The organism is Montanilutibacter psychrotolerans, assembly GCF_003719825.1.
GTDB classification, from domain to species: Bacteria; Pseudomonadota; Gammaproteobacteria; order Xanthomonadales; family Xanthomonadaceae; genus Montanilutibacter; species Montanilutibacter psychrotolerans.
In genome coordinates this window covers 461373-576715 of the sequence record NZ_RIBS01000002.1, presented here as the reverse complement: position 1 = coordinate 576715, position 115343 = coordinate 461373, and the positions used below count along the sequence as shown (strand labels likewise).

Below are 115343 nucleotides of genomic sequence, written 5' to 3'. Positions count from 1 at the left end.
AACGCACCAACGTCACCGGTAGCGCGCAGTTCAAGAAGCTGATCCTGGACAACCGCTACGACGAGGCCGTGGTGGTTGCGCGGCAGCAGGTCGAGAACGGCGCGCAGGTCATCGACGTCAACATGGACGAGGGCATGCTCGACTCCGAGAAGGCGATGGTGGACTACATCAACCTGATCGCGGCCGAACCCGACATCGCGCGCGTGCCGGTGATGGTGGACAGCTCGAAGTGGAGCGTCATCGAAGCCGGCCTGAAATGCCTGCAGGGCAAGGGCATCGTCAACTCAATCTCGATGAAGGAAGGCGAAGCGGAGTTCCTGCGCCAGGCGCGCCTGGTGCGCCGCTACGGTGCGGCCGTGGTGGTGATGGCCTTCGACGAGGTCGGCCAGGCCGACAGCATCGACCGCAAGGTCGAGATCTGCTCGCGCGCGTATGCATTGCTGACGCAGCGGATCGGGTTCCCGCCCGAGGACATCATCTTCGACCCCAACGTGTTCGCCATCGCCACGGGCATCGAAGAGCACAACAACTACGCGGTCGACTTCATCGAGGCGACCCGCGAGCTCAAGCGCCGTTTCCCGCACACCCACGTGTCGGGCGGCGTCTCCAACGTCTCGTTCTCCTTCCGCGGCAACGAGCCGGTGCGCCAGGCGATCCACGTGGTGTTCCTGTACCACGCGATTCGTGCGGGCATGGACATGGGCATCGTCAACGCCGGTGCGCTGCCGCTGTACGACGACCTGGATCCCGAACTACGCGAGCGCGTCGAGGACGTGGTGCTGAACCGTCGCAGCGACGGCACCGAGCGACTGCTGGAGATCGCCGACAAGTTCAAGGGCAAGAAGGGCGAGAAGCGGACCGAGGACCTGGTCTGGCGCGAGAAGCCCGTGCGGGCACGTCTCAGCCACTCCCTGGTGCACGGCATCGACCAGTGGATCGAGTTGGACACCGAGGAGGCCCGCACGCTGTCGACGCGCCCGCTCGACGTCATCGAAGGCCCGCTGATGGACGGCATGAACGTGGTCGGCGACCTGTTCGGCGCCGGCAAGATGTTCCTGCCGCAGGTGGTGAAGTCGGCACGCGTCATGAAGAAGGCGGTCGCCCACCTGCTGCCGTACATCGAGGCCGAGAAACTGCGCACCGGCGACGTCGGCAAGTCCAACGGCAAGATCGTGATGGCCACCGTCAAAGGCGACGTGCACGACATCGGCAAGAACATCGTCGGCGTGGTGCTGGCGTGCAACAACTTCGAGGTCATCGACCTGGGCGTGATGGTGCCGGCGCAGGTCATCCTCGACCGCGCCAAGGCCGAGAACGCCGACCTGATCGGCCTGTCCGGGCTCATCACCCCGTCGCTGGAAGAGATGAGCCACGTGGCGCGCGAGATGCAGCGCCAGGGGTTCACCCTGCCCCTGCTGATCGGCGGGGCGACCACGTCGCGCGCGCACACCGCGCTCAAGATCGATCCGCATTACAAATCGCCGACGGTCTGGGTGAAGGACGCATCGCGCGCGGTCGGCGTGGCGCAGTCGCTGATCAGTGCCGACCTTCGCACGGCGTTCGTCGCGGCCAATGACGCCGACTACGCCGAGATCCGGGAGCGCCATCGCAACCGCGGCGACGGCAAGCGCCTGGTGCCGCTGGAGAAGGCCCGCCTGCAACGCTTCGACGGCGGTTGGGCCGACTACGTTCCGCCCACGCCCAGGCAGCCGGGCCTGCACGTGTTCGACGATTACCCGCTGGAAGAACTGGTCGGCCTGATCGACTGGACGCCATTCTTCCAGGCCTGGGAACTGGCCGGCCGCTACCCGGCGATCCTCACCGACGAGATCGTCGGCACACAGGCCACCGAGCTGTTCCGCGACGCGCAGGCGATGCTCAAGCGCATCGTCGACGAGAAGTGGCTGACGGCCAAGGCGGTGTTCGGGTTGTGGCCGGCCAACAGCGTCGGGGATGACGTGATCGTGGATGTCGACGGCACATCGACCACGCTGCATTTCCTGCGCCAGCAGGTCGACAAGCCGGTCGAGCGCCCGGACTTCTGCCTGGCCGATTTCATCGCGCCGCGCGACAGCGGACGACAGGACTGGATCGGAGGGTTCGCGGTCACCGCGGGCATCGGCATCGACGAGCACGTCAAGCGCTTCGAGGCCGAGTTCGACGACTACAACGCGATCCTGCTCAAGGCGCTGGCCGACCGTTTCGCCGAGACCCTGGCCGAACGCATCCACCAGCGTGCGCGCACGGAGTTCTGGGGCTACGCGCCGGACGAGACGCTCGATGCCGAGGCATTGATCGACGAGCAGTACCGCGGCATCCGCCCGGCCCCGGGCTACCCCGCCTGCCCCGAGCACAGCGAGAAGGCGACCCTCTTCCGCATGCTCGACGCGCCGCGCCACACCGGCATGCAACTGACCGAAAGCTACGCGATGACCCCGGCGGCGGCGGTCTCGGGGTATTTCTTCAGCCACCCGGGCTGCCAGTATTTCGTCGTCGGGCGCGTGTCGAAGGAACAGGCCGAGGATTACGCCCGCCGCAAGGGCGTCAGCCTGGCCCAGGCCGAACGCTGGCTGGCCTCGAACCTGGATTACGACCCGGACTGAAGCGCGGCGCCGGCACGGGTCGGCGTCGCGCCGCGGGCCGCCCGTTCGCGCGCGCCTCGGGACCGGCCGTGCCACAGGCTAGGATGTCGATCCTCGTAGCCCAGACCTCGAACGACCCGCATGGACGACGCGACCGCCACCAGCAACGCCGCCTTCATCGAAAAACACGCCGCGCCCGGCCGGATCGGCCTGTGCGGCGGCCGGGACTTCATCAACAAGCTGATCCGCAAGGCGCAGGCGCCTCTGACCGCCGATGGGCACCGCAGCCTGTGGTCGCACGCCTTCATTTTCAGCGAACGTCGCGCCGACGGGCACTGGTGGGTCATCGAATCCGACCTGGACCTGCGCTACCGCCAGATCCGCCTGGGCGTGCAGGAAAACCGCGCCCAGCGCTACTTCGATGCCGACGCGTTCCCGAACCTGGCCATCCTCGACTTCGGCCTCGATGCCGATCAGGTTCGCCGCGTCCAGGTTGCCGGCCTGGACCTGCTGTCGGGTCTGTCGAGCTACTCGCTGGGCGAGCTGGCGGGCACGCTGATGGCAATGCACAGCACCCGGTTGCGACGACGCAGCAACCTGTTGGCCAAGGAAGGCGCGCTGTACTGTTCGGCGATGGTGCAGCACTGCTATGCAGCCGCGGGGATCGAATTCCTGCCTGGCGTGCACGGGAAGAATGTCGCGCCGCACGACATCGACGAATCGCCCGTGCCCCACCAGACCCATCGCATCCTGCGCGACCTGGGCGTGTCGAGCCTGCGCCGCTTCGCGCACGGGGCCAGCGCCCTGCTGGCCACCCCGATCGACGAACTGTTCTGACGCGACTGGTGTGACGACGGCCCTGGCCGTCGCATCGATGGGCGGGTGAACGGGCCCGGCTCTGCGTCCCGAGTTGTTCCGCGCTCCTGCCCGGAACGCCCGAACGCCGCCCACGGCCCGTTGCATACGCTACAGTACGGAATCTTCTCCGGACGCCGACCCGATGCAGGACCTGCTGCTGTTCTCGCATGCCAATGGCTTTCCGGCGCCGGTCTACCGGGTGATGCTGGAAGCGCTGGCCGGGCACTTCCGGGTCGTGCGGCCGGAGCGCATCGGCCACGACCCGCGCTACCCGGTCACCCGCGACTGGCCGCACCTCGTGGATGAGCTGTGCGCCCGCATCGACGGCCTGGACCTCGCCGGTCGCCGACTGTGGCTGGTCGGTCATTCGCTGGGCGGCTATCTCAGCATGATGGCCGCCAGCCGCCTGGCACGCCGCGTGGCCGGCGTGGTGATGATCGACTCGCCGCTGATCGCCGGCTGGCGCGCCCAGCTGGTTCGGTTGGGGCGTTGTACCGGACTGGACAGCCTGGTCATGCCGATCCGCGCCACCTTGCAACGTCGCAGGCACTGGCCGGACCGCGCAGCGGTACACGCGCACTTCGCCGCCAAGCCCGCGTTCGCGCGCTGGGACCCGCGCGTGCTGCACGACTACGTCGAACACGGCACCCGCGACGACGGCGATGGCGCGCGCGAGCTCGTGTTCCAGCGCGAGGTCGAACACCGCATCTACCGCACGCTGCCGATGGCCAGCAACGCGGTGCTCGCCCGTGGCCTGCAGGTTCCGGTGGGGTTTCTGGCCGGCACGCGATCGCGCGAGCTGCGTCACGCCGGATTGGACGCGACACGCGGGCTGGTCGGGCCGCACCTGTCGTGGGTCGAGGGCAGCCACCTGTTCCCGATGGAGCGTCCGGAAGAAACCGCGCAGGCTGTGCACGGCATGATCGGCCGCCTCGACGTCGTGCGCGGTCGATTGCACGAGGATGCACCGCGCAGGCACGCGACGGGTTGAGCGACGCCGGTCGCGGCGTGCGCGGCCCGTCCCTTCTCGTCTGCGGAAAGTTGCAGCCCGTCGACGAACGTTTCGATCTCCGCCGCGCATTCCGCGGGTCGCACCTGCAGGAACGTAGGATGGGTTGAGCAAAGCGATACCCATCGACCGGGGCCGAGAGGATCCAGATGCCGCCGCTTCCGGTGGTGGTCAGGGGGGCGCAATGCGACGCGGCGTTGAACCGTCGCATGCGTCGCTGTAGACGCGCCGCGTGATGGGTATCGCTGCGCTCAACCCATCCTACGTATCTCGCGCTCGGGATTGCGCCAGCTCCCCCACAGCACCGCAGGCACCACGCCAATGGGCACACGGCGCACCGACACGCAGGACACCAGCATCGACAGAATCGTAGGATGGGTTGAGCAACGCGATACCCATCGACCGGGGCCGAGAGGATCCAGATGCCGCCGCTTCCGGTGGTGGTCAGGGGGGCGCAATGCGACGCGGCATTGAACCGTCGCATGCGTCGCTGTCGAGGTGCCGCGTGATGGGTATCGCTGCGCTCAACCCATCCTACGTATCTCGCTCGGGATTGCGCCAGCTCCCCCACAGCACCGCAGGCACCACGCCAATGGGCACACGGCGCACCGACACGCAGGACACCAGCATCGACAGAATCGTAGGATGGGTTGAGCAAAGCGATACCCATCGGCCGGGGCCGAGAGGATCCAGATGCCGCCGCTTCAGTGGCAGTCGGGTCTCGACGCGATTCGCGGCGTTGAACCGTCGCATGCGTCGCTGTAGACGCGGCGCGTGATGGGTATCGCTGCGCTCAACCCATCCTACGTACTGGGGCGTCCCTACTCGTCTCTGGAAAGTTGCAGCCCGTCGACGAACGCTTCGATTTCCGCCGCGCATTCCGCGGGTCGAACCTGCAGCAGGAAGTGCGGCGCATCGAACCGGCGCAGCTTCGTCGAAGGCCGCTCGCGCTGTATCCGTCTGGCGGCACTGCCGGTAATCAACCGGTCGCACGCGGCCTGCAGGTAGATCAGTGGCAGCCGGGCGGGAAGCGCCGCCAGGTCCACGCTGACGGAAAGCGCGGCACGCACCCGCGCCGAAAGCACTGTCGGCTCAACCAATGCCAGGCTCCGCGCCAGCAACGCCTCCCGCTCGGAATTCGCCCAGCGCCCCCACAGCACCGCAGACACCACGCCAATGGGCACGCGGCGCGGCGACACCCACGACGCGAGCGTCGACAGCAGCGGCTTGACCGGCAACGGCAGCGTCGCGAACGACGCCGCAAGCACCACGCCACGAAGGTCCGGCCCACCCTGCGCCGCCAGGCGCAGCGCGATCGGACCGGAGAACGATTCGGCTACCAGCACGTACGGGCGTCGAGGCAGGCGATCGCGCACGTAATCGGTCAGCTCGGCGTAGCCGAGCGCGCGATCGCGCGGATAGGTAAGCAGGTGCACGTCGAACCGCGCCGTCAGCGCGGTGACGAATTCGTCCAGCAACAGGCCGGTGGCTTCGAGCCCCGGCAGCAACACCAGCACCGGTCGCGCCGTGCCAGGGCCCTGGGCCCTGGCGCGGTGCGCGACCGGGATCACGTCACCACACCAGGTCGTCGGGCACCTGGTACTGCGGATCGGCGTAGGGGTCTTCGGATGCCGGTGCGTTGGGATCGACCTTCAGCGCAACGGCGGGCGCGAACACCGCCTCGACCTGTGCCAGCAGCTCCGCCGTCACCAGCACGTAGCGGCCGTCCATCTGCAGCACGCCAAGCTCGCCGGCGTTGAGCGCCTTGAGCTGTTCGGCGGTGACGTACACGCGCTTGATCTTGCCGCCGTACGGGAAATGCCGGGCGATCTCGGCGTCGGCGACGTTGAGTCCCTGGCCCTTCACCAACTCGGTGACCTTGGCACGCGCCTCGCGACGCAGGCGCGCCTCTTCCTGCTTGGCCTGCTCGGCCTTGATGCGCTCGTCCTTCTCGCGTTGGGCACGGATGGCGTAGGCCTTGGCAAGGTCGATGTCCTCGCGCGAGCGCGGCGCCCCCTGCCCGGAACGCGGCGTACCGGGCTTGCCCGGCGACGCGTGGCGACCCGACGCAGGCTTGCCGGCACCGGGCTTGCCCGCACCGGGCCTGTCGCCGCCGGGACGGCGACCGGGCTCGTGACGGTTTCCGCCGGGCCGGCGCTCACCGCCCGGCTGCGCTGCAGCGCGTGCACCGGGCTTGCGTTCGCCGGCGTTTCCGCCGCCCGAACGGCTGGGCGCGCTGCGCTCAGGTTGTGGGGCCGGCTTGAAACCCAGGCCGAGAAGTTGATCGCGGAGGTTGTGGCTCATGGTGGCGATTCGTGACGCGGGTCAGTAGTGCGGCGGGGGTGGTTCGCTGGCCGGATCGGCCGACAGCGGGTTCGCAGACATGGCACTGCGCAACTGGCGCAACTCGTCCAGTGCGCGATGCAGCAGCAGCGCGGTACGGGCTTCCTCGTCACGCGCCGCGGCCAGCGCATCGCTGAGCTCGCCCAGCGCATGCTCCTGGAACGCCAGGCGCGTCTCGAGTTCGACCAGCCGCTGTTCGATCGGATCGGGCACGGCTCAGGCCTGTCGCACCGAACGACCGCGGCCGATGCCGTAGTAGGCGATGCCGGCGGCCTCGACCTCATCGGGGTGGTAGAGATTGCGACCGTCGAAGATCACGCTGTCTGCCACTGCCTGACGGATGCGCGCGAAGTCCGGGCTGCGGAACTGCTTCCACTCCGTCAGCACCACCAGCGCATCGGCATCGGCCAGCGCGGCGTGCGCCGAATCGCACAGCACCAGGTCCTCGCGCTCGCCGAACACGCGCTGCGCTTCGTGGCTGGCTTCCGGGTCGTAGGCACGCACGGTGGCGCCGGCTTCCCACAACTGGGCCAGCAGGCGGCGGCTGGAAGCCTCGCGCATGTCGTCGGTGTTGGGCTTGAACGCCAGGCCCCAGACGGCGACGGTCTTGCCGGCGACGCTGCCACCGTAGTGCTGCAGCATCAGGTCGAACAGATGGCCCTTCTGGCTTTCGTTCACCGCCTCGACCGCGCCAAGCAGGCGCGCGTCATACCCGTTGTGATGCGCGGTGCGCGCGAGCGCCTGCACGTCCTTGGGGAAGCACGAGCCACCGTAGCCGGCGCCCGGGTAGATGAAGTGCCAACCGATGCGCGGGTCCGAACCGATGCCCTGGCGGACCATCTCGATATCGGCACCCACGCGCTCTGCGATGTTGGCCATCTCGTTCATGAAGCTGATCTTGGTCGCCAGCATCGCGTTGGCGGCGTACTTGGTCAGTTCGGCCGAACGCACGTCCATCACCACGATGCGTTCGTGGCTGCGGTTGAACGGCGCGTACAGGCGCTTGAGCCGGTCGATCGCGACCTGGCTGCTGGCACCGATCACGATGCGATCGGGGCGCATGCAGTCGTTGACCGCGTCGCCTTCCTTGAGGAATTCGGGGTTGGAGGCGACATCGAATGCGATCTCGACGCCGCGCTTGGTCAACTCGGCCGCGATCGCGGCGGTGACCTTGTCGGCGGTGCCGACCGGGACGGTCGACTTGTCGACCACCACCACCGGGCGCTCGAGGTGCTGGCCGATCGTGCGCGCCACGGCCAACACGTACTGCAGGTCGGCGCTGCCGTCTTCGTCGGGCGGCGTGCCAACGGCAATGAACACCACGTCGCCATGGCCCACGGCGCTGGCGGCATCGGTGGTGAAGCGCAGGCGGCCGGCGGCGTGGTTGGCCTTGACCATCGGCTCCAGGCCGGGTTCGTAGATCGGCACGATGCCGTTGTTGAGGCCGTCGACCTTGGCCGCGTCGATATCGACGCAGATCACGTCATGGCCGACGTCGGCAAGGCAGGTTCCGGTGACGAGACCGACATAGCCGGTGCCGAAGATGGTGACGCGCATGGTGCGGATTCCGTGTCGGGGGGCTTGGACCGCCGCAGTGTCTACGGCGACGACGACAGCGCCGTTGCGGCGCTGCCGTCGGTGGGGCGCGGGAAACCGCGCCCGGGTCGATCAATGTTGGTGGATCAGTGCGCGGCGTGGTCGCCGCCGGCCTGCGGCGCGCCGGGACCCTGTGCCTGGCCCGCGCCACCCTTGGCGATGTCGAGCAGTTCGACTTCGAACACGAGCGTGGCGTTCGGGCCGATCGGGCCACCCGGGGTGCCCTGCTCGCCGTAACCGAGCTTGCTGGGGATCCAGAACTTGTACTTGCTGCCGACCGGCATCAGCGCGATGCCTTCCTGCCAGCCCGGCACCACCTGCTGCAGCATGAACTCGGCCGGCTCACCACGGGTGTAGGAGCTGTCGAACTCGGTGCCGTTGAGCAGGGTGCCCTTGTAGTGCACGCGCACGTTGTCGGTGGCGGCCGGCTTGGCGCCCTTGCCTTCGGTGATGACCTGGTACTGCAGGCCCGAAGCAGTGGTCTTGACGTCCGGCTTCTTGCCGTTGGCAGCCAGGAAGGTCTCGCCTTCGGTGAGGTTCTTCTTGGCCGCGGCCATCATCTCGGCAATGCGCTTGGCCTGGATCTTCGCCGCAAACGCTTCACGGACCTGCGCGGTCTGGGCTTCGTCCATCAGCGGCTTGCCGCCCTCGAGCGCCGTCTTCATCGCCTTGTTGATCGTCGCCAGGTCGATGTCGTCCTTGACCGTTTCGAGGGTCTTGGCGATATCGAGGCCGATCATGTAGCTGGCCTGCTGCTTCTCGGTGGCCAGGCCGGGGATCTTCAGGGCGTCACCGGGCTTGCCGGCTTCGGCGGCTTCGGGCGCCTTGGCGGCGTCCTTGTCCTTGTCGCCGGGCTTGCAGGAGGTGGCAACCAGGGCCAGCGAGGCCACGGCCAGCGCGGTCATGGCGAGTCGGGGGAAAGACTTCATCGAGTGGAACTCCGTTGAGTGGCTGACGCGCAGGCAGGGGATCGACGCGGCAAGGGAAAGTCGGGGAAGCACGAAACGTACCGGAAGCGGAATGTGTCGCGGCGCAGCTGAACGTTGCCGTTATTGCACGATTTCGAGCAGCTCGACATCGAACACGAGGGTCGCGTCGGGACCGATCGGACCACCCGGCGTGCCACGCGGGCCGTAGGCCAGCTCGCTGGGAATCCAGAAGCGGTACTTGCCGCCGACCGGCATCAGGCCCAGACCTTCGGTCCAGCCTGCGATGACCTGGCCCAGGCCAAACTCGGTCGGCTGGCCGCGGCCGTAGGAGCTGTCGAACTCGGTGCCATTGAGCAGCGTGCCCTTGTAGTGCACGCGGACGCGATCGTTGATCGTCGGACGCGCGCCCGAACCCTGGCGAAGCACCATGTACTGCAGGCCGGACGGCGTGCTGAACACACCCTTCTGCGACTTGTTGGTTTCCAGGAACGCCGGGCCCTCTTCGCGATTGCGCGCGCCGACGGCGGCCGCGGCCTGCTGGGCCTGGCTCTGGCGCTGCTGATCGGCGGCCTGCATCTTCTCGCCGAAGGCCTTGCCGATTGCGACCAGTTCGGCCTCGCTCAGCAGCAGGGGCTCCTTGGCGAGCGACGTACGCACAGCCTGCACCAGCACCGCCACGTCGAGTTCGGCCTTGATCGGGGCAAGCGAACGACCCACGTCGCCGCCCACCAGATAGCCCACCTTCTCCTTGGACACTTCCGGCACCGCGGCGCCTTCCGGTGCCTGGCCATTGCGCGCAGCGATGCGCGCCATCAATGCCTGGCCTACGGTCGGGGTCTCGGCTTCGGGCAGCAGCGACTTGCCGGTGGCGAATACGTTCTCGATGGAACGACGGAACGCGGCGATGTCCATGTCCGCGGCGATCGGGCCGATCGAGCGGGCGACATCGGCGCCCACCATGTAGCTGTTCTTTTCACGTTCGGTGGTCAGCACGGTCTTGTCCTGGGCAATAGCGGCCGCGCTGGTCAGCGCAATGGCGGTGGTAAGCAACGCGGCAGCGCCGCGCACGATGGCCTTCATCCGGAACCTACTCCTGTCGGACGCCGCAGCGCGACGCGAAGCGGGCATTGTCGCGATCCGGGCTGGTCGCGGCAATGATCGCCGTCACCGCATTCAATGCCAGGGCGCGAGCGTATCGCCGGCTCAAGGGCGCGGCGCGGCCAGTGCGGCCTCGACCGCGGCCACGAGCGCCGGATCGTCGGGACGCGTGGCGCTGCCGAAGGTCGCAATCAGGCGGCCATCGCGGCCCACCAGATACTTGTGGAAGTTCCACTTCGGCGGCTGGCCGGAAGCGCGCGCGAGTTCCCGGTACAGCGGCGTCGCCTGTTCGCCGACCACGTGCACCTTCTCGAACATCGGGAACTTCACGCCGTAGGTCAGCGTGCAGAACTGCTGGATCTGCGATTCGTCCTCGAACTCCTGCTCGCGGAAGTCGCCGGACGGAAAGCCCAGCACCGCGAAGCCGCGCGGCCGATAGCGTGCGTGCATTGCCTCCAGGCCCTCGAACTGCGGCGTGAAGCCGCACTTGCTGGCGGTGTTGACCACCAGCAGCACCTCGCCGGCGTAGGCAGTGCCCAGATTGACCGGGGTGCGCCCGGCCAGGGGCCGGAAAGCGTGGTCGAGCAGGCCGTCGGTAGCCACGGCAGCCCCCGCGACCAGGGCCAGGCAGGCGGAAACGGCGATCAGGAAGGTGCGGCGGCGCATTGCGGGCATCCCGAGATTGGCGGGTCGGGAGTATGCCTTCAGTTGGGTAGGCGGGGTGTTGACGGGGAGAATCTTGGTGTTATAGTTGACTACAACACCTACAGACCAACGAGCAGGACGTTCGCCATGAACCGCAAGCTCCTCAACCCGCCCGCCCTGCTCCTGTCCGGCAGCGCCCTGCTCCTGACCGGCCTGATTGCCCTCTCCAGCCCGCTCGCCGGGTCGGACCGGGCCATCGGCTCGGTGGGGTCGACGGGCCTGGACGGTCGTACCACCGCTCTGGCCGCCCGGGCAGACAACGAGTCCCAGCGTAACCTCCGCCGCGCCAGCCGCCGCAGCCGGCACACGCTGGTGATGCCCTACTTCTCTTTTGCACCGCGGGGATGAACATGACCGCCATTCAATGGAGCGACGGCGCTCCCATCTACCGCCAGCTGAAGGAGCGCGTCGTCGCGATGATGCTCGACGGGCTCCTCAAGCCCGGCGACGCGCTGCCCTCGGTCCGCCAGGTCGCGGCCGAGTACCAGCTCAACCCAATCACCGTCTCGCGCGCCTATCAGGAACTGGCGGACGAGGCACTCGTGGAAAAACGCAGGGGACTAGGCATGTACGTCACGGAAGGGGCATCGCAAAAACTGCTGTCGAGCGAGCGCGAGCGGTTTCTGCGCGAAGAATGGCCGCTGGTGCTGGAACGCATCCTGCGCCTGGGGCTGACCCCTGCGGAGCTGCTGTCCAGTGGCACGGCCACGGAAGGTGCGCAATGAACGCCCCCACCCCGACCACCAGCAACCTGGTCGCCAGCGCACGTGGCCTGCGCAAGGCCTACAAGAACAAGCTGGCGCTCAACGACACCTCGCTGGACATCCCGACCGGCCGCATCGTCGGCCTGATCGGACCCAACGGCGCCGGCAAGACCACCGCCCTCAAGGCGATGCTCGGACTGATCCCGTTCGAGGGCCAGTTCAACGTGCTCGGCCTGGATCCGCGTACCCAGCGCGACGAACTGATGCGCGATGTGTGCTTCATCGCCGACGTTGCCGTGCTGCCGCGCTGGATGCGCGTCGCCGACGCCATCGAGTTCGTGGCCGGCGTGCACCCGCGCTTCGATCGCGACCGCTGCAACCGCTTCATGGCCGGCACCCAGCTGACGCCGAAGATGCGCGTGCGGGAAATGTCCAAGGGCATGATCGTGCAGTTGCACCTGGCGCTGGTGATGGCCATCGACGCCAAGCTGCTGGTGCTGGACGAGCCGACCCTCGGCCTGGACATCCTCTACCGCAAGCAGTTCTACCAGCGCCTGCTGGAGGATTACTTCGACGAGGACAAGACGATCGTCATCACCACCCACCAGGTCGAGGAGATCGAGCACATCCTCACCGACGTGATGTTCATCCGCGACGGCAAGATCGTGCTGACCTCGGACATGGAATCGCTGGGCGAACGCTTCACCGAAGTGCTCGTCAGCGCCGACCAGCTCGACAACGCGCGCGCACTCAAGCCGCTGGACGAACGCTCCCTGCCGTTCGGCAAGACCGTGATGCTTTTCGACGGCAGCACGCCGCAGCAGCTCGAGGCGCTGGGCGAATCGCGCACGCCGGGCCTGGCCGACCTGTTCGTCGCCACCATGAAGGGGACCTACGCATGAACGCGATCGATCTCAATTCCGACAGCGGCGTCCCCGTGGCGCGACGTGCGGTCGCCGCCGTGCACCCCACCCACACCTTCCGCCTGCTGTTGCGCCGGGAGTTCTGGGAGCACAAGGGCGGATTCCTCTGGGCGCCGGTGATCACCGGCGGCATTGCCGCGCTGCTGGCGGTGCTGGTGGTGATCGCCGGCAGCCTGTTGGGCAGCAAGGCCCGCAACGAGTTCGACTTCGATGGCGACATCGCCGAGTTCTCGCGCGGCATCGGCATGCTCGGCGACGGCATGCTGCTGGTTGGTATCGGGCTCACCGGCCTGGTGCTCGCGTTCGTGGTGTTCTTCTACGCGCTGGGCTCGCTGTACGACGACCGCCGCGACCGCAGCATCCTGTTCTGGAAATCGATGCCGATCTCGGACACGCAGGTGGTGCTGTCCAAGGCCGCCTGGGCCCTGCTGCTGGCGCCGGCGATCTCGATCGCGATCGGCATCGCCCTCGGCATGGTGTTCTGGGTGATCGGGTTCTTCACGATCAACGTCAATGGCGTGCCCGGCGGCATGGCACTGCTGACCCACTCCCATCCGCTGCGCATCATCGGCGAGGCCATCGTGTCGCTGCCGCTGCAGATGCTCTGGTCGCTGCCCGCCGTCGGCTGGCTGATGATGTGCTCGGCCTGGTCCAAGCGCGTTCCGTTCCTGTGGGCCGCACTGGTTCCGATCCTGGCCTGCACCATCGTCAGCATGCTCGACATCTTCCCGGGCGTGGAAATCCCGCACGGCAAGATCTGGTACACGGTGGTCTACCGCGGCCTGCTGAGCGTGGTCCCGGGCACCTGGGTGCCGGGCAACGTCGGCGACATCGGTGACATCAACGGCCCGGCGGAATTGTCGCGTCTGGTCAACGTCGACGCCGGCCTCTCGGCACTGGGTAGCGCAGACCTCTGGATCGGCGCGGTGCTGGGCGCGGCCATGATCTTCACCGCGATCCGCCTGCGCCGCTGGCGCGACGAGGGCTGATGCCCCGACGGCGCCCCCTCGGCTTCTGCCTGGGGCGCCTGCCCGGGGCGCCCGCCCGGGCGCCGCATGCGGCAGCCCAAGGCCTGATTGCCCTGCCCGGCAGTCCCGGCTCGATAACAGAACTCGCAAACTGACACGCAAAGGAGCGCACCTTGAAACCAATGAAAACGCTGTTGCTGGCACTGACCCTGGCCACCGTCGCGCCCCCTGCCCTGGCCGCCCCTGCCCTGGCCGCCCCGGCGCAAGCTCCCGATAGTGTGCTGATCCTCGGCGACAGCCTGAGTGCAGCACACCGGATGGACGAGGAGGCCGGCTGGGTCGCCCTGCTGGGCAAGCGCCTGGCCACCGAAACCGCCACCCCGCCCGCGATCCACAACGTCAGCCGCGGCGGCAAGACGCTGGCCGATGGACTGACTGAACTGCCCGCCCTGCTGGTTCGGCACCACCCCGATGTCGTGGTGATCGAACTGGCTGGCAACGACGCGATCCTGGGCGTTCCGGCCGAGCACATCGAGCGCGATCTGTCGGCGCTGGTCGACCTGGCCCAGGCCAGCGGCGCCAAGGTCACCATCCTGGGCTTCGCGCTGCCGCCAATGTTCGACAAGGACGGCTCGGCCGCGATGCTGCGCGGGGTCTACGAGAAGGTGGCCCGCAACCAGGACGTGACCCTGCTTCCCTCGCTGCTGGCCGGTATTTCCGACACCCCGGCGCTGCTGCAGGACGATGGCGTCCATCCCAATGCCGCCGCGCAGCCGAAGGTGCTGGACAACGCCTGGGGCACGTTGCGTCCGCTGCTGGTCGACGCCTCCGCCGCAACGCTTGCCGCTCCGGCCGGCGCGGCGACACGCAGCAAGTAATCCGGACTCTGGCCGACGCCGCGCCCGAAGGTGCGGCGCGGTCCCGCCATCCAACCAAGGAAGCCGTGCGATGAGACCCCGTGCGATGAATCGCCTCAAGAACCACGCTGCACCCACCACGCTGCTCGCACTGTGCCTGGCCCTGGGCCTGGTCCTGGTTGGCTGCAACCGCACCGACACCGCCTCGTCCAGCGCGTCCGACACGGGCAAGCCCGGTCGCGGGCTGGTGGTGGGCAATCTCTCGCTGGATGGCGGGACCATCACTGTCGGCGCCGACAACGGCAGCCGCGCGCGCATCGCCCCCAACGGCGATCTGAGCATCGATGGCAAGCAGGTCGCGCTGACGGCCGAACAACGCGCCCTGACCCTGCGCTATCGCGCTCAGCTGGAAACGATGGTGGCCGAGGGCGCCAAGGTCGGCGCGGCCGGCGTGGCCCTGGCAGGGAAGGCGATCGGCTCGGTGGTCGAAGGCCTGGCCACCGGCAACCCGGATGGGATCGGCGACAAGATCGACGCCGAAGCCGGCAAGCTGGAAACCCAGGCCAAGCAGCTGTGCCTGCGTGCCAAGGACATCCAGCAGGCGCAGGACGCGCTGGTCGCCGCGCTGCCGGAATTCCAGCCGTTCGCCAAGATCGACCACGACGACAACGACTGCCGTTGAGTTCCCCTCGCCACAGGCCGGTGGGCAGCGGATTGTCCACGCCTCCCGCCGGCCCCATGTGGCAATGCGCCCTCGATCCACGGACGGTTTCCTGCATGCAATCCCCACCCGCACCGGGCTGGCTCGGCTTCCTCCGCGCCGCCGCCGCCAGCCCACGTCGGATCGGTGCCATCGCACCCTCCGGCCCCGCACTTGCCAGCCTGATCACCCGTGACGTCGACCCCGGCAAGGCGCCCGTGCTGGAACTGGGTCCCGGCACCGGCAGCTTCACGCGCGCGCTGCTTGGCCGCGGCCTGGCCGAGTCCGATCTGACCCTGGTCGAGTACGAGGAGCACATGGCGGTGCGCCTGGCCAACGCCTTTCCGCAAGCGCGGGTACTGCACGCCGACGCCGCGCGCCTGACGCGCATCCGGCTGCTCGCGCCGGCCAGCTTTGGACTGGTGATCAGCGGCCTGCCGCTGCTGAACCTCACGTTGGCCAAGCTGGTGGCCATCGTTCGCGGCGCGATGTCGTTGCTGCGTCCGGGCGGCCACTTCTACCAGTTCACCTACGGGCCCACCTGCCCGGTACCGCGGCGCGTTCTGGCGCGCCTGGACCTGCAGGCGCATCGCATTGGCGGCACCTTGCTTAACCTGCCGCCGGCAAGCGTCTACCGGATCGGCCCGCGCACGGCGCTGGCAGCGCGACCATGAGCACCGCCATGCACCTGCCTGCTTTCGCTGTCGAGATCCTGTCGTGGGGGCTGCTGGGCATCGGGTTGCTGTCGCTGATCGAAAAGCTCATCCCGATCATTCCTTCGTACGTGCTGTTCGTGTTCCTGGGCATGGCCGCCGTTGCCGGCCCCGGCGAGCTTGCCGCGGTGATCGCGGTGAGCACCCTGGGTTCGGTGATCGGTGGGCTGGCCTGGTTCACCCTGGGCCGGGCGCTGGGCGAACAACGCGCCGAATCGGCCGTGCAACGGTACGGACGCTACGTGCTGCTCAGCCCCGGACTGTTCGAGCGGATGAAGCGCTCCTACCAGCGCAATGCCGTGGTGGTGACGCTGGTCGGCCATGCGATCCCGGTGGTGCGGTTCTACCTGCCGCTACCGGCCGGTGTGCTGTCCATCCGCTGGATGGACTTCGTGCTGGCCAGCGCCGCCGGCTGCCTGGTCTGGAACGCCGCGCTGCTGAGCATCGGCTATGCAGTGCGCCACAGCGGCCTGCCGCCGGTGCAGGTGGGCATCTGGGTGGTGCTGGGCCTGCTGGCCCTGGAGGGCGGCGGCGTTGCCCTGCTGCGCTGGTACCACGCACGCCGCCGTCGGGGCATGGCGTCGGCCTGAGCGGCCGGCGGCCGGCCCCTGCCGCTCAGCCGCCCCCACCTCCGCCACCGGCGGCAATGCCACCGCGCGTCAGCGCGGCAGGATCGAGCAGGCGACGCAGGGTCTTCTCGTCCAGGCCGCTGCGTTCGAGCGCGACGTCGAGCACCGGCCGGCCTTCCTTGTAGGCCTGCTTGGCGATCGCTGCGGCCAGTTCATAGCCGATGATCGGGTTCAGCGCGGTGACCAGGATCGGGTTGCGCTCCAGCGCCTCGCGCACGCGCTCGCCACGCACGCGAAGCCCCGCAATCGCCTCGTCGGCCAACAGTTGCATGGCATTGCCCAGGAGGCGGATCGAATCGAGCAGGTCGAACGCGATCAGCGGCAGCATCACGTTGAGCTGGAAGTTGCCGCTCTGCCCGGCCACGGTGATGGCGGCGTGGTGGCCGATCACCTGCGCGCACACCATGCACAGCGCCTCCGGGATCACCGGGTTGACCTTGCCCGGCATGATCGAGCTGCCCGGCTGCAAGGCCGGCAGCTCGATCTCGCCCAACCCCGCCAGCGGCCCGGAGTTCATCCAGCGCAGGTCGTTGCCGATCTTCATCAACGCCACCGCCAGCGCGCTGAGTTGGCCGGACAGTTCCACCGCGTCGTCCTGTGCGGCGATGCCTTCGAAGGTGTTGGCGGCGGCCTCGAATTTCGTGCCCGACAGCGACGAGAGCGTCTTCGCCATCGCCTTGCCGAATCGCGGGTCGGCGTTGATTCCGGTGCCGATCGCGGTGCCGCCGATCGGCAGGCGCCGCAGCCGCTTCAAGGCGTCCTCGATGCGCCCCTGCGCCGACTGCAGCTGCGCCGACCACGCACCGAACTCCTGCCCGAACGTCAACGGCATCGCGTCCATGAGGTGGGTGCGGCCGGTCTTGGTGATCTTTCCCAGCGACTTCGCGCGCCGGTCGATGGTGCGGCGCAGGTGCGTCATCGCCGGCAGCAGGTGCTCGACGGTGGCCAGCTGCGCAGACACGCGGATGGCGGTGGGAATGACGTCGTTGGAACTCTGCCCGAGGTTGACGTGGTCATTGGGGTGCACGGCCGCGCCGCGGCCCTTGCCCGCTTGCGTCGCCAGCGTCGCAATGACCTCGTTGGCGTTCATGTTGCTGGACGTGCCCGAGCCGGTCTGGAACACGTCGATCGGAAAGTGCGCGTCGTACTGGCCATCGGCAACCGCCAGCGCCGCCTTGCCGATGGCCGTCGCCTGGCCCTTGCCAAGCAAGCCGAGCCCGCCGTTGACCTGCGCCGCGGCGGCCTTGATCAGGCCCAGTGCACGGATGAATTCTCGCGGCATCGGCTGGCCGGAAATCGGGAAATTCACCACCGCGCGCTGGGTCTGCGCACCCCACAGTGCCTCGATCGGTACGCGCAGCGTGCCCATGCTGTCGTGTTCGAGCCGGTAGCCGGCGGCTGTGGCGTCGGTGGCATCGGCGGGCGGGGTGTCCTTGGTCCTGGTGGCCATCACGGTGTCTCGCAGGGGAATGGATCGAGCTTACGCCGGCTTCGCCGTCTTCCCGCAGCAGCCCAGGCTGCCTGCAAGGGCATCCGGGCCTCGCCGCGGAGCGGGCGCTGTAGAATGCCCGCCCTGTTTCCCGCTGCCCTGCCCCCATGCCCGCCACTGCCGAAATCCACCTGCTCGCCCTGTCCCCGCTCGATGGCCGCTACGCCGGCAAGGTCGACGCGTTGCGCCCGATCTTCTCCGAGTTCGGCCTGATCAAGGCCCGCGTCAAGGTCGAGGTGGAGTGGCTGCTGGCGCTGGCCAACGAGCCGGGCATCGTCGAGCTCAAGCCGTTCTCGGCCGATGCCGTGGCGCGCCTGCGCCAGTTCGCCGATGGCCTGACGGTCGCTGACGCCGCACGCGTCAAGGAGATCGAGCGCACCACCAACCACGACGTCAAGGCCGTCGAGTACCTCATCAAGGAAAAGCTCAAGGACGACGCGGAGCTGGGCCCGGCGCTGGAGTTCGTGCATTTCGCGTGCACCTCCGAGGACATCAACAACCTCAGCTACTCGCTGATGCTCAACGAAGCGCGCAACACCGTGCTGCTGCCCAAGCTGGACGAGCTGATCGGCAAGCTGCGCGCGATGGCGCACGAGCACGCCGGCCTGCCGATGCTGTCGCGCACGCACGGCCAGACCGCCTCGCCGACCACCGTCGGCAAGGAACTGGCCAACGTGGTGGCGCGCCTGCAGCGTCAGCGCGACACGCTGGTGGCCGCGCCGATGCCGGGCAAGATCAACGGCGCGGTGGGCAACTACAACGCCCACGTCGCGTCCTACCCGGACATCGACTGGGCGACGTTTGCACAGGGTTTCGTGCAGTCGCTGGGCCTGACCTGGCAGCCCTACACCACCCAGATCGAACCGCACGACGGCATCGCCGAGCTGTGCGACGTCGCCAAGCGCATCGACACGATCGCCATCGACCTGTGCCGCGACATCTGGGGCTACATCTCGCTGGGTTACTTCAAGCAGGCGGTCAAGGCCGGTGAAGTGGGCAGCTCGACGATGCCGCACAAGGTCAACCCGATCGACTTCGAAAACGCCGAGGGCAACTTCGGCATCGCCAGCGCCCTGTTCGAGCACTTCGCCGCCAAGCTGCCGATCAGCCGCTGGCAGCGCGACCTCACCGACTCGACCGTGCTGCGCGCGCTCGGCACCGCCTTTGGCCATGCGCTGATCGGCTTCGACGCACTGCTGCGTGGCCTGGGCAAGCTCAGCGCCAACCCGGAACGCCTGGCCGCCGACCTGGATGCCTCGTGGGAAGTGCTGGCCGAAGCCGTGCAGACGGTGATGCGCCGTCATGGCCTGCCCAGCCCGTACGAGCAGCTCAAGGCGCTGACGCGCGGCCACGGCATCAACCGGGCGTCGATGCGCGAGTTCATCGCCTCGCTCGATCTGCCGGCCGACGACAAGCAACGCCTGCTCGACATGACCCCGGGCAGCTACAGCGGCCTGGCCGAACAGCTCGCCAAGGGCATCTGACCTCGGCCCGCCGACGCCACCGAAGACGCGCGCCGCAAGGAACGCGCTTCGCTGGCGCCAGCGCAGATCCGGCCAGCGGGACCACTTACCCGCGCAGCCAGCCCGCCGATTCCCGCCCTCAATTCGATCAGCATGGTGGACGCCACGATGGCAAGCAATCTCAACTGGACCAGTGCCAGCCACGAAGGCGACGACGGCATCTCGACCGTGCGCCTTCGCCAGCTCGACGCGTCGTTCAACTTCCGCGCCCTGCCCGAGCGCCTGAACCTGCTGTGGAACGGCGCCGACACCGATGCCGGTCGCGACGCCATGGCGCGCTTCGAGCAGCGCGTGCTGGCCCGCCTGGCCAACGACGAGGACACGGCGCTGGTGCTCGTGTTCGTCGAACCCGACCACGGCGAATTCGTGTTCCACAGCCGCAGCACCACCGCCTTCCTGGCGATGCTGGAGTCCCTGGAACAGGAATCGGCGCCGTACCCGATCGAGATCGACCACGAGTCCGATCCCGACGGCCAGTTCTACCGCGACTACGCCGCCGAACTGCGGGGCTGAGCCGGGCGGCGTCCGCTCACCTCCGGACAGGCCGCCCCACCACGCGCGATCGCCGGACCACCAACGGACCCGACCCCTCATGAGCAAGCCCCGCCAACCCGCCCGCCAGAAAGCCGCCGCGCCCGCGCTGCCGATCGAGGTCGACGCCCGCCGTCTGCCGCCGCTGGGCATGCCGCCGGCCACGTTCCTGCGCGACTACTGGCAGAAGCGGCCGTTGCTGATCCGCAACGCGTTTCCGGACTACCTCTCGCCGATCCAGCCCGAGGACCTGGCCGGATTGGCCTGCGAGGAAGCGGCGCTGTCGCGCATCGTCATGCACGACCGCGACACGGACCACTGGAGCGTGCGCCACGGGCCGTTCGACGAGGCCGAGTTCCCCGGCATGCCCCACCAGGACTGGACCCTTCTGGTGCAGGACGTCGACAAGTGGGACGCCGACGTGGCCGGGCTGATCGACGCGTTCGACTTCCTGCCGCGCTGGCGCATCGACGACATCATGGTGTCGTTCGCCGCGCCCGGCGGTTCGGTGGGCGCGCACGTCGACCAGTACGACGTGTTCCTGCTGCAGGCCCAGGGCCACCGCCGCTGGCAGATCGACGCCTGCGTGGCCACCGGCAATGGCGCGTCGCCGCTGGCATTCCGCAACGACGTCGAGATCAAGCTGCTGCGCGAGTTCACCCCCAGCCACGAGTGGCTGCTGGGCCCCGGCGACATGCTGTACCTGCCGCCCGGCGTGCCGCACCACGGCGTGGCCGAGGACGCCTGCCTGACGTTCTCGGTGGGCATGCGCGCACCGTCGGCCGCCGAGTTGCTGGGCGACTTCGTCGACACCCTGGCCGCGGACGCCGACGAGGCACTGCGCTACGCCGATCCGGACCTGCAGCCGGCCGGCGATCCGGCGCAGATCGACGACGCGGCGATGACGCGCGCGATCGAGGCGTTGAATCTGCTGCGCATGAACGACCCCGAGCGCCTGGGCGACTGGTTCGGTCGCTTCATCACCCTCTACCGCAACGCCGGCGAAGTGCTCGCCGGCGCCACGCCGCGCTCGCGGATCGAGGTCGAATGGGACCTCGAACACGGCGGCCAGCTGTGGCGACACCCGTACTCGCGCATGGCCTGGCGCAAGGCCGGACGCGGCGCACAGTTGTACGTCAACGGCCAGGACTCCACGCTGCCGTTACGCGACGCGCGCATCATCGCCAATGCCGCGATGCTGGATGGCCAGGCCTATGCGGCACTATCGGAGACCGGCCGTGACCGCGTGATCGAGCTGCTCGGCAGCGGCCACTACAACCTGCAGATGCCCGGCGACGACGAGGACGACGTCGCCCAGGACAGCCACGACGGGACACGACAATGAACACACTGCCGCAGTTCCAGGTCGAGGTCGTCGAGTTCGCGGCTGCGGTCGCGCAGCTGCATGCGGTGCGTGAGCGGGTGTTCGTGCAAGAGCAGCAGGTACCGGTCGAGCTCGAGCGCGACGCCATCGACCCGCTGTGCCGACACGTGCTGGTGCGCGACGCGCACGGCCAGCCGATCGGCACCGGCCGCCTGACGCCGGACCACCGCATCGGCCGCATGGCGGTGGTGCGCGAATGGCGTGGCAAGGGCATCGGCGAGGCGATGCTGCGGACGCTGGTCGATGAAGCCCGCCGAATGGGCTGGCACGAGCTGGGCCTGCACGCGCAGGTCTCGGCGATCGGCTTCTACGCCCGTCATGGGTTCCTGCCGCAGGGTCCGCGCTTCAACGAGGCCGGCATCGAGCACCAGACGATGCGCAGCCTGGTCGACGCGGCCAATCCGGTGGAAAACCGCGATGCGGCGTGCGCGGCCATGCTGGGCCTGATCGCGGGTTGCCGGCGCGTGCTGCGCATCTACAGCCGTGAGCTCGACCCGGGACTGCTGGATACCCCCGAGGTCATGACCGCACTGCGCCGCTTCGCCACCGGCGATGGCGAGGTGCGTGTGCTGTTGCACGATCCGGCTGCACCGCAGCGCGCCCTGGCGCCGATGCTGGGCCTGGCGCAGCGTCTGCCCAGCGCATTCGCGTTCCGCGCGATCGAGGAGCCGGTCGACCGCGAATACGCGCCGGCCTACGCGGTCAACGATGCCGGCGGCTACTACTTCCGCACGCTGGGCCACCGTTTCGACGGCGAAACCCGCCTGGATGCCGCCCCACGCGTGCGCCAGCTGTGCGCCGCGTTCGACCCGGTCTGGGAGCGCGCCCGGCCCTGCAGCGAGTTCCGCGCACTGGGCATCTGAGCGCGACCTGACGCGCGCCGGAACATCTGTGACTCAAGTGTTCGCCGTTCCGGCGCAAGCTGCCGCTATAATTCCGGCCCTTGTGTGCCTCCGGCGCGGCCTGCACGCGCCCGGGCATACCCAAATCGCCCCCCGAGAGATCCCGATACCGTCGTGGACAGCCTTCTCAAGCAGTTCTCCCAGTCCTCCCAGCTCGGCGCCAATGCCGCCTACATCGAAGACCTGTACGAGCAGTACCTGGTCGATCCCGACAGCGTCGGGACCAAATGGAAGGCGTACTTCGACGACTTCAAAGGCCGGGAGGCCGGGGATGTGCCGCATTCGGCGGTCATCGACGCGATCGCGGTCGCCGGCAAGGCCGCCGCGCGCGGCGTGGTCTCCGGCGGTGCCGGGCCCGGCGCCGGCGACGAACGCGAGCGCCAGGTCGGCAAGCTGATCACCGCCTACCGTTCGCGCGGCCACCTGGGCGCCGACATCGACCCGCTGGGCCTGCTCGAGAAGCCCGACGCCCCGGACCTCCAGCTGGGCTTCCATCGCCTGTCCGAAAGCGACCTGTCGGGCGAGTTCAGCACCGGCGGCGTCGCCGGCAACGAGCGCATGAAGCTCGGCGACCTGCTCGCGCTGCTCAAGTCCACCTACACCGGCTCGATCGGTGCGGAGTTCATGCACATCACCGACGCCGAGCAGCGCCGCTGGGTGTATGAGCGTCTCGAGAAGGCCGGCGGCAAGTTCGGCCGCAGCGTCGAAGACAAGAAGCGCATCCTCGAACGCCTCACCGCCGCCGATGGCCTCGAGCGTTACCTGGGCACCAAGTACGTCGGCCAGAAGCGCTTCTCGCTGGAAGGCGGCGATGCGCTGATCCCGTTGATGGACGTCACCGTGCGCCGCGCCGGCGAACAGGGCGTCAAGGACGTCGTGATCGGCATGGCCCACCGCGGCCGCCTCAACGTGCTGGTCAACACCCTGGGCAAGCCGCCGCGCCACCTGTTCGACGAGTTCGAAGGCAAGTTCGAGCACGTCCACAGCGATCTCGCCCACGCCGGCGACGTCAAGTACCACATGGGCTTCAGCGCCGATGTCGCCACCCCGGGCGGTCCGGTCCACCTGGCGCTGGCGTTCAACCCGTCGCACCTGGAGATCGTCAATCCGGTGGTTGCCGGTAGCGTGCGCTCGCGCCAGACCCGCCGCGGCGACGCCGGGCGTGGCCAGGTCCTGCCCATCCTGCTGCACGGCGACGCCGCGTTCGCCGGCCAGGGCGTGGGCATGGAACTGCTGCAGATGTCGCAGGCTCGCGGCTTCGCGGTTGGCGGCACCGTCCACATCGTCATCAACAACCAGGTCGGCTTCACCACCAGCGAGCGCCAGGACGCGCGTTCCACGCTGTACTGCACCGACGTGGCCAAGATGGTCGGCGCGCCGATCCTGCACGTGAACGGTGACGACCCGGAAGCGGTGGTGTTCTGCGCCGAGCTGGCGCTCGACTTCCGTCAACGCTTCGGCAAGGACGTGGTCATCGACCTGGTCTGCTACCGCCGCAACGGCCACAACGAGGCCGACGAGCCGGCGGCAACGCAGCCGGTGATGTACCAGGTGATCCGCAAGCACAAGACGCCGCGCGAGCTGTACGCCAACCGCCTGATCGCCGACGGCAGTCTGACCGCCGAGGAGGCGCAGGCGCTGGTCGACGGGTACCGCGACAAGCTCGACCAGGGCACGGTCACCACCGACCTGGTGTCGGTCACGCCCGACGAATTCACTGTCGACTGGTCGTCCTTCCTCAAGGGCCGCATCACCGATCCGGTCGACACCACGTTCGAACGCGCCCGTCTCGACGCGCTGGCCCTGGCGATCAACACGATCCCCGACGAGGTCAAGCTGCACGCGCGTGTCGCCAAGATCTACGACGACCGTCGCAAGATGGCCGCCGGCGATCAGGCCGGCGACTGGGGCTTTGCCGAAAACCTCGCCTACGCCACCTTGCTGGACGAAGGCTACAAGCTGCGCCTGGTGGGTCAGGACTGCGGTCGCGGCACGTTCTTCCACCGTCACGCGATCCTGCACGAACAGTCCACCGACGATTACTACCTGCCGCTGCGCCAGCTGGTGAAGACGCCCACGGACCTGGCGATCATCGACTCGCTGCTCAGCGAGGAAGCGGTGATGGCGTTCGAGTACGGCTACGCCACCGCCGATCCCATGACGCTGGACATCTGGGAAGCGCAGTTCGGCGATTTCGCCAACGGCGCCCAGGTGGTCATCGACCAGTTCCTGTCGTCGGGCGAGGCCAAGTGGGGCCGCCTGTGCGGCCTGGCGCTGTTCCTGCCGCACGGTTACGAAGGCCAGGGCCCGGAGCACAGCTCCGCCCGCCTGGAGCGTTTCCTGCAGCTGTGCGCGCTCGACAACATGATGGTGTGCACGCCCACCACCCCGGCGCAGGCGTACCACATGATCCGCCGGCAGATGCGCATGACCACGCGCAAGCCGCTGGTGGTGATGACGCCCAAGTCGCTGCTGCGCCACAAGCTGGCGGTGTCGTCGCTGGACGAGCTGGCCAAGGGCGAGTTCCAGCAGCTGATCCCGGACACCGTCGCCAATGCCAAGAAGGCCAAGCGCGTGGTGGTCTGCGGCGGCAAGGTGTACTACGACCTGCTGGAAGACATGCACAAGCGTGGCGCCGACGACGTGGCGCTGGTCCGCGTGGAACAGCTGTACCCGTTCCCGCGCGAGGAGCTTGCCGTCGAGCTCAAGCGCTTCAGCGCGGCCACCGACGTGGTGTGGTGCCAGGAGGAACCGCAGAACCAGGGTGCGTGGTACCAGATCCGCCACCACCTGTCGGCCTGCCTCCAGGGCAAAGCACTGCACTACGCCGGTCGCCAGCGTTCGCCGTCGCCCGCTGCGGGACACTTCTCCGACCACGTCGTCGAGCAGGCACAGCTCGTCGCCGATGCGCTGGTGAACCCGCTGCGTGGCGAGAGCTGCTCGGAGTAAGGACATCGGAATAAGGACAAGCAGGACGCGAGAAGGCAGGTACGGTCCGGTGTCGAAGACCGCACGACGGACGACTTGCCTTCCCGCACCCCGCTCGATGCATTCGTTTCGCCGGCGGCCTGGCCGCCGCAAGCAACACGAAGTAGGAAGTGAGGAAGGCGGGAGCGATTCGCTCCCCACCGGCAGCCTGCTCCGCGGGCGACTCGCTTCCCACCTCACTCACCGCATACCTTTCAATCAGGACTCACATCCATGAGCACCGAAATCAAAGTCCCGGTCCTGCCGGAATCCGTTTCCGACGCCACCATCGCCACCTGGCACAAGAAGGTCGGTGACGCGGTCAAGCGCGACGAGAACATCGTCGACCTCGAGACCGACAAGGTCGTGCTCGAAGTGCCGTCGCCGGTCGATGGCGTGCTCAAGGAAATCAAGTTCGAGGAAGGCTCCACCGTGACCAGCCAGCAGCTGATCGCGATCGTCGAGGCCGGCGCTGCCGCCGCGGCCCCGGCGGCATCTGCCGCGGCTGCTCCGGCCGCCGCGCCGGCAGCACCGGCTGCGCCCGCCGCTGCCGCTCCGGCCAAGTCCGCCGCCCCGGCAGCCGTCTCCGGCGACCTGCCGCCGGGCGCGCGCTTCACCGCCGCCACCGCGGGCGTCGACCCGTCGCAGGTCGAAGGCACCGGCCGTCGCGGCATGGTCACCAAGGAAGACATCGTCAACTACGCCAGCGGCAAGACCGCCGGCGTGGCCGGCGGCGCCCGTCCGGAAGAACGCGTCCCGATGACCCGCATGCGCGCCCGCATCGCCGAGCGCCTGATGCAATCGAAGAACTCGATCGCCATGCTGACCTCGTTCAACGAGGTCAACCTGGGCAAGGTCATGGCGATGCGCAAGGAGCTGGGCGAGCAGTTCGAGAAGGCCAACGGCATCAAGCTGGGCTTCATGGGCTTCTTCGCCAAGGCCGCCGCCAACGCCCTGCAGAAGTATCCGGTGATCAACGCGTCGGTCGACGGCAATGACGTGATCTACCACGGCTATGCCGACATCTCGATCGCCGTGTCGACCGAGAAGGGCCTGGTCACGCCGGTGCTGCGCAACGTCGAGCGCATGTCGTTCGCCGACATCGAGTCGGGCATCGCCGGGTACGCCAAGAAGGCGCGCGACGGCAAGCTGGGCCTGGACGACCTGCAGGGTGGCACGTTCACCATCACCAACGGCGGCACGTTCGGCTCGCTGATGTCGACCCCGATCGTCAACCCGCCGCAGAGCGCGATCCTGGGCATGCATGCGATCAAGGAACGCGCGATCGTCGAGAACGGCCAGGTCGTCGCCGCGCCGATGATGTACATCGCGCTGAGCTACGACCACCGCATCATCGACGGCAAGGACGCGGTGCTGTTCCTGGTGGACATCAAGAACCAGCTCGAGAACCCGCACCGCATGCTGCTGGGCATGTAAACGGCGGCTTGCCCCTCTCCCGCGGGAGAGGGTTGGAGCGAGGTCACGGCCCTGCGCCGATGACCTCGCACCGCTGCCCCACTCGTCGGCGCCGCAGCGACCCCGCTCCGCCGAACCTCCACCGCCCTTCGGGCACCTTCACCCGAAGGGCGAAGGAAAAAGAAAAGGCCTCACCCCATGAGCGAACAGCAAGCATTCGACGTAGTCGTCATCGGTGCCGGCCCTGCCGGTTACCACGCCGCGATCCGTGCCGCGCAGTTGGGCCTGAAGACCGCGTGCATCGATGCCGCGCTTGGCAAGGATGGCAAACCGGCGCTGGGCGGCACCTGCCTGCGCGTGGGCTGCATCCCCTCCAAGGCGCTGCTCGACAGCTCCCGCCAGTTCTGGAACCTCGGCCACATCTTCGGCGAGCACGGCATCACCACCGACAACGCCAAGATCGACGTGGCAACGATGGTTGGCCGCAAGGACAAGATCGTCAAGCAGTTCACCGGCGGCATCGCGGCGCTGTTCAAGGCCAACAAGATCACCCCGTTCTATGGCTTCGGCCAGCTGCAGCCGGGCAACGTGGTCAAGGTCAAGCAGCACGACGGCAGTGAAGTCGAGCTCAAGGGCACCAACGTCATCATTGCCGCCGGTTCCGACTCCATCGAACTGCCGTTTGCGAAGTTCGGCGAGCACATCGTCGACAACGTCGGCGCGCTGGACTTCACCGAAGTTCCCAAGCGCCTTGGCGTGATTGGCGCCGGCGTGATCGGCCTGGAACTGGGCAGCGTGTGGAACCGCCTGGGTGCCAAGGTCACCATCCTCGAAGCGCTGCCGGACTTCCTGTCGGCGGCCGATGCCGAGGTCGCCAAGGTCTCCGCGCGCGAGTTCAAGAAGCAGGGCCTCGACATCCAGCTGGGTGCCAAGGTCAGCAGCACCGAGGTGAAGGCCGACGGCGTGCACGTCACCTACACCGACGCCAAGGGCGAGCAGACCATCGTGGTCGACAAGCTGCTGGTCGCCGTGGGTCGCAAGGCTGCAACCCGTGGCCTGCTGGCCGATGGCACCGGCGTCAAGGTCAGCGAGCGCGGCCAGATCGAGGTCGACGCGCACTGCCACACCGGCGTCAACGGCGTGTGGGCAGTCGGCGACTGCGTGCGCGGCCCGATGCTGGCGCACAAGGGCTTCGAAGAAGGCATCGCGGTTGCCGAGTTGATCGGCGGCCTGCCCGGCCACGTCAACCTCGACACGATTCCGTGGGTGATCTACACCGAGCCGGAGATTGCGTGGGTGGGCAAGACCGAAGAGCAGCTCAAGGCCGAGGGCATTCCGTACAAGGCCGGCAGCTTCCCGTTTGCGGCCGTCGGTCGCGCGGTGGCAATGGCCGAGCCCGCGGGCTTCGTGAAGGTGCTCGCACACGCCGAGACCGACCGCGTCCTGGGCATGCACCTGGTCGGCGCCAACGTCTCCGAGCTGGTCCACGAAGGCGTGCTGACGATGGAGTTCAGCGGCTCGGCCGACGACCTCGCCCGCATCTGCCACGCGCACCCGAGCCTCTCGGAAGCCGTGCACGACGCGGCGATGGCCGTGTCCAAGCGCGCGATCCACAAGGCGAACTGATCCCGCGTTGGCCCCACGCCATTCGCATCGCCACGCAAGCGCCCGGTCTCTACAGAGCCCGGGCGTTTGCCGTTCTGGCGGCACCTTCCTACTGACCCAGGCAGCCACTCCATGACCCAAGACTCCGTCGCCCCCCGCTTCAAGGCCGTCTGCGTCTACTGCGGATCCAACTCCGGATCGCGGCCGATCTACGCGCAGCGCGCCACCGAGCTGGGTACGCGCCTGGCCCAGCGGGGCATCGCGGTGGTCTACGGCGGTGGCAACGTCGGCCTGATGGGCACGGTCGCCGACGCTGCGCTGGCCGCCGGTGGTGAGGTAATCGGCGTGATCCCCGAACAGTTGGTCGGCTGGGAAGTCGCACACCGCGGACTGACCCGTCTGGAGGTGGTCGCCAACATGCACGAGCGCAAGGCGCGCATGTTCGACCTCAGCGACGGCTTCATCGCCCTGCCCGGCGGATTCGGCACGCTCGACGAGATGTTCGAAATGCTGACCTGGCGCCAGCTGGGCATCGGCGATCGGCCTTGTGCCTTCCTCGACGTCGAGGGGTTCTACGCGCCGCTGGTGGCGATGATGGACCGCATGGTCGCCGAGCGCTTCCTGCACGCCGACCAGCGCCGCGATCTCTGGCACGGTGAGGACATCGGCACCCTGCTCGAATGGATGCAGGCCTACGTGCCGGCGCAGGCCGACAAGTGGCTCGACGAAAAGCGTCGCGCGGCACTGCGCTGAACGTGCGCGACCACACCACCGGAACAGTCGACATGCCCCGATCCATCGCTTCGCTTTCCGCTCGCTCTGCCCTCGTCTGCGTGTTGTTGGTCGCGCACCTTCTGGCCACGCCCGTCTTCGCCGCGGAAGCGCCGATCGCCCCTCCCCTTCCCGCCACGACCGATTGCGCGCAGTCGCGCGCCCTGCCGGCCGGTGCCGATCAGAACTCGCGGCGCATCGCCTGCCAGATCCCCCCCAAGTACCAGCAGGACGTCGCCATGGCCGAGTTCATCGGCGGCATGATCCGCATGCACGACATCGCGGCGTGGCTCACCACCGACGCGCTGTTGGCGAAGGGTGCGTTCGAAGGCGTCGAGGGCGAGGGCCGCGGCTGGCTGACGTTCGAGACGGACGGCAAGATCGAGGTTCGCTATTTCTGGGAATCCCGGGGGAACGTCGCCGCCGTCGCGACGGCCACGCTCGACATGGCATCGATGGAAGTAGAGGACGCGCGCAAGCTGTCGCCGGCCGAGCCACTCACCGATCGCGAATCGCGACTGATGAAGTCGCGCGACGCTGCGCTGCACACACCGGAACTGGGCATGTGCACGAAGCACGCGCCGAACACCCTCGCATTCGAGTCGAACTTGGACGGACGGCCGGAGATCCTGGTCTTCGTCATGTCCGCGTGGAAGGACAACCACGCAGCGCCGCTGGGCGGCTTCCACCTGTTCCGTTACAGCGCCGACGGCCAGACGCTGCAATCGCAATTTTCGCAGACCCGCAGCTGCCCGATGGCCAATCTCGACGAGAAGCTGCCAGAAGGTGCGCAGGCCGTCGGGATGGGGGTGTCACACCTCACCTCGGCCACGCCGACCATGTTTCATGTCTTCATGAATCTCCAGTACCGTCAGCCGTTGTTCGTGATGACGACGCAGAACGGCCTGCACTGGCGCGTCGAGGACGGACGAATTCACCTGATCGAACGCGATGATCCGGCGGACGCCCTTGCTGCCCCTGCCCCGCCCGTCGCGCCGCCGGTACCCACGCCGGAAGCCTCCTCGCCATGACCCCGCCCCCCGCGAAAGCCTTGACGACGCCGGACCTGGATCGCCGCCGGTTCCTGGCGGCCAGTGGATTGGCCGCCACGGTGTCGCTCCTGCCCGCCGCAGCGCAGGCTACCGATCCCGATGGCGCCACCGTCTCGTCGCCAGCGTTGTTCTCGCGCGTCGACTTCACCACCGACGGCCTCGGGCTGAACCCCCGCGAGTACGCCACGCGGCTGCATGAGGCCGTCATGGCCGGCGCGGTGGAAGCCGACGGGTATTCCCGGGGCGGGCTGATCGAGAAGCTCGAACGCCGGTTCGCCGAGCGGCTCGGGAAGCAGGCCGCGATGTTCGTGCCCACTGGAACGCTCGCCAATCACATTGCGATCAGAACGCTCGCGGGCAGCGATCGTCGCGTGCTGGTGCAGGCCGAGAGCCACTTCTACAACGACAGCGGCGACTGCGCGAGCACGCTCAGCGGATTGAACCTGGTGCCGCTGGCGGCGGGCGAAAGCACGATCACACTGGACGAACTCAAGCACTGGGTCGAGCGTTCGGCCAGTGGCCGCGTGGAAACGAAGGTCGGCGTGCTCTCCATCGAGAGTCCGGTCAGGCGGCGCGACCATCAGATGGTCGATTTCGACGAGCTGCAGCGGGTGTGCGGCTACGCACGGGAACGAGGTATCCGCCTCCACCTGGATGGCGCGCGGATGTTCAACCTGCCCCGGCATTCGGGCCGCAGCGTGCGCGAACATGCCGCGCTCTTCGACACGGTGTTCGTGTCGCTGTGGAAGCACTTCAACGGCATGTCGGGCGCAATCCTTGCAGGCGATGCCGAATTCATCGAGGGCCTCTATCACACGCGCCGGATGTTCGGCGGGTCCCTGCCCCATGCGTGGCCCGATGTTGCGCCCGTCGAGCGGTATCTGGAGCATTACGAACGCGACTACGCGCAGGCGTGGCAGTCTGCCGATCGGTTCATTGCGCTCCTGCGGTCCGACGCGCGATTCAAGATCCGACACGTGCCCAACGGCACAAGCCGGTTTTTCCTCTCCGCCACGGGAGTCGAACCGGCCGTGCTTGGCGAACGGCTGAAACGGCGGGGCGTGATCATTCCGGGAAACGTCCGTCCCGACTCCGGCGAATTTTCCATGGAAGTGAACCCCACGATCACGCGGATGGCACCGGACGCTCTGGCGCGGATCTTCTTCGACGCAATGAACGGCTGACAGCGAGCACCCCATGAGCCCCACCGGAACTTTCCAGGCCTTCCGAATCCACAACGACGCCCAGGGATACCGCAGCGGCGTCGAAGCGCTGACGGTCGACGACCTCTCGCCCGGCGAGGTGGTGATCCGGGCCGTGCATTCGTCGATCAACTTCAAGGACGCGCTGGCCGGCACCGGCGAGGGCAAGATCCTGCGCCGTTTCCCGCTGGTGGGCGGCATCGACGTGGCCGGCCACGTGGTGGCCTCCAGCGACCCGACCTTCCGCGAGGGCGATGCGGTGCTGGTCACCGGCTGCGGCCTCAGCGAAACCCGCGACGGCGGCTACTCCGAGTACGTGCGACTTCCCGCGCAATGGGTGATCGCCCTGCCCGCCGGGCTCACGCTGCGCGAGAGCATGATCCTCGGCACGGCCGGCTTCACCGCCGGGCTGGCCCTGCTGCGCATGCGCGACAACCGCCAGACCGCCGACCTGGGTCCGTTGGCGGTGACCGGCGCGACCGGCGGCGTGGGGTCGTTGGCGGTCGACATCTTCAGCCGCGCCGGCTTCGAGGTGCATGCCATCAGCGGCAAACCCGAGCATGCCGACTACCTCAAGGCGATCGGCGCCGGCCAGGTGCTGGGTCGCGACGCCCTGTCGACCCAGCGTCCGATGGAAACAGCGCGTTTCGGTGGTGGCCTCGACAACGTCGGCGGTCCCATGCTGGCCAGCCTGCTGGCGCAGACCGCGCCATACGGCAATGTCGCCAGCGCTGGCCTGGCCGCCAGCCACGCACTGGACGCCACGGTCATGCCGTTCATCATCCGCGGCGTCTCGTTGCTGGGCGTGGCCTCGGCCGGAACCGCACGCGACCTGCGCGAGCAGGTCTGGCAACACCTGGCCAGCGACTGGAAGCCGGCACACCTGGATCGGATCTGCACCCGCGAGGTCGGCCTGGCGGATCTGCCGACGGTGTTCCCGCGCATGCTCGCCGGCGGTTCGGTCGGCCGCACCCTCGTCAGCTTCTGATTTCGCCCGCGTGCGATCGCGCCACCACCACCACGCCCCTACCGACCATCGGCCGCTTACGACCTAGCGCGCTGCCGCCACCCTTTCGCGGCTTGCGACCTCGCGGGCCGCCGCTACAATCGCCCGGACTCCCAGGGGAACCCAAATGGCCCGCATCCTTATCGTCGACGACTCGCCGTCCCAGCTGATGGGCATTCGCCGCATCGTCGAAAAACTTGGTCACGAACCGCTGACCGCGGAAGACGGCGCCGCCGGCGTCGAGGCCGCGAAGCGCGAACTGCCCGACCTGATCCTCATGGATGTGGTGATGCCCAACCTCAACGGCTTCCAGGCCACGCGCTCGATCAGCCGCGAAGCGACCACCAAGCACATCCCGATCGTGCTGGTGACCACCAAGGACCAGGAAACCGACAAGATGTGGGGCATGCGCCAGGGCGCCAAGGCCTACATCACCAAGCCCTTCAGCGAGACCGATCTGTCGGCGCTGATCACCGAGCTGTTGCCGCACTGACCTGCGACGGGTCGGCGACGTCATCGCCGCCGACCGGACCCTTCAGGCACGCCATTCGCCGGCAAATGCCTCGGCCAGGGTTTGATACGCCTCGCGCTGCGCCTCCGACTGCGGGCGCGGGGCCAGAATTTCCAGCTCGACGATCTGGTCGCCAGCCGGCAACTTGCCACTGGCGTCCGCGGGCAGGCCCCGCCCACGCAGGCGCAGCTTGCGTCCCGCCTCGGATGCCGCCGGAATCTTGAGCTCGACCGCGCCGCCCAGGGTCGGCACGCTGACCGTCGCGCCCAGCGCGGCTTCCCACGGCGCCAAGGCCAGCACGTGGATGACGTTGCGCCCGTCCACCTCGAACTGGGGATGGGCGGCGTACTCGATCTCCAGCAACAGGTCGCCGTGCGTGCCCTGCCCCATCAGGCGGATCATCTGGCCGGGACGAATCCCCTTGGGGACGCGCACGTCGAGCGTCTTGTTGTTGACGTTGATGTGCACGTTGCTGCCGGAAAACACCGTCTCCAGCGACACGGCCAGCTTGGCGCGGGTGTCGCCGCGCGGCGGCGATTGCGGCTGGCCGAATCCCGGCCCAGCGCCGCCGGCGCGAGCCCGGCCCCGGCCGAACATGCTTTCGAAGAAGTCACTGAAGCCACCACCGGCACCGCCACCAGCGAAGATCTCCTCGAAGTCGACGCCACCGAAGCCACCGCCAAAACCGCCCGGCGGCGGATGCACTTCATCGCCCGGCCGGTACCCGCGCGAGCGCAGCTGGTCGTACGCCTTGCGCTTCTCGGGGTCGCGCAGCGCTTCGTAGGCTTCGTTGATCGCCTTGAACTTCTCCTCCGCACCCGCTTCCTTGCTGACGTCGGGATGGAATTTGCGCGCCAGGCGCCGGTACGCGGTCTTGATCTCCGCTTCTCCGGCACCGGCTTCCACGCCGAGCGTCTGGTAGTAATCCTTGAATTGCATCGGCGGTTTTCCCGGGCAGTGATGTCGGTGGTGCTTTGGGTGGTGCGTTCAAAATCGCCCCGCACGCGCGAGGGCCGACAGGATGGCAGTCGCGGCGTCGATTTCAAGTCGTTGCGCGAACCTTTCGCGCCGCGGGGCAATCACAACGCCGCGCTTGACGCGCTTCGTCATCGCACTGGTGCATGCTGCCCGCCTAGACTACGGCCCCCACAAGGAGAAAGCCCCATGACCATCCAGGTCGGCGACAAGTTGCCCGAAGTCCCGCTGCAGCGCATCCGCGAAGGCGTCGAGACCGTCGATACCCTCACCCTGTTCGGCGACGGCAAGGTCGTGCTGTTCGCGGTGCCGGGCGCATTCACGCCCACCTGCTCCGAGCGGCACCTGCCGGGTTACGTCGAACACTTCGACGCGTTCCGCAGCAAGGGCATCGACGTTGCCTGCCTGTCGGTCAACGACCCCTTCGTGATGCAGGCCTGGGGGCAGAGCCAGAACGTGCCCGACGGCCTGTTGATGCTGGCCGACGGCAATGGCGAGTTCACCCGCGCGCTGGGCCTGGAGCTCGATGCCAGCGCCTACGGCATGGGCACGCGCGCGAAGCGCTTCGCGCTGTACGCCGAGGACGGCGTGGTACGTCAGCTGCACGTCGAAGCGCCGGGCGAATTCCGCGTTTCCAGTGCCGACTTCATGCTCGAACAGCTGGCCTGAAGGCAGGATTCGACGGCGGTGCACATCGGCACCGCCGTCCCTCTGGCACCACACCTCCCTGCGATGCGCTCGCCAGGTGCGCAACCCGCGCATGGCGGCGGCGCGCGGGCAAGAACTGGCCCTCGCCCCGATGCCACGCCGCGATGAGCTCTTCCGAATGAACCGATCCCCGGCATCGTCCACCATCACGCGATCCGGCGCGCTGGCCGCCATCCGCCTGCGCCTGCAACGGCAGGAGTGGCCGCGACTGCAGATGAGCCTGATGGTGATCCTGACCGCGCTGGCCGGCTTCCTGGCCTCGTACGTCCTTCGCGAAAGCGGACTCACCACCCTGTGGCTGCGCTACGCACTCACCACCGGCATCGCCTACCTGGTGTTCCTGGTGGTGCTTGGTATCTGGCTGCACTGGCGACGCTCCAACTGGATCGATCTGGTGGATTCCGGATGGGCCGGCGAGACTCCCGCCCCATCGCCGATCGGGCACGTTGGCGGCGGCGGACAGTCCGGTGGCGCCGGCGCGTCCGCATCGTTCACCAGCACCGATGCCGGGTTCCAACCGGCGCCACTCGACGTGGGTGCCGACAATCTCGACGTCTCCCCTGTCACCGCCATCGCCGATGCCGAGGAGGCCGGAGCCGTGATCATCGCCATCGCCGCCGCTCTGGCCGGCGGCGCCGCGATGCTGTGGGTGGTCTGGATCGCACCAACCCTGATGGCCGACCTGCTGCTCGACGCCGCCATCGCCGGCGGCCTGTACCGCCGCCTCAAACGCATCGACGCCAACAACTGGTGGCAGACCGCGATCCGCCACACCATCGTCCCCTTCGTGCTGGTGCTGGTGTTCATCGCCCTGGTCGGCGTCGCCGCACAGATCGCCGTCCCGCAAGCGCAGTCCATCGGTGAGGTGGTTGCGGCGCTGCGCGGCGGCTAGCGCTGGGAAGCGCGCTGGCCTCCACGGGGTACGGCGCATTTGTGACGAACCCGCCTGTTCGGCGTGTGCCTGGTCTTCCAACATGGGAAAGCGTTCTTGCCCGCGCGAACCAAGATTCCGCCCGCGCGACGAATGCCGCTTCATCGGCGCAATCGCCCAGCTGCCTCGACCGGGGGGCCCAGGAAACGTCATACCCATGACCTCACCAAGTGAGCCATTGGTAGGGTTGTACAGACAAGACTGAGACCGCTGAAATCTGCTCCTCCAAGGCTCACCGGGGTCAGATTGATGCCGTACTGAAAGCCCTACGGCGCTTTAACTCTACGCCTCGCATAATTCAAATCGTCAATCAAGGCTCGATCTTCCGCATCGATCTGAGCACCCTGATCTATCCCGCAGATGAAGATTACCTTCGGGCTTGCGCCATCTTCGGAAACGCTGACGGCAATTTGGTCGGGCCACAATAGATAGACGCTCCGTTGAGAGCCAGCTGCTCCGGCGAAAGTAGCTACCAGCCTGCGTAGCGTCGCGCCTTCAAAGAGGCCAACGATTCGCTCACCTTCCGAGGCTCTGTCTGACGGCCCTTCAATGGCATAGGGCGAATATGTCAGGCCCCTCTCTAGAATCAGTCGATCTCTGAAGTCGACTAGATCTGCCTTCGTGCAGTCCCCGGTGCTTATTGAGCCCGCCAATGCGGTCGCCGATACGGCGTACAGAACGAATGCCGCCGCGATAGCTCTCATGGCGTAACGCCCACAAAACGGCTTGAATCCGCTGACCCGAACCGGGCGGCCATTGACCTGGCGACTGCGGAAGCTCGCCGCGTCTCAACAAGCAGCAGCATCTTCAAGCTCACCGCTATCCATGTTCAAAGCAAAGACACATTCATAGCCACCAGCGCTCTTGAAGCAAATTACATTCCCTGCTCGCTTGACCAAGGTATCTCCATCGCCACAGAAGTTGCTGCTCGCCCGGCCTTCCATAGCTTCATACATGACCCGAGCCCCTTCATTCTTGATGGACATATAAACCCTCACACCTCCATCTTCAGGGTCTGGATCAACCTCAAAGGGGCCATTCTTTGCGACATAATTTCCATCCAACACCCCGCGGCCAGGCGCATCTCCGCCGCTCGCGGGAAACGCTACTCCAAGACAGACGACAAGTAGAAGGTTCGCCATCTTCATTTCAGCACCTGCCGCAGATATGAACATTCAGATGCCGCGAGAAGAAGGGCATAAAGCCCAAACCGCCAAACATTGTTGTTAGCAAGGTACAGTCACAAGCCCAGCCTGCCAAACATCGCGCGATATCCGAGAAAGTTGCATGGCACAGTTTGATTCAGCTACTGCTCGCGCCTTATGTGAACCACCCTACCAAGTTCTACGTCATACACCACGTGGGCTTGACCACCGTATTGCGGCTCGATGTTTAAAAAGGAAACCACAACGTATTGCCGAATTGGTGTCAGCACGATCCGCTTTCCCTCCAAGACAAATCTCCTGCGGGAGAGCGTGTCCATCGATTGACGCAAAGCCAACTGAAAGTCAGCTTGTACACTCGCATAGGCAGTGGACGCCTGGGTGGGCTCTGTGGAACGCACGTGCATCGAGCTCGCCAGCAGCAGAAGGAATGCCGCTATCGACGTTAGTAGTTCTTTTTTCATGGAAAGGGTCTGCCGGACACCATTTGCATACTTGCCTCCGCCCAGCTGTCGCGCGGGCCAGCCCGTCGATGTGCTCGTGGCCGGTGAAACCGCGCGTCGTCAGGCGCCGTCTGCCTCCGTCCCCATTGATTCGATTCTCTGCGTGTAGGACTCCGTGAGATCACCGATGCAGTTTGATGATAGGCAGGCTTCCGCTCCATCGGAGCGGGCTCCGAAGTCATCGCCAGAGAATCCCCAGACCCGCGTCTCAACGCCAAAGAAAATGAACCTGGAACCATTTCCGGCTTCAGGCTCTGGGGGACGGTGGAGGCAGTGCCTGCAGAGCGCTGACCCTGCATATCACGCGGGCGGCTTAATTGCCTCCGTCCCCATTAACCGCTACTTCGGCTTCCAGAGCTTGATCAGCCTGGCGGATGAAGTGCCACATAGCGGAACGCCCGTAGCGGCCCTTCAATTTACGGCACCTCTCTGCCCCATCAATCCGAGGGGCGAGATTGTTTTCGAGCCTCCTCCACGTCTGCACCTTTGATTGCCGATGGCGGAAAAGTAGGGGCAAGAGTTCCTGCTCCATCAAAATTCTCGTGAAACCGACCCTTGCGCCCTGCCTCGTCTGAGAAAACTCCAATAACTGAAACGTAACGTGCCGGCCCCGAGAACATCCGCTGAGTCCTCGGGTATCTATCGTCGTACCTCATCAATACAGAGCGATCAAGGATATTCTCACGCGCGGATTCGCTGTCCAAGTACAACCTGGTTTCATTACCGCGAGGAACGAGATATCCGACTGTCCGAATCTCACGTTCGTCGAACAGGTTTGGCATTGCAAGGACGCCTACCATTGAGACTTGGCAAGCACCATCGCCAACACAGGGAGATGCGAGGCGGCTTTCAGTCTCTTGCGAAGTTGGCACAATGCCCTTCTGGGCAACGCCATCACAGGCCGTCAATGGCATCAGCAGGAGATAGACATAGGCTCGTTTCATGGGCACCCCGCGGGAGTTGTGCACTGACACATTTTTTGGCGTTGAGGCTTTTCGGAAATCCTCAAAGACCACCAACGCCCTCCTGGCGGATGTATAGAACGCCATCCTCCAAAGGGCACGACTGATTGCCAACCCCTCGGCAAGCGCAGCTACTGACTTCAAGATTTGAATCAAATTCCGGCGATTGGCCGACCCCGATTTCAAAATAGCATTGCGGCTCGCTATAAACATACGTATCCAGTGGATACGCTATACCATCAACGTCAGCCCCAGTGTCAGGATCCAGACCCTCGTTGATTCGAGTGGCCAAGCCTTCAAGAACTTTCGAACTTGGCACCGCACCATCAAGAATGGTGAAATGAACTGACCCAGCACCCGCCCGGCGAATAACAATCGCCCTCTCACTTTCTGTTGATTTATATATCCGACCTGACGATCTGTCGCCCACCAAGGAATCACTTTTCCGAGAGGCAGCCTTGACATCGGTCCCGACGCCGCACCAAGCAACATAAGAAGCACCCAATAGCATCAGAGTAAAACTTCCGGACATCTTCATAACCACCTCTCGGGGCTACTTCAACGAGGACGTCGCAGATTGCGCGACCGGTCCCGACGCATGACTGCGGCCCTCACGACTCAACAAGCAGCAGCGTTTTCAAGCTTTCCGTTATGCATGTTAAGAGCAAAAACACATTCATACCCCCCTGCATTCTTAAAGCAAATTACATCTCCTGCGTGCTTAACCCAGGTCTCCTTATCGCCGCAGAAGTCGTTACTTGCCCCACCTTCGATTGCTTCATACATGGCCCGGGCACCGTCACTCTTGAGGGACAAGTACACCCTGACATCTCTATCTTCAGGATCTGGATCAATTTCAAAGGGGCCAGTCTTTACTAAGTAGCTTCCATTAACGTCTCCTTCGCGGGTGACATCGCCACCGATTGCGGAAGAGGTCACGCCAAGGCAGAAAGCAAGAAGTAGGTTCGCTATCTTCATTTCTTGTACCTCACGTGTAAATGGTTGTCGTGCAACGCTGGGCTAGAAGTGCAGCAGAATTTCAGACCCGTTACACCGGGATCGTTGAAGTATATGTAGTCGACATTGCCGCTGACACGCAGTGCATTCACCAATCTCTGCGTTGCCGCACGGTCATAAGTACTACTTCGCCATGTAGGTCTACCTCCCGAGCCATCAGTCCGAATTGGCCTCAGGTCAACCGAAAGCCCGTCAGTGTGAGATCTATGCGGACGCATAGATGACCCGTCACTTAGACTCATATCACCGATGCCAATCTTCGCGGTTTCGCCGTTGAATGACCAAACCCAGTCAGCGAGCACTACGCCATTAACGGCGGAAGCTGCCAAGTATGCCTGGTCGTCCGTGAAGTACGGAACGAAGTTCGTTTCCAAGCTTTGCCAGTTGTCGGGGAATCCATACTGCCTTTCATTCGACCGACTCGCTTCATCATTAAGCGCCCTTGAGAACGCTGCTGTAATAGCGCCATTTGCGAACTTTCCACCGCTCAGCATCGAGGTGGCACCTCCTGCGATTGCCGCTGCGGCGATTCGCTTCGGTGCGTAGGAAGGACTGTTGTTGCCGATGGTATCGATCATTGGCGAGAACGCCTGCGCCGCGCCGGCACTGGCGAACCCGTGCCCGAACTTTCCGCCTTGCATTGATGACATCACGCCGCCAGCAACGCCGTGCGAGAGCGATTTGGCACCGTATCCACCCCAGGTGAGGCCGGAGCCGAAGGCGCCGCTTCCCGACGGGGCGTTGGCCCACCTCGCTGAGTCGAAGTAACTGCCGATTCCGGCGAATAGGCCCGCCGATATCGCGCCGGTAATCGCACCCTGCATGCTCCCTGTGCTTACCCAGCCGGCCACCATTCCGGTGAGCATCGAATACCACAACTGCGCGGAACCGGGGTAGATCGCCGTCATCACGATCGCCACCGCGGCACCGGCCCACTGGCGCTCCTCGATACCGATCATTCCGGTGGGGTCGGTATAGCGAAGCGGGTTGTTGAATACGTAGGTGTACGCGTTCCAGCTTTGCGCGCTGTTTGGCGCCTGGATCACCGGGCTGCAGGAAGCGGCCCAGGTCCGGGTCGTAGATGCGGCCGTTCATGTGGATTACGCCCAGCCCGTCGATGTGCTCGTGGCCGGTGAAACCGCGCGTGGTCAGGCGCCGTCTGCTTCGCTTCAGGCTCTGGGGCGACGGTGGAGTCAGTGCCATGCAGAGCACTGACTCCCATGTCACGCGGGCGGCTTAATTGTCTCCGTCCCCATTGATTCGATTCTCTGCGTGTAGGACGACGTGAGATCACCGATGCAGTTTGATGATAGGCAGGCTTCCGCTCCATCGGAGCGGGTTCCGAAGTCATCGCCAGAGAATCCCCAGACCCGCGTCTCAACGCCAAAGAAAATGAACCTGGAACCATTTCCGTCCACCATCGGAGCGGGTTCCGAAGTCATCGCCAGAGAATCCCCAGACCCGCGTATCAACGCCAAAGAAAATGAACCTGGAACCATTTCCGTCCAGCTTTCGATCTCCGACGACGACAGGTCGAACTGCCGGCTTCAATGCTGACGGCTACTCGCCTGTCTTCGTTCCGTCTTGATATTGAACCGAGCACCCTAGCTGACGGCACTCCTCCAACCGGGAGATCATGGCAACCTTACGTCGCACTTCGACAAGCTCTGTGAATGTACCCGCCTGGCTATATACCCCAGAGCCAACACCATGATCCGAATGGTCATTATTTAACCTTGCGACTACGCGGTAGAAGCCCCTCTCCTTGGGAAGTTTGCCCGCGTCAGCGCCGAGTACGAGGAAGGAGGACGAGTAGTCTTCATGTTCCGCCGCGTCTTCGTTGACAAACAACAATTTCACACCCATGCCTGGGTAAAACAGAACTGTGCTCACATACATTCCGTCTGCAGGAGTGCCTACGGACACCAACCTGTACGGTGAAATTTGGCAAGGCCGATCCTGGCCGTTGTGCTCGCTAGCGCATTGAGGCCTCGACCCTGCGACACGATCTGTCGCACTAGAGTTTTCGGCTCCACACGCAGCCAGCATGAGGACCAGGAAGGCCAATAAGGGAAAGATCTTCTTCATGGCGGCCCTTCGCCCAGCGTCCGGACGCTTCCATCCCCTTCCGGGGCGCCCGTACGTGTCATATCGGACCGCGGTGGCATGGCTGACGCCGTCAATGACAAGAGAATGAGTCCGATCCCCCGGCCCACACCTCAATGCCACAAGCCAAATATCCACCCTAGACTGACAAAGGCAATTATTCCGATTGACACTGTATACAGCTCAAATTTCGCCCAAACTGATGCGGCGCGCTTAGCTTGACGCCATATTAGGACCGCAACCGTAAGAACGATCACTGAAACAGGGATAGCAGCTAACGTGATATTCATTCACCCTCTCCTAAGGCTGCTCGGTTACATCAATTGCCTGATAAGGAAAGACACCGCCCACGCGCCCACCCGCGATCACACTACCTATACGGGATACAACTGACCCCGGCTTCCATCGCAAGGGAATTACGCCCTCGTCAACCAACGCACCTTGCGTAGTCATCAGCCCTGTCGCTCGATAACCGGTTCCCACGCCTAGAACCGTAGCACTAGCACTAAACTCGACTCCCACCCATCCCCGCGGGCCACCTGCTGCGCCCTCGGGTACTCCGCCCCAGTCGGTTTGCATTTCCAACTGTAGACCAGTCGCAACTCCCGCGCCCCCGACTGCATCGAACGCAGGCTTTCCGCCCTCGAATCCAACCCTTATGCATCCCGCTGCTTTCACTCCTCCGCAAAATCTAACGCTCGCATCCCGGAAGTCCGAGAGTTCGGGAGAAGTAACCGTTTCCGCAATACGCTTGAGTTCAGCTAGTGCGCGATCGGCCCCTGTCCATGTGCCCCCTTCGGGGTGGGTCTCATCATTGAACGCTCGCGAAAACGCCGCCGTAACCGCACCACTGGCGAACTTCCCTCCGCTGAGGAGCGAGGCAGTACCCCCTAGGATTATCGCCGCCGCGATACGCGCCGGTGCGTAGGAAGGAGCGTTGTTGCCAATGTTGTTGATCATCGGCGAGAACGCCTGCGCCACGCCGGCACTCGCGAAGCCGTGTCCGAACTTGCCGCCCTGCATTGTTGACATCACGCCGCCGGCAACGCCGTGCGACAGCGTTTTGGCGCCGTATCCGCCCCAGGTCAGGCCGGAACCGAATGCGCCGCTTCCCGATGGGGCGTTGGCCCACCTCGCTGAGTCGAAGTAACTGCCGATCCCGGCGAACAGTCCCGCCGATATCGCACCGGTGATCGCACCCTGCATGCTCCCTGTGCTTACCCAGCCGGCCACCATTCCGGTGAGCATCGAATACCACAACTGCGCGGAACCGGGGTAGATCGCCGTCATCACGATCGCCACCGCGGCACCGGCCCACTGGCGCTCCTCGATACCGATCATTCCCGTGGGGTCGGTGTAGCGCAGCGGGTTGTTGAATACGTAGGTGTACGCGTTCCAGCTTTGCGCGCTGTTTGGCGCCTGGATCACCGGGTCGGGCTGCAGGAAGCGGCCCAGGTCCGGGTCGTAGATGCGACCGTTCATGTGGATCACGCCCAGCCCGTCGATGTTCTCGTGGCCGGTAAACCTGCGCGTCGTCAGGCGCCGTCTGCTTCGCTTCAGCCACTGGGGCGACGGCGGAGGCAGTGCCATGCAGAGCGCAGACTTGCATATCACGCGGACGGCTTAATTGCCTCCGCCCCCATTGATTCCGATTGGAACGGCAGCCCGACGCCACTGTGCTTCGAGGTTACTGCAACGAAATCACTCAGGCCAGCTCGACCCTAGGAACACTCGTAGATCGCGTTCGAAGGAGACGACCAAATTCGCCTCTCCATCTGCATCTCATGATAGACGGCTACGAGGTAGTAACACTTGGGAAGCGGCGCAAGATACTTAGCGACTTCATCGCGCGAGAACCGGGCGAGAAGTGCGCGGCGCGGCGCCACCACAGCTCTTTGCGGCCTTGGGCCAGGGGGACCGGGAAATACCGTACCCATAGCCTCACCAAGTAAGCCGCTGGATGGGTCGTAGAGATAAAGACTGAGACCGCTGAAATCTGCTCCTCCAAGCTTCAGCGGGGTCAGATTCAACGTCTGGCTGGAAACGTTCGCGATCTCCACGACATATGACGAGCCATCGCGCTTGAGGCTTGCCTTTAAAGGCGGCGCTTCTAGGCTGCCAGCGGACAGTGCGAACGCCATCCCAGCCAAGAAGACGGGGGCCGCCTTCTGCGTGGACAACGAGATTGCCAAGTGTTTCAGCGATTTCATGATTAGCATCCTGGGGCGGCTGCACAATTGTACTGACCGGCAAGCGCCCTTGCCTGATTGGCTTCCGAAAGGCCACCAAAGCCTACCTGACTGTCGTTGCCCCTCATTTCGAGAGAGAAGCGCTTCGACATTCCGTCAAAGAAGGGATTACTGGGCGTCAGCATTTTCCCGTAGGCCTCCGCCTCCATCATGTACTGCGGCTGCGTATTCATTGAATAGCGAAAATTAGACTGCGCATACACCTCGAAGCGCGCGAGATGCACATACTCATGATACAGAGCCGATCCGAAGTCATAGTAATTGAGATCAAATGCACTCGGATAGATCTCGATCGTTCCGTTCGAAAACGTGCTAGCCCTGGGCTTTGATCCATCGATACCCACAGGCTGAACGGGGTTGTAGATGACGCGCCCCGGATCACCAAGCTTTCCGCGCGCCACCATTACTCGGGCAAACGCCTCGCGACCGCCCGGAACCTTGTCCGCCCATCGCGAAACAGCGTTTGGATCCCTGAACTCAACCATGAAAGCGTCTTGGCTTGCCCTGGATGGCGGCCGACCCGACAAAACCACCTGGATCGCTCCACTGATCGCCCCATTCGCAAATTTCCCACCCGTCAGCTCTGACAGCGTGCCGCCGAGGAGCGCTCCGACGGTGATGCGGGCGAAGTCGTTGGGGATGTCGCGCACGCCCGGCATCACCGCTGCGGTCAGGCCGGCGGCGACGAAGGCGTGGCCGAAACTGCCGCCCTGGACGTATTCGAGCACACCACCGGTCATCGCCATGGCACCCACGCGGACCGCACTGCCGTAGTGCGCAACGCCCATTCCGATGCCGGCGGTAAGGCCCGCGGTAAATGCGCCACGGATGCCTCCGTCCCAGCTGCCGGTGGCGATCGAGCCACTGACGAACCCGCCGGCCGCAGCCGCCGCGATCGCCGCACCGCCTTGCAGGTCCCAGGTGAAGTAGGTGTACACGATCGCGAACGCGGTGGCCGCCCATTGCCGTTCCTCGATACCGATCATTCCCGTGGGGTCGGTGTAGCGAAGCGGGTTGTTGAATACGTAGGTGTACGCGTTCCAGCTTTGCGCGCTGTTTGGCGCCTGGATCACCGGGTCGGGCTGCAGGAAGCGGCCCAGGTCCGGGTCGTAGATGCGGCCGTTCATGTGGATTACGCCCAGCCCGTCGATGTGCTCGTGGCCGGTGAAACCGCGCGTCGTCAGGCTCGGTGCGGTTGTGGTCTTGAGCACCGGGTTGGCGGTGTCGCGGCGCTCACCGAACGGTCGGTAATCCAGCTTGTCGGTAACGACGCCTTTGGCGTCGGTGATCCGCGCAAGGCTGCCCAGATGGTCGTGGAACAGGTAGCTCCTGGTGACCGCCGCGCCGACGACCTTCTGCAGCATGACCCCGGCCACGGTGCGTTTGATCGTGGTGACGCCGCCGACGACCTCGATCTCGACATTGCCCAGGTACAGCGTGCGCTTGCTGCCGGCGGCGTCCTCGCGCTTGTAGCGGGCGCCGTCACTGCCGTACCAGAAGCGTGCACGCAGACCGTTGCCCAGTGCGATCTCGTGCGCGAGGTTGTCGATCGAATAGCGGATGGTGCGGTCGGCCGACGTGCCGCTGCTGTCACGCAGCGTCTGGTTGCCGCGTGTGTCGTAGTAGTACGAGGAGACGACGCCTGCGCTGGTGCCGATCTCGCTGACCCGATGCGCGCCCACCGGCCCGGCGCCGCCGCTGCCCACCAATGTGCCGGTGCCACAACCGGCCATGCCTTCGTAGCCGTAACTGTAGCCTTGCCGCTTGCACACGTTTCCGAGGGCGTCATAGCTGTGTGTCAGGGATGTCACGTTGACCGGCACACCGGCCTGCATCGCGAACTTGGCACCGGTGACCCGGTTGAGGTTGTCGTAGACAAACGTCTCGAGGTAGTGCCGATCCTTCTGCTGCGTGTGCAGATTGCCGGCGACGTCCCAGCCGTAGCCCTCCTGCAGCACGTTGCAGCTGAAGGAGACGCCCGCGCAGACCGCTTCTACCCGACCGTTGTCGGTGCGATAGCTGCGGGTGACTTCCATCGCCCCACTGTTGCCGCGACGCTCTCGGACTACGTGCCCCCACGCGTCGGTTTCCAGCGTGCTCAGGTAGGTGGTGTCGTCGGACGGGCAGCTGGTGTCCGTGTCAGTTGCCGAACTTTCGCACACCGACACTGCCTGGCCACGGCTGTTGAAGGCGGTCTTCGCCCAGCGTCCGGACGCGTCCATCCCCTTCCATGGACGTCCGTACGTGTCATACCGAACGGCGGTGACATAGGTGACACCGTCAATGGAGGTTGTTGTGCCCAAACCGCGGCCGAAGGCGTCGTACTGGTAGCTGCGTGCGAACTCCAATGCCGTGGCAGCCTGCCCCGCCCAGGCGGTGTACGTACCCGCCACCTCCTCGCGAGCCAACTGTCCGACACCGTTGGCGGCAGTGTCGAACTCGAACGTCGATGTCGATTCGACGGAACCGGCGGCGCTTCTAACGGTGAGGCGCCATGTCCTCCCGCGCCCGTCGATCTCGCTCTCGATCCGATTGCCTTCGCCGTCCCGTTGCGCGGTCAATTCGCCCAGCGCGTTGTACTCGAAGTACAGCGCGCCAGCATCCGGGTCGTCCTGGACGGTCTTGCGGCCCAACTCGTCGTAGCCGAAACGGTTACGAATCGGGCCGCGCCCAGCATCGCGATTCACCTCAAAGAGTGTGCCGTCGGCGTTGTACTTGTAACCGGTCACCAGCCCATCGGCATCGATGGTCTGGGACAGCTCGCCCTTTGCGTTGCGGATCTCGGTGGTGGTCTTTCCGCGCGGGTCCGTTCCGATGGTCAGGTTGGCGCGGTATTCGGTGGACACCGTACTGCTGTCCGGCGCAGTGATCTTCGTGGGCCGGCCCAACAGGTCATAAGCGGTGACCGTCCACCGGCGGCCGGCCTGGCAAACATCGGCGGCGACGGTCGGGCCATTCGAGCCACCCGTTCCCGCCAGGAAGAACGGATTGGATACGCGCACCGGATTGCCGGCGGCGTTGTAGTCGGTGCACACGCCACTGACATCCTTGTCGGCGACGTTGACGTTGAACGTACCGCCGGCCTTCATGATCGGGCGGCCGAGCACGTCGAACCACGTCCACGTGGTGGCGGAAACGTCTCCTCTGACCTGCTGTCGGAACCTGGCACCAGCCGGGCACGACACCTGTCCCACGCCCGTGCCGCACCAGCGGTACGTCGTCCACGCCTCGACGCCGGCCACGGGATCGCCGACGGCGAACCCGCTTCGCACCTGCGCCCACGCGTAGTAAGGCCGACCGAACGTTCCAGCAACCGCCCTCGTGCTGACACCGTTGAGATTGACGGTTTCGGTCACGTCGCCGAACACGTTGCGCGACACCACCGTTTGCGTCGCCTGTTCGCTAGCCCCGGCGCCGTTCCAGAAGGGCTCATAGGTCGTGACCGGATAGCGCCCTCTGGTGTCGTACTTGATGCGGCTGTAGCGCCGGATGTGGGTTGGCGTGGCCGGATGGAAGTCCACTGCGCCCGCGCAGGCGCTGGCGGTTGCCGGATGGGCGCAGGTGCTGGACCGGACGCGGTTGCCGTACTCGTCCAGCGTGTAGACCTTGAGCAGGTTCTGGCGGGCGTCGCTTCCGTCCCCTGCGAAGCTGCGCTCCTGCGTCAGCTGGCCGGTCATCGTCGGGCCAACGTCGTAGGCAAACTGGCTCTTGCGCACGACATCCGGCAACCCCGGACGCCGATGGGTAACCGTGGCGGCGGTCAATCGGCCCAGGCGCCAGTAGGTCACGTTGTCGGCGCTGTAGGTGTTTGCGGTGATGACCGTCGACATAGGTGTCGAACCCGCGCCGGCAATGGTGTCCGCGCTGGTGAGGGTGACGTTGCCGTGCGACGCGTAGTCGAAGGTGGTCACCAGTCGGCTTGTCTGCGTCCCACTGGTGGGATCACGCAATGATTCTTCGCTGCCACTGGTACGCACCTGCACCGGCGCCTGTATCGCGGCGCTGTACGCGGCGAACCCCGCACCAATGTTGGTGTCCGCCTCCCAGCTTTGCAGACTGTCGGAGAACCAGCTTCCGGGAAGCGCAGGGAACCCCTGCCCCGGCGTGGCAAAGCATGCGTTTCCGACCGCCTGCGCGGGATTCAGGCAGGTGGGCACGGCGTAGCTGCCGCCGACAACCGCACGCTTGGTGGTACGCGACGGCATGCCGGTATAGGGGAAATTCTGGTTGTAGCTGGTAGTGGTGGTGACGTAGCCACCCGACTGGTTGACGTCGATGGTGGCGATCTCGCGGAAGCCGAGGAAGCCGCGACCACCGGCCTGGACCTTTGCGCCAGCGTAACGGTAGTGGACAGTCGCCTTGGCGTTCGCGTTGCCGGCCTGTGGCGAGCTGCTGGACACCGAGGCGACCGCGTAGGTGGGCGCCAACAGATCCATCACCGGCGCGCCACGCCCCCAGTTGAGCGAGTTGCGACTGTTCACGCCTCGACGGTAGAGCGCGCCGTTGGTCAGCGGCGCGTAGTGGACTTCCGTGCGCGCCCCGAAGCCGTTGGTGAAGCGTGCGATCACATCTCGCGGGCGATGGCGGGTGGTAGAGCGCGCCACATAGAAGTGCGGGTCGTCGTCGCTCCACCGGATACGGAAGTAGTCCAGGACGCCGTCTGCATCGAGGTCTGCGAAGAAGCTCGAATAGCGGTTGAAACACGGGTCATCGCCACAGTCCGTGGTGGCGCCGCCGCCCGCAACCGGCACCTCGGCCTCCAAGCCGCCGGCACGCGTGGCGTAGCGAACCACGTACATGTCCTGAGTGACGCGTGGATAGATGATGTCCGCGCGGCCATCGCCATTGAGGTCGGCGACCCGGATGAACTCCTTCTTCGAGGGAATGCCCACCGCGATGGGGGCCGCGTAGCCCGCGCCGGTGTTGAGGTGCACCGTCGAGTTCTGGCTGGGATGCGCAACCTGCAGCAGGTCGGTCAGGCCATCACCGTTGAAGTCCGCGAAGTGCTCGTTGACTTCACGGTTGTGGAATATCTGCGACGCCAGCAGCGAGTTCCAGCTCCGGTAGGTGGACAGTTTGATGACGCCGATATGGCCCGGCGCAATCGAATCGACGGTGAGCGAAAGCAGGAAGCCTGCCGCGAATCCGTACCGGCACGTGCGACCCAGCGGAGTTGCGCTGACCAGATTCGGATCGCCGCCATCGCCCTTGTCCGTGTCGCAAGGGCCCGGCACCGTGTAAGACCACGACGTGATGTGATTGGCCGTGAGATCGGAGCGCGAGTCGCCGTTGAAGTCCTGCAGCTGAAAACTGCCAATGTTCTGGTTCAGTTGGGTGTAGTTGCTGGACGCGCAGTCCTCGCCAGGGCTTCCAACGCACGGGTCGCCCGCCGGCTTGGGCGGCAACACGATGCTGCGCTCCGCGCCCCACGCGAAAACTCCGGTCCTGCGCTCCATCAGGCGTGCCACCAGGCTGCCGTTCGTTCGGCTGTAGACGATGTCCAACAGCCCATCGCCACTTAGGTCCGCCAGCTGCGGGTGTTCCAGGCGGACGGTGGGCGATGTCGAACGGCTCACCGGGATGGGAATCCCGGCCAGCAGGTTGGTACCCATGTCGATGGCGGTTCCAGACTCGCCCAGCGACGGGTAGATCGCCCAGGTGTCGTTCGCGCCACCGCCGGCCATGAACAGGTCGTCGCGACCGTCGCCGTTGTAGTCGAACAGCTGCCAGCTGGCATCACCCAGGACGCTGATCTCAGTGGGTGCGCAGAGCTGCTGATCGGTGACAGGACGGAACGTCGGCTTGCCGTACGAATCGAGCTCGCCGATCGCCACCACGATGTACTCGGTGGTGCAGGCTTCGCTGGTGTCGGCGTTCTTCAGCCACACCATGTCGGGACGGCCGTCGCCGTTGATGTCGCCGAGCTTGTAGCCGTTGAACTTCTGCATGCTGCCGAACAGACCGGGATTCCACGTCCCCTCGCCAACGAACGCGTTGCTCGGCGCACTCCAGTCGAACGTGGTGGGCGCCATGCACACTGCAGCGCTACCGTCGCGGCACTCTTGCAGGCTGGTCAGCAGGCTGGCATTGCTGCCCGAAGAGCTGGTGCCATAGGCCAGCTTGTAGAAGCGCGCCGGTTTGCCATCGCCGAACGAGGCAATGCTGTCGAGGCGTTGGCTTTGTGCCAGTTCGCCTCCGGCCTGGTAGCCGCGCTGCCATTGCGCACCCGGGCGTGCGGAATAGTTGAAGACGATTTCGGCGTACGGCGCTTTCGCGGTGCCTACCTGGCCCGGCAGCACTACCTTGCCGGTGTATCGAACCTTGCTGATCAGGTGCTCGCCCAGCCTCGCACCGGCCGGGTTCTTCAGGTAGTGGTAGTCAATGTAGTTGCCGGTCGAATCCTGGAAGCGGGTCTGCGCCCACAGCAACGCCGACGCCGTCTTGCCGGGCGCCGTGCTGTTGAAGTAGCCGTTGTAGCCCAGCGCCTGGGTGTTGTTGCTGACGCGATCGCCGTACCACGACGTCGAGCCGTCCTTGCGCTCGACGGTGAAGAACGCCGGACCGTTGGTGGCGGAGGCGGTCGGGGTGTACGCGCACACCCGGGAGAACGTCTCGATCTCGGTGCGCAGCTGTTGCACTTGCATGCCAGCCACGTTGGCACAGGCCGGGCCATCGGCTACGACGAGCAGGCGCTGGCCATCGAGGCAATAGCGATCGCTGGCGGTGAAGTTGACTGGCCGCGGGTCACCGTCGGTGACCACCCCACCGACGATGAAATCGCCCGCCTCGCGCGTGGCACGGCACCGACTGACCGATGACAACCCGCCGATCGACCAGCCTTTGCCGAGCGGTCCGTTGCTGGCCTGGCTGGAGTAGTTCAACGACAGTTTCGGCGAAACGCCTGCCGTACCCGGCACGGCATAGAGGGCGACCGAGTAGGTCGCCGATCCGGATTCGTCCACGCGGAACTCGGCGGCCGTCGCTGCGACGACGTCGGAAGCGGTGTCCGGAACCACCACAGTGGCGTCCATCGCTCCGACATCGGCGATCGCATCGGCCACCACGAACCCGATGGGAGCCAGCAGGATGCCGACGACGAGAGTGAAAAGTCCGGCCGCGAGAACCGGGTGACGCGACTCGCTAGCGACGCCATTGCGTGGCGTCGAGACGTGCTGTTTGTTAGTCACTCATTGCCCCCTGCGCCGATGCAGCGCACGGGAATCCCGCGACACGATCACCAGCATCCTTGCTGTCCAGGTTTGCGGCGGATCGATACGGAATTGGCGATCCATCGCCATTTCCGGAAGCTACCGAGTCGCCGTTGTGTTTCTTCTGGACCTTATAGAAGGCCGGGCAAGGCTCAGGAAATCGGGAAATGCCGCGATCAACGCTAGGGAAACGCCTTACGCCCGTTGGCAACCCGTTCCGGGCGTCGCTTCCACCGCGCCCTCAAGCGGGGCCGCTGGGTGCACATCGTGCGCTCGGTGCGCCGCCCCACCCGGCGCACGTCACCTCACCCCTGAGGAGAGCGCACACAGCGCGCGCCCTCCTCCGCGGGCCCGTCCGCTACAACCGCACTGCCGCTGCGCGGGCGCGTACTTCGGCGAAGCTCCAATCCTGGAGCAGCTGGCCGTCTTCCCATACCGTTACCAGCGCATCGCTCCAGCCTTCGTCCAGGTGCGACGGGTCGGGTGTTACCACACCGTTGTCGAGCATCGTGGTCTGGTACTGGCCTTCGGCATTGCCCAGCAGCGTCAGGCGGCCGCGCTTGCTGCTCTTTCCCTTGTCGGTGACCGGATCCTTGTAGACATCGATCCAGCGGCCGTCGACGCGCGCGGCCGAACACTTGAGCGCGAACTTCTGGGTGTCGCGATCGAGCTTCTGCAGCAGCGCGCCGCCCATGCCGAACGCGAGGTTGTCGGTGGCGTAACCGGCGCTGGTGATGCGTTCCAGGATCGCGCGCAGGCTGTCGGGGTTGATGCCGTCGCCCTGGATCACGCGCACGTGCCGGAGCACCTTGAAGCCGCGACTGTTGACGTCGTGGCCGAAGGCCTCGTCCAGCAGCACCAGGCACTGGTGCACCACCTCCACCGGATCGCCCGAGTCGGGTCGCACCACCAGCGTCGCGCCCGAGGCGATCACCTCCTCGCGCAGGGTCTTGCCCCAGTGCTCGCGGATGGCGTGGTAGATGTCGTAGCTGTCCGACACCACCGCCACGATCGATCCGGGCCGGCCGAACTGCTGCAGCATGTTGCGGTAGGCATCGACCTCGCGCTCACGGCCCCAGCTGGTGATGGTGCTGTGCTCGGCGGCCGGGATCGAGAACGCCGCCATCGGTTCGCCATAGAACGCCCGCGCCGCGAGCAATCCGGCGACCGTGTCGGTGCCCATGAAGTTGACCAGGTGGGCCATGCCGCCCAGCGCGGCCGATTCGCCGCTGGACACGCCGCGCGCACCGAAATCGTGCAGCTTGAAGGGAAGCTGGCCTTCGGGGTCGTCGCTGGTGCGTTCCAGGAACTGCGCGATGGTCTGCCGCGCGTGCCAGCTGATCGTGGCCACCGTCACCGGGTACCACAACCGCAGCAGCAGGGTTTCAAGATACGAAGGCAACCAATAGGCGTTCGGATCGGTGGATTCGATGGTGACCAGCGCCTGGTGGGTGGGCACCACGCTGCCTTCGGAGACGGCGCGGATGCGCAACGGCAGCCGGCCGCCGTGTGTGTCGACGATGGTGCGCCAGCCGCTTTCGTTGAATGGTTCGCCGTGCGCGGCAAACAGGTCGCGTGCTTCGTCGACGTCGGCGTGGGTGACCGGTTTGGCCAGGCACTGCTTGAGGATGGCCTGCAGTCCGAAGAACACGGTGCGATCGTGCAGGCCCCCGCGCGATTCGACGTAGAAGAACGTCGCGTCCGTTCCGGGCGGGTACTGCAGCCAGTGGCTGGCCTTGTAGCTGTCGGTGTTGAGCAGCAGGTTGTCGAGGTAGTTCATGACGGAAGCTCCTTCTCGTCGGTGGTGCCAGCGGTCTGTCCGCGGGCAGGTCTGTCGTACATTGCGTGGTGCTTGCGCGCTCTGCCGGAGCAGAACGTCACGCCTCAGCCGCGGCCGAGGAAGAACTCGAGGATGTGCAGGTGGTCCTCGTAGAGTTGCGCGCCCATCTCCAGCGCCTCGCTGACCGGGACCCAGCGTGCCTTGTCGGCATCGTCGCCGCCGCGCACCGCGGGCAGGTCGCCGGCCGGAAACGCGAAGTGCCAAGCGTGCGTAATGGTGCGTCCGCGCTGGCTGCGATCGGGGTGGTCGAACACGTGCTGGTTGCTGATCGAACCCTTCAGCACGGGCACCGGCAACTTGAGGCGGGTTTCTTCGCGCAACTCGCGCAGGCAGGCGTCGAGCAGACTCTCGCCGGCACCGACAAAGCCACCGGGCAACGCCCACAGGCCCTTGCCGGGTTCGGCGCGGCGCCGCACCAGCAGCACGTGCCCCGAATGCACCACCACCGCGTCGGTGGTGACGAACGTGGGTGGGTACGGCGCGCCCGCCCAGGCGGCCTTGTAGGTCTCGATGAACTGGTACTCGGCCACCAGCTGCGCAAACGCCGGCGAGTTCCGGCGGAAGGCGTCGAGCATGTCGAACACGGGGCCCGGCACGTTGGCACGGATCAACATCAGCCCACCGTGGCTGTCCAGGCGGTTGGCCTCGTACAGGTAACGGCGCAGCTCGGTGGCCGACAGCGTCTGCGTGTGCTGCACGTCGACCAGCGGCCACTGCGGGAACTCACGCAGGTAGTAGCTCGACGCGTCCTTGTCCTGGCCGATCAGGCCGATGCGCGGGTGCTCGCCGCCGCCGTCGGCGCGAACCGCATCGGCCACGGCGCGCTGCACGCCGGCGATCCATTGGCTTTCGTTGTAGAGGTGATCGCGCAATGGCCGCACCACCAGGCGCTCGGCGCTGTCGGCCAGCGCGGCCTGGATCATCACCGCGCGCTCGGCGACGGTGAAGGGGTTCTTGATGGTGCGTGGGGTGTCGGCAGAACCGACCAGGAAGATGAGCTTGCGCGCCTTGCCCAGTGCATGACGGGCGACGGCGGCGTGGCCGTTGTGAAACGGCTCGAAACGGCCAATGAAGACCAGGTAGTCGTAGTCCATGAGCATCCCTCACGGTTGAGTCGCCGCGGGTCTGTCCCTTGGCGTGAGACAGATGCTACGCCGGGTTTTCGGATGTGGGAAGAGGTCGCCGAGAAAGTTCGCGCGGGTGTCGGCGGTGCGTTCCGCGCAAGCGTCTGCGATCTGCGTCATCCATCGATTGCGCAGCTGCCATCGCACACGGGCACAATCTGCGCATGCCCAAGCACAACGATGCCGTCGATCCCGCCCGCGGCCCTTCCCCGCAGCGTCCGGGCATCGCCAAGCCGAACCTGCGACAGCGCGTCAACGCGCTGCGCAATCTGCCGCCGTTCCTCAAGCAGATCTGGTCCACCAGCCCGGCATTGACGCTGACCACGCTGGGACTGCGCATCGTGCGAGCACTGCTGCCGGTGGCCACGCTGTACGTGGGCAAGCTCATCATCGACGAGGCGGTGCGACTGGTGGCCGCCGGCACCAGTTTCGAATCGCTGCCGCAGGCGCTTTCGACCGGGCAACTGCAGCCGTTGTTGTGGCTGCTGGCCATCGAGTTTGCGTTGGCGATCGGTTCGGACCTGCTCGGTCGCGTGATCAGCTACGGCGATTCACTGCTGTCGGAATTGTTCACCAACGTCACCAGCGTGCGGCTGATGGAGCACGCCGCCACGCTCGATCTGGAGGACTTCGAAGACCCCGACCTGCAGGACAAGCTGGACCGCGCGCGCCGCCAGACCATGGGCCGCATGAACCTGCTGAGCCAGTTGTTCGGCCAGGTGCAGGACGCCATCACAGTGGTCAGCTTTGCGATCGGCCTGCTGGTCTATGCACCGTGGCTGATCCTGCTGCTGGCCATCGCGCTGATACCGGCCTTCATTGGCGAGTCGCACTTCAATGCGGTGGGTTATTCGCTGAATTTCCAGTGGACACCGGAGCGTCGTCAGCTCGAGTACGTGCGGCAGATGGGCGCAAGCGTGGAAACGGCCAAGGAGGTGAAGATCTTCAACCTCCACAGGTTCCTGATCGCCAAGTACCGCGAGCTTGCCGACAAGTTCTTCCGGGCCAATCGCTCGCTGGCGCGGCGGCGCGCGCTGTGGGGCTCGCTGCTGGCGGCGCTGGGCACGCTGGGCTACTACGTGGCCTACGGCTACATCGCCTGGCGCACGGTGAAGGGCGATTTCAGCATCGGCGACCTGACCTTCCTGGCCGGCAGCTTCCGGCGCCTGCGGCAGTTGATGGAAGGACTGCTGGTGGGCTTCTCGCAGATCGCCGGGCAAGCGCTGTACCTGGATGACCTGTTCTCGTTCTTCGAGATCGTTCCCGAAATCGCGTCCAAGCCCGATGCCGTGCCGGTGCCCAAGCCCATCGTCCACGGATTCGTGTTCGAGAACGTCGGCTTCCGCTACCCCGACGCCGAACGGTGGGCGCTGCGCGGGCTGAATTTCGAGTTGCGCGCGGGCGAGGTGCTGGCCCTGGTCGGCGAGAACGGCGCGGGCAAGACCACCCTGGTGAAACTGCTGGCGCGGCTGTACGACCCCGACGAGGGCCGCATCCTGCTCGACGGCCTCGACCTGCGCGACTACGACCTGGAGCAGCTGCGCTCCAACATCGGCGTGATCTTCCAGGACTTCGTGCGCTACCACCTCACCGCCGGCGAGAACATCGGCGTGGGCCAGATCGATGCGATGCGCGATGGCCCGCGCATCCGCGAGGCCGCGCGCCGCGCCATGGCCGATGGACTGATCGAAGGGCTGCCCGACGGCTACGACCAGTTGATCGGCCGGCGCTTCAAGACCGGCGTCGATCTGTCGGGCGGCCAGTGGCAGAAGATCGCCATCGCGCGTGCGTACATGCGCGATGCGCAGGTGATGATTCTCGACGAACCCACTGCCGCGCTCGATGCGCGCGCGGAGTTCGAGGTGTTCCAGCGGTTCAAGGAACTGTCCAGCGACAAGACCGCGGTGCTGATCTCGCATCGCTTCAGTTCGGTGCGCATGGCTGATCGGATCCTGGTGTTGGCCAACGGCGGGTTGGAAGCCAGCGGCACGCATGACGAACTGCTCGCCCAGGGCGGACGTTACGCGGAGCTGTTCGAGCTGCAGGCAGCGGGATATCGATAAGGGCGTGACGCGTTCAAGCGGACGCGAGGCTCGGGTGCAGCACACCGTGGCTTGCTGGTTGAGCGGGTTGGCAGCAAGCTGGCGACGGCCGTCCTGCATCGCTGCCGGCACGCAGCGACGTGAGCGTCGCACCGCCAGATGTCCAATGGCCCTGCCCCATCGCCCGGAGTCCGTCATGCGTCACACGATTCACGCCACGGTGCTTTGCCTTGCGTTGGTGTCGTCACTGTCGGCCTGCGAGGCTCGCCAGGATCCGATCGAAGCCGCCCGGCCGCGACCGGCGCCCACGACGGCGACGGTGCAGCAGTTGGCCAGCGACGGCGGCACGCTGTCGGTCACCCGGATCGCGCAGGGACTGGAGCACCCCTGGGCCGTCGCCCTGCTTCCCGATGGCGGATTCCTGGTCACCGAGCGGCCCGGCCGCATGCGACGCGTTGGCGCCGATGGCGCGATCGACGTACCGCTGGAGGGCGTGCCCCTGGTGTGGGCGCACGGCCAGGGCGGACTGATGGACGTGGTGCTGGCGCCGGACTTCGCCGTCAGCAACCGCATCTGGTTCAGCTATTCCGAGCCTGGCCCGGACGGCACCGCCGGCACCACGGTGGCCACCGCCACGCTGGGCGAAACCGCACTCGACGATGTTCACGTGGTCTACCGGCAACCCAAGGTGGAGGGTCCCAATCATTTCGGCTCGCGCATCGCGTTCGACAACGAAGGGCACGTCTTCATTAGCCAAGGTGAGCGCAACGACCGGCCCACGGCGCAGCGGCTCGACAAGCTGCAAGGCAAGCTGGTGCGCCTCAACCTCGACGGCAGCGTGCCGGCCGACAACCCCTTCGTCGGCCGGCCCGATGCCCGTCCGGAAATCTGGAGCTACGGCCACCGGAACTCGCAGTCGCTGGCCTTCGACCCGCGCACGGGCAACCTGTGGGAGGCCGAGCACGGCCCACGCGGCGGCGACGAGATCAACCTGCCGCTGCCCGGTCGCAACTACGGTTGGCCGATCACCACCCATGGCATCAACTACAGCGGGCTGGACATCCCTGAAGCCGTCGGCGAAACCGCGCCGGGCATCGTGGCGCCACACCACGTGTGGGAGGTGTCGCCGGCGTTGTCGGGCATGGCGTTCTACACCGGCCATGGCGGGTCGGCGTGGAAGGACAGCGTGCTGCTGGGCGCGCTGTCGGGCGGCGTGCTGATCCGCCTGGAACTCGACGGCGACCGTATCGCCGGTGAAGAGCGCCTGCTGGGCGAGATGGGCAAACGCATCCGCGACGTACGCGTCGGCGCCGATGGCGCCGTGTACGTGCTGACCGACGAAATCGATGGCGAGCTGTTGAAGCTGATTCCGCCCAGGCGCTGAGACCTGCCGCGCGCAACGCGCACGGCCCGGGTGTACCGACCCGTCGTCGCGGCGGCACGCCGCACACGAACATGAAGCCGTGTTGACGCGGTGACAGCTAGGCTGCGGGCACCTGGAGCCGGATGCCCGCGATGACCGAGCCGGACAACAGCCTTGCCCGCACCGCGCGCATCGTGCGCTTCCTGTTCAAGTACCGGAACGCCGGCGTCTTCAGCGGCCTCAACCTCGACATCGCCACGCTCGATGCCGCCGAGGCGACCCCGACCGAGGGCCGGCCGGAGGAGTTCGTCGCCGACCTGGAAGCGCTCGGGCCCACCTTCGTCAAGATCGGCCAAGCCCTCTCGACCCGCGCCGACATGGTGCCGCCGGCCTACCTGGCAGCGCTCGAGCGCATGCAGGACAACGTGGTGCCGTTCCCGCTGGTCGACGTGCGCCGCGTCATCGAGGACGAGCTGGGCGTGCGCGTCAGCAAGGCCTTCGAACACTTCGACGACGTCCCCATCGGCAGCGCATCGCTGGCCCAGGTGCACCGCGCGACGCTGCGCAGCGGCCGGGTGGTGGCGGTCAAGGTGCAGCGCCCGCATGCGCTGGAGAACATCCGCGCCGATCTGGATGTCCTGGGCGCGGTTGCGGTGCGCTTCGACCAGGCCACCGATCTGGGCCGGCGCCTGCACTTCGGCGACTGGGTGCACGAGTTCCGCAAGACGCTGCTGGCCGAGCTCGATTACCGGATCGAGGCGGAGAACCTGGAACGCTTCGCCGAGCACTTCGCCCACTACCCGGAACTGCTGGTACCGGCCCCGGTGTGGGACCTGACCCGCATGCGCGTGCTGACCATGGACCTGATCGAAGGCACCAAGGTCACCGCCATCGGCGGCCTGCGCCGCACCGAGCAATCGATGCAGCACCTCGCACGGGCGCTGATGTGCGGCTACCTCGACCAGGCGTTCGTGCACGGCGAGATCCATGCCGATCCGCACCCGGGCAACCTGCTGGTCACCACCGATGGCCGGTTGGCCATCTTCGACCTGGGCATGGTCGCCCACGTGCCGCCGCGACGCCGTGACCGGCTGTTGAAGCTGCTGTACGCGGCCGTCGACGGGCGCGGCGAGGAAGTGGCCAACGAGTCGATTGCCATCAGCACCCGGCTGGAGGTCTACAACGAGGAGCGCTACCTGCGCGAAGTGGGCCAGCTGGTGTCGCGCTACGCCGCGCATGCCGGTTCGCAGTCGCTGTCGGAGGGCCGTCTGGTGATGGATCTGACGCGGCTCGGTGCGGCGTGTGGGCTGCGTATGCCGCCCGAGCTGAGCCTGCTGGGCAAGACCATGCTGAACCTGGAAAGCGTGTGCCGCGCGCTGGACCCGGCGCTGGACGTCAAACAGGTCATCGACGATCACCTGGAGCACGTGATGCGCGCGCGCCTGAAACAGGCGTTCTCGGCCAGCGGCCTGGCCGGCGAGGTCATCGAGCTGCAAGGCCTGGCGCGGGATGCGCCGCGCAAGCTGGCCGACCTGCTGTCGCTGCTGGCCGACAACAAGCTGCAGCTGAAGGTCACCGGTCTCCAGGAATCCCGGCTGATGGAGAACCTGCAGAAGATCGCCAACCGGATCAGCGCCGGCGTGATCGTTGCCGCGTTGATCCTGGCGTCGGCGCTGCTGATGCGGGTGGAAACCGGCGCGCGGCTGTTCGGCTATCCGGTGCTGGCGCTGGTGTTGTTCCTGGTGGCGTCCGCGCTCGGGCTGGGGATCGTGATCAGCGCGTTGCTCCACGACCGACGCGCCAAACCCAGCGAACAGCGCGGGCCGCGTTGAGCGCGCCGTGGTGCTTGCGGGTCGGGGTGGGCCGCTAGGCCGCGTCGGGCGCCGGTCCGGTCCGGTCCGCCGCATCCGCCGGCGCTCGGCTAAAATGCCGGCCCCCACGCAAGCCCCGGCCCCACATGTCCTCCGCCTTCGGCACCGAAACCGTGCTGGACGTCCGTCACTGGACCGACGACTACTTCAGCTTCACCACCACTCGCGACGACGGCTTCCGTTTCGAGAACGGCCAGTTCGTGATGATCGGCCTGGAAGTGGAACAGCCCGACGGCAGCCGCAAGCCGCTGATGCGCGCGTACTCGATCGCCAGTGCCAACTGGGAAGAGCAACTGGAGTTCTTCAGCATCAAGGTCGACAACGGCCCGCTGACCTCGCGCCTGCAGCACATCCGTCCCGGCGACAAGGTGCTGGTGGGTCGCAAGCCCACCGGAACCCTGCTGATCCACGACTTGCATCCGGGCCGGAACCTGTACCTGCTGGGCACCGGAACGGGCTTTGCGCCGTGGTTGTCGGTGATCAAGGACCCGGCAACCTACGAGCGCTTCGATAAGGTCATCGTGACCCACGGTGTGCGCCACCCCACCGACCTGGCCTACCGCGACTACCTCGTCAACGAACTGCCGCGCCACGAATTCCTGGGCGAGCAGATTGCCGCGAAGCTGCGCTACTACCCCGCGGTCACGCGCGAGGCCTTCACGTTCGATGGCCACGACCACCGTGGCCGGATGACCGACCTGATGGCCACCGGGCGGATGATGGAACAGCTCGGCCTGGACGCCCTCGATCCCGAGCACGATCGCGCGATGATCTGCGGCAGCCCGCAGATGCTGGCCGATTTCCGCACCCTGCTCGACGGTCGCGGTTTCGTCGCCGCGCCGCGCATCGGCACGCCGGGGCATTACGTCTACGAGCGCGCGTTCGTCGAGAAGTGAGCCGACCGGCGAGGCGGCCAGACGTTGGCGCGCCCGGCCGCTGCCGGCGCGCAAGGTCGAATCGTCAGTCCGGCCGGAGTGCGGCGCGGTAGCGGCGACTGCACGGGACGGCACTGCCGTCGCGCATCACCACCCGGGCGTCGCCCGTCTCCAGCGGCTCGATCTGGGCGATGCAGTCGAGGTTGACGATGTAGCTGCGGTGCACGCGCACGAAACGGGTCGGGTCCAGTTGGACCTCGATGGCGGCCATCGTGGTGCGCAGCGGGTACTCGCGCTCGCGCACGTGCAGGTTCACGTAGTTGGCCGAGGCCTGCAGCCACTCGACGTCGCTGGCGGCGATCAGGAACTCCTTGCCCAGCTTGCGCACCAGGAAGCGCTCCGGACGGTCCACCGGCTCCAGCGGCGGCGCGTCGTCGGGGGCCTGAAGCAGGCTGGCTTCACCCTGCATTCGCCGCAACAACAAGCGATAGCCCTCGATCAGCAGCACGACTGACGCGTAGGAACGGATGTCCTTGAGGTACTCGTAGCCAAACTCCCACAGCCAGGGGCTGAAGTCGTAGTGCTCGCCCTGCAGCGCGTAGACCAGTTTGCGCAACGCGACCATGCCGCCGACGTGCAGCATCGACCACACCAGGCTGGCAAGCAGGTGTCGCGGCAGCGACCGGCGCCAGGTATCCAGGTGCAGCGGCACGCGCCGGGTGAACCACACCACCGCGGGAACCAGCGCCAAGGCGACAAGACTGCTGCTGGATTCCCACACCACCGGTTTCCATTGCGCGAAACCCAGCTCGGCCCGGCTCATGTCCATCAGCACCACGATGCTGTTGGCGACGGCACCGATGGCGTAGTTGGCCACCCAGAAGCCGATCTCCACGCTACGTCGCCACGGCAGGTAGCGATCCCACGCCGAGGGCAAACGGCCTGCGGATGTGGCGGTAGTCGGCGTCGCACGGCCCGGGGCGACGGTCGCGGCGGGGTCCGCGGGTGTGGGAGTCGGAGGCATCGACGCATTGTCACCCAGGCCGGCACAGGGGTGGATCCGGTTCGTCCCGCCACTCCGCGATTCGTCCCAAACCTCCCGCAATCAGTCACTTGGCGCTGGTGGGACGCGGGTGCGGGGACCAACCTCGCCGGCAACTCCCTCGCCGACCGGTGCCATGAACCGCCGCCACGACATCGACGCCCTGCGCGCCATCGCCTTCGCCCTGTTGATCCTCTACCACTGGGCCATGCTGTACGTGTTCGATTGGGACTGGCACCTCAAGAGCCCGCACCAATCCGAATGGTTGCAATTGCCGATGCTGTTCGTGAACCGCTGGCGGATGGACCTGATCTTCCTGATCTCGGGCCTGTCGGTGCACTTCCTGCTGCGCGACACCGGCATCGGGCGGTTCCTGGCGCTGCGCAGTTGGCGGCTGATGCTGCCGCTGGTGTTTGGCATGCTGGTGGTGGTGCCGATCCAGCCCTACGCCCAGGGCGTGGCGAACGGTGCGGTCGAGCCCGGATTCTGGCGTTTCCTTGGCGACTACCTCGGCGGTCGGCAATGGCCCGGCGAGCACTTCGACGGCTCGGACGGTCTGACCTGGAACCACCTGTGGTACCTGGCGTACCTGTGGGTCTACACGCTGGCGTTCGCCGCGCTGTTGCCGCTGCTGCGGTCGGGCGTCGGCCAGCGGGTGCAACGCGCTTTCACGGGGCTGCGCAACGGCCGGCTGCTGGTACTGCCGGCACTGCCGCTGCTGCTGGCCACGCTGGCCCTGCAACCGATCTTTGGCGACGACGGCGACCTGGAGAACGACTGGTACCGCCATGCCGTCTACTTCACGATGTTCCTCTACGGCTGGTGGCTGGGCACCGACGCGGGGCTGTGGGGCGAACTGGCGCGACTGCGCCGGCGCGCGCTGGGCTGGGCTCTGTTCGTTTTCGCCGCGTATGCCGCGCTGGTGTTTTCCCTGCCCGACGAGATTCCCGATTGGCAGGAAACCTTCATCCGCGTGCTGCGCAACGGCTACATCTGGTTGGCGCTGTGCGCGATCCTGGGTTGGGGGCACACCCTGCTGAACCGTCCGTTCCGGTGGCTGCCCTGGGCCAACGAGGCGGTGTACCCGTGGTACGTGCTGCACCAGAGCCTGATCGTGGCGGTGGCCTACTGGCTGTTGCCGCTGCGCCTTGGGCCGGTGGTCGAGCCACTGCTGGTGCTGGCCGGCACCGTTGGCGGATGCTGGGTGCTGCACGCGTTGGTGATCCGCCGCGTTGCGGCGCTGCGCCCCTGCTTTGGCTTGAAGGCGCGCGCGGCACGCCAACCGGTGGCGGCATCGCGGGCCCGGGCCGAATCGAATCCGGCATGAGATCGAGGGACTCGGGCGCCATGGGCCCGGGCGTGGGCCAACGGACGGTGGAGAGTGGCAGGCGACAGGCGCGCGCCGGCCGGGCGATTCAGGCCGAAGGACGTCTCAGGTTTCGCCGTGGCGCAACCACAGCGACGCCTGGTTCTCGTCGCCGAACACGCGCGCCTTGTAGCCGCGCTCGCGCGCGAGGATCTCGCCGACTTCGACCTTGGCGATCTGGTCGCCATGCGCCTCGACGTAGGCAATGCGCACGCCCTCGAACCCCTTCCCCGCCATCGCATCGACGAACTGCTGCAGGTCCGCCGCGCACGGCGGACCGCCGCTCATGTCGTCGATCACCAGCAACGTGCCCGGACGCAGGCGCCGAACTTCGCCGGCGATCTCGCTCCAGTAGGCGACCGTGGTTTCGAGGCTGGCGTTATGCCCGCTGACCTTCGCCCGAAGGCAACCGGCAGCATGGCTGTATTCGATCCGGATCGGTGCAGCGGCGACGGACGCGCGCGTGGCGAGCAACTGCGCCTTCACGCCAGTGCCGATTCGATGTCGCCCGTAAGCGATTCGGGTTTTTCGGTCGGGGCGTACCGTTTGATCACCTGACCATCGCGGCCGATCAGGAACTTGCTGAAGTTCCATTTGATCGCGTCGATGCCCAGGAAGCCGCCCTTCTCGTCCTTCAGCCACTTCCACAGGGGGTGGGCGCCGGCGCCGTTGACGTCGATCTTGGCGAACAGCGGGAACGTCACGTCGTAGTTGAGCGAGCAGAAATTGCGGATCTCGGACTCGTCGCCCGGCTCCTGGTTGCCGAACTGGTCGCACGGAAACCCGAGAACGACCAGGCCGCGCGGGCCGTACTCGCGCCACAGCTGTTCAAGACCGGTGTATTGGGGGGTGAAGCCGCATTGGGAAGCCACGTTCACCACCAGCAGCGCATTGCCACGATAGGTATCGAGGGAGCGCGGCTGGCCGTCGATGTCGACGGCGGAAAAATCAAAAGCGGAGGTCATTGGCATCTCCCGAAGGAGGTGCAGCATAGCGTGACGTCGATCACGCTGCAGCCTCGATTGCGTCACACTTGGACGCGTGACCTCGCATTCATGATCGTGAAAACGGCGCCGGGTGCCCTGCAAGTGCGACCACTGGGGGCTCGGCGGAAACCTGAACGAATGGCGACCCGGGTGAAGGGCGCGCGAAGACGCCGCAGACTACCCGCGCCGAACGACGGCGCGGGCGACTGCCCTGCAGCGTGCGGTGGAGGCCGTGAGCCGGCCGCCACGACACGACGCTGCGATGCCCGATCAGAAGCCGACTCGGAACTCGACGCCGTACACGCGCGGCTCGTTGACGAAGCCGGTCAGGTTGTTGAAGTCGATCGCGCCGACCGCCTGCACTTCGTCCAGGATGTTGCGACCGAACAGGGCGACGTCGTAGTTCCCGTTGTCCCAGCTGTAACCCACGCGCAGGCCGCCTTCGAGGAGGTCCTTGCTGCGGAACTCGGTGGCCTCGTACAGGAAGAAGTTGACCTCGCTGCGATACGCCCAGTCGGTGTAGACGTAGAACTCCCCGTTGTCGCCGACCGGCATGGACCAACGCGCGGTGACGTTGTAGATCCACTTCGGCGCCTGCGGCAGCGGGTTGCCGTCGATGAACGCCAGGCCGCCGCTCACCGGGTCGAGCACCGTGCACATGCCGCTGCCGCAAGGTGCGACGCCCAGGTTGGCATCCTTGATTTCGGTGTCGTTGTAGCTGGCACCAAAGGTGACCATCAGGTTGTCGGTCAGGTAGGCATCCAGGTCGAGCTCGAAGCCCTGGCCCACGGTCTTGTCGGCGTTGAGCAGGATCGTCTGGTTGAGTGCGCCGCCGACGGCGTTGAGCTGCTGGTTGTCGACGGTGTAGTGGAACACCGCGAAGCCCAGGCGGGCACGCTGTTCCCACAGGTCGGCCTTGATGCCGGCCTCGTACGAGATCACTTCCTCGGCATCGGCGACCGACGGCTGCGGCGGCACCTGGAACAGCAGGCGGCCCTGCACCGACGGCGCACGGAAGCCCGTGGCCACGCGCGCGTACAGGTTGATGTCGTCGGTGGCGGCATAGGTACCGCTGAGGTCCCAGCTGACATTGTCGACATCGGTGTTGACCAGGAACGGACCCGACACCGGCGCACCGAATGGCGCGCTCTGCAGGACGCTGGCGCTGAAGTCCTTCTCGTCCTGGGTATAGCGCAGGCCGCCACGCAGCTTGAACTTGTCGCTGAATGCATAGTCCAGCGAGCCGTACACCGCCCAGGCCTTGTTGCGCTGCTTCTGCTGCGCCCAGCCGGCCTGCACGCCGCCGGCCAGGGTGTCGTAGTTGAAGCTGTCGACGGTGATGTCCTCGTCGAACCAGAACAGACCCGCCTGCCAGTTCAACGGACCGGCGTAGTTCGATTCCAGGCGGAACTCCTGGCTCAGCTGACGGTGATCGGGCAGGCCGTCCGCGGACTCCGCCGGGAACGGGATGGGACCGGGATTGCTGCCGCCGGGCAGGAACACCGCGCCGACGCCGCCGTCGATGTCGCCACGGCTGTACGACTCGGCCGTCTCGTAGCCGGTGATCGAGTACAGGGTGAGATCGTTGCCGAAGTCCCAGCTCAGGCGCGCGCCGACGCCGAAGGTGTCGAGCTGCTGCTCGTTGCGGCCGTCGATTGCGACGCGCTCGATGTCGAAATCGTCGCGCAGGTCGTTGGTGCCGGGCTTGAACAGGTTGGCGCGGAACAGGCGCGCCGTACCGTTGAGGTGGCGGGCGTGGACGTTGAACAGCGCGTTGAAGGTCTCGCTGCCGTCGTACTGCAGCTGCACGCGTGCGGCGGTCTCGTCGTAGCCTTCCAGCTTGGGATTGGTCCGCGCGTTCGGGTTGGTGTTGTCCACCCACTCGTCGCGGCGCTGGTACAGCACCGAAGCGCGCGCCGACCAGTTCTGGCCGAGCGGACCGCCCACGGCGCCCTCGACGTTGGTGGTGCCGAGGTTGCCATAGGCGACCTGGCCATAGCCCTCGAACTCGCGGGTCGGCTTGGCCGACTCGAGCTTGACCACGCCGGCCGGCGTGTTACGGCCGAACAGCGAACCCTGCGGTCCGCGCAACAGCTCGACGGTCTCCACGTCGAACATCGGGAAGCCCTTCAGCAGCGGGTTCTCCTGGACGACGTCGTCGTACACCAGCGACACCGGCTGGGAGGCGTTGAGGTCGAAGTCGGTGTTGCCCAGGCCGCGCACGTAGAAGCGCGGGAATGCGCGACCAAACGAGGATTCGATGTTGAGGCTGGGCAGACGGCCGGACAGGAAGCGCACGTCGCTGCCACCCGAGCCGAGCACGTGCAGCTTTTCGGGCTTGATCAGGGTCAGTGCCATCGGCACGTCCTTGGCCTTCTCGACCCGGCGCTGCGCGGTGACCAGCATCGTGTCGAGGGTCTTGGCTTCGGCCTGGGCCGGCTCGGCCTGCGGGACTGCATCCTGGGCCAGCGCGGCGTGCAGCGGCAGCAACAGGGCGATGGCGACGGCCAGGCCGTGGCGCGGAAGGGAGTGGGCGGAACGGGGACGGGCAGGCATCGAAGGCATGGGGCTCTCGCTCGACAGGGCGCGCTGGGGTGGGCGCCGATTTTTGGAACGGAGCGCGGATGGCGCTCCGGGGCGACTGGGAGTCCGGACCGTCCCGTGACGGCCCCACGCGCGGAGTCGACCGCGCCATCGAGTTCGAATTGCGGGGCGAATGTTACCGCAGTGTTAAAGCGTCCGTACCGGCGGGTATGCCGCGGGAGGGTCGGACCGTCGGCTGGACGACCTGTCGGCCGGGTCGCAGGGCGGCCCTCCAGGGCGGTCTTGCGAAGGCGAGCCGGCCCACACGACCGCGTTCACTGTCGACCATGCCTTTCGTCATGCGCCCTGCCCCGGGGCGATCGGCTAGGCTGGTCGTTCACCGTACCGAGGTTCCGCCCCGATGAAGCACCCGCTCGCCCTGGCAGTGGCGCTGGCCCTGTCCGCCGCCGCCCTCCCGGCCTTCGCCCAGTCCTCCGCCACTACCGATACCGCCGTGACCGCGCAAGCCGCCAACCCGTTCTTCAACGAAAGCCCGCTGCCGCTGCACTACCCGCAGTTCGACAAGATCAAGGACAGCGACTTCGGTCCGGCGTTCGACCAGGGCATGGCCGAGCAGTCGCGCGAGATGGAGGCGATCGCCAACCAGGCCGCGCCCGCCACCTTCGAAAACACCATCGTGGCGATGGAGAAGACCGGCGCCACCCTCAGCCGCACGATCCTGGTGTTCTTCAACCTGGTCGGCGCCGACAGCAACGAGGCACGCGAGAAGATCGAGGCCGACTACGCGCCCAAGTTGTCCGCACACCGCGATGCGATCTATCTGAACCCGAAGCTGTTCGGTCGCATCAAGGCGCTGTACGACACCCGCAGCACCCTGGGTCTGGACGCCGAGAGCGTGCGCCTGATCGAGCGCTACCACACCGATTTCGTGCGCTCCGGTGCCAACCTGCCGGACGCGTCCAAGGTCCGCCTGAAGGCGATCAACTCCGAGCTGGCCACGCTTGATGCCGAGTTCAGCAAGAACGTGCGCGCCGAGGTCAACGACTCGGCGATCGTGGTCGACAACGTCGCCGACCTGGCCGGCCTGTCCGAGGAAGCCGTCGCCGCCGCCGCCGAGGCCGCCAAGGCCCGCAAGCTCGAAGGCAAGTACGTCATCGCGCTGATGAACACCACCGGCCAGCCGCCGGAGACCTACCTGCAGAACCGCGCCCTGCGCGAGCGCCTGCACAAGGCCTCGGTCGCACGCGGCAGCCGCGGCAACGAGTTCGACACCACCCCGATCGTCGCCAAGGTGCTCAAGCTGCGTGCCGAGATGGCGACGATGCTGGGCTACCCGGACTACGCCTCGTACGTGCTCGAGGACGAGACCGCGAAGAACCCGCAGGCCGTCAATGCGATGCTGGGCCAGCTGGCTCCGGCCGCGGTCGCCAATGCCCGCCGCGAAGGCGCCGACCTGCAGGCGATGATCGACAAGGAACAGGCCGCCAAGGGCGAGCCGACGTTCCAGCTGCAGCCGTGGGACTGGGCCTTCTACTCCGAGAAGGTGCGCCAGGAGAAGTTCAACTTCGACGAGAACCAGCTCAAGCCGTACCTGGAGCTGAAGAACGTGCTCGAGAACGGCGTGTTCTACGCCGCCAACCAGCTCTACGGCCTGAGCTTCAAGCAGCGCACCGACCTGCCCGTCTACCACCCGGACGTGATCGTCTACGACGTGTTCGACAGGGACGGCAAGCAGCTGGCGATCTTCCTGGCCGACATGTACGCGCGTGAGTCCAAGCGCGGTGGCGCCTGGATGAACTCCTACGTCGACCAGAACCGCCTGCTGGGCACCCTGCCGGTGGTCGCCAACCACCTCAACATCCCCAAGCCCAGTGAAGGCAAGCCGACGCTGCTGACGTGGGACGAAGTCACCACCACGTTCCACGAGTTCGGCCACGCGCTGCATGGCATGTTCTCGGACGTGAAGTACCCGTACTTCTCGGGCACCAACGTGCCGCGCGACTTCGTCGAATACCCGTCGCAGGTCAACGAGATGTGGGCCGACTGGCCGTCGGTGCTGGCCAACTACGCCAAGCACTACCAGACCGGCGCGGCGATGCCCAAGGAACTGCTGGACAAGGTCGTGGCCGCAGGCAAGTTCAACCAGGGCTTTGCCACCACCGAGTACCTGGCATCGGCGATGCTCGACCAGAACTGGCACCAGGCCAGTGGCGCGCAGATTCCGGCTGCCGACGGCGTGATGAATTTCGAGGCCGCCGCGCTCAAGAAGGACGGCCTGGATTACGCGCCGGTCCCGCCGCGTTACAAGACGCCTTACTTCAGCCACATCATGGGTGGCTACGCGGCCGGCTACTACGCCTACATCTGGTCCGAGGTGCTGGACGCCAATACCGTCCAGTGGATCAAGCAGAACGGCGGCCTGACGCGCGCGAACGGCGACCACTTCCGCGCCACCCTGCTGTCGCAGGGCGGTAGCCAGGACGCGCTGAAGCTGTTCAATGATTTCGCCGGGCACGCCCCGCAGATCCAGCCCCTGCTCGAACGCCGCGGCCTGATCGCCGCACCGGCCTCCGACGGCGCGCAACCCGCCGCGGCGACCAACGCCAAGTAAGTCCTCGTCAGACGTGTGCGACACCTGCCGCCCGGAACTATCCGGGCGGTTTTTTTTTGGGTGTGCGCGTGCCGCCGGGCAACCGTTGCCGCGACTACCGCGACGCGCGCCCCTGCTGCCAGACATCACGCGCCAGCACGCCCAGGTCGGGCTGATCGAAGAACGCGCCGTCGACGCCCAGCTCGAACAGTTGCACCGCCTCATCCACCACCGACTGCCGCTCGCCGTTGACGTCTTCGCCCAGGAAGGCTTCTTCCGCTCGCAGCGTGTACGGATGCACCAGCAGTCCCGCCCGGTGCGCATCGGCAAGCATCGGATGCACCGCGCCGGTCTGGCGCGTGGCGCGCTGGGCGGCCTCGCCGGTCGCCTCGCCCGGCGCGGCCCGGCGCGGCAGCAGGTCGGCTTTCCAGGGGCCGATCCCGCGTGCGTAGGTCCGACGTGCCCACGCCAGCACCGCCGGCGCAGCGAGCGACGCATAGCCGGTGTCGGCACCCAGCCCGGTCGGCAGCTGCCGAGCCAGTCCGGGATAGATCGTCTCCAGGTCATCGCCACGCCGCGAATGGAAAATCAGGTCGTAGGGACGAGCGCTGGCCAGCTCATCGAACAGCTGCACCAACGGGAAATCGACGCCAGCAGCCGGCATGACCCGCTGCCGGAGGCCGATCAGGTTGGACAGTTCGAAACTCTGGATGTAGACGCGCGCCGGGTCGGTGAAGCCTGCCCGCACCAGCTCCGCCACCAGCGCCGCACCGAGGTCCACCCCGATGGGGCTGCCGTCGAGGTGCTGGCCTTCGCTGGCGAAGTAGGTGGGGTGCTTCGTCTCCACGTACAGCCCTACCCGACGGCCCGCGCGCTCGGCATGGCGGACAAGATCGATCACCTCGGCAAAGGTCGCGATCCGGAACTGACCGTCGTAGTCGGCATTGCCGGGTCGGATCGCCGGGATGCGCTCGCGCGCGCGCAGGGTCTTGAGCTCGGCGAGCGTGAAGTCCTCGGTGAACCAGCCGGTGGTTTCGACGCCGTCAACACGTTTGCTGGTGCGCCGCTCGGCGAACTCGGGATGGGCGGCGACATCGGTGGTGCCCGAGATCTCGTTCTCGTGACGGGCCACCAGGACGCCGTCGCGTGTCGCCACGAGGTCGGGTTCGATGAAGTCCGCCCCCTGCTCGATCGCCAGCTGGTAAGCCTCCAGCGTGTGCTCGGGTCGATGACCACTGGCACCGCGGTGGCCGATCACGATCGGGGCCGGGGCGTGCTCGGGCATGGCGTCGTTGTCCACGGCGACCGCGGGCGCGGCCAGCGCGATCATCGCCCAGATGCTGCAGACCGCGAAGCGTCGCGCTCCGCGACGCAACCATGACGACGACCCGAACGGCGATCCAAGCGGCGATCCAAGCGGCGATTCAAGCGGCAATCCAAACGACAATCGAGGCGGTGCGGACAGGCGTGGCGACATGGCGGCAAGGCAACCGGCTGGGTCTGGGATGCCGGGCATGATCGCCGCGCCACGTTGCAGCCAGTCGCGCGCGGCTGCGCCTGGCGACGTCCGACAGCCCCAAGCCGCCCCAGCACCGAACACGCCCGCAAAACGCACAAGGCCCGCGCGATGGCGGGCCTTGTGGGTGCCAGGTCGCGGCCCGGATCAGTTCGCGGCGAACAACCCGCGGTACTGCGGCGCGACGTGCGGCAGCAACACCGCCGCAGGCACTTCGACGTGCTGCGTACCGTCGGAGTACGGGCCCACCTGGTACGGCGCGAACACGAAGCGCAACCCGCGCAGCTTGCCACCGGCACCGGCCAGCGGCTCGAACTGGGCGAAGTTTTCCGGACTCGCGTCGGTGCCTTCGTCGATCATCTTTCCTGCGCTCTTGATCACGTCCGCGCGTTCTGCCGGCGGCAGGTCGTCGGCATCCACGCGCTGCGACAACGCGGTATGCAACTGTTCGCGCACGTAGCCGGCGATCGCCTTCCAACCGGCCTCGCTGGTCACCAGGTCGCTCGCCTTGAGCGCCTTGCCCTGCTGCGGCAGCCAGACGAAGCGTGCGATCAGCGGGTTGCCGTGCGCGCCGCCGGTGTAGGTGTCGCCGTCGGCGGCAACCGCAACCAGCTCGGGCGTGGCGTACAACTCGCTGAAGGTCAGCGACAGCTCGTACATCGCGCCCGAATCGCTCTGCGCGCGTCCCGGCAGGGCCTGCATGAGTTCGCCGCGCGCGGCATCGGCATAGGCCTTCAGCTCGGCGGCCAGGCCCGGATAGCGCGACGCGTTGGGCGGATAGGTAATGCCGATCACGTAGTCGGGCGTGGTTTCCACGACATCGGTGAGCTTGACCTCGGCCACCGGCGGCGCGGCAGGGCCGGTGCTGGCGTCGGGTGCCGGCGTGCTGGTGGCGGGGGGCGCCGGTGGCTGACCGCGGTCGCAGGCGACCAGGGACAAGACCAGCAGCGACGGAATGAGCAGGCGCCTCATGCGAGCAATCCTTTGGGTTTTCGCGAGTGTTGGGGGAAGGTTGTGACGGGCATGGCTATGCCGCGGGCATCCTACCGTGACGCCGTCAGCGGCTGGCGAAGGATGTGCGGACCGGATGGGTTGCGCGGCCGGTCGGAAGCTGCGGGCCCGGAAGGCGTCACCAGTCGTTGCGATGCGGCAACAGGCCACGCAATTCGGCGTCGGTGAGGTTTCGCCACTGTCCGATCTTGAGGTGGCCGAGCTTCACGTTGCCGATGCGTACGCGCACCAGTTGCTTGACGCGATAGCGGAAGTGCGCCGCCATCAGGCGGATCTGGCGGTTCAGGCCTTGCACCAGGGTGATGCGGAATCCGAACTTGCCCAGCCGTCCGGTGCGACACGGCAGGGTCATCTCGCCATGCACCGGAACGCCCTTGGCCATGCCGCGCAGGAACTCGTCGGTCACGGCGTTGTTGACCGCCACCAGGTATTCCTTCTCCAGCTTGTTCTCGGCGCGCAGGATCTCGTTGACGATGTCGCCGTTGCTGGTCAGCAGGATCAGCCCTTCGGAATCCTTGTCGAGGCGGCCGATCGGGAAGATCCGGCGCTCGTGGCCAACGAAATCGACGATGTTGCCCTTGACGTCGGCTTCGCTGGTGCAGGTGATGCCGATCGGCTTGTTGAGCGCGATGTAGACGTGCTTCTTCTGGCCCTTGGCGGCAACGCGCAGCTTGAGCGGCTGCCCATCGACCCGGACCTCGTCGCCCTCGCCCACTTCGGCGCCGACGCCGCCACGGATGCCATTGACCGTGACCCGGCCTTCGGCAATGAGGCGATCGGCCTCGCGCCGGGAACAGAAGCCGGTGTCGCTGATGTGTTTGTTGAGGCGCACGGTCTACTCGCGGGTGTAAGCGTTATGGATCAATGACGTGGAGAGGTCACTCGAGAACCGGTTGGGCGACCTGTCAGGCGGCCGGAGGTGACACCGGGGGCGCAGTCTACCCGGTCACCAGCCCTCGGGCAGGGTTGAGTCGTTGGTCGTGTCGACGTTACAGCCCCCGTTCGCAGGCTTTTCAGCGCGTCGGCGCTGGTGCCGGACAGCGTGATCTCCCATAGGAAGTGATTGATTCGGTGCGCAAAGCTACGGCGCCTAGGCCGCCATGGACGGCACCCGCCGGGTCCGGTTATACATCCGGTTGATAGCCGGGCTCGACGTGAGGCTGCTCGGCCGGAACCTTACCCTCTTGTGTTTCGTTGGCTCTTGGCTGTACAGGGCCTGCAATTCAATCAAGCCGATTCCGCTTCGCGGCTCGGCTTAATTTTCAGCGTTTGGCGGCGTACAACATGAGCAAAGAAGAGTTTGATGTGGCGTCGCGCAATCCAAGCGATCGAAGTAGCCTCTCCTGAATATGCTTCACTTACACACTAAGCGCAGCTAGTTCATACCAAACAATTCATTCAAACCGAAGCCGCTTCGCGGCTCTGCTTAATTCAGACGTAAGGCCGCTACTCCCATGGCAAGATATTGGTGGCAGTGCATCTCTTGCGGCGACCGGCCAGCTTGGCTTGCCGTCTGTGAGTCAAAGAGCATTGCCGCGTTCATCTGGAATGAGTTGGCGCCGAGCGGTTGGGATCAGAGGCTGTTGCGCCGTACCTGTAAATGCAAGCGCCGGTCGGTGTACATAACCTACCGCTTGAAGCGCGGCGATTCCGAGCGGGTCAGTGTCAAATGTATAGTTGGCTTGAGTCTTGAAGATGATTATCTTCCCATGCTCTGGGAGACCTTTCGGCACGCGACTCCCAAGACGACGTGGATTGACTTCAAGTACCAAAGAGGCCGCAGCCCTTGGGGTCTGACCAAGCGACTTGTGATAGAGAAACCGCACCTGTCACGCTTGCTGCGCACTTACGAGAAGGCAGCGGGTCGGCGCCTCAATCCCGCGACCTAACAATTCATTCAAGTCGAAGCCGCTCCGCGGCTCGGCTCAATTCAGGTGTTCGGCATTGCATGAAGCTATTCGATGGTTTGTTCAAAAGGCGACGCGCGGCGGGAATCCCTCAGCGCGTCGCAATCAGGACCGGATCAGTTGTAACTGAGGTAGGTTCAGGAGCAATTCTGCATGCCTTCTTTTCAACCATAAGCTCAAACCTTGAGCAGGCTGGTTGGGGTACGAGATTCCCGACAACAATGAACAAGTTGTACCAGGGCTCTATCGCACCAACGGATAGTTCGGCGGCGCTGAACGAACTTCTGGTGATTGAGAAGGAGCTCCTGAAAATTCCAACAAGCAATGTGGTATGGGACATTGAGAATCCGGCAGCAAGGCCCAGTCCGTACTACAAGCCTGGCCGAGGAGCCACAAACGCTGTTGACTACTTCGTGACGGTAAACGGCCTGAATCTACTGCGCGCTGGATTTATTGAGAGCGTCGAAAGCGCTTTAGAATTCGGCGATGAGGTCCGGATCATCAGCTTTGGCACCCCGGGCGACCTTTTCCGGGGTGTGGGGCGGAAGTTGCTCGCCCGGACCAAGATATAAACCGCACCCGGAGCCCGCTGTCATTCATCGGTCCGGTCCGTGCGGCGGGGATCAACCACTGCACGTGGTGGCAACCGGATGGTTAGTCACGCTCTCTCCGGGGCGAGTCCGTGGGATGGGTACTACGTTGGAGTTGGCGCTTAGCTATCCCGTGCAGCCTGAGACGGTGTTGCAACTCCTCGTAGTCTTCCGCCGATGCCAGTTGGACGTGATGCCGCTGCTCCCCCTGCGCTCACCCGAGACAAGCGGTTCTGTGCTCTGGGATACTGCGCTCGAAGCGGCCTCGTCCATCGGGATCTAAGTCGTTCATCCAAGTCGAAGCGCTACGTGGATTGGTCTGTTTCACGTCACCACGTACCAACCCTCAACCGGACTGACAGACCAAATGACAACCGACCTCGCGCGCGCGCAAGCCGACATGCGGTTTGCCTATTTCGGCGGTGCCGCCGGAATGCTTGCCTCCTCGATTGCCTGGCTATGTGCTGCAGTCGCAGCAGCGCAGGTCGCACCAAGACAGGCTGTCTGGGTGCTCTTCATTGGAGGCATGCTGATTCACCCGTTGGGGGTGTTGATCGCGAAGCTTCTCGGACGTCCGGGCAACCATTCCAAGGGCAACCCGCTCGGGTCGCTGGCTTTGGCCAGCACCGCCTGGCTGATCTTCAGCCTGCCGCTGGCCTACGCGGTTTCGTTGCTGCGCATCGAATGGTTCTTTCCCGCCATGCTCCTCGTCATCGGCGGCCGGTACCTGGTGTTCAGTTCGCTGTTCGGCATGCGCATCTATTGGGTGTGCGGCTTGGCGTTGGCGGGTGCGGGCTACTTCCTCGCACAGGCAGGTGCCTCCCCCACCCTCGGCGCCGCCGCTGGCGCCGCCATCGAGGCCGTGTTTGCTGCGGCAATCTTCGTTCTCAATCGCCGCGAACTGCGCTCCAACAGTTCGTTCGATCAGAAGCCGCTTCGCGGCTCGCCTTAACTCGCGCGTTGGACGCCTCAGAAACTCATGCCGACAGTCAAAGACAAGCGCGAGTACGCTCTCACCCCGGAAGATCGGTCGTTTGAGATTGCCCGAAAGTTTGGCTCCGTCGACGGGCCCCGAGCAACGGTCACCGAACCCACCGGCCAAGTGCTTGCCGCCATTGTCTTCTTGGCAAGACCTGGCCACGTCGAGGACATTGAGAGCAACGTGGTGTTTGCCAATTCGGACAGAGCGCGCCTGTTGAATGCCGCCACAGTCAAAGAGGAGCGCGGCTAGCGTGCGGGAGACCTTCAACGGCATTCAAGAAGCCGTCTCACAGCTCGGTCTCATGAAGGCGTCAGGCCGCATGAGAGTGCTCGTGTTCGGAAACTCAGGTTCCGGCAAGAGCACCTACGCCAAAGCTCTGGCGGCGCAGCACGGATTGGCACACCTGGACCTCGACTCGATTGTCTGGGAGCCCGGGAAGATTGCGGTGCCACGCGATCCGCAGTCCGTCTCAGCATCCCTGGATGCATTTATTGCGTCCCTGGCCGAGTGGGTGATTGAAGGCTGCTATGGCGAGCTCGTGGAGGACGCGGCCCCTCACTGCACCCAGCTCGTGTTTCTCAATCCCGGCCTGGAGACCTGCCAGGCAAACAACCGCAGGCGCCCCTGGGAGCCGCACAAGTACGCGTCAATGGAGCAACAGGACGCCATGCTGGCCAACCTGCAATCCTGGGTCGCTGACTACTACAGCCGGGACGATGCGTGGTCGTACCAGGCGCACCGCCGCATTTTTGATGCGCACCGGGGAGTCAAGGTCGAGTACACCGATGCTTCGCAGACGGCCAGTGCGGCCTGATCATTCATTCAACTCGAAGCCGCATCGCGGCTTGGCTTCAGGCGTTGGGGTTCAGATGCGTTTACTACTGCTGATGATCATACTGGCTCTGTGCGGCTGCTCTGTTGAGCCGAGCGCGCCCGCGCAAACGCCCGAGGTTGTGGTCCCTGACCACTCGCTGGACGCCTTCGGCGGACGCCTGCTTGGCGTTGATCGCGGCGAATGGATAGGCAAGCTCCTGTTTCAGGATGCTGACGGCACCCTTGACACCGTTCTCGCTGAGAATGTCCACGGGATTGTCAGAAACTCGAATGGCATCTTCGTCTTTACCGGACTTGCCCATATGTCAGTCAATGAAGGCTATGTCCACACGGTTGCTCGTGAGCCCGATGGCCGAGTGACGGTATCCCCACTGGGTCGGCTTCCCGGCGCGCCTACTCGCGTCCGCCAGCTGCAACCAGAGGGAGCCACATCCTTTCTGGTCTACTCCGGCTTTAGCAACGATCGCCCGCTGTTTGAGTGCTATCAACTGATCGGAAAGATCGTAAGTCGTGGCCATGACTGCTTGCCACCTGAGTAGCCTGGGGCCTACCGATTCACGCCGAAGCGGCTCTACATCAAGCTGTTATCGGGCACGCGCGTCGGGCTCTCGGCGATCAAGGCGAATCGAAAGACATCAGGCTTAGGCCTGTTCGGATGCATACCAACAAGCCAGTCGCCGTCCTTCTAACCACCCTGGCGGCATTTCAGCTCTTGCTGGGCGGCGCTGCCGTGGCATGGGCTTGGCCACTGTTCGCGGATCCGCCATTTCTCGGGCAAGGCCTCATTAGCGAGTACTCGGAGCTTCGCCGCCTGAACCCTGGCAATGGCGCGGTCCTTGAGAAGCTTTCGGCGATTCGCGGCAAGCTTGTGTGGCTTTTCGAGCATCATGGAGAGGGCTTGATTGTCTCTCTCGGCACTGGCTTTGGGCTTATCTTCTGCGGGGTAGCTACCAGCCTGTTAGCGCTTCGTTTACGGCTCTCGTCACGTGCAGATGACCCGGCACGCGCCGAACAATTACGCAGGGAGCTTCCGACAACTCCGGATTCGTGACGCCCGTGCCTGCTGCTTGAAGGCGATTGCGGGCTCGCTTGTTGTCACTCGTCCTGCGGTTGTTTCGCGGACGAGCCGTCACCAGCCGACCGTCGGCAGCGCGGGCTCACGCCCCCTGTGGCGACGCCGCCAGATCGGCGTACTGCGGGTGGCGAGCCAGCCATGCCGCCGCATAGGAACAATCCGGACGGACCTTCAGGCCGGCCTGGCGGGCGTAATCGAAGGCCGCCTTAACCAGGGCCGCCGCGATGCCGCGCCCGCCGATTTCGCGGGGTACCCCCGTGTGGGTGATGGCGATGGTGTCGCCGATTCGGCAGTAATCCAGTCGTGCCTGGACGCCGTCGACCTGCGTGAGGAAGGCCGAGGTGTCCGGATCATGGGAGATGGTCGGATTTTCCATTGTCATGCGTTTTCCTGGATAGAGCGGGTTGGGGATGCCCGCTTTGGTTCTCGGGGGACGGAACCCGACGCAATGCGGCAATCGTCCGTCGCCCATTGCGGGGCCTAGCCGTCAGTCGCCGCCCGCGAACCTTCCGTCAGCGACAAGTGCTGACATTTAACGTCAGCTTGTCAAGGCAATTTGGCACGGATGCACGGTTGGCATGGAACCTGCGTCACCTTTCGTGTGCCCTGGATGGCGCATCCACCCAAAATGGCCCGTCCAAAGGAAGCGCTACCATGAGTGACTTCGACAGCGCCGCGATCGATTCCGCCAGCGACGATGATCTGATGCACCGCCTGTTCGACCTTGCGACACATGGTGACCACGAAAGCAGCGAGTTGCTCGCGCTCGACGCGGCGGTCTATTCCCGGCTCGCCGCTGCCTACGGCGAAACGACTCCTACCGGTCCGACGCTCGCCTACTCGCAGGCCGCCTGACACCCGCCCACTGGCGCCTGCCCCGTTCAACCGAATGAGGGCTGCGTCAACTTCTCCAGGAACACGCGCGCCACGCGTGGTTCCATCATCAGCATGAACAACACGCCATAGATCGCGCCTGACAGGTGCGCACTGTGGTTGACGTTGTCGCCGCCCTGGCGATCCATCCAGAACGAATAGCCGACATAGCCTGCGCCGTACAGGATCGCCGGCACCGGAATCGGGATGAAGATCAGCGACCAAGGGGCCAGCAGGATGAAGGCGAACAGCACCGCCGACACCGCGCCCGAAGCCCCCAGGCTGCGATAGCGCGGATCGTGGCGGTGGCGCAGCCAGGTCGGCAGGATCGCCACCACGATCGCCGACACATAGAACAACGCGAAGCCCGCGGGCCCCAGGTACTGGGCGAACAGCGGCTCGATCTGCCTGCCGAAAAAGAACAGCGTGATCATGTTGAACAGCAGGTGCTGCCAGTCGGCATGGATGAACCCATGCGTGACCAGCCGATCGTACTGGTGCTGACGCTCGATCGCCGGCGGCCACAGGATCAGTCGATCCAGCAGGCGGGGTTTGTCGAACGCCTGCCACGACACCAGCACGGTCACCGCGATCAGCACCAACGTCAGCATCCTTGCACTCCTCAGGCGACCGCGGCGCGGTAGTTGTCCACCACGGTGTAGCGCCGCGCATACAACCAGAACACCAACGCCGCCACCAATGCAAACGCGGCGAAGAAGAACATCTGGAATGCGGTCACGCTGAAGCCGGTGGTAGCGATGTTGCTGGTCACCGCCTCGTTGCGCACCGCGGCATTGGCCAGCAGCACCCACAGGTTGCCGATCGTGGTGGTCAGGTTCCAGAAGCTCATCACCACGCCCTTCATCGCCTGCGGCGCCTGGCTGTAGGCGAACTCCAGGCCGGTAGCCGATACCAGCACCTCACCGAACGTCAGCAGCGCGTACGGCAGCACCTGCCAAACGATCGACATCGGATCGCCACCGTCCATGACCACCTGGATGCCGCCGATGACAATCCACGCCAGGCCGCTGAAGGCGATGCCGGCAGTCATGCGGCGCAGCGCGGTGGGCTCCCATCCCAGCCGGCGCAGCATCGGGTAAAGAACGAGGTTGTTGAACGGGATCAGGATCATCACCAGCGCCGGGTTCAGCGCTTGCATCTGCGAGGACACGAACCACTCGGGCTTGGTCATCGCGTTGCCCTGGATCACCCAGGTCGATGCCTTCTGGTCGAACAGCGAGAAGAACGGCGTGCACAACGCGAAGATCACCAGCACCCGCAGCACGCTTCGCGCGCCATCGACCGCCATGTCCGGGTGCACGCCGCGCGCCCGCTCGAGCTGCAGGTAGGCTCCGCCGCCGACACCGGCCAGCAGCACCACCAGCGCGATGCAGAACGCGATCACGAAGCCCAGGCTGGGAACCAGCGCGAACGAACCTGCCGCCAGCAGCACGCCGAACATCGCGATCCACAAGCCCGTCCTGCCCTCGCCCGGCCGCTGCGCGGTGAGCGCGGTGCGCACCACGCGCGAGAACGAATGCGGGTCTTCGACGGTGGCCGGCGGCACCATCACGTACTGCTTGCGGCCCAGCCAGAACACCACGGTGGCCACGAACATCAGCAGGCCGGGGATGCCGAACGCGACGCTGGGGCCGAAGTTCTTGAGGAACAACGGCATCAGCAACGAGGCGAACAGCGAACCGAAGTTGATGATCCAGTAGAAGCCGTCGAACACCACCTTGGCCAGGTGCTTGTTGGACTTGTCGAACTGGTCGCCCACGAACGACGCCACCAGCGGCTTGATGCCGCCGGCGCCCAGCGCGATCAGTCCCAGGCCGGTGAAGAAACCCGTGCGGCTGTCCTCGAACAGCGCCAGGCAGGCGTGGCCGGCGCAGTAGACCAGGCTGAACCACAGGATGGTGTTGTACTTGCCGAAGAAGCGGTCGGCCAGGTAGCCGCCCAGCAACGGGAAGAAGTACACACCGATCATGAAGGTGTGCATCAGGTCCTTGGCGGCCAGCTCGCGCTCGGAGCCCGCCAGGATGTGCTGGAGCAGCGTCGAGGTGATCAGGAACTGCACCAGGATGTTGCGCATCCCGTAGAAGCTGAACCGCTCGCAGCCCTCGTTTCCGATGATGTAAGGGATTTGCCGGGGCATGCGCCCGGTGCTGACGATGGCTTCTGCGTTGCTGCTCATGTACGACGGATCCGGCTGGCACGTGATCGGCGAGCCTACCCCAGCGATCTCGCCGCTGCCTACCCGCATTGGGCGAGACCGCACCGGGCCGCGGCGCCGGCACTGCCCGACCGCGCCGCCGGCAAGCCGGTGGCGCGGTCAAGCCGCGGTCGGATCTTCGGACGCTAGCCCGGCGATCCGGTCGCCTTCGGGGCGCCCGCGCCAGGATCGGTACTGGGATCGGCGCCGGCCCCCGAATCCGCGCCGGCAGCGGCACCTGGGGCATCGACTTCCAACTCGTACTGGAAGTTCTGCAGCGACCGCAGCGGTCCCTTGTCGTCGTACCCGGCCGAGATTGCCAGCACGTGCTTGCCCGGTGGCAGCGGCGACAGCATCAGCCAGTACCCGTCGCTGGCCGCCACGTTGTGGCCGCCACCAAAAAGACCCCGCCCCGGATCGAAGCAGCCGTTGCTGGCGATGCGCATGCCTGCCGTGGCGCCCACCATGCGCCCATCCAACAACACCAGCGAGTTGGACAGGTGGTCCATCACCTTGGCGGCGCTCGCGCGCAACTCCTCGCAGCCACGCGCCGGCTTGCCCGCTCCGCCGCTCAACTCGACGATGTTCATGACCGGCACCAGCAGGTACTTGTCAGCCGGGATGCGGCAATGCCGCTTCGCGTCGGACTGGCCATCGGTTCCGGCCAGGAACCACACCGGTCCTTCCTGCGCGGTTGCGCACAGGGCGCCATCCGGATCGCGGTACGGCAACCGCCCCTCGGGAAAGCGTCCGACCCATTTCCACCAGCGCTCGGTCCATTCGAGCTGCCCGACGCCCGCAACCGCGGCGCCCGGTTGCACCCACAGCGACGTTGCCATCGCCTGGGTCATCGCGCCGCTCGCCGCCTCCGCCTTGGCCGCCGTCTCCGCCGTTGCGGCATCAGGCTCCTGCGATGCCGACGAAGACACCTCGTTGATCATGTCGCAGCCGGCAAGCGCCAGCACTGCGGCCAGACAGGCCGTCACCTTTGCCGCGCGGCCGCGATGGCCCGCCCCACGCGCCGGCATGTTCAGGTTCAAGCCCATTCGGTGAGACCTTCCCGTTCGTACAGGGTGGCGAACGACGGGCGTGCCTTCAGGCGCTTGGCCAACGCCGCCAGGTGCGGCCAATCGGTGGCCGGACGCGGCATGGTGCGCGTCCAGCGCATCAGCATCACCAGGTAGAAGTCGACTGCGCTGATACGTTCGCCAAGCAGGTACGGACCGTGCGCACCCAGCTGGGCGTCGAGCCGCTCGAGGGCTGCCTCGATGCGGCCGCGAGCGCCGGTCTTGATCGCTTCCACGTCGGTTCCGATGTCCTGCGGATACCACCACAGGCGCGCCGGCGATTGCAGCGTGTTGGCCAGGTTCAACAGCCACTGGCAGTACAGGCCACGCTGCGGGTCATCGAGTGCCGGGGCGAGGCCACCTTTCGGATGCTGGTCGGCCAGATGCAGCACCAGGGCCGCCGCCTCGAACAACGGCTGTCCGTCGATCACCAGCGTGGGTACCACCCCGTTGGGATTGAGCGCCAGGTAGTCGGCCTGCTTCTGTGCCTTGCTGTCGAAATCGACCAGGCGCAGCTCATGGGGAACATCGAGTTCGATCAGCAACCAGTGCACCACCAGGCTGGCGGTTCCCGGTGTGTAGTAGAGCGTGTGCATGCATTCCCCTGAAGTGTTGGTTGCGGGCGTTGAAGGGTGCGGGCGTTTACACCGTGCGTGAGATGCCGGCTGACTGTCGCCGCCTGCCATCACGGATGGACTTCGCCGATGCTGCGCGGCACCCGCCCAGGTTGCCCGCAGTGTCACGGAGTATTTCAGCCGCCGCACTGGACGGCAATTCGCCACAGCGCAGCTACCGTGACTCGGGGCGCATGCACGTCGCAGTTTGCATGTCCCGCGCCGTCGATGTTGCCGCGTGCCGATGGCAGGACGGGCGAATCCGCGCTATACGACGTCGGCACCGCGGTTCGTCCGCGCGTCGCCGGCAACGGACATCGGGCGTGATCGCGCACCGCTCGTCGTCCGACTGCCCGATCGAACGCCTCGCAGCACGAAACACGCACCACGCAACACACGCAGGTGTTGCCTGCGACTGGCCTGTCGGCGGCGTGCCGGCATCGGGCCGGCCGCTGACGGATCCGGGGAACCGGATGCGTCGCCCCGGGATCGGCCAGGACGGCCGTTGCCCGAGGCTCCCTCCAACCGAATGGAAACGACGATGCCCCAGCCGCACCTGCTCTTTCTCGCCCTCATCGCCGCAACCGCCGGCGTCACGTCCTGGGCCCCGGCCGCCCACGCCGCCGACCCTGCTCCGCTGACCACGCTGTCCGAACGCAGCGGATTCCTGAAGACCGGCCGCTACGACGAAGTGATCGCCCTGTGCGAAGCCTTTGCCGCGCGCTATCCCGCCGCGGTGCGCTGCATCGACTTCGGCACCACGCCCGAAGGCCGGACGATGAAGGCCCTGGTGGCGTCCAACACCGGCGCGTTCACGCCTGCTGCCGCACGCGAGCGCGGGCTGCCGGTCACGCTCATCCAGGGCGGCATCCACGCCGGCGAGATCGACGGCAAGGATGCCGGTTTCCTCGCCCTGCGCCAGGTGCTCGACGGGGAAGCCGGGGCCGGCGTGCTCGACCGGCAGGTGCTGGTGTTCGTGCCGGTGTTCAACATCGACGGACACGAGCGCTTTGGCGGCTGGCATCGACCGAACCAGCGCGGCCCCGAGGAGATGGGCTGGCGCACCACCGCGCAGAACTTCAACCTCAACCGCGACTACGCCAAGGCCGAAAGCACCGAGATGCAGGCCATGCTGGGCCTGATCAACCAATGGGATCCGCTGGCCTACGTCGACCTGCACGTCACCGACGGCGCCAAGTTCGAGCACGACATCTCGATCCAGGTCGAGCCGGTGCGAGCCGGCGACCGCCCACTGCGCGCCGCCGGCACGGTGTGGCGCGACGGCGTGATCGCCAGCCTCGCCGCGCAGGGTTCGTTGCCGCTGTCGTATTACCCGTCGTTCGTCGAGTACGACAACCCGGCCTCGGGATTCGAGGACGCGGTGGCGCCGCCGCGCTTTTCCCACGGCTACATGCAGTTGCGCAACCGCCTGGGCATGCTGGTGGAGACCCATTCGTGGAAGGACTACCCCACCCGCGTGCGCATCACCCGCAACACGATCGTCGCGGTGCTCGAGCAGGTGGCGCAGCACGGCCGCGACTGGCGCGCGCAGGCCGACGCCGCCGACGCGCGGGCCAGCCAGCTGGCCGGCGAACCGGTAGCGCTGAGCCACAAGGTGGGCGAAAAGGCCACCACCGTCGCGTTCCGGGGCTATGCCTACACCCGCACGCCCTCGGACGTTTCCGGTGCGCTGATGACGCGTTACGACGACACCACGCCGCAGATCTGGAACGTCCCGATGCGTGGCGACGTCCAGGATGACCTCGTCGTCGCCGCGCCGCGCGGCGGTTACCTCGTCCCGGCTGCGCATGCGTCACGGGTGGCGGCATCGCTCGATACCCACGCGATCGCATACCGCCGGCTCACCCAGCCGCAGACGCAGGTGGCCGTCGAGGCCTTCCGCGCCGACAGCACCGAGTTCGCCACCGGCTCGGTCGAAGGCCACCAGCGCCTCACGGTCAAGGGCAACTGGAAGCCCGAGACGGTCGACATCGGCGCCGGTGCGCTGTACGTGCCGATCGCACAGCCCAAGGCGCGCCTGGTGATGTCGCTGCTGGAACCGCAGGCGCCGGACGCGCTTGCGTCGTGGGGCGCGTTCAACAACGCGTTCGAGCGCAAGGAGTACATGGAGGATTACGTCGCCGAAGACGTCGCGCGCGCCATGCTCGCCGCCGACCCCGTGCTCAAGGCCGCGTTCGAACAGCGCATCAAGGACGATCCCGCGTTCGCCAAGAGCCCGCAGGCGCGCCTGGAGTTCTTCGCACGTCGGCACGAGTCGTGGGACACGCGCTACAACCTCTATCCGGTGCTGCGCACCGATACCGCGCCGCGCTGACCGTGGCGTGCTGCCGCCCTCCGGGGCGGCAGCACGCGCGCGCCGCTGGTGCGCGCTGGTGCCGGCACTGGGCAATCGCGGGCTCGCGCTGATTCAATGGCCGCCTGCCAAGGAGGCCGAACATGCCGCATTCCCGTTCCGTACCGACACGACTGCTGGTTGCGTCCGTCGTGGCCATCGCCGTCTCGCAGGCCATGGCCGCATCGCCCCACGCCGCGTCGTCAGCGGTCACCGCATCGCCGGGCACGCAATCGGTTGCGCAGGTTCCCGGCGAGACCGCACCGGACGCGACGCCCGCGCGCACGTTGCTGGCCCAGACGTTCACCATCGAATCGACGGTGCTGGGCGAGACCCGACGCATCAACGTCTACACCCCGCCCGGCTACGAGGCCGCCGACACGCGCTACCCGGTGCTGTACATGCCCGATGGCGGCGTCGAGGAAGACTTCCCGCACGTCAGCGCAACCCTTGAAGCCGGCATCCTTGCCGGGCAGATGCGGCCGGTGTTGCTGGTCGGCATCGAGAACACCGAACGCCGCCGCGACATGACCGGCCCGACCCACGTCGCCGAGGACCGCACGATCGCGCCGCGGGTTGGCGGATCGGCCGCATTCCGCGCCTTCATCCGCGACGAGCTGATGCCCGAGGCGGATCGTCGCCTACGCGGTGATGGCCAGACCGCGATCATCGGCGAATCGCTGGCGGGGCTGTTCATCGTCGAGACCTTTTTCACCGAGCCGACCCTGTTCGACGGATACATCGCACTCAGCCCGAGCCTGTGGTGGAACAACAAGGCCCTGCTGCGCGCCGCACCGGCCTGGCTGCAGGCGCACCCGCGCCTGGAAAACCGCCTGCTGCTGACCTCGGCCAACGAGCCCGGCATCGAGGCCGAGACGGCGGCACTGGCAAAGGCGCTGGCCGAGCACGCGCCGCAGGGCGTGGACTGGTCGCACGAACCGCGCCCGGACCTGCGCCACGACACCATCTACCGCAGCGCCTCGCCGGGCCTGCTGCGCAAGCTGTTTGCGCCGGAAGCGGCCAGCTCGGCAGCGCCGCGAGCCCGCTGAGGCCGGTACTGCCCGGGCGACACGCGCCGGCCGCTTTGTCGGGCCGCTCGCACCGGGCGACCCCACGGGAAATCGCTCAGCAGCCCATGTACTTCCAATGGCGCAGCTTGCCCTGTGCGATCCACTCGACCGCCTGGGACAGGCGCTGCTGCCGGGTCTGTTCGCGTTTGGCCTCGGTGATCCAATCGACATACTCGCGCTGCTGGCCCGGCGCGAACCCGGCAAATGCCTTTGCGGCAGGGGGATTGGCGGCCAGCGCGGCGGCAAGGTCCTCGGGCACCACCGGCGGCGGCCGGGGCGTCGTGCCGCGCGTCTTCGGAGTTTTCACGCCAGTGTCGATCAAGGCCATAGCCTGCTTGATGTATCCGGCCATCACCCGTTTTCCGGGCAGGTCGGACACCTTCGCCAGCCGGCCAAACTGACCCATCGCCTCGTCGGCTTGGTTACCGTCGGCATCCACGATCAGCGCTCCCTGCCAGAACCCGAACGTGGCGTGCTGCTTGAACGCTGCCATCGAGCACAGGATCCGGCCGCGGTAGGTGAAACTCGGCATGCCCCACTTCAGCGTTTCCTCCGCCTGCGGGCAGCTGGCGTGCACCAGCGTGCGCAGGTGCGCGAGGATCGGCCGGGCGAACTCGCCGGACGTGCCGATGTAGGCGTCGATGCGCGGATCTGGCTGGCCCATGTGCGCGTCTCCGGTGACGGGCGGTAATTGACAGCAGCAGGTGGCAGGCGTCCCATTCTGCCTACCTGATGGCGGCTTCGGACGGTGCGCGCGACGCACAAGTCCGCCGAGCACGGCGAGCCGCCGCCAGTCGCAGTCCGACCGCTCCACCGGCCGGGCGCCATCACGGACGCCGGCATGGGCGGTTGCCCAGCCGCGCTCCGTGTCACGAATCAGGGGCCCCCGCCCCCGGGAGTGACGCATGAGCATGCACGAACGCCGGCAACACCCGTCCACCCAGTACCAGTTGCGGGCACAGCTCAACTCCGACCAGCTCCGCCGACTGCGCGAGCTCGAACTGTTCGGCTGGGAGCTGCGCTTCGTCCGCCATCCCGATCAAGGCTCTGCACAGCCGGTGCTGTTCGCCGGCGGATCGGCCTACGCGGTGATGAACGAAGACGGTCACCTCGAAGAATCGCCCGACTTCCATCTGCGGCATTGACGGTGGGTGCAGGCAGGCGCGCCGGCCCTGGCCGAGCGCGTCGTGGGAGACCTGCGGGTGCGCTTCAGGCCTTGCCGAGCGGCCACTGGCCGAGCAGGTCGTAGGCGTTGCGCGCGCCCTGCTCGCTGCGAATCAGCACGAAACGGGACACGGCCCACGGCAACGGCGCAATCGGCGTCGCGCGCAATGCGCGGTCGCCATGGCGCATCACCGTCACATGCGGTGTCAGCCCGTGCTCCGATCGCGGGCGCACCCCTTGGCTTTCCAGTGCGGCGCCAAGCTGCTGCCACAACAGTGCCAGGCCATCGGGCATCGCGTCGCACCCCAGCCACCAGAGCTTGCCGAAACTGCCGGCCACATCGAGCACGAATTCGAACGCCGGCGCGCGCACGTGGCCCCCGGCGGCAAGTGCCGCACCCATCAGCGACGGCGGCACCGACGCGAAGTCGCCAAGGAATTGCAGCGTCATGTGATAGCGGTGACGGTCGATCCACCGGCCGCCGGGCGCCCGCGCTTGCTGCAGTCGCATCGCCTCGGCATGGATCGCCATGCGAGTCGCCTCGTCTGGCCACAACGCGAAAAACAGCCGCTGCACGCCGCGCGCCGGGACGACGCTATGCCCGGTCCGGCCGGGTTGGGCGGTGGAGTCGGATGACGGCATGCGACCAGTCTAGGCCTGCCCCGCCCGCGTCAGACCTGGACGCGAGCGACGCGCGCGCGTCACGCCAGCGACCATGCGCACCCGCACGTCATCGCAATTTGTCATAAGCCCCATACCGAAATGCATGTGAGGGCCTAAACTACGGGCATGGATACCGAAACCGCTCTGCCCAACATCGCATTCCCCGGCCACGATAAGTTCATCGCCGCCCTGGATGCGGCCGTGACACAGGGCGACGAACACGCCATCACCGCGGCGCTGCGCCGCACCCTCTGCAACCTGATCCGCGACAAGGACGTGCGCCTGCCCGACTGCGTGCACGAGCCACTGCAGGACCACTACGCACGGCGCGAGCTGTACCGTAGCCCCGAGCACGGCTACAGCGTCGTGGCGATGACCTGGGGCCCGGGCCAGGGCACGCCGGTTCACGACCACTGCGGGCTATGGTGCGTCGAGGGCGTGTGGGACGGCGAGCTGGAGATCTGCCAGTACGAGCTGCTGGAACAGGACGGCAACCGCTTCCGCTTCCGCGCCGCTGGCGGCATGCACGCCGGCCCCGGGAGCGCTGGCAGCCTGATCCCGCCACACGAGTACCACACCATCCGCAACACCAACCCGGATGCGGTGGCCGTGTCGCTGCACATCTACAAGGCGCCGATGGCATGCTGTTCGATGTTCGTGCCGCAGGAGGGCGAGTGGTTCACCCGCCTCGACAAGACCCTGTGCACCGACGACGCCCGCTGAGCCCGGCCCGACTGGAGCCGGCCCGACTGGAAAAGGAGTTCCGATGTTGATCGACCTGTTGATGGCCTCCGGGCATCACCTGCTGGTGTTCGCCCTGGTCTCGATGCTGGTGGCCGAATCGGTGCTGCTGCGCGGCGCGATCGACACCGCCACGTTGCAACGACTGACCCGACTCGACGCCGGCTACGGCATGTGCGCCGGGCTGCTGCTGGTAGTGGGCCTGCTGCGCGTGTTCTTCGGCATCAAGGGCGAAGACTTCTATCTGCACAACCCGTGGTTCCACGCCAAGCTCGGCGCGTACGTGCTGGTTGGCCTGCTGTCGATCCTGCCCACCGTGCGCATCCTGCGCTGGCGCAAGGCACTCACCATCGATCCGGCCTTCCGACCAGGCCCAGACGCCGTCGCCGGCCTGGCGCGCGTGGTGCGGTTCGAGTTGGTGTTGATCGCGGCGATCTTCGTGCTTGCCGCGGCGATGGCACGTTTCGGCGGATTCTGAGAACGCAGGCCGCCCATAGCGCCTTCGCTCGGCTATACTGCGCGCCCGCTGCCGGAGTGGCGGAACGGTAGACGCAGCGGACTCAAAATCCGCCGCCCTTAAAAGCGTGTGGGTTCGAGTCCCACCTCCGGTACCAGCTAGAACAAAGGGTTAGGCCTCACGGCCTAGCCCTTTTGTTTTTTGCGCAGTCGAATCACGACCCGCAGGCGGCCCGTAGGCTCGACTACACAGCACTACGAGACCTGTAAGCACGCCCTGCGACTCATTTTGCGGCCCCGGTGGCCTGCGATCGCTGCCCCGACTCGCACACCCGCAACAGTCGCAGCCTGCGAGACTCCGCTCTGGCACGCTACAGGCTGGCCCACTGCGAGAACCGCCATGCCAGACAACTTCGACGCCTACGACGACGAGGGCAACCGCTACAGCGTCCACGTCCGCCGCAGCTTTATCAGCACTGGCGACCTTAGCGATCCAAATGGGCGCATCGAAGGTCTGCCCTCGTACCTCCTCACGGGCGGCGGCGCACTAAACCGCATAGACGACGAAACCTTTGAGATCGTCGCCACAGGTAAGCGCTTGACGGTTCGGGCTTAGGGGCAAGTCGGGGCGGCTCTTGAAATGGGTGACGGCCGTCACAATCCGTATCGACTGGGGAGTTTCCAACTTGAAGGGGAATCCATGAGCGCGGCACTGAACGACCGTTTTGCCACGTGGGCGCAGGCCCCAAGCCAGACCGAAAGCGACAAGATCGAGCACTCCATTACGGCGATTAAGAAGGCCCTCGCCGCAAGCCCGAAGGTGGCATCTGTCACTAAGGTGTTTGTTCAAGGCTCCTACCGCAACCGTGTAAACGTCAGGCAGGACAGCGACGTGGATATCGCAGTTCTTTACACCGGCGACACTTTCTTCGCGCACTACCCCGAGGGAACCAAGCGCGAGGACTTTGGCAACTCGGCGGCCACGTACACCTACACCGAGTACAAGAATGACATTGGTAAGGCCCTGACTGACTACTTGGGTGCTGACCACGTAACACGCGGCGACAAGGCATTCGACATCCACGAGAACAGCTACCGCGTCGATGCAGACGTGGTTCCGGTTTTCGAGCACCGCCGTTACAGCAAGAGCGGAAGCTACATCAGTGGCACGGAGCTGCGGCCCGATTCTGGCGGCAGGATCATTAACTGGCCCGAGCAGCACTACACGAACGGGAAGCAAAAGAACGACGACACCGGCCGGGCATATCGCGGCGTTGTTCGCATTATTAAGAAGCTGCGCAACATCATGGACGAGGAAGGAATCTCCGAAGCGAAACCGCTCAAGGGTTTTAACGTCGAATGCCTCGCTTGGAACGCTCCGAATACCTGCTTCACGAATGACACCTGGTTCGGCGACGTGTCCGACGTACTGAATCACCTGTCGTTCTACTTGGCGAGCATGGAACGCTGCAAGGAATGGGGCGAGGTCAGCGAGTTGAAGTATCTACTCGCCGGTAGTGACGCGAAGCGCAAGCAATTTGAAGCCTTCGTAGATCGCGCCCGCAAGTACATCGGGATTGCATGAGCGATGTTTACGCGCATCCAAATTACTGTAGCGCTAGCCGTCGCAACCGCCGCATGGGGCGCGGTGCTTTGCCTCCAGGGAACACATGTTTCATGGGAGCACCTTGCGCCGTTTACCACAGTGGTCGGCGTGCTCGTCGTTGTCGCGCTTGCGATGGAATACGTGCTATGGCCATTCCGAATCTTTCAAGGATGGCTGTTCAATCGCCCCGACCTTCGCGGAACATGGAAGGTGACTATACAGTCGGAGTGGCCGGAAACTGGCCAGAGGATCCCGCCCATTACTGCATACGCCGGCATCGCCCAGACTTTGAGCGAGCTACAAATTCACCTAATGACGCCCGAGTCGGAATCCTGCTTGCTTGCCCATGCTATCGAGCCGACGCCCTGCGGAAACCGCTTCGATGTCTCTGTCGTCTATGCCAACACTCCCGGCGTCGAACTTCGCGGCGTACGGAGCGAGCGACACGTTGGCGCAGCGACGATCTCCACACACGGTGCGAAGTACAAGCCTGAATCTATGACCGCTGAGTACTGGACCGACAGGCGCACCGTCGGGCGGATGACTTTTGAAGGTCGCGTCCCAACCGTGTACTCCCGCTACGAGGACGCAAAGCGGAATCTCGACTAGCGCAGCTTCACCAACTTCACGTAAGTGGCAGGCTTCGACCGCGACAGACCGAACACGGCCAGCGCCAGCGCAAGGACCAGGTCATCGTGCACCCCTTAGCATTGAACGTGGCGTTGGCCTCCCCGGTGTACCGCACGCGGAAGTCCTGCAGCTCGCGCACAAGCACCAGAGCGTCAGGCAGCGAGCGCGAGACTTTCAGGTGGCTGTTGTTGAGCAGCGCTTGAAGCTTGCTGACTAGCTCGGCCTTCACCTCCGGTACCAGATAGAACAAAGGGCTAGACCTCACGGCCTAGCCCTTTTGTTTCGCAGTTCGATCACCACCCGCATCCAGTAGCTTCGCTACAGAGCGCTACGGGCGGCAGGTGCGACCTTCATCGACCCTTTTGCCCGGCAATGGTGGGCTACTCTTCGACCCGCGCCGGGGTAGCCCCGAACCCGCTCGTCTCGGTCGCAGCCTTCGCTTTCGCTGCCTCTTCGGCTATTTCATGGGGCAGCAACACCTTCTCGAACATCAAGAACTTCTCGTCCGGGAACAACTCTTTAGCGACTTTGCGCAGCTTCTCAACGGCTACGGGGATACTTTCGTTGCTTCCTTCAATATGCTCACGAATGGTCTCAGCTCCCTGCAATGCGCCGCCGAACAAGTACTCCCCAAGCTTTGATTTCAGCTCTGCCATCGATACACGGCGGTTATTCAACCCCTGCGCCGCAAATACTGGCTGCACTTCACGGACATAGAACTCGTTCCGCTGCCTCACCGCCTGCAACGCCTGATCGAACCGTTCCTGCTCGATGATTAGATCAAATAGAACTTGCGGCGCGCTCGAATCCAGAAGGAAGTCCAACTCATCGAACTTCTGCCGCATGTCGATCTGTTCGGGGGGCTGCGACGCCGGGAGATTGAACGCCAACTCTATGTCGGTCCTGTGGGGAGCAATAAGGTTTCGAAAGGTTCGTATTTCGTTGTGATGAAAGCCGAGTACCAGCAGCGCACGATTGAGCGCCGTCTTCTGTGCGCGAACTTCCCTCGCCTTTTCTCTATTTTCCTCCAACCGAAAGGCAAGCAAGGCGCCAGCAAACGTTCCGAATAGAGCGAACAGTCCGGCTGCCACATCCTTTGCTTCGAATGAGCCGTCGCTAGCGAACAAGACTAGAGCAATCGCTGCAACTGCGACGACCAACGCATATAGAGCCCACGGCGGAAACCGGAACGATTTGTTAGGCATAGCCCCCCCCCATGCATGCCCTAAGAATACTTCCCTGCGGCCTGGCTTCGCTCAGCCACCCCGCGCGACCTCGGCATTTCCCACATCCAGCGCCCCGTGCCCCGCCCCTTACCCGGCCGCCCGCTCGGGATACGCTATGACGCGAGGCCTTCCTTCGCGCGCCCTACGGTACGCCACAAAATCGGCCCTTGGCCTGCTCGGCCAAGTTCTTTTGAGCCATCGGGCCACCTGCGAGCCAAGTACTGAGCCAATCGGCAGCCTCGCCCTCGCATCCTTCTTAGCTTCGACCTGGCCCACGCGAGTCGAAGGTGACATTGAGTTGCTCTACCCTGTTGTGCAAGGAAGGCTGGCAGAGATAGGTTCTCGGCGGTCCCGTGGCGAAAGAGCAGAAGACCGCCCGTCGAAGCTAGCCACCTGACGCGTACTGTCTTTCCGGGGTCCGGGCGGCGCACGCAGATCCGTTCGCCCTTCACCATTCAACGCCCCGGCTCGCGGACACACTGCTCTCAAGCGCCGCGCGGTCGTCGATCCAGACGAGAACACTCGATGGCGGCGTCGTGACGCGGCGCAGACATGAAGAAGGCCCAGTCTCGACAAGGGATGTTCCCCTCGGGTGGCTGGGCCTTCCATGCCGAAGAGATGCTTGAGCCTTGAATCCAGCGAACCTCGTAGCTGACTGGACGTTTGACCCGAAGTGGATCCTTCTTCGACGCCCCGAGCATAGCGCTGTGGGCGTTATCCCGGGGTAAAGGCGATCGACCGTTGGTCAGCCACCGTCGTTCGGCGCGGGTGGGCGCTCAAGGGTGCGGGCATGCGGACGCGGCGCGGGGGGCGCTCGAACCCGCGTGCGGACGCGTGGCGCGACGCGGCGGCGCGCAATGGCGACGGCGACGACGATGGCGTGTTGTCGAAGGGGACAGCGCGTCGTGCGCACTTGAAGAAAGGGCGGCAACGCCAGCTTCCATGCCGGCGTTACCGCTGCAACAACAAGATGCGATGCATTCTCCGGCTGCCGCGCCAGCGACGGTCAGCGATGTCGCTGATCCGCGGTGCAACGCAGTGGGATGTCGCGTGCCCGGGAATGGGCGTGTGGCGCCTATGATCTCCGACGACGCCTCGCCAATCCGTCGCAGCCGTCACGGAAGTCGACACCGGTGCCGATTCGGGCAGCGCCGTCGCGCAACCAACGCCCGCCAACGCCATTCCGGAACCGTCCATGTGCCTGATCGCCCTCGCCTGGCAATCCCATCCGCGTTACCGGCTCGCCGTGATTGCCAATCGCGACGAGTTCCATGAGCGTCCCGCGGCGGCAGCCGGCGTGCTACCGGATCTGCCGCACCTGTATGGCGGGCGGGACCTGCTGCAGGGCGGCAGTTGGTTGCTGGTGTCCAACACGGGCCGGCTGGCCGCGGTCACCAACGTGCGCGCTGGGTCCGCCGGCGAGGTGGCGCCCCGATCGCGCGGCGCGCTGGTGCGCGACTTCGCCGCTTCCGACGCGGACAACGATGGCTTCTTCGCCGCCCTGGCCGACACCGCGCACGAGTACGGTCGCTTCAACCTGCTGGGCTGGGACGGCAACCAACTGGGCTTCGCGAGCAACCACCCCGGCTTCACCCACGCGCCCGTCGCCCCTGGCGTGCACGCGATGTCGAACGGCGCGTTTGATGCGCCGTGGCCGAAGAGCGGCCACGCGACGCGAGCGCTGTCGAACTGGTTGCAGTCGCCAGCTGCTGACGTCGACGTCGACGACACCGCGTTGGCGCCGCTGTTTGCGGCCTTGGCCGACATCACCGTCGCACCCGACGATGCACTGCCCGACACCGGCGTCGGGCTGGAGCTCGAACGCCGCCTCTCGCCGCCGTTCGTGCACGGCGATCGCTACGGCACGCGGTGCAGCACGGTGGTGCTGGTGGAGGCGGATCGAATCGTGTTTGCAGAACGGCGCTTCGGACCGCAGGCCAGCCCGATGGGGCAATCCGTCGTGACGTTGCCGATCACACCCTGGCTTTGACGCTGTGCTGCCGCGCGCTCAGCGCGACCACGGCCACCAGCCACGTCCGGTCAACGCATAGCGATCGGCGGCACGCTCGAACGGATTGCGCCCGCTGACACCGCCCAACAGCAGGTACAGCGGCAGGAACAGCACGCCCAGCACCATGTACTGGTAGACGTGGGCACGCTCGTGATCGCCGATGCGGATGCGGGCTTCCTCGCGCAGGCCGGCGCGGTGCGCGTAGGTCACGCACGGCGAGTCCAGCGTGTCGCCGGTGTGCACGATCACGTTGCCGAACGTGATCGCCCCACCCGGCCCCCAGGGCCAACGGTGGAACACGATCGCGCAATCGGCACGACGCAGGTGCGCGTGCGCGCCAAACGGCAACCCCGCGGCGCCCACCAGCAATCCCAGCAGCGTGCACGGCACGGCCCAGGCGATCCCGAGCACGCGCGTTGCCGCCAGCAGCGCCGCTGGCAGGCGCGGGCTCAGCTGCCCTCCTCGGGCATCAGCAGCCACAGGATCAGGTAGACGAGGATGCCCGGGAACGCCGCCGAGACGATCGACAGCACCACGTAGACAAACCGCAGCAGCGTCGGATTCCAGCCGAAACGGTGGGCGATGCCGCCGATCACGCCGGCGACCATGCGGTCATGGCGGGAGCGGCTGAGCGAACGGCGCTGGCTCATGGCGGGTTCCGTCGTGGGAGGCAGCGCGAGTCTAGCGCGTCAACGTACCGGCGCCGGCGCGCTGCGCAGCTCCCTGAGTTTGGCACCCAGCCACGCCGCCGACGGCACGGCCGGGCGACCGGCGCATCGCACCTGGTAGACACGCCCACTGAGGCTGCTCTTGGTTCCGGCGCGTTCGATGAACTGCTCGGCGGTGGCGACCATGTCGCGCTCGCGCAGCCAGTCGTATTTGCGGCGCAGGTGCTGTTGCGCCTGGGCCGCGGGATGCCAGCTGCCGTTGCGCTGGAACTCGCAGCCCGACGCGCCCAAGGCGCCAATCAGCTGGTCGATCTCGCGCACGGCCTGCGGTGGCGGCGCGGCGTGGACGGAAGCCGCGACGGCGAACAGCAGCGCGGCGTTGAGGGCGAAGATGGCGGGCTTGGTCATGCCGGGATTACACCTTGCCGACGGCCATCGGCACAGCCCGCGCGCGAACCCGAGCGCGGTGCGGTTCACGTTCCGGGTCGATGGCCACCGCGCCGGCCTATCGCGAACGCCGCGTCAGCCAGTCGTGGATGGACTGCGGCACTTCGCGCTGCGCCCGACTCGACACGTAGATGCCGATGTGGCCACCGCGGAACGACAACTCGCTGTAGTCGGTGGTGCCCACCAGCTTGGCCAGCGCGCGCGAGGCATCCGGCGGCACCAGATGATCCTGCTCGGCGTAGATATTGAGCACCGGCGCGACGATATGGCGCAGATCGACCGGGCGACCGCCGATGTCGATGCCGCCCTTGACGAAGCCGTTGCCCTGGTAGAACTGCTTGATGAACTGGCGGAATGCCTCGCCGGCCTGGTCGGGTGAGTCGAAGATCCATTTTTCCATGCGCAGGAAGTCCTCGAGCGCCTGCTTGTTGTCGAGGATGTCCACCAGCCCCACGTACTTCTGCACGAACAGCCGCCACGGCTTGAGCGTGAGGTAGCACCAGTTCATGACATCGGCAGGCACGTTGCCCAGCGTGTCGACAAACAGGTCGGCATCGAGCTCGCGCACCCAGTTCGACAGCATGTTGTCGGGGGTGTGGAAGTCGACCGGCGTGACCATCGTGATCAGGTTGCGCACCTTGGCCGGATTCAGCGCGGCGTAGCACAGCGAGAACGCGCCGCCCTGGCAGATGCCCAGCAGGTTGATCGAATCGAGGCGGTAGGCGCTGCGCAGGTGATCCACCGCGCCGCCCAGGAAGCGCTGGATGTAGTCATCCAGTTCGAGGTAGCGGTCGGAGCGGTCCGGATAGCCCCAATCCAGCACGTACACGTCCTCCCCGCGCTCGAGCAGGCCACGCACGATCGACTTGTCGGCCTGGAGGTCGACCATGTACGGCCGGTTGACCAGTGCGTAGGCGATCAGCAGCGGCACGCGGGCGGTGGGCGTCTGCTCGCCGCGGAAGCGGTACAGCACGACCTTGCCATCGCGCCAGACTTCTTCCTTCGCCGTGGCGCCGTACTCGACGTCGTCGACCTCGCGCAGCGTGTCCAGTCCGGCGCGCAGTTTGCCCTGCGCCTGCATCGCTTCGTTGGCCAGCGATTCGGCGCTGATGTTGAGCGGCCCGTAGGCGTCGTATCCGTTCATGTCAGCGCTTTCCCTTCGCCGCCTTCACGGCCTTGGTTGCGTTGGCCGTCAGTGGCTTGCCGCGCGCGGGCTTGGCTGCTGGCGCACGCGATGCGGTTTGCTTGCCGCTCGCGGGCTTGGCTGCAGGTGCCATCGGGGCTTTCTTTGCCGACGCCTTGCGTCCCGAGGTCTGCGCGGCGGCAGGCGCGCGCTTGGCGGGTGTGTCGGCAGTGGCGGTGCGCGGCGGCGGCGCAGTGGCCGCGCGTGGCGAATCGGCGTTGCCGGCCAGGCCCTGCACGGCATCGCGCAGGCGACGCAGCTCGCGTTCGAGCTGGACGATCTTGCGGTGCGCGGCATCGACCTCGGTGCGCGTTGGCATGCCCAACTGCATCGCGGCCTGCTCCACCTCGCCCTGCACCGCCGCGCGCAACTGCATCTGCGTGTTGACCAGCTCGCCATAGCTCGCGCGGAAACGCGGCGACAGCGCGATCTCGGCATACGCCTCTTCGGCGGCGTCGATCCACAGATCGAACAGTGCGCGCGCCGAGCCGATCTGCCGGCCGGGTTCGCTGCGTTCTGCCAGTTTCTGTTCGAACAGCTCGAACGCGCGTTGGGTGGCATCGCCCAGCATCGCGTGGTGCGCCTGGTTGGCCTGCTGGTGCTGGTCGTGCGCGCGCGCCAGCTTCTGCCAACGCTGCTGGTGCTCGCGTGCGAAGCCGAACGCGGGCGTGCCGGCCCAGTCGCGGCCGCCGCGTTGCAGCAGATCGAGCCAAGGCTTGACCTGCTCGCCCCACTGCTCGAACCCATGCTGGCCGGGGCCCTGCATGCCGCGAATCGCATCGGCAAACACATTGCCGCCGCCGAGCGCGTCCTTCCAGGCGCGGGTGATGTCGGCGGCGCTACCGTCGCGACCGGCGAAGCGCGCGGCAACGTCCTGCATCTGCGCGTACCAGCCGCTGGCCTGCTGGCTGAAGCGATCGAGCGTCTCGTTCGCTGCGCCGCCACCGCTGCCCTGGGCGAGCTTGGACCACCACGCGATGGCGTCGTTCCAGCCGGGCATGGCGCCCTTGTCGACGCCCGCACCCGCCGCGCCGAAGCCCGGCATGCCGAAGCCCGGCATGCCGACGCCCGCGGCCGAAGGCGCGCCGCCGGCACGCATCATCTCGCCCCAGGCATTCCAGTACCGGCGCGCAAGCGCCGCGAATTCTTCCTGTCCGTGACCGTCGGCATTGAAGCCGCCTGCACCGAAGCCGTGGTTCGCCATCGCACCCTCCAAGGTTTGTGGCGATCATAGCAACGGCCGTGTTGCATCCAACGACATGCGCCAGCGCATGTCGGGGTGCGCCGCGCGACCACGCGGCCGGCGCATCGCGGCGTTACTCAGGGCTTGGGAATGTGCAGCGTCTTGCTGATCATCAACGAGCCGGAAATCGCGAACAGAAGCACCAGCGGATGGAGCTGCCACGGACCGAGCTGGACCATCCCCAGCCACAGCTGGCTGCCGATGGCGTCCTGCGAAGCGGCCACCCACAACACCACCACCAGCAACAGGCTGGTCGGGATCGGCGTGCCTTCGAAGTACTTGACCTTGCCTTCGTCGCCGGACAACTGCTCGGCGGTGACGTTGTAGCGCGCCAGGCGGCTGACGCCACAACCGACGAAGTAGCTGAGCACCATCCAGTCCCAACCGCCCTGCAGGCCGCAGGCGTACGCGAGCGCGGCCGGCGCGACGCCAAACGAGATGATGTCCGCCAGCGAGTCCAGTTCGCGGCCCAGGGTCGAGGACGACTTCCGCCAACGTGCGATGCGACCGTCGAGCGCATCCAGGATGAAGGCCAGCGGGATCAGCGCCATGCCGATCATGAGGTCGCGCACGTCGCCTTCCTGCAGGAAGCGCATCGCCGAGAAGATCGCGCCGGTGCCGCAGAACGCGTTGCCGAGGGTGAACCAGTCCGCCAGGTGAAACTCGCGGATCATCGAAAAGTGACGCGGCATGCGGCGCTCCATTGGCCGTGACGCGATCGCAATGCGACCGCAGGTATGCAGGTTGCCAATGCCAACGACGGGCGGCAAGTGGAATGCCTCCCGAACCGTGCCCGCCGGTACGCAACTGGACAGGTTGGCGTGCCCCGAGCGTGGCGGATTGCGGGCGCCTGACGCGTCGTCAAGCACGACCACAAACCACAGTGCCTCCCGCGCTGGCCACGGGACGACGCCCAAAGGCGATGCTCGCGGGGCGTAGCGCCGGCGCACCGGGGGCTGCCGGCAGCATCGCCGGAAGGCCGCCCGCGAGATCAGTTGTGCGGAATGGCCAGGTGCGTCCCGGCGAGCGGATGACCCGCGCCGCGCGGCGTGGTCGACAACGTGGCGTCGACGGGCAGTGGCGCGCCGCTGTCGAGGTGCGCCTGGACGCGATCCAGCGCGGCATACACGTACGGCAGCAGCGGCAGGTAGCGTGCGGCGTAGTCCGGCAGGCCGAGGAAGCCGTCGAAGTGCTGGCTGTGCGGTACCTGCCAGTAGCGCACGTCGCGACCGGCCGCCTTCGCCATCGCCACGTACGGCGCACTGCTGAACGCCGGTGGGATCAGCCCGTCATCGAGTCCGTGCACCACCACCACCGGCAGGCCTGCGCGCGGCGGTCGGGCGCGCGTCGCGGCGATGCCGGCATGGATCGCCGCATCGGCATCGTCGTGGAGAGCACGCAGGCATTGCAGGCCCGGTAGCGTGGCATCGGGCAGCTGCATGCGCGTGTCGACGATGCCGACTCCGGCACCGGGCGGAATGCCGCTACCGTCGGCCCACCACGCGGCGCGTTCGACGGCGGTCGCCGCGCGGGGCGTGAAGTCTGGGTTGATCGCGCTAAACGCATGGCCGCAGGGGCCCTCGCCGGCGCCATGACGACCGTAGGCCGAGGCGTAGGTGACGGCCACGGCCCGCCACAGATCGAAGCCGACCGACAATGCACCCGCACGGAGCGCCGCGTCGCTCCATCCGCGGGCGCGCAACCGCGCATACGCCGACGCGGATTGGCTGGCGGTGTCGTCGCCTTCCACCAGCCCGGCCTGTTTCAGCGAAGCGCAGCGCAGCGCCCACAGCGGTGCGGCCTGCGCGCTCACCGGCGGTTGCGGCAACGGCGCCAGGGCCGGATGCAGCAGCGCACAAGGCATCAGCAAAGCCGCTTCGGTGGTGTAGTCGTAGAGGGATCGACCACCGTCGACGTGCACGTTCGGCTCGCCGGCCACCACCGCGTCGAGCCAGGGCTCGCCCTCGTCTTCCGCCGCACGAAGCACCGCGCCGCCGCCGTTGGAGATACCCACCGCGATCACGCGCGTGTTGGCGAAGGTGAATGGCGCCGATTGCGGAAACGCCTGCTCCAGTGACTGCAGCGCAAACTGAGCGGCCTGCCGCACGTGCCGGCCCCAGTCGGCCTCGGGGTTGTCGCGCGAGTGCGCGTGCTTGAACGCGATGCCGCGCTTGCCGTCGGCGCCTTCGGGCACGAACGCCAGGCCATCGTCGACGGTGCCGATCGTGCCGTCCAGGCGCACGCCCAGGCCGCTGTCGAGATCGAAATAGTCGCTGCCGGCGCCCTTGTCGGTGTACGCGACCGCGCAGCCTTTCGGCAGGCCCCACGCACCGCCGACTGCGATGGCCCCGTACACCCCGCGCGAACCCGACGAGGCGGCAACCACCACGCAACGTCTGCCCGTGTCGAACGCATCGGGCACCTGCACCAGAACGCGGTGCGGCTGCGTGGCTCCGGGTAAACGCGCGAAGGCGCTGAACTCGCGGCCGGGCACGTTGACGGTGCTGCCGTACACCTCGCCGTAGCCGCCACCCGGGGAGAGATCGGCGATGCCGCGCCAATTGCTCCACAGTGCGCGGCGGCGCAACTCGGCGGCGGTGGGCGACGCGGGATCAGCGAAGCCCGGCGGCACCATCGCACGCAGGCCGTCGCGGCCAAGCCCGGCGGTCAGCAGGTCGTCGTTGCCGCGGTGTTCGGTCACGCGCACCTGGCTGGACAGCGTGAGCGGCGTCTCCGGCGTCATCGATCCCGCCTCCGTGGCGGCGTGTGGCGGGGTGGCGCGCACCGTGGTGGCCGCAGCCAGAACACCGGTGGTGGCAAGGACGAAGATTGCCGCGCCCATGCCGGCGCGGCGCAACCCGTGGCGGGAAGGCGAATGTGGATTCATCGCCGCAGCCTAGCAAGCGCCAGCGGCGCGCCCATCGTACGTTGGTACAGGCGCTCGCCCGGTCGCCCCCCCAATCCGCTTGCTAGGCTAGGCGAGCGCGGCATTCGCCGAGCATGCTGTCACCGAACATGCCGGCGCCTAGCGAGCTGTCGTCTAGCGCGTTGTCGCTACCTGCTCCGCCCTGTCGTCGCGGCATGCCGGTCATGCCCATCGCCAACGCGTCCACCCCCGTTTCCGATTCCGAGTGCGTCGCCCGATGCCTTCCCTGCTTGTCGCCGACGACCACCCGCTGTTTCGAGCCGCATTGCGCCAGGCCGCGGCCGACGCGGTGGCCGACACCCGCATCCACGAGGCCGACACGCTCGATGGCGTGCTCGCCACGCTCGACGCCGAACCCGGCATCGACCTGGTGCTGCTGGACCTGCACATGCCCGGCAACCACGGACTGGCCGGACTGGCCGCCATCCGCGCCCAGCACCCGGGCGTGGCGGTGGTGGTGGTCTCGGCCAACGACGACCCGCGCGTGGTGCGGCGCGCGCTCGACCATGGCGCTGCCGGCTACCTTCCCAAAAGCGCCGGGCTGGACGAACTGCGCGACGCGATCCGCGCTGTGCTGGCTTGCGAGCAATGGTTGCCGCCCTCGCTGCGCGCGACCGTTTCGCGCACGCACAGCGACCGCGGCGACGCTGACCTTGCCGCACGCCTGGCCAGCCTGTCGCCGCAGCAGTTCCGCGTGCTGGCCCTGGTGGCGCAGGGCCTGCTCAACAAGCAGATCGCCGACCGCCTGGACGTGCAGGAGCGCACGGTCAAGGCGCATCTCACCGCGATCTTCGAACGCCTCGGCGTGCGCAACCGCACCCAGGCCGGTGTGGTGTTGCGCGAACTGGAGCTCAGCGACCCCTCACGCCAGATCGAAGGCTGATCGCGCCCCGCCGCGCCGTCTTCCTGCCCGGCGGTTCCGGCCGCGATGACGAGTTGCCTGCGCGACCGACGCACCGTCGATGATCGCGACGCCCGGCGGCTGGCGATGGGCGTCGCACCGGGCCACACTGCAAACACTCCGCCCTACTGCAACCGCAGCAACAGATCCCGCCCCGTGCTGGCCACGTTGCCGCTGTAGTCGCGCGCGGTGATGCGCACCGTGTAGTCCCCCGCCGGCAACTCGCCGGTGGACCAGTGGCCAAAGGCCAGTCGGCCGTCGCGCACCGTGTTGGTCACCACGTACTGGAAGCGCGTGATCGTACTGCCGTGCACGGTGACGCCGCTGTCCGGGCCGTAAGCCACCATCACCGCATCCGGATCGGCCGGCATGCGGTTGAACTCGATGTTCATGCGCGGCCCCTCGAATCCGGGCAACGGGCGGCCGTCGGCCTGGAGGATCTGGTAGCCCACCGCGTGCAGTCCCAGGCGGCGGCGCGGCTGGTTGCGGTCCACCTGGTCCCAGGCGTCCACCACGATCTGCAGGCCCGGAGTGCCGCGCGGCACCACCAGGCGGCCCTCCAGCTTCTGCGTCAAGGCCTGCTCGGCGGCGTCGATCAGGCCGATGCCGTCGATGCGCGGCGGGTAGGTATCGCTGTAGCCGACGAATCCCAGTGCCATCGCGTTCCGCTCGAATCCGTTGGCGCCGACGCTCAGGTGCACGTGGGCCTGGCCGTTGATCGTGCCCAGCACGTCGCCCACGCGGAAACGCGTGCCGCGCAGCACGCGCACGCGCTCGGGTTCGCCTGCTTCGTCGCGCAGCAGCTGGAAGCGGGTCGGGTCGAACACCTCCCCTGCCGCGCTGCGCCCCACGCGCATGTGGATGTAGCTGAGGTCGTCCAGCGCGATGCCCTCGCCCTGCTCGCCCATGCCCCAGGAGCCCGTCGGACTGCTGACCTTGGCGTCGGCGATCGCCAGAACCTGCTGGCCCACGTCGCCGCGGATGTCCAGCCCGCTGTGCAGGTGATCGCGGTTGTCGTGATCGAAATTGCCGCGCACCTCGCCCAGCGTTCCAACCACTTCGTGCCAGCCGTCCTGCGGCTTCAATGGCCAGCGGCCGGCGGTCTGCGGCAACGGATCCTGCGCCGCCGGGCCGATGCCCGACGGCAGTTGCTGCTCGCCCGGTGCGCCGCGTGGCGCAATCCGATGGATCCGGTGGCTGCCGGCGTCGGTGACGTGCAGCACGCCGTTCGCGTCCACCGCCACCCCAGCCGGACGCGCCATCCGCTGGTCCAGCGTGGCGCCGGTGAGCACGTGCCGTTTCCCGCTGCGCGCCACCTGGAGGATGCGGCCTTTCGCCATCTCGCCGACGTACAGCATGCCGTCGTGCGTCAGCGCCAGGCTGATCGGTCGGCGCAGCGCCGGGCGCGTGACGTCGGGTTCACTGAGCGCCAGCGTGGTCACGGCGCCATCGGGCGCCAGCCTTCGGATGGCGTTGTTGCGGGTGTCGGCGATCCACACCACGCCGGCGTCGTCCACGGCCAAGGCCGTTGGCGTATCGAAGCGCGCGGCATCGCGCACGCCGTCCTGGTCGCCCGGCAATGCGCCACCGGCCAGGGTGCCGACACGTCCATCGGGTTCGATCACGCGGATGCGGTCGTTGTAGGTGTCAGCTACGTATACGCGCCCTGCGCGGTCCACGGCCACGCCGATGGGCCCGTTGAACTGCGCCTGCGCGCCGGGGCCATCGCGATAGCCGGCGGTACCGGTGCCGGCCAGCGTGGTCACCACGCCCTGCACGGTGACCTTGCGGATCGCGTGGTTGCCGGTGTCGGCCACGTAGAGGTTGCCGGCGACATCGCGTGCCATCCCCGACGGGGTATTGAACGCGGCCGCGACGCCGGTGCCGTCGACAAAGCCTTCCATCGAACCGGCCAGCGTGGCGACCGTGCCGTCCATGCCGATCCGGCGGATTCGGTTCGTATCGCCGGCATCGGCTACGTACAGCGTGCCGTCGTCGCCGACCGCCACGCCATACGGGTCGTCGAACCGCGCCTGCAATCCGGGACCATCGCGCAGACCCGAAACGCCATCGCCCGCGGTCAGGCTGAGCGTCGCCGACCAGCCAAACGGCGTGGCGGCAGGCCCGGTGGCAACCGGAACACTCTGCCCTCCCCACGGCAGGAAGGTCGCGGCCAGCGCCGCGGACATCAGCAATACCACCAGCCACAGCCAGGAGTGTCGGGTCATGAAGCGCGTTGCCTGATATCGGGGACGAAACAATAGCCCCACGGACGCTGCGACCAAAGCCCGATGCGTCGAACCGGTCTGCGCGGAAGACGAGCCGATGCCGATGCCGATTCGGCCAGCATCACCGGCACCGAACCGTCAATTGCGTCTGTGTTCTTGTCGACGCCACACCGCGCGCGGTTCGTTACCTCTCGGCCGCTGAGGACACCAGCACCCGATCGATCGGGTACCGATGTGATCTGTCGATACGTCGGGAAGCCCGGACCATCGATGTTGTCGCCGATGGATACGCAGTCAAGGGCCGGATGAACGCGGCGCCAATGGACCAGACCAAATCACACGCATCCGCGAAGCGCTATGTGACACTGACCGCGTTACCTACCAGTTGACAGGCGTAACTTGCTCCTCTGACTGGTGCTTGAGCACCACTGCACTGCTCCAACTTGCGCAGCCGGCCTATCGCCGCCGCGTCCGCTCCAACCACGCACCACTACCGTGAATCCGGGCTTTGCAAGCCATTCCGGTGCCCGTGCCAGGCCCTTGCTGGCCACTCCCGCCGATCGGATCCATCGCGTTTGATATTGCGCTTCCTGCGCGTGGGCGGCGTTTTCGCCGCACCTCCTTTCAGCTAAGGAAAACACATGAACATCACATGGATCCGCCGTTCGGTTCTGGCCGTGGCTTTGGCAGCTTCGGCTGGGGGTGCAATGGCCCAAAGTTCCGACCCCGGGATAGGCAGCTTTGTTGCAAGCGCCACGATGCGCGACATCATCGGCGTTTCCTGCACCGATCTGAGCTTCGGTACCGTTCACCGCATACCACTGACCGTATTCACTCCCGCCGACACCGTCGTCGTGGGCAATGACAGCAATACGGACGTCGCGACAACCACAGCCGCCGGGGCCATCGTGTCGGGTGGCAACCCGGCGGTCTGTACCGTGACGGGACTGACCACGGATACGCCGGCCACCGCAACGGCCGTCCTGTCTTCCGGCAGTGTCTTGATGGTGAACGCCGCCCAATCGCTTTCCGCCGTGCTCGACCTGAGCGCCTTTGATTCGGGTGTGGCTGCGGGTAGCAGCGGCGTGTTCCGCATTGGCGGCGTGATGACGCTGAAAACGGCAGGGCCGGCGGCGGCCGAGGCAGCTGACGGGGTATTCACGTCCGCTGCGGTTACCCTCACCGTCAGCGACTGAGTGACTCAGGAGGCTCATGCAGCCTCCCCACCAGCGTGGAACACGGAGGTCCCGAGTCGTGAAACGACTGCGCTACGTCGCTGTTGTCCTGGCCTGGCTGGGCTTTCCGGTGTCCTCGGTGTTTGCTCAGCAGGTCATGCTGACCCCCGGCACCCTGGTGTTGGACGGAGCGACCCGTTCGGGCGAAATCACGGTAGGCAATCCCGGAGAAGCCGTGGCCACGTTCCGCGTGGACAACGCCTTCTTCGTTCAAGCGCCCAACGGTCAGCTTTCCGCCCGGCTCCCCGAGACGCCGAGCAACAGCGCACTTGAGCTTCTGCGGGTTGGGCCCCGCCGTTTTGCACTGGCCGGCGGCGAAGGGCAGACCGTGCGGGTGGCCGCCCGCGTGCCCCGGGAACTTGCCCCCGGCGAGTACCGGCTGCATCTGGCCGTAACCAACCTGGCCGAACAGGCCGCGCGCGCCGAGGTGGTCCAGGCCAAGGCGAGCCACTCCCTCGGCGTGGTCATTCCCTTCAATGTCGCGCGTGGCGTGCGCGTGCTGCTGCGGCATCAGGTGGTACCCGAAGGCGGCCGCCTGGTCGAGCTGACTCGGAGCCGCGAGGGCAGCAACGTTGTCCTGGGGTTTGACGTCCAGCGCTTGGGGGTCACCAGCCTTCTGGCCCGCGTTGTGCCCTTCATCCGCGGGCCAGATGGTCAGGAACTCAAGTCCTGGCCTGCAATCGGCACCACCATATACGCCGAGCAAACCCACCGACACTTCGAAACCAGGGTGCTGGCCGATGAGCTGCGTCAAGGCGCCAGCCTGTGCGTGCGATTGGAGCACAGCGATCCTGGTGCGCCCCAGTTGCCCGCCGTGGAAGCCTGTGCGCCCTGAGGCCATGGCCACTCAGCATGTCGCGCACAACATGCCTCCTGGCTCGCAGTGGCGGATCACATACTGGATGGCCGCACGCAGGATGGCTGACGGTTGCGCTGGGGTTTTCGCTGACGCTGCCAGTCCCGGTTCGGGCGCAAGCCGGCAGGCCGCCTCCGGTTGCCGTCACCTCGGCCCGACCGACCCTCGACGAAGCATTGTTGCAAGGCCAATATCGGGGTGAACGCCTCGGCGACCCGGTCCATTCTTTTCTGCGTGCCGATCAGTCGCCGCTGTTGCTTTTTCCCGCGATGCTCGACGCATTGCGCGTGCGCTTCACCGTGACCCGCGACGGCAGTCTGGCCGGAAGAGTGCAGCCGGACGACCTGCCCTTTTCCTTCGCGTCCGACGGTAGCTACACAATTGCTGGACGTGTCGGCCAGCTGGCCCCGACCGAGTACCTGCTTCACAACGGCGAGCTGTACGTGACACCGCACGCACTGGCTCTACTGGCGCCGGTGGAGTTGCATATCGATCAGCGCGAGCAGCGCTTTACCCTGGTCGCCACCGGTCCACTGGCGCTGGATCTGACGCGTCAGCGAGAACTGGCGCGCAGTCGCTTCGATAACCGGAGCCCGCCTGGCGAACTGCCGTTGCAGGCATTTCCCTATCAAGGCCTGGGCCGCCCCTTCGCCGATGTGCGTCTGAACGCCCAATATGGCTCAGGCTCGGGTGAGGCAACTTTCCGCAGCGTCAGTTACGACGCGCTCATCAGCCAGGAACTGGCGTTCGCTACCGTCCTGCTTTTTGTCAGCGGCAGCGACGAAACGCGCCTGCGTGACGCACGTCTGCGACTGGGTCGCCAGTCGCCGTTGGGCGGCGTGTGGGGGGTGCCCGGCCTGACCAGCATCTTCCTGGGTGACGTACAAACTCCCGCCCTGCCCCTGATTGGCAGCACGGGACAGGTGCGCGGAGTGAGCCTGAGTGCCTATCCCCTGGACCGACCCGATCGCTTTGACCAGACCCTCGTCGAAGGCGACGCTCCCCCGGGATGGGACGCCGAGCTGCTGCGCGGCGAGGAGCTTCTGGATTACCAGCGCGTGGGAGCCGATGCTCGGTATCGCTTTGAAGCCGTGCCACTACTGTTCGGAGACAACCCTTTGCGCGTGGTCCTGTACGGACCCGATGGCCAACGGCGCGAGGAACTTCGAAGCTTCCGCATCGGCAGCGGCATGGCGCCACCGGGCATGCTGTATTGGCAGGCCTCGGTCGGGCAGCTCGGCACGCAGCTGCTGGAGCGATGGCTGCCCGCGATTGGCAATGCGCCTGTTCGTGGGGCCGCGAATACAGGACGCGGCGTCGCCGGCATCGAAGCCGAACTCGGCCTGAGTCGCCGGCTCACTGCGACTGTGTTTGCCACTCGCGCTCCCGAGGACCACCGTCCTGATTCCCGCCTGCGCGACACCGCAGGTGGCGGGCTGCGCCTGGCTCTGCCGTCGGTCTATCTGGAAAGCATGGTGGCCAGTCAAGAACATCGTGGCCAGGCCTGGAGCGTGGGTGCCAGCGGCGCCATCGGCCCCCTCAGTCTCTCGGCGCGACATGCACACTACGATGGCTTCAGGAGCCGCGAAGCCCTGCAGTCCGGCCTGCCATTGCGATCGGAGACGAAGCTGCATCTGTCCATGGTGGCGCCGATCGCGGGCCGTCCGATCACCTTGGCCGCCGTGGGCGAGCGCTGGCTGCTCGAAAGCGGCGACCGTGAGATGGCAGCGCAGTTGCAAGCGCGCTTCAACTCCCGCAGCGGCCTATCGGTCGGACAAGGGATCGAATGGCGTCGCCTCGACTATTTCCCGGGCAGCCCATTGGCCTTCCGCACGGGACAGTTGTACTACGCCACTACGTTGTCGGGCAGGCTCGGACCGGTTCGGCTATCGGCCGCGGCCCGCTACGACGCTCGGCAAAAGCAATTGGATCAACTGCAGCTGTCGGGTCACTGGCTCATCAGCCCGAAAACCAGCGCCAACTTCGGCGCCGCCCGCAACCGCTCGGACAGCGATCTTGCGCACGGCTACGGTGTCTGGGCGGGACTGTCGCGCGACTTCGGCTCGTTCCATGCCAATGCCTACGCAGCGCGCAGCGCCACAGGCGATTGGTCGGCGAGCGTGGGAATCAGTCTGTCATTCGGTTTTGATGGCGACGGGAAGCTGGCCCTGAGCAGCCGACCGATGGCGGAGCATGGCGCCGCCGACGTGCTCGTGTTCAGCGACCTGGACGGCAATGGGCGCTACGACACAGACACAGACGAGCCGCTCGCCAATGCCCGGTTGCTGGTGGATGGCCAGCGCGGGCATGCGACACAAACCAATCGTCACGGCCGGGCCTTCGTCACCGGTTTGAACACCGTGCAGCCCGTGACGCTGGGAATCGATCCCAGCAGCATTGGCGATCCCTTCATGGCTCCGGTATCGGGCGGACTGCGCTTCATGGCGCGACCCGGGCAGTCGTACGTCGCGCAACTGGCCCTGGTCGAAACCGGCGAAATTTCGGGCACCTTGTTCGTCGTGCGAGACGAGGAGCGATTGGGGTTGTCGGGAGTGGTCGTCGAGCTGCTTGCACTGCGTCCCAACGATCAAAACGCAATCACCGGCCCGGGACTTTCTCTGAAGGCCCTGCTGGGCAGGTCACCGGTTGCCTCGGGCCCTGCCGGCACAACGACCGCGAGCAGCAACGACGGCGCGCCCGCTCCAGGTATCGACGGCGATTACCGCGTACTGGGCACCAAGCGAACGCAGTACGACGGGGGGTTCCTGTTCGATATGGTCCCGCCTGGAAACTACCTCGTGCGTGTTCGGGCCGGGCAGCGTATTCGTGGGACAACGCTGGCCAGCCGCAGTCGGCCGGCTAGCGTGACGCGTGAGCAACTGATGGTGGACGGTGTTGAGCTGCACCTGCTCGATCCAATACCCGACGCGGCACCCGACGCGACGGAATCGTTGGATTCGCAGTCGCCGGATTCGCAGATGACGCCCGCATCGAGGGAAAAGCCATGACGTCCGATAGCCAACAAGATCGTCCGCGATACCTGCTGATTCCTGCGTTGTGGGTTCTGCTTGGATTCGCCTCCGAGCCCGTCCCCATGCTGCACACGAGCTCAGCTTGTGACCAGCGTTTGGAGCTGCGCACCTTGCGCCCGCTGGACTTTGGTGACGTACGCATCAAGGCGCGGCAATCGGGCTTTGTCAGCGTCCGACCAGACGGCGGCGTGATCAAGTCCGACAACGTTGTGGTGCGCCGCGACCCGGTTTCCGGCGAAATGGACGTGTGCGGCGCACCCGGCCAGCGGATAGCCGTGGTGGTGCGAACGCCAGTTGCGCCGACCCACATGCCGCAGGGTCGGCCGGCGGCGACCCACATCTCCCAGTTCATGATCAAGGACCAGGGCTTGCAGTTGGAGCGCATCGATGCCGAGCGATGGGAGGGCCAGTTGGGCGCCTCGGGCCGTGCGCGTTTGTTCGTGGGCGCGACCCTGATGTTTCGGGACGACGGTGTCCATGGCGCCTTGACCAGCAGCGTGTCGATCGACGTGGAGCCGCTGTGATGACGATTGATTCAAAAGCTGCGCGGATCCCACGACCGGGTTGGACAAGCCCTTGGGGCTTCACTGTCGCTCTGCTGCTTGTCGCGTTCACCGCTGGAGCAGAAGACCTCCCCATCACCGGCAACACGGGCCTCGCTTTGGACGTGACTTGCTCCCTTCCACTCAACTTCGGCGTCATTTCCATCGCGGATGGCAACAACGCGGGCGCAGTAACGGTGGCTCCCAGCTTGGCTGGAGACATGGCGACGTCATTCCTGGTAACCGGCCATCAGAGCGGGCGCTGCGATGTGAGCAATGTCACCAGCATCGCCACCATCGCGGTCAGTGGCGGCGGCGGGACCTGGGACGGCGCAGCCCGGAAACTCACCGGTGCGACGTTGCTCATGGGCTCTGATAGCCTCGAGGTGGTCATCGAGATCGACAAACGGACCGTGGATGTCAGCGATTCGGTCACGTCGATCTACATTGGTGGGACCCTGAGCGTTCCCGCCCACTTCTCGGCCTTTGGCACCTACTCCCAGACCTTCACTCTCACCGTCACCGAGTAAGCCTGCGGATGGCGCGAGCTTGCACCGAGGAAAACCAGCGCAGGCGTCGATGCCCGATTCTTGATGCTGCAATCGATCGCGTACCGGTGTGGCCCAACGGCCGAGCCGTCCAGACCGCAGGCCACGCATCGCGCGCGGCCTGCGGCGGGTGACGTCCGGTCAACGGGACGTCACGTCCTGCACGGGATCAGTTGCCGTAGGTCCCCGTGCTCCACAACGCAACGCCCTTGTGGTCGTACAGCACGACGTTGCCGTCGTTCTGGACGAACAACGCGGCGCCGTTCTTGCCGCCCGTACTGGTGTGCCACACCGCCTGCCCGGCGCCGTTGTAGACCACCAGGTTGCCGTCGCTCTGCATCTCCAGGTGGTGGTTGCTGCCGCCCACGTGGCTGGCCCACAGCGCGCCCACACCAGCCTTGTACAGCACCAGGTTGCCGTCGCCCTGGATGACGAACGTGAAGCGGCCGTCGCACGACGTGACCGATGCACCGGTTGGCAGCCCCTGCGCCGGATTCAGGCGGCCGCAGCTCGGCGTCGTCGTCAGGACCAGGCCGTAGGCGTTGAGGATGGGCTGCAGCGGCTGGTGGTAGGTCACCGGCGAGGCGATCGAGCAGTTCTCGTTGGTATTGGGATTGAGATGCCCGCCCGAGGTCACGCCCTGTGCTTCGCCGCCGGGAGTGAGAAACGAGCCGCCCGAATCGCCGCCGCCCACGCAGGCGCTGGAACTCACCATGCCGTAGGTCGCGCCGGCGGCGTAGTTGACGGTGACGTTCTTGGCCGTGACGGTGCCGCAACGGTAATTGGTGCGTGCACCGGAACGGCACACCGCACCACCCACGGGCGCCTCCATGCCGCCGACCACGCCGACATTGCCGCCAGCGTAGTTGTTCACCCACGGCTGGATGGTCCACGAGGGGCTGGTGCTGTGCACCACGGCGTAGTCGCTACCCGGGAACTGCGACCCGGCAAACGAGCCGATCGCCACGCCGTTGAAGCCGCTGACCGCCGTGCCGGCCGGGCCGCAATGACCGGCGGTGACAAAGCCGGTGTTGCCGCCCTGGGTGACCGAGAAGCCAATCGAACACCAGCTGCCGGGGACGTTGTAGCGGTCGCCGCCGCGGATGTCGTACACCGGTTGCGGACGCTGCCGGGACGTCTCGAAACGCACGGCTGTGGCGTCGGCGCCGCTGGCGGCGACAAAGGCAATGCCCGCATCGCGCGCGGACGGATCGGTGGTGACCACCACGGTGTTGGTGGGCAGGTCGATGTGCCAGGAATGGATGCGCCGATCGACGCCACCACGCGCGCCCGACACGGTGGCCGCCTGCACGCGGTTCAATTTCGATACGACGCCTTCCAACTGGCCCAAGCTGCGTGCCACCACGCGCACCTGCCCACCGAGCGCACGCGCCCGGGCGGTCTGCGCGCGATCGGTGGTGGCGATGATGAGCTGGAACTCACCGGTTGCATCGCGCTCCAGCCAGGCGCCGCCGAAACGGTTACCCAGCACGCGATTCGCCTGGCCCTGGCGACGGATCGCCAGGCGTTCGGTCTCGACGTAACGGCCGACCTGCGCCGGCGAGATGCCCAGATCACGCTGCAACGCCACGCGCATCGCTGCCGGGATGGCCGGATCGGTACGTTCGGCGGCCGTAGCAGTGCCGGACCCCACGATCGCCACCAGGGCGAGCGCGAGCGTGGACAGGGCGATGACGCGGGGACTTCCTTGAATCTCTGACATGCGCTTTGAAACTCCTTTTTCGAGCGGGATATTTACCTTGGGGGAAGGCGGCGCCTTGGATCCCTCGAGCATGTCGTGCATGCATCGGTCTCCGGTGCGCCGACCCGCATGTCGGCCGATGGCAGTGGGTATCGCGCCGCATCCATGCGTGGCGGCGGGAGCATATCCGTCCGATGCGATTACGTATCCATGACCAACGACGTGGATGCGCGGCAAGACGCCCCCTCGTGCGATCGCGATGATGCGGTTTGCGATCGCCTTCGCGCGGCCAATGCGAGGCGACACATGGCGATGCGCTTGTTTCGACCGCCACTGCTGCGCACGTTGGCGAGCGCAGGACCCTGACAGATGCATCAGGTGCGCTGGCGCGCCTCGGCGAGCCGGCCGTCACGACGCCGATACGGCGTGACGCGTGCGCCATGCATTGCATGGCTGAAGGACCGCTTCGGTGTGTCGTGGCAGGTGGATACCAGGCAATGGGTCCAGTTGCCTGGCTAGCCCGACGCAGGCCGGCGCGCAAGTGATGGCGACGATGCTGTGCGATGAAGAAGATCGACATCGCGGCGCTGCAGGCCGACCCTGAATCGGGCTAACCCGACCGGGTGCCACCACCTGTCGCAGGATCTGTTGCGACTTGCGACGGACTGCCCAGCACGCGGGCGACCAACGCGGCACTCTCCCGGCGAGCGGCACCCCTGGGATGGCGTGTCGCACCCCGTTGCCGGGCAGGCCATCCGCGGGCGCCTTCAGGGCGCAGCCGAGCCCATCGCACGGCCCGGCCCGCACACACCCACCGCCAACGGAATCCGCCATGCGCCCGATGATCACGCGCCTCCTCCTGACCTGCACCCTGGGTCTGCTGGCCGCGCCCATGGCGATGGCCCAGCAGTGCCCGTCCTCGGTCCCCGTGCAGGGAGCGCCGGTTCCGCCGCCGCTGCCGTTGTTCCCGGCCGACAACTGGTGGAACACTGACATCCGTTCCGCGCCTGTCGATCCGTCCTCGGCCAACTTCATCGCCTTCATCAACAACGGCGGCACCCGCCGTCTGCATCCGGACTTCGGTGGCGAGGAAGAACCCGGCAGCGAGTCGATCTACGGCTTCCCGTACGCGATCGTCAACGGGTCGCAGCCCAAGAAGGCCGTCACCTTCAACTACTGGGACGAGAGCGACGGCGTCGACCAGAACACCGGCCAGGGCGTGCCGTTCTACCCGATCCCGATCCAGGCCATCACCCAGCCGCACTGGATCGAAGGCGGCGCGCCGGGCAACGTCGACCAGCGCAGCGGCAACGACCGCCACCTGCTCATCGTCGACTGCACCAACCGGCACCTGTACGAGCTCTACAACGTCTACTACAACCCGACGCAGGCGCGGTGGCACGGCGGCTCCGGCGCGTTCTTCGACATGAACCGCAACGACCGCCGTCCGGAGACCTGGACCTCGGCCGATGCCGCGGGCCTGGCGATCTTCCCGGGCCTGGTGCGTTACGACGAAGCCGCCAACCCGGCGGTGGCCGAAATCAACCACGCGCTGCGCGTCACCGTGCGTGCAAGCAATGGCTACGTTTACCCCGCATCGCACGAGGCCGGCGACACGCCCGGCGCGCTGCCGATGGGTGCACGCTTGCGCCTGAAGGCCACGGTCAACGGCGTCGACCCGGCCACGCGCACCACCGATCCGGTGGCGCGCAAGATCTTCCGCGCGATGCAGAAGTACGGCCTGATCGTGGCCGACAACGGCACGGACATGTACATCTCGGGCACCTTCGACGTGCGCTGGGACAACGGCCTCCTCAATCCCGCGTTCCGCACGCTCAACGCCAGCGATTTCGAGGTCATCCAGCGCGGTTGGAAGCCCGTCGCGACGCCGGTGCTCAGCGCCGTCAGCGCCAGCCCGAGCTCGGTGTTCGGCGGCCAGTCCGCGACCGGCACGGTCACCCTGGGCGCGGCGGCGCCATCGGGCGGTGCGCGGGTCACGCTCGCCAGCGCCAGCCCGGCATTCGCCGTCCCGCCAAACGTCACCGTGGCTGCCGGCGCCCGGACGGCGACGTTCCCGATCACCACGCAGCCCTCTACCGTCACCGCCTCTGGCACGCTGTCGGCCACCTATGCCGGCGTGACCCGCACCACGACATTCACCGTCAACGCGACGCCGCCCACGTTGTCGATCGGCGATGTCGCCATTGCCGAACGCGACAGCGCCACCCGCATCGCCACGTTCACGGTCCGTCTGTCGCGTGCATCCAACGTGCCGGTGGGCTTTGCGGTGGCAACCGCCAACGGCACGGCGCTGGCGGGCAGCGACTACGTGGCGCGCAGCCTGACCGGGCAGTCGATCCCGGCCGGCGCCACCACCGCCACGTTCGACGTCACCATCATCGGCGACACCGTCGTGGAAGCGAACGAGGTGTTCACGGCCAACCTCAGCGCGCCGGTTGGCGCGACCATCGCCGATGGCCAGGCAACCGCGTCCATCGTCAACGACGACGGCCCCACGCTGTCCATCGGCAACGTCTCGATCGCCGAAGGCAACGCCGGCACGTCGATCCTGGCCTTTACGGTGATGTTGTCGCGCCCGGCCACGACCGCCATCACGTTCAACATCGCCACGGCCAACAGCACGGCCGTCGCCGGCACCGACTACGTGGCACGTAGCGTCATCGGACGGAGCATTCCCGCCGGATACACCAGCAGCAAGTTCACCGTTGCGATCAATGGCGACACGACCGTGGAGGCCAGCGAGATCTTCCTGGTCAACCTCACCGGCGCCGTTGGCGCGACCATCTACGACCGCCAGGCGATCGGCACGATCGGCAACGACGACTAGCGCTTTGCGATTCGGCGACGCGCCGGGGAGGGCGCGTCGCCGACGCGTCCACGGCACCAGGACAGGCGCGCTGCTGCCGACCGTCGGGCCCGCACCATCGCGGCGCCGAGGTCGGACCGCGGTGCACGCACGCTCGCCGGCGCACGATTTCAGGGACCGGCATTCGGCTGCGAACCCATGCCTGCCTGGGCTGCGCCGGGTGCGCGACACCGTGCAAAGCACTGGCTGCCCCGCCCCGCTTTGACCGTATGATTCAGGCCTTCCCCATCGGCGACCCCGGAGCACGGCATGAGCATCCTCGATTTCATGAAGGGCGAACTGCTGGAGGTCATCGAGTGGAACGACGACTCGCGCGATACGCTGTCGTTCCGGTTTCCCGATGACGACAAGGAAATCAAGAACAGCGCGCAGCTGATCGTTCGCGAATCGCAGGTGGTGCAGTTCGTCGCGGCGGGCCAGTACGCCGACCTGTTCGCTCCCGGCAAGCACACGCTGGTGACCGGCAACGTGCCGATCCTGTCGACGATCCTGGGCTGGAAGTACGGCTTCCAGTCGCCGTTCAAGTGCGATGTCTACTACCTCAACACGCGCCTGTTCACCGGCAACAAGTGGGGCACGTCCAACCCGGTGATGATGCGCGACCGCGATTTCGGCGTGGTCCGCCTGCGCGCGTTCGGCACCTACGACTTCCGCATCGTCGACGCGCCGAAGTTCCTGCGCGAGGTGGCCGGCACCGATCAGAACTTCCGCCTCGACGAGTTCGCCGAGACCATGCGTTCGCGCATCGTCAGCGTGTTCACCCAGGCGTTGGCCACCGCACAGGTGCCGGCGCTCGATGTTGCCCAGCGGTATGCCGAGATGGGCGAAGCGCTGCTGCCGATCGTCAATGGCGCCATCCGCGACAAGTACGGCCTGGAGATCACCAGTTTCATCCTCGAGAACGTGTCGGTGCCGCCGGAAGTGGAACAGGCCATCGACAAACGCTCCAGCATGGGTGTCATCGGCAACCTCAACGACTACGTGAAGTACCAGATGGGCCAGGCGATGGGACAGGGAGGCGACGCCGGCGCGGCCGCGACCCTGCCGGCGCAGATGGCGATGGGCTTCGGCATGGCGCAGGAGATGATGCGCGGCATGCAGGGCGCGCCGGGCCAGGCCTCGTCGCCGCCCAGCTCGGCACCTGCCACTGCCACTCCCACGCTCGACGTGCTGACACCCGAGCAGGCGGCACAGGCGCTGGGCGTGTCGGTCGAGGACGTGATGGCCTCGATCGAGGCCGGCGACCTCAAGGCACGCCGGATCGGCAGTGCATGGCGCATCGCACGCGGCGCGCTCGAGGAGTTCCTGCGCGGTTGATCCGCGCAGGACGCTCGCCCCGCAACGCCGTCCGCCATGGACCAGGCCACCGTCGCCAAGCACGCCTGCCCCGAATGCGGCGCAGACCTGCAATGGAACCCCACGCGCCAATCGCTGGCCTGTCCTTACTGCGGCACCGTGGTACCCGCGGCGGCTGCGCCGCCCGCCGTCGGCGACGGCTCGACGACACCCCCCGTTGCGGGCGACGAGGTGGTCGAGCAGGACCTGCTGCAGGCGCTGCGCGAGCCGCCCGGCGGTCGCGGCTGGGGCGAGCAACGCCGTGAAGTGCAGTGCCAGAGCTGCCAGGCGATCTCGGTGTTCGTCGGCGATCGCGTCGCCCAGCGCTGCGACTTCTGCGGCTCGCCCTCGATCCTCGCGCACGAGCAACAGCGCGACGCGATCACGCCGCAGAGCGTGCTGCCGTTCGTGATCGATGAGGGCCGCGTTCGCGAAAGCATCCGCGCGTGGTACGGCAACCGCTGGTTTGCGCCCAACCGGCTCAAGCACGCCGCACTGACCGACACGCTCAAGGGCGTGTACCTGCCCTACTGGACCTTCGACGCGCAGGCCAGCGCCGATTGGACGG

Annotated in this window: 100 protein-coding genes and 1 tRNA gene (2 of these 101 cut by a window edge); 58 read left to right on the top strand and 43 right to left on the bottom strand. The window is 66.3% G+C overall.

What is annotated here, in order from left to right:
* The 3 genes from metH to EER27_RS06055 all read left to right on the top strand — a co-directional run.
* A protein-coding gene (gene metH, locus EER27_RS06065) for a methionine synthase (protein WP_123087112.1) crosses the window boundary here: on the top strand, window positions 1–2603 show its 3' portion. The gene continues 82 nt to the left of window position 1, outside the view; 2603 of the gene's 2685 nt are visible here — the last part of the coding sequence; its start codon lies off the left edge, out of view; the stop codon is at window positions 2601–2603.
* Between the two features lie 120 nt (window positions 2604–2723).
* Entirely contained in the window at window positions 2724–3419 is a 696-nt protein-coding gene (locus EER27_RS06060; protein WP_123087111.1) for a hypothetical protein, read from the top strand.
* Between the two features lie 163 nt (window positions 3420–3582).
* Window positions 3583–4431, top strand: a complete 849-nt coding sequence (locus EER27_RS06055; RefSeq protein ID WP_123087110.1) for an alpha/beta fold hydrolase — start codon at window positions 3583–3585, stop codon at window positions 4429–4431.
* Between the two features lie 839 nt (window positions 4432–5270).
* On the opposite strand, the gene EER27_RS06050 is transcribed toward EER27_RS06055, so the two are convergent.
* From EER27_RS06050 to EER27_RS06020, 7 genes are all read right to left on the bottom strand, one after another.
* Window positions 5271–6020: an alpha/beta fold hydrolase gene (locus tag EER27_RS06050; protein WP_190285671.1), complete on the bottom strand. Its 750-nt coding sequence runs from the start codon at window positions 6018–6020 to the stop codon at window positions 5271–5273.
* 1 nt (window position 6021) lies between these two features.
* Window positions 6022–6753, bottom strand: a complete 732-nt coding sequence (locus EER27_RS06045) for a DUF2058 domain-containing protein (RefSeq protein WP_123087108.1) — start codon at window positions 6751–6753, stop codon at window positions 6022–6024.
* Window positions 6754–6774: 21 nt separating this feature from the next.
* Complete coding sequence (locus EER27_RS06040) at window positions 6775–7005, bottom strand: SlyX family protein (RefSeq protein WP_123087107.1); 231 nt, start codon at window positions 7003–7005, stop codon at window positions 6775–6777.
* Between the two features lie 3 nt (window positions 7006–7008).
* Window positions 7009–8349 carry a UDP-glucose dehydrogenase family protein gene (locus EER27_RS06035; RefSeq protein WP_123087106.1) on the bottom strand — a complete coding sequence of 447 codons (1341 nt, stop codon included), beginning with the start codon at window positions 8347–8349 and terminating at the stop codon, window positions 7009–7011.
* A 125-nt stretch (window positions 8350–8474) separates the two neighbouring features.
* Window positions 8475–9317, bottom strand: a complete 843-nt coding sequence (bamJ, locus tag EER27_RS06030) for a BamJ family beta-barrel-assembly machinery protein (RefSeq protein WP_223807192.1) — start codon at window positions 9315–9317, stop codon at window positions 8475–8477.
* Between the two features lie 120 nt (window positions 9318–9437).
* Window positions 9438–10397, bottom strand: a complete 960-nt coding sequence (locus EER27_RS06025; RefSeq protein WP_123087104.1) for an FKBP-type peptidyl-prolyl cis-trans isomerase — start codon at window positions 10395–10397, stop codon at window positions 9438–9440.
* Between the two features lie 123 nt (window positions 10398–10520).
* Window positions 10521–11060: a glutathione peroxidase gene (locus EER27_RS06020; protein ID WP_425480819.1), complete on the bottom strand. Its 540-nt coding sequence runs from the start codon at window positions 11058–11060 to the stop codon at window positions 10521–10523.
* A 147-nt stretch (window positions 11061–11207) separates the two neighbouring features.
* Between EER27_RS06020 and EER27_RS06015 the strand changes: the two genes are divergently transcribed.
* From EER27_RS06015 to EER27_RS05980, 8 genes are all read left to right on the top strand, one after another.
* Window positions 11208–11468 carry a hypothetical protein gene (locus EER27_RS06015; protein WP_123087102.1) on the top strand — a complete coding sequence of 87 codons (261 nt, stop codon included), beginning with the start codon at window positions 11208–11210 and terminating at the stop codon, window positions 11466–11468.
* A gap of 2 nt (window positions 11469–11470) precedes the next feature.
* Window positions 11471–11845 carry a GntR family transcriptional regulator gene (locus tag EER27_RS06010; protein ID WP_123087286.1) on the top strand — a complete coding sequence of 125 codons (375 nt, stop codon included), beginning with the start codon at window positions 11471–11473 and terminating at the stop codon, window positions 11843–11845.
* Window positions 11842–12726 carry an ABC transporter ATP-binding protein gene (locus tag EER27_RS06005; RefSeq protein WP_123087101.1) on the top strand — a complete coding sequence of 295 codons (885 nt, stop codon included), beginning with the start codon at window positions 11842–11844 and terminating at the stop codon, window positions 12724–12726. Before EER27_RS06010 ends, EER27_RS06005 begins: the two co-directional genes overlap by 4 nt.
* A complete protein-coding gene (locus EER27_RS06000; RefSeq protein ID WP_223807191.1) occupies window positions 12723–13736 on the top strand; it encodes an ABC transporter permease in 1014 nt (337 codons plus the stop codon). The genes EER27_RS06005 and EER27_RS06000 overlap by 4 nt, the downstream gene beginning before the upstream one ends.
* A 161-nt stretch (window positions 13737–13897) precedes the next feature.
* Complete coding sequence (locus EER27_RS05995) at window positions 13898–14593, top strand: GDSL-type esterase/lipase family protein (RefSeq protein WP_123087100.1); 696 nt, start codon at window positions 13898–13900, stop codon at window positions 14591–14593.
* A 70-nt stretch (window positions 14594–14663) separates the two neighbouring features.
* Window positions 14664–15254, top strand: coding sequence for a DUF2884 family protein (locus tag EER27_RS05990; protein ID WP_190285670.1), 591 nt, complete (start codon window positions 14664–14666; stop codon window positions 15252–15254).
* A gap of 95 nt (window positions 15255–15349) precedes the next feature.
* Complete coding sequence (locus tag EER27_RS05985) at window positions 15350–15946, top strand: class I SAM-dependent methyltransferase (RefSeq protein ID WP_123087098.1); 597 nt, start codon at window positions 15350–15352, stop codon at window positions 15944–15946.
* Window positions 15947–15954: 8 nt separating this feature from the next.
* On the top strand, window positions 15955–16575 hold the full coding sequence (locus EER27_RS05980; RefSeq protein WP_190285669.1) for a DedA family protein: 621 nt from the start codon (window positions 15955–15957) through the stop codon (window positions 16573–16575).
* 25 nt (window positions 16576–16600) lie between these two features.
* Here the strand turns inward: EER27_RS05980 and EER27_RS05975 are convergent, their stop codons facing one another.
* Entirely contained in the window at window positions 16601–18064 is a 1464-nt protein-coding gene (locus EER27_RS05975; protein ID WP_123087096.1) for a class II fumarate hydratase, read from the bottom strand.
* A gap of 146 nt (window positions 18065–18210) precedes the next feature.
* On the opposite strand from EER27_RS05975, the gene purB reads away from it, so the two are divergent.
* From purB to EER27_RS05915, 12 genes are all read left to right on the top strand, one after another.
* Window positions 18211–19587, top strand: coding sequence for an adenylosuccinate lyase (purB, locus tag EER27_RS05970; RefSeq protein ID WP_123087095.1), 1377 nt, complete (start codon window positions 18211–18213; stop codon window positions 19585–19587).
* 147 nt (window positions 19588–19734) lie between these two features.
* The gene (locus EER27_RS05965) at window positions 19735–20139 is read left to right on the top strand and encodes a DUF695 domain-containing protein (RefSeq protein ID WP_190285668.1); all 405 of its coding nucleotides are present in this window, start codon (window positions 19735–19737) and stop codon (window positions 20137–20139) included.
* A 79-nt stretch (window positions 20140–20218) separates the two neighbouring features.
* The gene (locus EER27_RS05960; protein ID WP_123087093.1) at window positions 20219–21502 is read left to right on the top strand and encodes a cupin domain-containing protein; all 1284 of its coding nucleotides are present in this window, start codon (window positions 20219–20221) and stop codon (window positions 21500–21502) included.
* Window positions 21499–22404, top strand: a complete 906-nt coding sequence (locus EER27_RS05955) for a GNAT family N-acetyltransferase (protein WP_123087092.1) — start codon at window positions 21499–21501, stop codon at window positions 22402–22404. Before EER27_RS05960 ends, EER27_RS05955 begins: the two co-directional genes overlap by 4 nt.
* A 153-nt stretch (window positions 22405–22557) precedes the next feature.
* Window positions 22558–25392, top strand: coding sequence for a 2-oxoglutarate dehydrogenase E1 component (locus EER27_RS05950; protein WP_123087091.1), 2835 nt, complete (start codon window positions 22558–22560; stop codon window positions 25390–25392).
* Window positions 25393–25644: 252 nt separating this feature from the next.
* Complete coding sequence (gene sucB, locus EER27_RS05945; RefSeq protein WP_123087090.1) at window positions 25645–26847, top strand: dihydrolipoyllysine-residue succinyltransferase; 1203 nt, start codon at window positions 25645–25647, stop codon at window positions 26845–26847.
* A 177-nt stretch (window positions 26848–27024) separates the two neighbouring features.
* A complete protein-coding gene (lpdA, locus tag EER27_RS05940) occupies window positions 27025–28452 on the top strand; it encodes a dihydrolipoyl dehydrogenase (RefSeq protein ID WP_123087089.1) in 1428 nt (475 codons plus the stop codon).
* Between the two features lie 111 nt (window positions 28453–28563).
* Window positions 28564–29184 (top strand): LOG family protein, encoded by a 621-nt coding sequence (locus EER27_RS05935; RefSeq protein ID WP_123087088.1) that lies wholly within the window; start codon window positions 28564–28566, stop codon window positions 29182–29184.
* 2 nt (window positions 29185–29186) lie between these two features.
* Window positions 29187–30233 (top strand): hypothetical protein, encoded by a 1047-nt coding sequence (locus EER27_RS05930; RefSeq protein ID WP_148040957.1) that lies wholly within the window; start codon window positions 29187–29189, stop codon window positions 30231–30233.
* Window positions 30230–31438, top strand: coding sequence for a threonine aldolase family protein (locus EER27_RS05925; protein WP_123087086.1), 1209 nt, complete (start codon window positions 30230–30232; stop codon window positions 31436–31438). Before EER27_RS05930 ends, EER27_RS05925 begins: the two co-directional genes overlap by 4 nt.
* 13 nt (window positions 31439–31451) lie before the next feature.
* A complete protein-coding gene (locus EER27_RS05920; RefSeq protein WP_123087085.1) occupies window positions 31452–32444 on the top strand; it encodes a YhdH/YhfP family quinone oxidoreductase in 993 nt (330 codons plus the stop codon).
* Window positions 32445–32589: 145 nt separating this feature from the next.
* Complete coding sequence (locus EER27_RS05915; protein ID WP_123087084.1) at window positions 32590–32955, top strand: response regulator; 366 nt, start codon at window positions 32590–32592, stop codon at window positions 32953–32955.
* A 42-nt stretch (window positions 32956–32997) separates the two neighbouring features.
* Here the strand turns inward: EER27_RS05915 and EER27_RS05910 are convergent, their stop codons facing one another.
* Window positions 32998–33912, bottom strand: coding sequence for a DnaJ C-terminal domain-containing protein (locus EER27_RS05910; protein ID WP_123087083.1), 915 nt, complete (start codon window positions 33910–33912; stop codon window positions 32998–33000).
* A 225-nt stretch (window positions 33913–34137) separates the two neighbouring features.
* Here EER27_RS05910 and EER27_RS05905 point away from each other — a divergent pair, with 225 nt between their 5' ends.
* Complete coding sequence (locus EER27_RS05905; RefSeq protein ID WP_123087082.1) at window positions 34138–34617, top strand: peroxiredoxin; 480 nt, start codon at window positions 34138–34140, stop codon at window positions 34615–34617.
* A 157-nt stretch (window positions 34618–34774) separates the two neighbouring features.
* Entirely contained in the window at window positions 34775–35548 is a 774-nt protein-coding gene (locus tag EER27_RS05900; RefSeq protein WP_148040956.1) for a hypothetical protein, read from the top strand.
* A gap of 827 nt (window positions 35549–36375) precedes the next feature.
* Here EER27_RS05900 and EER27_RS16895 read toward each other — a convergent pair.
* From EER27_RS16895 to EER27_RS16880, 5 genes are all read right to left on the bottom strand, one after another.
* Window positions 36376–36735 (bottom strand): hypothetical protein, encoded by a 360-nt coding sequence (locus EER27_RS16895; protein WP_148040955.1) that lies wholly within the window; start codon window positions 36733–36735, stop codon window positions 36376–36378.
* A gap of 158 nt (window positions 36736–36893) precedes the next feature.
* Window positions 36894–37214 (bottom strand): hypothetical protein, encoded by a 321-nt coding sequence (locus EER27_RS05895; RefSeq protein ID WP_148040954.1) that lies wholly within the window; start codon window positions 37212–37214, stop codon window positions 36894–36896.
* Window positions 37215–38258: 1044 nt separating this feature from the next.
* Entirely contained in the window at window positions 38259–38753 is a 495-nt protein-coding gene (locus EER27_RS16890; protein ID WP_148040953.1) for a hypothetical protein, read from the bottom strand.
* An 80-nt stretch (window positions 38754–38833) separates the two neighbouring features.
* Window positions 38834–39193 carry a hypothetical protein gene (locus EER27_RS16885; RefSeq protein WP_148040952.1) on the bottom strand — a complete coding sequence of 120 codons (360 nt, stop codon included), beginning with the start codon at window positions 39191–39193 and terminating at the stop codon, window positions 38834–38836.
* A complete protein-coding gene (locus EER27_RS16880; RefSeq protein WP_148040951.1) occupies window positions 39190–40278 on the bottom strand; it encodes a hypothetical protein in 1089 nt (362 codons plus the stop codon). Before EER27_RS16880 ends, EER27_RS16885 begins: the two co-directional genes overlap by 4 nt.
* Before the next feature lie 346 nt (window positions 40279–40624).
* Between EER27_RS16880 and EER27_RS17275 the strand changes: the two genes are divergently transcribed.
* Entirely contained in the window at window positions 40625–40789 is a 165-nt protein-coding gene (locus EER27_RS17275; protein ID WP_223807190.1) for a hypothetical protein, read from the top strand.
* An 849-nt stretch (window positions 40790–41638) separates the two neighbouring features.
* On the opposite strand, the gene EER27_RS05890 is transcribed toward EER27_RS17275, so the two are convergent.
* The 5 genes from EER27_RS05890 to EER27_RS05875 all read right to left on the bottom strand — a co-directional run bounded on the left by EER27_RS05890 (window position 41639) and on the right by EER27_RS05875 (window position 53735).
* Window positions 41639–42928, bottom strand: coding sequence for an RHS repeat-associated core domain-containing protein (locus EER27_RS05890; protein WP_123087284.1), 1290 nt, complete (start codon window positions 42926–42928; stop codon window positions 41639–41641).
* A 131-nt stretch (window positions 42929–43059) separates the two neighbouring features.
* On the bottom strand, window positions 43060–43548 hold the full coding sequence (locus EER27_RS16875) for a hypothetical protein (RefSeq protein ID WP_148040950.1): 489 nt from the start codon (window positions 43546–43548) through the stop codon (window positions 43060–43062).
* A 2-nt stretch (window positions 43549–43550) separates the two neighbouring features.
* A complete protein-coding gene (locus EER27_RS05885; protein WP_148040949.1) occupies window positions 43551–50774 on the bottom strand; it encodes an FG-GAP-like repeat-containing protein in 7224 nt (2407 codons plus the stop codon).
* A 379-nt stretch (window positions 50775–51153) separates the two neighbouring features.
* Window positions 51154–52575, bottom strand: coding sequence for a nicotinate phosphoribosyltransferase (locus tag EER27_RS05880; protein ID WP_123087078.1), 1422 nt, complete (start codon window positions 52573–52575; stop codon window positions 51154–51156).
* Between the two features lie 104 nt (window positions 52576–52679).
* Window positions 52680–53735: a bifunctional nicotinamide-nucleotide adenylyltransferase/Nudix hydroxylase gene (locus EER27_RS05875; RefSeq protein ID WP_123087077.1), complete on the bottom strand. Its 1056-nt coding sequence runs from the start codon at window positions 53733–53735 to the stop codon at window positions 52680–52682.
* A 188-nt stretch (window positions 53736–53923) separates the two neighbouring features.
* On the opposite strand from EER27_RS05875, the gene EER27_RS05870 reads away from it, so the two are divergent.
* The 4 genes from EER27_RS05870 to EER27_RS05855 all read left to right on the top strand — a co-directional run bounded on the left by EER27_RS05870 (window position 53924) and on the right by EER27_RS05855 (window position 59931).
* Window positions 53924–55822, top strand: coding sequence for an ABC transporter ATP-binding protein (locus tag EER27_RS05870; RefSeq protein ID WP_123087076.1), 1899 nt, complete (start codon window positions 53924–53926; stop codon window positions 55820–55822).
* A gap of 175 nt (window positions 55823–55997) precedes the next feature.
* Window positions 55998–57185, top strand: a complete 1188-nt coding sequence (locus EER27_RS05865) for a PQQ-dependent sugar dehydrogenase (RefSeq protein WP_123087075.1) — start codon at window positions 55998–56000, stop codon at window positions 57183–57185.
* A gap of 122 nt (window positions 57186–57307) precedes the next feature.
* Complete coding sequence (locus EER27_RS05860; protein WP_123087074.1) at window positions 57308–58996, top strand: ABC1 kinase family protein; 1689 nt, start codon at window positions 57308–57310, stop codon at window positions 58994–58996.
* 125 nt (window positions 58997–59121) lie between these two features.
* On the top strand, window positions 59122–59931 hold the full coding sequence (locus EER27_RS05855; RefSeq protein WP_123087073.1) for a ferredoxin--NADP reductase: 810 nt from the start codon (window positions 59122–59124) through the stop codon (window positions 59929–59931).
* Between the two features lie 64 nt (window positions 59932–59995).
* Here EER27_RS05855 and EER27_RS05850 read toward each other — a convergent pair whose 3' ends face one another.
* The gene (locus EER27_RS05850) at window positions 59996–60934 is read right to left on the bottom strand and encodes a LytTR family DNA-binding domain-containing protein (protein ID WP_123087072.1); all 939 of its coding nucleotides are present in this window, start codon (window positions 60932–60934) and stop codon (window positions 59996–59998) included.
* A 154-nt stretch (window positions 60935–61088) separates the two neighbouring features.
* Between EER27_RS05850 and EER27_RS05845 the strand changes: the two genes are divergently transcribed.
* Complete coding sequence (locus tag EER27_RS05845; RefSeq protein WP_123087071.1) at window positions 61089–62279, top strand: acyltransferase family protein; 1191 nt, start codon at window positions 61089–61091, stop codon at window positions 62277–62279.
* A gap of 105 nt (window positions 62280–62384) precedes the next feature.
* On the opposite strand, the gene EER27_RS05840 is transcribed toward EER27_RS05845, so the two are convergent.
* The 3 genes from EER27_RS05840 to EER27_RS05830 form a co-directional block, all read right to left on the bottom strand.
* Entirely contained in the window at window positions 62385–62804 is a 420-nt protein-coding gene (locus tag EER27_RS05840) for a hypothetical protein (protein ID WP_123087070.1), read from the bottom strand.
* Window positions 62801–63283 carry a glutathione peroxidase gene (locus EER27_RS05835; protein WP_123087069.1) on the bottom strand — a complete coding sequence of 161 codons (483 nt, stop codon included), beginning with the start codon at window positions 63281–63283 and terminating at the stop codon, window positions 62801–62803. Before EER27_RS05835 ends, EER27_RS05840 begins: the two co-directional genes overlap by 4 nt.
* Window positions 63284–63574: 291 nt before the next feature.
* The gene (locus EER27_RS05830) at window positions 63575–65860 is read right to left on the bottom strand and encodes a TonB-dependent receptor (RefSeq protein WP_123087068.1); all 2286 of its coding nucleotides are present in this window, start codon (window positions 65858–65860) and stop codon (window positions 63575–63577) included.
* A 388-nt stretch (window positions 65861–66248) separates the two neighbouring features.
* Here EER27_RS05830 and EER27_RS05825 point away from each other — a divergent pair, with 388 nt between their 5' ends.
* Window positions 66249–68459, top strand: coding sequence for a M3 family metallopeptidase (locus EER27_RS05825; RefSeq protein WP_123087067.1), 2211 nt, complete (start codon window positions 66249–66251; stop codon window positions 68457–68459).
* A gap of 94 nt (window positions 68460–68553) precedes the next feature.
* Here the strand turns inward: EER27_RS05825 and EER27_RS05820 are convergent, their stop codons facing one another.
* The 3 genes from EER27_RS05820 to EER27_RS05810 all read right to left on the bottom strand — a co-directional run bounded on the left by EER27_RS05820 (window position 68554) and on the right by EER27_RS05810 (window position 71797).
* Window positions 68554–69768, bottom strand: a complete 1215-nt coding sequence (locus EER27_RS05820) for a glycerophosphodiester phosphodiesterase family protein (RefSeq protein WP_190285667.1) — start codon at window positions 69766–69768, stop codon at window positions 68554–68556.
* Window positions 69769–70101: 333 nt separating this feature from the next.
* Window positions 70102–70926 (bottom strand): DUF3298 and DUF4163 domain-containing protein, encoded by an 825-nt coding sequence (locus EER27_RS05815; protein ID WP_123087066.1) that lies wholly within the window; start codon window positions 70924–70926, stop codon window positions 70102–70104.
* A 157-nt stretch (window positions 70927–71083) separates the two neighbouring features.
* On the bottom strand, window positions 71084–71797 hold the full coding sequence (locus EER27_RS05810; RefSeq protein ID WP_123087065.1) for a pseudouridine synthase: 714 nt from the start codon (window positions 71795–71797) through the stop codon (window positions 71084–71086).
* 1116 nt (window positions 71798–72913) lie between these two features.
* On the opposite strand from EER27_RS05810, the gene EER27_RS05805 reads away from it, so the two are divergent.
* The 6 genes from EER27_RS05805 to EER27_RS16865 all read left to right on the top strand — a co-directional run bounded on the left by EER27_RS05805 (window position 72914) and on the right by EER27_RS16865 (window position 76329).
* Window positions 72914–73444, top strand: coding sequence for an Imm70 family immunity protein (locus EER27_RS05805; RefSeq protein ID WP_123087064.1), 531 nt, complete (start codon window positions 72914–72916; stop codon window positions 73442–73444).
* Between the two features lie 385 nt (window positions 73445–73829).
* Window positions 73830–74414, top strand: a complete 585-nt coding sequence (locus EER27_RS05795) for a DUF7010 family protein (RefSeq protein WP_123087062.1) — start codon at window positions 73830–73832, stop codon at window positions 74412–74414.
* Between the two features lie 27 nt (window positions 74415–74441).
* Window positions 74442–74693, top strand: a complete 252-nt coding sequence (locus EER27_RS05790; RefSeq protein WP_123087061.1) for a hypothetical protein — start codon at window positions 74442–74444, stop codon at window positions 74691–74693.
* A gap of 1 nt (window position 74694) precedes the next feature.
* Window positions 74695–75258, top strand: coding sequence for a P-loop NTPase family protein (locus EER27_RS05785; RefSeq protein ID WP_223807188.1), 564 nt, complete (start codon window positions 74695–74697; stop codon window positions 75256–75258).
* Between the two features lie 55 nt (window positions 75259–75313).
* Entirely contained in the window at window positions 75314–75817 is a 504-nt protein-coding gene (locus EER27_RS16870) for a hypothetical protein (RefSeq protein WP_148040948.1), read from the top strand.
* A 116-nt stretch (window positions 75818–75933) separates the two neighbouring features.
* A complete protein-coding gene (locus EER27_RS16865; RefSeq protein ID WP_148040947.1) occupies window positions 75934–76329 on the top strand; it encodes a hypothetical protein in 396 nt (131 codons plus the stop codon).
* Between the two features lie 106 nt (window positions 76330–76435).
* On the opposite strand, the gene EER27_RS05770 is transcribed toward EER27_RS16865, so the two are convergent.
* Complete coding sequence (locus EER27_RS05770; protein ID WP_223807187.1) at window positions 76436–76729, bottom strand: GNAT family N-acetyltransferase; 294 nt, start codon at window positions 76727–76729, stop codon at window positions 76436–76438.
* A gap of 278 nt (window positions 76730–77007) precedes the next feature.
* On the opposite strand from EER27_RS05770, the gene EER27_RS05765 reads away from it, so the two are divergent.
* Window positions 77008–77208, top strand: coding sequence for a hypothetical protein (locus EER27_RS05765; RefSeq protein ID WP_123087057.1), 201 nt, complete (start codon window positions 77008–77010; stop codon window positions 77206–77208).
* Window positions 77209–77234: 26 nt separating this feature from the next.
* Here EER27_RS05765 and EER27_RS05760 read toward each other — a convergent pair whose 3' ends face one another.
* The 4 genes from EER27_RS05760 to EER27_RS05745 form a co-directional block, all read right to left on the bottom strand.
* Complete coding sequence (locus EER27_RS05760; protein WP_123087056.1) at window positions 77235–77837, bottom strand: rhomboid family intramembrane serine protease; 603 nt, start codon at window positions 77835–77837, stop codon at window positions 77235–77237.
* A gap of 11 nt (window positions 77838–77848) precedes the next feature.
* Entirely contained in the window at window positions 77849–79423 is a 1575-nt protein-coding gene (locus tag EER27_RS05755) for a POT-type proton-dependent oligopeptide transporter (RefSeq protein ID WP_123087055.1), read from the bottom strand.
* Window positions 79424–79587: 164 nt separating this feature from the next.
* Window positions 79588–80487 (bottom strand): hypothetical protein, encoded by a 900-nt coding sequence (locus EER27_RS05750; RefSeq protein ID WP_123087054.1) that lies wholly within the window; start codon window positions 80485–80487, stop codon window positions 79588–79590.
* Entirely contained in the window at window positions 80478–81104 is a 627-nt protein-coding gene (locus EER27_RS05745) for a glutathione S-transferase family protein (protein ID WP_123087053.1), read from the bottom strand. The genes EER27_RS05750 and EER27_RS05745 overlap by 10 nt, the downstream gene beginning before the upstream one ends.
* A gap of 559 nt (window positions 81105–81663) precedes the next feature.
* Here EER27_RS05745 and EER27_RS05740 point away from each other — a divergent pair.
* Window positions 81664–83457 (top strand): M14 family metallopeptidase, encoded by a 1794-nt coding sequence (locus EER27_RS05740; protein WP_123087281.1) that lies wholly within the window; start codon window positions 81664–81666, stop codon window positions 83455–83457.
* Window positions 83458–83579: 122 nt separating this feature from the next.
* Window positions 83580–84524: an alpha/beta hydrolase gene (locus tag EER27_RS05735; protein WP_223807186.1), complete on the top strand. Its 945-nt coding sequence runs from the start codon at window positions 83580–83582 to the stop codon at window positions 84522–84524.
* Window positions 84525–84600: 76 nt separating this feature from the next.
* Here the strand turns inward: EER27_RS05735 and EER27_RS05730 are convergent, their stop codons facing one another.
* A complete protein-coding gene (locus EER27_RS05730; RefSeq protein WP_123087052.1) occupies window positions 84601–85209 on the bottom strand; it encodes a YdeI/OmpD-associated family protein in 609 nt (202 codons plus the stop codon).
* A 241-nt stretch (window positions 85210–85450) separates the two neighbouring features.
* Between EER27_RS05730 and EER27_RS05725 the strand changes: the two genes are divergently transcribed.
* Window positions 85451–85690 carry a hypothetical protein gene (locus EER27_RS05725; RefSeq protein WP_123087051.1) on the top strand — a complete coding sequence of 80 codons (240 nt, stop codon included), beginning with the start codon at window positions 85451–85453 and terminating at the stop codon, window positions 85688–85690.
* A 64-nt stretch (window positions 85691–85754) separates the two neighbouring features.
* On the opposite strand, the gene thpR is transcribed toward EER27_RS05725, so the two are convergent.
* Window positions 85755–86351 (bottom strand): RNA 2',3'-cyclic phosphodiesterase, encoded by a 597-nt coding sequence (thpR, locus tag EER27_RS05720; RefSeq protein WP_123087050.1) that lies wholly within the window; start codon window positions 86349–86351, stop codon window positions 85755–85757.
* Window positions 86352–86498: 147 nt separating this feature from the next.
* Here thpR and EER27_RS05715 point away from each other — a divergent pair, with 147 nt between their 5' ends.
* From EER27_RS05715 to EER27_RS05690, 6 genes are all read left to right on the top strand, one after another.
* The gene (locus EER27_RS05715; RefSeq protein WP_123087049.1) at window positions 86499–87095 is read left to right on the top strand and encodes a cysteine dioxygenase family protein; all 597 of its coding nucleotides are present in this window, start codon (window positions 86499–86501) and stop codon (window positions 87093–87095) included.
* A gap of 43 nt (window positions 87096–87138) precedes the next feature.
* On the top strand, window positions 87139–87591 hold the full coding sequence (locus EER27_RS05710) for a DUF2214 family protein (protein WP_123087048.1): 453 nt from the start codon (window positions 87139–87141) through the stop codon (window positions 87589–87591).
* A gap of 50 nt (window positions 87592–87641) precedes the next feature.
* A tRNA-Leu gene (locus tag EER27_RS05705) sits at window positions 87642–87727 on the top strand.
* 242 nt (window positions 87728–87969) lie between these two features.
* Window positions 87970–88185, top strand: a complete 216-nt coding sequence (locus EER27_RS05700) for a hypothetical protein (RefSeq protein ID WP_123087047.1) — start codon at window positions 87970–87972, stop codon at window positions 88183–88185.
* Window positions 88186–88269: 84 nt separating this feature from the next.
* Window positions 88270–89154, top strand: coding sequence for a nucleotidyltransferase domain-containing protein (locus EER27_RS05695; protein ID WP_123087046.1), 885 nt, complete (start codon window positions 88270–88272; stop codon window positions 89152–89154).
* 3 nt (window positions 89155–89157) lie between these two features.
* On the top strand, window positions 89158–89784 hold the full coding sequence (locus tag EER27_RS05690; RefSeq protein WP_123087045.1) for a Cap15 family cyclic dinucleotide receptor domain-containing protein: 627 nt from the start codon (window positions 89158–89160) through the stop codon (window positions 89782–89784).
* 401 nt (window positions 89785–90185) lie between these two features.
* Here the strand turns inward: EER27_RS05690 and EER27_RS05685 are convergent, their stop codons facing one another.
* Complete coding sequence (locus EER27_RS05685; protein ID WP_148040946.1) at window positions 90186–91010, bottom strand: hypothetical protein; 825 nt, start codon at window positions 91008–91010, stop codon at window positions 90186–90188.
* Between the two features lie 1216 nt (window positions 91011–92226).
* Here EER27_RS05685 and EER27_RS05680 point away from each other — a divergent pair.
* Entirely contained in the window at window positions 92227–93021 is a 795-nt protein-coding gene (locus tag EER27_RS05680) for an NRDE family protein (RefSeq protein WP_123087043.1), read from the top strand.
* An 18-nt stretch (window positions 93022–93039) separates the two neighbouring features.
* Here EER27_RS05680 and EER27_RS05675 read toward each other — a convergent pair whose 3' ends face one another.
* From EER27_RS05675 to EER27_RS05645, 7 genes are all read right to left on the bottom strand, one after another.
* Complete coding sequence (locus tag EER27_RS05675) at window positions 93040–93522, bottom strand: hypothetical protein (protein WP_223807185.1); 483 nt, start codon at window positions 93520–93522, stop codon at window positions 93040–93042.
* A complete protein-coding gene (locus EER27_RS05670) occupies window positions 93492–93692 on the bottom strand; it encodes a PspC domain-containing protein (RefSeq protein ID WP_123087042.1) in 201 nt (66 codons plus the stop codon). Before EER27_RS05670 ends, EER27_RS05675 begins: the two co-directional genes overlap by 31 nt.
* Window positions 93693–93731: 39 nt before the next feature.
* Window positions 93732–94118, bottom strand: a complete 387-nt coding sequence (locus EER27_RS05665; protein WP_123087041.1) for a YfeK family protein — start codon at window positions 94116–94118, stop codon at window positions 93732–93734.
* Window positions 94119–94215: 97 nt separating this feature from the next.
* Complete coding sequence (locus EER27_RS05660; protein WP_123087040.1) at window positions 94216–95301, bottom strand: class III poly(R)-hydroxyalkanoic acid synthase subunit PhaC; 1086 nt, start codon at window positions 95299–95301, stop codon at window positions 94216–94218.
* Window position 95302: 1 nt separating this feature from the next.
* The gene (locus EER27_RS05655; protein ID WP_123087039.1) at window positions 95303–96544 is read right to left on the bottom strand and encodes a poly(R)-hydroxyalkanoic acid synthase subunit PhaE; all 1242 of its coding nucleotides are present in this window, start codon (window positions 96542–96544) and stop codon (window positions 95303–95305) included.
* A gap of 116 nt (window positions 96545–96660) precedes the next feature.
* On the bottom strand, window positions 96661–97275 hold the full coding sequence (gene pssA / locus EER27_RS05650) for a CDP-diacylglycerol--serine O-phosphatidyltransferase (protein ID WP_123087278.1): 615 nt from the start codon (window positions 97273–97275) through the stop codon (window positions 96661–96663).
* Between the two features lie 299 nt (window positions 97276–97574).
* Entirely contained in the window at window positions 97575–99470 is a 1896-nt protein-coding gene (locus tag EER27_RS05645) for a 3-hydroxybutyrate oligomer hydrolase family protein (RefSeq protein ID WP_223807184.1), read from the bottom strand.
* Window positions 99471–99726: 256 nt separating this feature from the next.
* Between EER27_RS05645 and EER27_RS05640 the strand changes: the two genes are divergently transcribed.
* Entirely contained in the window at window positions 99727–100392 is a 666-nt protein-coding gene (locus tag EER27_RS05640; RefSeq protein ID WP_123087038.1) for a response regulator transcription factor, read from the top strand.
* Between the two features lie 143 nt (window positions 100393–100535).
* On the opposite strand, the gene EER27_RS05635 is transcribed toward EER27_RS05640, so the two are convergent.
* A complete protein-coding gene (locus EER27_RS05635; RefSeq protein ID WP_123087037.1) occupies window positions 100536–102638 on the bottom strand; it encodes an NHL repeat-containing protein in 2103 nt (700 codons plus the stop codon).
* A gap of 641 nt (window positions 102639–103279) precedes the next feature.
* Here EER27_RS05635 and EER27_RS05630 point away from each other — a divergent pair.
* From EER27_RS05630 to EER27_RS05610, 5 genes are all read left to right on the top strand, one after another.
* A complete protein-coding gene (locus EER27_RS05630) occupies window positions 103280–103834 on the top strand; it encodes a hypothetical protein (protein WP_148040945.1) in 555 nt (184 codons plus the stop codon).
* 58 nt (window positions 103835–103892) lie between these two features.
* Complete coding sequence (locus EER27_RS05625) at window positions 103893–104708, top strand: fimbrial biogenesis chaperone (RefSeq protein WP_123087035.1); 816 nt, start codon at window positions 103893–103895, stop codon at window positions 104706–104708.
* A 200-nt stretch (window positions 104709–104908) separates the two neighbouring features.
* Window positions 104909–107737 (top strand): hypothetical protein, encoded by a 2829-nt coding sequence (locus EER27_RS05620; RefSeq protein WP_148040944.1) that lies wholly within the window; start codon window positions 104909–104911, stop codon window positions 107735–107737.
* On the top strand, window positions 107734–108285 hold the full coding sequence (locus EER27_RS05615; protein WP_123087033.1) for a DUF4402 domain-containing protein: 552 nt from the start codon (window positions 107734–107736) through the stop codon (window positions 108283–108285). The genes EER27_RS05620 and EER27_RS05615 overlap by 4 nt, the downstream gene beginning before the upstream one ends.
* Complete coding sequence (locus EER27_RS05610; RefSeq protein WP_190285666.1) at window positions 108285–108833, top strand: DUF4402 domain-containing protein; 549 nt, start codon at window positions 108285–108287, stop codon at window positions 108831–108833. Before EER27_RS05615 ends, EER27_RS05610 begins: the two co-directional genes overlap by 1 nt.
* 187 nt (window positions 108834–109020) lie before the next feature.
* Here the strand turns inward: EER27_RS05610 and EER27_RS05605 are convergent, their stop codons facing one another.
* Window positions 109021–110574, bottom strand: a complete 1554-nt coding sequence (locus tag EER27_RS05605) for an alpha-lytic protease prodomain-containing protein (protein ID WP_190285665.1) — start codon at window positions 110572–110574, stop codon at window positions 109021–109023.
* 811 nt (window positions 110575–111385) lie between these two features.
* Between EER27_RS05605 and EER27_RS05595 the strand changes: the two genes are divergently transcribed.
* From EER27_RS05595 to EER27_RS05585, 3 genes are all read left to right on the top strand, one after another.
* The gene (locus EER27_RS05595) at window positions 111386–113401 is read left to right on the top strand and encodes a Calx-beta domain-containing protein (RefSeq protein WP_190285664.1); all 2016 of its coding nucleotides are present in this window, start codon (window positions 111386–111388) and stop codon (window positions 113399–113401) included.
* 288 nt (window positions 113402–113689) lie between these two features.
* Window positions 113690–114757, top strand: a complete 1068-nt coding sequence (locus tag EER27_RS05590; RefSeq protein WP_123087028.1) for an SPFH and helix-turn-helix domain-containing protein — start codon at window positions 113690–113692, stop codon at window positions 114755–114757.
* Window positions 114758–114793: 36 nt separating this feature from the next.
* Window positions 114794–115343, top strand: partial view of a TFIIB-type zinc ribbon-containing protein gene (locus EER27_RS05585; RefSeq protein ID WP_123087027.1) — the beginning only. The gene runs 584 nt beyond the window's last position; the window shows 550 of its 1134 coding nt (coding positions 1–550); its start codon is at window positions 114794–114796; the stop codon falls past the right edge of the window.

Coding starts and splice junctions, on each gene's coding strand:
- EER27_RS05900 (WP_148040956.1), top strand. CDS start 34,775: ATGAACCGATCCCCGGCATCGTCCACCATCACGCGATCCGGCGCGCTG.
- EER27_RS06015 (WP_123087102.1), top strand. CDS start 11,208: ATGAACCGCAAGCTCCTCAACCCGCCCGCCCTGCTCCTGTCCGGCAGC.
- EER27_RS05645 (WP_223807184.1), bottom strand. CDS start 99,470: ATGAATCCACATTCGCCTTCCCGCCACGGGTTGCGCCGCGCCGGCATG.
- EER27_RS05770 (WP_223807187.1), bottom strand. CDS start 76,729: ATGGAAAATCCGACCATCTCCCATGATCCGGACACCTCGGCCTTCCTC.
- EER27_RS06025 (WP_123087104.1), bottom strand. CDS start 10,397: ATGAAGGCCATCGTGCGCGGCGCTGCCGCGTTGCTTACCACCGCCATT.
- EER27_RS05605 (WP_190285665.1), bottom strand. CDS start 110,574: ATGTCAGAGATTCAAGGAAGTCCCCGCGTCATCGCCCTGTCCACGCTC.
- EER27_RS05860 (WP_123087074.1), top strand. CDS start 57,308: ATGCCCGCGATGACCGAGCCGGACAACAGCCTTGCCCGCACCGCGCGC.
- EER27_RS05710 (WP_123087048.1), top strand. CDS start 87,139: ATGTTGATCGACCTGTTGATGGCCTCCGGGCATCACCTGCTGGTGTTC.
- EER27_RS05850 (WP_123087072.1), bottom strand. CDS start 60,934: ATGCCTCCGACTCCCACACCCGCGGACCCCGCCGCGACCGTCGCCCCG.
- EER27_RS05755 (WP_123087055.1), bottom strand. CDS start 79,423: ATGAGCAGCAACGCAGAAGCCATCGTCAGCACCGGGCGCATGCCCCGG.
- EER27_RS06005 (WP_123087101.1), top strand. CDS start 11,842: ATGAACGCCCCCACCCCGACCACCAGCAACCTGGTCGCCAGCGCACGT.
- EER27_RS06055 (WP_123087110.1), top strand. CDS start 3,583: ATGCAGGACCTGCTGCTGTTCTCGCATGCCAATGGCTTTCCGGCGCCG.
- EER27_RS05980 (WP_190285669.1), top strand. CDS start 15,955: ATGCACCTGCCTGCTTTCGCTGTCGAGATCCTGTCGTGGGGGCTGCTG.
- EER27_RS05630 (WP_148040945.1), top strand. CDS start 103,280: ATGAACATCACATGGATCCGCCGTTCGGTTCTGGCCGTGGCTTTGGCA.
- pssA (WP_123087278.1), bottom strand. CDS start 97,275: ATGCCGCGTCACTTTTCGATGATCCGCGAGTTTCACCTGGCGGACTGG.
- EER27_RS16885 (WP_148040952.1), bottom strand. CDS start 39,193: ATGAAGATAGCGAACCTACTTCTTGCTTTCTGCCTTGGCGTGACCTCT.
- EER27_RS05735 (WP_223807186.1), top strand. CDS start 83,580: ATGCCGCATTCCCGTTCCGTACCGACACGACTGCTGGTTGCGTCCGTC.
- EER27_RS05685 (WP_148040946.1), bottom strand. CDS start 91,010: ATGCCTAACAAATCGTTCCGGTTTCCGCCGTGGGCTCTATATGCGTTG.
- EER27_RS05670 (WP_123087042.1), bottom strand. CDS start 93,692: ATGAGCCAGCGCCGTTCGCTCAGCCGCTCCCGCCATGACCGCATGGTC.
- EER27_RS05835 (WP_123087069.1), bottom strand. CDS start 63,283: ATGACCTCCGCTTTTGATTTTTCCGCCGTCGACATCGACGGCCAGCCG.
- EER27_RS05920 (WP_123087085.1), top strand. CDS start 31,452: ATGAGCCCCACCGGAACTTTCCAGGCCTTCCGAATCCACAACGACGCC.
- EER27_RS05795 (WP_123087062.1), top strand. CDS start 73,830: ATGACAACCGACCTCGCGCGCGCGCAAGCCGACATGCGGTTTGCCTAT.
- EER27_RS05915 (WP_123087084.1), top strand. CDS start 32,590: ATGGCCCGCATCCTTATCGTCGACGACTCGCCGTCCCAGCTGATGGGC.
- EER27_RS06060 (WP_123087111.1), top strand. CDS start 2,724: ATGGACGACGCGACCGCCACCAGCAACGCCGCCTTCATCGAAAAACAC.
- EER27_RS05910 (WP_123087083.1), bottom strand. CDS start 33,912: ATGCAATTCAAGGATTACTACCAGACGCTCGGCGTGGAAGCCGGTGCC.
- EER27_RS05895 (WP_148040954.1), bottom strand. CDS start 37,214: ATGAAAAAAGAACTACTAACGTCGATAGCGGCATTCCTTCTGCTGCTG.
- EER27_RS05875 (WP_123087077.1), bottom strand. CDS start 53,735: ATGCTCATGGACTACGACTACCTGGTCTTCATTGGCCGTTTCGAGCCG.
- EER27_RS05750 (WP_123087054.1), bottom strand. CDS start 80,487: ATGGGCTTGAACCTGAACATGCCGGCGCGTGGGGCGGGCCATCGCGGC.
- EER27_RS05820 (WP_190285667.1), bottom strand. CDS start 69,768: ATGATCGCGCTGGCCGCGCCCGCGGTCGCCGTGGACAACGACGCCATG.
- EER27_RS05660 (WP_123087040.1), bottom strand. CDS start 95,301: ATGAACGGATACGACGCCTACGGGCCGCTCAACATCAGCGCCGAATCG.
- EER27_RS05825 (WP_123087067.1), top strand. CDS start 66,249: ATGAAGCACCCGCTCGCCCTGGCAGTGGCGCTGGCCCTGTCCGCCGCC.
- EER27_RS05640 (WP_123087038.1), top strand. CDS start 99,727: ATGCCTTCCCTGCTTGTCGCCGACGACCACCCGCTGTTTCGAGCCGCA.
- EER27_RS05870 (WP_123087076.1), top strand. CDS start 53,924: ATGCCCAAGCACAACGATGCCGTCGATCCCGCCCGCGGCCCTTCCCCG.
- EER27_RS16895 (WP_148040955.1), bottom strand. CDS start 36,735: ATGAAGATGGCGAACCTTCTACTTGTCGTCTGTCTTGGAGTAGCGTTT.
- EER27_RS05590 (WP_123087028.1), top strand. CDS start 113,690: ATGAGCATCCTCGATTTCATGAAGGGCGAACTGCTGGAGGTCATCGAG.
- EER27_RS05610 (WP_190285666.1), top strand. CDS start 108,285: ATGACGATTGATTCAAAAGCTGCGCGGATCCCACGACCGGGTTGGACA.
- lpdA (WP_123087089.1), top strand. CDS start 27,025: ATGAGCGAACAGCAAGCATTCGACGTAGTCGTCATCGGTGCCGGCCCT.
- EER27_RS16875 (WP_148040950.1), bottom strand. CDS start 43,548: ATGAAATCGCTGAAACACTTGGCAATCTCGTTGTCCACGCAGAAGGCG.
- purB (WP_123087095.1), top strand. CDS start 18,211: ATGCCCGCCACTGCCGAAATCCACCTGCTCGCCCTGTCCCCGCTCGAT.
- EER27_RS05595 (WP_190285664.1), top strand. CDS start 111,386: ATGCGCCCGATGATCACGCGCCTCCTCCTGACCTGCACCCTGGGTCTG.
- sucB (WP_123087090.1), top strand. CDS start 25,645: ATGAGCACCGAAATCAAAGTCCCGGTCCTGCCGGAATCCGTTTCCGAC.
- thpR (WP_123087050.1), bottom strand. CDS start 86,351: ATGCCGTCATCCGACTCCACCGCCCAACCCGGCCGGACCGGGCATAGC.
- EER27_RS17275 (WP_223807190.1), top strand. CDS start 40,625: ATGAACCTGGAACCATTTCCGTCCACCATCGGAGCGGGTTCCGAAGTC.
- EER27_RS06045 (WP_123087108.1), bottom strand. CDS start 6,753: ATGAGCCACAACCTCCGCGATCAACTTCTCGGCCTGGGTTTCAAGCCG.
- EER27_RS16870 (WP_148040948.1), top strand. CDS start 75,314: ATGCGTTTACTACTGCTGATGATCATACTGGCTCTGTGCGGCTGCTCT.
- EER27_RS05815 (WP_123087066.1), bottom strand. CDS start 70,926: ATGAGGCGCCTGCTCATTCCGTCGCTGCTGGTCTTGTCCCTGGTCGCC.
- EER27_RS05725 (WP_123087051.1), top strand. CDS start 85,451: ATGAGCATGCACGAACGCCGGCAACACCCGTCCACCCAGTACCAGTTG.
- EER27_RS05845 (WP_123087071.1), top strand. CDS start 61,089: ATGAACCGCCGCCACGACATCGACGCCCTGCGCGCCATCGCCTTCGCC.
- EER27_RS16865 (WP_148040947.1), top strand. CDS start 75,934: ATGCATACCAACAAGCCAGTCGCCGTCCTTCTAACCACCCTGGCGGCA.
- EER27_RS05975 (WP_123087096.1), bottom strand. CDS start 18,064: ATGGCCACCAGGACCAAGGACACCCCGCCCGCCGATGCCACCGACGCC.
- EER27_RS05730 (WP_123087052.1), bottom strand. CDS start 85,209: ATGGGCCAGCCAGATCCGCGCATCGACGCCTACATCGGCACGTCCGGC.
- EER27_RS06000 (WP_223807191.1), top strand. CDS start 12,723: ATGAACGCGATCGATCTCAATTCCGACAGCGGCGTCCCCGTGGCGCGA.
- EER27_RS05990 (WP_190285670.1), top strand. CDS start 14,664: ATGAGACCCCGTGCGATGAATCGCCTCAAGAACCACGCTGCACCCACC.
- EER27_RS05765 (WP_123087057.1), top strand. CDS start 77,008: ATGAGTGACTTCGACAGCGCCGCGATCGATTCCGCCAGCGACGATGAT.
- EER27_RS05865 (WP_123087075.1), top strand. CDS start 55,998: ATGCGTCACACGATTCACGCCACGGTGCTTTGCCTTGCGTTGGTGTCG.
- EER27_RS05760 (WP_123087056.1), bottom strand. CDS start 77,837: ATGCTGACGTTGGTGCTGATCGCGGTGACCGTGCTGGTGTCGTGGCAG.
- EER27_RS05960 (WP_123087093.1), top strand. CDS start 20,219: ATGAGCAAGCCCCGCCAACCCGCCCGCCAGAAAGCCGCCGCGCCCGCG.
- EER27_RS06010 (WP_123087286.1), top strand. CDS start 11,471: ATGACCGCCATTCAATGGAGCGACGGCGCTCCCATCTACCGCCAGCTG.
- EER27_RS16890 (WP_148040953.1), bottom strand. CDS start 38,753: ATGAAGATGTCCGGAAGTTTTACTCTGATGCTATTGGGTGCTTCTTAT.
- EER27_RS05830 (WP_123087068.1), bottom strand. CDS start 65,860: ATGCCTGCCCGTCCCCGTTCCGCCCACTCCCTTCCGCGCCACGGCCTG.
- EER27_RS05745 (WP_123087053.1), bottom strand. CDS start 81,104: ATGCACACGCTCTACTACACACCGGGAACCGCCAGCCTGGTGGTGCAC.
- EER27_RS05715 (WP_123087049.1), top strand. CDS start 86,499: ATGGATACCGAAACCGCTCTGCCCAACATCGCATTCCCCGGCCACGAT.
- bamJ (WP_223807192.1), bottom strand. CDS start 9,317: ATGAAGTCTTTCCCCCGACTCGCCATGACCGCGCTGGCCGTGGCCTCG.
- EER27_RS05615 (WP_123087033.1), top strand. CDS start 107,734: ATGACGTCCGATAGCCAACAAGATCGTCCGCGATACCTGCTGATTCCT.
- EER27_RS05880 (WP_123087078.1), bottom strand. CDS start 52,575: ATGAACTACCTCGACAACCTGCTGCTCAACACCGACAGCTACAAGGCC.
- EER27_RS05700 (WP_123087047.1), top strand. CDS start 87,970: ATGCCAGACAACTTCGACGCCTACGACGACGAGGGCAACCGCTACAGC.
- EER27_RS05905 (WP_123087082.1), top strand. CDS start 34,138: ATGACCATCCAGGTCGGCGACAAGTTGCCCGAAGTCCCGCTGCAGCGC.
- EER27_RS05955 (WP_123087092.1), top strand. CDS start 21,499: ATGAACACACTGCCGCAGTTCCAGGTCGAGGTCGTCGAGTTCGCGGCT.
- EER27_RS05635 (WP_123087037.1), bottom strand. CDS start 102,638: ATGACCCGACACTCCTGGCTGTGGCTGGTGGTATTGCTGATGTCCGCG.
- EER27_RS06035 (WP_123087106.1), bottom strand. CDS start 8,349: ATGCGCGTCACCATCTTCGGCACCGGCTATGTCGGTCTCGTCACCGGA.
- EER27_RS05855 (WP_123087073.1), top strand. CDS start 59,122: ATGTCCTCCGCCTTCGGCACCGAAACCGTGCTGGACGTCCGTCACTGG.
- EER27_RS05690 (WP_123087045.1), top strand. CDS start 89,158: ATGTTTACGCGCATCCAAATTACTGTAGCGCTAGCCGTCGCAACCGCC.
- EER27_RS05695 (WP_123087046.1), top strand. CDS start 88,270: ATGAGCGCGGCACTGAACGACCGTTTTGCCACGTGGGCGCAGGCCCCA.
- EER27_RS05740 (WP_123087281.1), top strand. CDS start 81,664: ATGCCCCAGCCGCACCTGCTCTTTCTCGCCCTCATCGCCGCAACCGCC.
- EER27_RS05890 (WP_123087284.1), bottom strand. CDS start 42,928: ATGGCACTGCCTCCGCCGTCGCCCCAGTGGCTGAAGCGAAGCAGACGG.
- EER27_RS05655 (WP_123087039.1), bottom strand. CDS start 96,544: ATGGCGAACCACGGCTTCGGTGCAGGCGGCTTCAATGCCGACGGTCAC.
- EER27_RS05965 (WP_190285668.1), top strand. CDS start 19,735: ATGGCAAGCAATCTCAACTGGACCAGTGCCAGCCACGAAGGCGACGAC.
- EER27_RS05985 (WP_123087098.1), top strand. CDS start 15,350: ATGCAATCCCCACCCGCACCGGGCTGGCTCGGCTTCCTCCGCGCCGCC.
- EER27_RS05995 (WP_123087100.1), top strand. CDS start 13,898: ATGAAAACGCTGTTGCTGGCACTGACCCTGGCCACCGTCGCGCCCCCT.
- EER27_RS05665 (WP_123087041.1), bottom strand. CDS start 94,118: ATGACCAAGCCCGCCATCTTCGCCCTCAACGCCGCGCTGCTGTTCGCC.
- EER27_RS05805 (WP_123087064.1), top strand. CDS start 72,914: ATGAAGCTATTCGATGGTTTGTTCAAAAGGCGACGCGCGGCGGGAATC.
- EER27_RS05925 (WP_123087086.1), top strand. CDS start 30,230: ATGACCCCGCCCCCCGCGAAAGCCTTGACGACGCCGGACCTGGATCGC.
- EER27_RS05680 (WP_123087043.1), top strand. CDS start 92,227: ATGTGCCTGATCGCCCTCGCCTGGCAATCCCATCCGCGTTACCGGCTC.
- EER27_RS05935 (WP_123087088.1), top strand. CDS start 28,564: ATGACCCAAGACTCCGTCGCCCCCCGCTTCAAGGCCGTCTGCGTCTAC.
- EER27_RS05790 (WP_123087061.1), top strand. CDS start 74,442: ATGCCGACAGTCAAAGACAAGCGCGAGTACGCTCTCACCCCGGAAGAT.